118 protein-coding genes and 3 pseudogenes (1 of these 121 running past the window's edge) are annotated in these 115,343 nt (G+C 46.7%); 71 read left to right on the top strand and 50 right to left on the bottom strand.

Annotation, left to right across the window (positions count from 1 at the left end; genetic code table 11):
• The 6 genes and pseudogenes from AZ602_RS10280 to AZ602_RS03520 all read left to right on the top strand — a co-directional run.
• Nucleotides 1–104: pseudogene (locus AZ602_RS10280) on the top strand (RNA-guided endonuclease TnpB family protein); the annotation flags it as partial.
• Nucleotides 105–343: 239 nt separating this feature from the next.
• Nucleotides 344–1,387, top strand: coding sequence for a 5'-nucleotidase (locus AZ602_RS03500; RefSeq protein WP_103033730.1), 1,044 nt, complete (start codon nt 344–346; stop codon nt 1,385–1,387).
• Between the two features lie 96 nt (nt 1,388–1,483).
• A complete protein-coding gene (locus tag AZ602_RS03505) occupies nt 1,484–2,332 on the top strand; it encodes a TatD family hydrolase (protein WP_103033731.1) in 849 nt (282 codons plus the stop codon).
• Nucleotides 2,319–3,092, top strand: a complete 774-nt coding sequence (locus tag AZ602_RS03510) for a ThiF family adenylyltransferase (RefSeq protein WP_103033732.1) — start codon at nt 2,319–2,321, stop codon at nt 3,090–3,092. The genes AZ602_RS03505 and AZ602_RS03510 overlap by 14 nt, the downstream gene beginning before the upstream one ends.
• 712 nt (nt 3,093–3,804) lie before the next feature.
• Complete coding sequence (locus AZ602_RS03515; RefSeq protein WP_078317764.1) at nt 3,805–4,053, top strand: type II toxin-antitoxin system Phd/YefM family antitoxin; 249 nt, start codon at nt 3,805–3,807, stop codon at nt 4,051–4,053.
• A complete protein-coding gene (locus tag AZ602_RS03520; protein ID WP_103033733.1) occupies nt 4,043–4,321 on the top strand; it encodes a type II toxin-antitoxin system RelE/ParE family toxin in 279 nt (92 codons plus the stop codon). Before AZ602_RS03515 ends, AZ602_RS03520 begins: the two co-directional genes overlap by 11 nt.
• Nucleotides 4,322–4,428: 107 nt before the next feature.
• Here the strand turns inward: AZ602_RS03520 and dapD are convergent, their stop codons facing one another.
• Genes dapD through lipA form a run of 3 tightly spaced genes read right to left on the bottom strand, consistent with a single transcriptional unit; the run spans nt 4,429 to nt 7,268 of the window.
• Nucleotides 4,429–5,250: a 2,3,4,5-tetrahydropyridine-2,6-dicarboxylate N-succinyltransferase gene (gene dapD, locus AZ602_RS03525; RefSeq protein WP_103033734.1), complete on the bottom strand. Its 822-nt coding sequence runs from the start codon at nt 5,248–5,250 to the stop codon at nt 4,429–4,431.
• Between the two features lie 9 nt (nt 5,251–5,259).
• Nucleotides 5,260–6,204 (bottom strand): alpha/beta fold hydrolase, encoded by a 945-nt coding sequence (locus AZ602_RS03530; protein WP_103033735.1) that lies wholly within the window; start codon nt 6,202–6,204, stop codon nt 5,260–5,262.
• 26 nt (nt 6,205–6,230) lie between these two features.
• The gene (lipA, locus tag AZ602_RS03535) at nt 6,231–7,268 is read right to left on the bottom strand and encodes a lipoyl synthase (protein ID WP_103033736.1); all 1,038 of its coding nucleotides are present in this window, start codon (nt 7,266–7,268) and stop codon (nt 6,231–6,233) included.
• Between the two features lie 274 nt (nt 7,269–7,542).
• On the opposite strand from lipA, the gene AZ602_RS03540 reads away from it, so the two are divergent.
• From AZ602_RS03540 to AZ602_RS03550, 3 genes are all read left to right on the top strand, one after another.
• Complete coding sequence (locus AZ602_RS03540) at nt 7,543–7,920, top strand: hypothetical protein (RefSeq protein ID WP_103033737.1); 378 nt, start codon at nt 7,543–7,545, stop codon at nt 7,918–7,920.
• A gap of 95 nt (nt 7,921–8,015) precedes the next feature.
• A complete protein-coding gene (hemH, locus tag AZ602_RS03545) occupies nt 8,016–9,029 on the top strand; it encodes a ferrochelatase (protein ID WP_103033738.1) in 1,014 nt (337 codons plus the stop codon).
• A 404-nt stretch (nt 9,030–9,433) separates the two neighbouring features.
• Nucleotides 9,434–10,543, top strand: coding sequence for a hypothetical protein (locus AZ602_RS03550; RefSeq protein ID WP_103033739.1), 1,110 nt, complete (start codon nt 9,434–9,436; stop codon nt 10,541–10,543).
• Between the two features lie 181 nt (nt 10,544–10,724).
• Here AZ602_RS03550 and AZ602_RS03555 read toward each other — a convergent pair whose 3' ends face one another.
• Entirely contained in the window at nt 10,725–12,950 is a 2,226-nt protein-coding gene (locus AZ602_RS03555) for an NADP-dependent isocitrate dehydrogenase (protein WP_103033740.1), read from the bottom strand.
• Nucleotides 12,951–13,330: 380 nt separating this feature from the next.
• On the opposite strand from AZ602_RS03555, the gene tsaD reads away from it, so the two are divergent.
• From tsaD to AZ602_RS03595, 8 genes are all read left to right on the top strand, one after another.
• Nucleotides 13,331–14,365, top strand: coding sequence for a tRNA (adenosine(37)-N6)-threonylcarbamoyltransferase complex transferase subunit TsaD (gene tsaD / locus AZ602_RS03560; RefSeq protein WP_103033741.1), 1,035 nt, complete (start codon nt 13,331–13,333; stop codon nt 14,363–14,365).
• A gap of 37 nt (nt 14,366–14,402) precedes the next feature.
• Nucleotides 14,403–15,014, top strand: a complete 612-nt coding sequence (locus AZ602_RS03565) for a 2'-5' RNA ligase family protein (RefSeq protein ID WP_103033742.1) — start codon at nt 14,403–14,405, stop codon at nt 15,012–15,014.
• Nucleotides 15,015–15,026: 12 nt separating this feature from the next.
• The gene (gene cobU / locus AZ602_RS03570) at nt 15,027–15,545 is read left to right on the top strand and encodes a bifunctional adenosylcobinamide kinase/adenosylcobinamide-phosphate guanylyltransferase (RefSeq protein WP_103033743.1); all 519 of its coding nucleotides are present in this window, start codon (nt 15,027–15,029) and stop codon (nt 15,543–15,545) included.
• Between the two features lie 57 nt (nt 15,546–15,602).
• Complete coding sequence (cobT, locus tag AZ602_RS03575; RefSeq protein ID WP_103033744.1) at nt 15,603–16,652, top strand: nicotinate-nucleotide--dimethylbenzimidazole phosphoribosyltransferase; 1,050 nt, start codon at nt 15,603–15,605, stop codon at nt 16,650–16,652.
• A complete protein-coding gene (locus AZ602_RS03580) occupies nt 16,645–17,256 on the top strand; it encodes a histidine phosphatase family protein (RefSeq protein ID WP_103033745.1) in 612 nt (203 codons plus the stop codon). The genes cobT and AZ602_RS03580 overlap by 8 nt, the downstream gene beginning before the upstream one ends.
• A gap of 14 nt (nt 17,257–17,270) precedes the next feature.
• Complete coding sequence (locus tag AZ602_RS03585; RefSeq protein WP_103033867.1) at nt 17,271–18,005, top strand: adenosylcobinamide-GDP ribazoletransferase; 735 nt, start codon at nt 17,271–17,273, stop codon at nt 18,003–18,005.
• 71 nt (nt 18,006–18,076) lie between these two features.
• The gene (locus AZ602_RS03590) at nt 18,077–18,358 is read left to right on the top strand and encodes a hypothetical protein (protein WP_103033746.1); all 282 of its coding nucleotides are present in this window, start codon (nt 18,077–18,079) and stop codon (nt 18,356–18,358) included.
• 1 nt (nt 18,359) lies between these two features.
• Complete coding sequence (locus AZ602_RS03595) at nt 18,360–18,695, top strand: type II toxin-antitoxin system RelE/ParE family toxin (protein WP_158245112.1); 336 nt, start codon at nt 18,360–18,362, stop codon at nt 18,693–18,695.
• Here the strand turns inward: AZ602_RS03595 and AZ602_RS03600 are convergent.
• Nucleotides 18,682–19,569 carry a LysR family transcriptional regulator gene (locus AZ602_RS03600; protein ID WP_103033868.1) on the bottom strand — a complete coding sequence of 296 codons (888 nt, stop codon included), beginning with the start codon at nt 19,567–19,569 and terminating at the stop codon, nt 18,682–18,684. The two genes, AZ602_RS03595 and AZ602_RS03600, sit on opposite strands and share 14 nt — an antisense overlap.
• Nucleotides 19,570–19,790: 221 nt before the next feature.
• On the opposite strand from AZ602_RS03600, the gene AZ602_RS03605 reads away from it, so the two are divergent.
• On the top strand, nt 19,791–20,423 hold the full coding sequence (locus tag AZ602_RS03605) for a WG repeat-containing protein (protein ID WP_158245113.1): 633 nt from the start codon (nt 19,791–19,793) through the stop codon (nt 20,421–20,423).
• A gap of 138 nt (nt 20,424–20,561) precedes the next feature.
• A complete protein-coding gene (locus AZ602_RS03610; RefSeq protein WP_103033869.1) occupies nt 20,562–21,194 on the top strand; it encodes a DedA family protein in 633 nt (210 codons plus the stop codon).
• Between the two features lie 102 nt (nt 21,195–21,296).
• Here the strand turns inward: AZ602_RS03610 and AZ602_RS03615 are convergent, their stop codons facing one another.
• On the bottom strand, nt 21,297–21,671 hold the full coding sequence (locus AZ602_RS03615; protein WP_103033749.1) for an outer membrane protein assembly factor BamE: 375 nt from the start codon (nt 21,669–21,671) through the stop codon (nt 21,297–21,299).
• A 305-nt stretch (nt 21,672–21,976) separates the two neighbouring features.
• Here AZ602_RS03615 and fur point away from each other — a divergent pair, with 305 nt between their 5' ends.
• Nucleotides 21,977–22,411 (top strand): ferric iron uptake transcriptional regulator, encoded by a 435-nt coding sequence (fur, locus tag AZ602_RS03620; protein ID WP_103033750.1) that lies wholly within the window; start codon nt 21,977–21,979, stop codon nt 22,409–22,411.
• Between the two features lie 102 nt (nt 22,412–22,513).
• Here fur and AZ602_RS03625 read toward each other — a convergent pair whose 3' ends face one another.
• On the bottom strand, nt 22,514–23,566 hold the full coding sequence (locus AZ602_RS03625) for a type IV pilus twitching motility protein PilT (protein ID WP_103033751.1): 1,053 nt from the start codon (nt 23,564–23,566) through the stop codon (nt 22,514–22,516).
• A gap of 185 nt (nt 23,567–23,751) precedes the next feature.
• Between AZ602_RS03625 and AZ602_RS03630 the strand changes: the two genes are divergently transcribed.
• The 3 genes from AZ602_RS03630 to AZ602_RS03640 all read left to right on the top strand — a co-directional run bounded on the left by AZ602_RS03630 (nt 23,752) and on the right by AZ602_RS03640 (nt 26,406).
• Nucleotides 23,752–24,438 carry a YggS family pyridoxal phosphate-dependent enzyme gene (locus tag AZ602_RS03630; protein ID WP_103033752.1) on the top strand — a complete coding sequence of 229 codons (687 nt, stop codon included), beginning with the start codon at nt 23,752–23,754 and terminating at the stop codon, nt 24,436–24,438.
• Between the two features lie 111 nt (nt 24,439–24,549).
• Nucleotides 24,550–25,776 (top strand): NnrS family protein, encoded by a 1,227-nt coding sequence (locus AZ602_RS03635; protein WP_103033753.1) that lies wholly within the window; start codon nt 24,550–24,552, stop codon nt 25,774–25,776.
• A gap of 81 nt (nt 25,777–25,857) precedes the next feature.
• Entirely contained in the window at nt 25,858–26,406 is a 549-nt protein-coding gene (locus AZ602_RS03640) for a hypothetical protein (protein WP_103033754.1), read from the top strand.
• A gap of 112 nt (nt 26,407–26,518) precedes the next feature.
• Here AZ602_RS03640 and AZ602_RS03645 read toward each other — a convergent pair whose 3' ends face one another.
• Nucleotides 26,519–28,207 (bottom strand): NAD+ synthase, encoded by a 1,689-nt coding sequence (locus tag AZ602_RS03645; protein ID WP_103033755.1) that lies wholly within the window; start codon nt 28,205–28,207, stop codon nt 26,519–26,521.
• A gap of 226 nt (nt 28,208–28,433) precedes the next feature.
• Here AZ602_RS03645 and AZ602_RS03650 point away from each other — a divergent pair, with 226 nt between their 5' ends.
• On the top strand, nt 28,434–28,721 hold the full coding sequence (locus tag AZ602_RS03650; RefSeq protein WP_103033756.1) for a hypothetical protein: 288 nt from the start codon (nt 28,434–28,436) through the stop codon (nt 28,719–28,721).
• A 95-nt stretch (nt 28,722–28,816) separates the two neighbouring features.
• Here AZ602_RS03650 and AZ602_RS03655 read toward each other — a convergent pair whose 3' ends face one another.
• A complete protein-coding gene (locus AZ602_RS03655) occupies nt 28,817–29,173 on the bottom strand; it encodes a cell division protein ZapA (protein ID WP_103033757.1) in 357 nt (118 codons plus the stop codon).
• Between the two features lie 67 nt (nt 29,174–29,240).
• On the bottom strand, nt 29,241–29,600 hold the full coding sequence (locus AZ602_RS03660) for a hypothetical protein (protein ID WP_078317798.1): 360 nt from the start codon (nt 29,598–29,600) through the stop codon (nt 29,241–29,243).
• A 221-nt stretch (nt 29,601–29,821) separates the two neighbouring features.
• Here AZ602_RS03660 and AZ602_RS03665 point away from each other — a divergent pair, with 221 nt between their 5' ends.
• Both AZ602_RS03665 and ribF read left to right on the top strand, forming a co-directional pair.
• Nucleotides 29,822–30,460, top strand: coding sequence for a UPF0149 family protein (locus AZ602_RS03665; RefSeq protein ID WP_103033758.1), 639 nt, complete (start codon nt 29,822–29,824; stop codon nt 30,458–30,460).
• 8 nt (nt 30,461–30,468) lie between these two features.
• Nucleotides 30,469–31,443 (top strand): bifunctional riboflavin kinase/FAD synthetase, encoded by a 975-nt coding sequence (gene ribF, locus AZ602_RS03670; RefSeq protein WP_103033759.1) that lies wholly within the window; start codon nt 30,469–30,471, stop codon nt 31,441–31,443.
• A gap of 70 nt (nt 31,444–31,513) precedes the next feature.
• Here the strand turns inward: ribF and trmB are convergent, their stop codons facing one another.
• Nucleotides 31,514–32,317, bottom strand: a complete 804-nt coding sequence (gene trmB / locus AZ602_RS03675) for a tRNA (guanosine(46)-N7)-methyltransferase TrmB (RefSeq protein ID WP_103033760.1) — start codon at nt 32,315–32,317, stop codon at nt 31,514–31,516.
• A 180-nt stretch (nt 32,318–32,497) separates the two neighbouring features.
• Here trmB and AZ602_RS03680 point away from each other — a divergent pair, with 180 nt between their 5' ends.
• On the top strand, nt 32,498–33,439 hold the full coding sequence (locus tag AZ602_RS03680) for a DUF2628 domain-containing protein (RefSeq protein ID WP_103033870.1): 942 nt from the start codon (nt 32,498–32,500) through the stop codon (nt 33,437–33,439).
• A 3-nt stretch (nt 33,440–33,442) separates the two neighbouring features.
• Nucleotides 33,443–34,174 (top strand): TraX family protein, encoded by a 732-nt coding sequence (locus AZ602_RS03685; protein WP_103033761.1) that lies wholly within the window; start codon nt 33,443–33,445, stop codon nt 34,172–34,174.
• Nucleotides 34,175–34,239: 65 nt separating this feature from the next.
• Here the strand turns inward: AZ602_RS03685 and AZ602_RS03690 are convergent, their stop codons facing one another.
• The 7 genes from AZ602_RS03690 to gmk form a co-directional block, all read right to left on the bottom strand.
• Nucleotides 34,240–36,540: a primosomal protein N' gene (locus AZ602_RS03690; RefSeq protein ID WP_103033762.1), complete on the bottom strand. Its 2,301-nt coding sequence runs from the start codon at nt 36,538–36,540 to the stop codon at nt 34,240–34,242.
• Nucleotides 36,541–36,582: 42 nt separating this feature from the next.
• Nucleotides 36,583–37,488 (bottom strand): Dyp-type peroxidase, encoded by a 906-nt coding sequence (locus AZ602_RS03695; RefSeq protein ID WP_103033763.1) that lies wholly within the window; start codon nt 37,486–37,488, stop codon nt 36,583–36,585.
• Between the two features lie 170 nt (nt 37,489–37,658).
• Nucleotides 37,659–38,039 (bottom strand): RidA family protein, encoded by a 381-nt coding sequence (locus AZ602_RS03700; protein WP_103033764.1) that lies wholly within the window; start codon nt 38,037–38,039, stop codon nt 37,659–37,661.
• 62 nt (nt 38,040–38,101) lie between these two features.
• Nucleotides 38,102–38,281 (bottom strand): hypothetical protein, encoded by a 180-nt coding sequence (locus AZ602_RS03705; RefSeq protein ID WP_078317806.1) that lies wholly within the window; start codon nt 38,279–38,281, stop codon nt 38,102–38,104.
• A gap of 94 nt (nt 38,282–38,375) precedes the next feature.
• Nucleotides 38,376–40,580, bottom strand: coding sequence for a bifunctional (p)ppGpp synthetase/guanosine-3',5'-bis(diphosphate) 3'-pyrophosphohydrolase (locus AZ602_RS03710; RefSeq protein WP_103033765.1), 2,205 nt, complete (start codon nt 40,578–40,580; stop codon nt 38,376–38,378).
• 271 nt (nt 40,581–40,851) lie between these two features.
• Nucleotides 40,852–41,124 carry a DNA-directed RNA polymerase subunit omega gene (gene rpoZ / locus AZ602_RS03715; protein WP_103033766.1) on the bottom strand — a complete coding sequence of 91 codons (273 nt, stop codon included), beginning with the start codon at nt 41,122–41,124 and terminating at the stop codon, nt 40,852–40,854.
• 128 nt (nt 41,125–41,252) lie between these two features.
• The gene (gene gmk / locus AZ602_RS03720; protein WP_103033767.1) at nt 41,253–41,867 is read right to left on the bottom strand and encodes a guanylate kinase; all 615 of its coding nucleotides are present in this window, start codon (nt 41,865–41,867) and stop codon (nt 41,253–41,255) included.
• A gap of 117 nt (nt 41,868–41,984) precedes the next feature.
• Here gmk and ispH point away from each other — a divergent pair, with 117 nt between their 5' ends.
• Nucleotides 41,985–42,920, top strand: a complete 936-nt coding sequence (ispH, locus tag AZ602_RS03725; RefSeq protein WP_078317810.1) for a 4-hydroxy-3-methylbut-2-enyl diphosphate reductase — start codon at nt 41,985–41,987, stop codon at nt 42,918–42,920.
• A gap of 45 nt (nt 42,921–42,965) precedes the next feature.
• Nucleotides 42,966–44,723, top strand: coding sequence for a single-stranded-DNA-specific exonuclease RecJ (gene recJ, locus AZ602_RS03730; RefSeq protein WP_103033768.1), 1,758 nt, complete (start codon nt 42,966–42,968; stop codon nt 44,721–44,723).
• A gap of 80 nt (nt 44,724–44,803) precedes the next feature.
• On the opposite strand, the gene AZ602_RS03735 is transcribed toward recJ, so the two are convergent.
• The 4 genes from AZ602_RS03735 to queE form a co-directional block, all read right to left on the bottom strand.
• Nucleotides 44,804–45,787: a bile acid:sodium symporter family protein gene (locus AZ602_RS03735; protein ID WP_103033769.1), complete on the bottom strand. Its 984-nt coding sequence runs from the start codon at nt 45,785–45,787 to the stop codon at nt 44,804–44,806.
• 132 nt (nt 45,788–45,919) lie between these two features.
• Nucleotides 45,920–46,552: a trimeric intracellular cation channel family protein gene (locus AZ602_RS03740; protein ID WP_103033770.1), complete on the bottom strand. Its 633-nt coding sequence runs from the start codon at nt 46,550–46,552 to the stop codon at nt 45,920–45,922.
• Nucleotides 46,553–47,515 carry a multidrug resistance efflux transporter family protein gene (locus AZ602_RS03745; protein ID WP_103033771.1) on the bottom strand — a complete coding sequence of 321 codons (963 nt, stop codon included), beginning with the start codon at nt 47,513–47,515 and terminating at the stop codon, nt 46,553–46,555.
• A 24-nt stretch (nt 47,516–47,539) separates the two neighbouring features.
• Nucleotides 47,540–48,262 (bottom strand): 7-carboxy-7-deazaguanine synthase QueE, encoded by a 723-nt coding sequence (gene queE, locus AZ602_RS03750; protein ID WP_103033772.1) that lies wholly within the window; start codon nt 48,260–48,262, stop codon nt 47,540–47,542.
• A gap of 302 nt (nt 48,263–48,564) precedes the next feature.
• Between queE and AZ602_RS03755 the strand changes: the two genes are divergently transcribed.
• From AZ602_RS03755 to AZ602_RS03770, 6 genes and pseudogenes are all read left to right on the top strand, one after another.
• Nucleotides 48,565–49,926, top strand: a complete 1,362-nt coding sequence (locus AZ602_RS03755) for a diaminobutyrate--2-oxoglutarate transaminase (RefSeq protein ID WP_103033773.1) — start codon at nt 48,565–48,567, stop codon at nt 49,924–49,926.
• Between the two features lie 136 nt (nt 49,927–50,062).
• Nucleotides 50,063–50,125: pseudogene (locus tag AZ602_RS10385) on the top strand (PT domain-containing protein); the annotation flags it as partial.
• Nucleotides 50,115–50,192: pseudogene (locus AZ602_RS10390) on the top strand (PT domain-containing protein); the annotation flags it as partial. The pseudogenes AZ602_RS10385 and AZ602_RS10390, both read left to right, overlap by 11 nt.
• A 217-nt stretch (nt 50,193–50,409) precedes the next feature.
• Nucleotides 50,410–51,984: a site-specific DNA-methyltransferase gene (locus tag AZ602_RS03760; RefSeq protein ID WP_369803862.1), complete on the top strand. Its 1,575-nt coding sequence runs from the start codon at nt 50,410–50,412 to the stop codon at nt 51,982–51,984.
• 18 nt (nt 51,985–52,002) lie between these two features.
• Complete coding sequence (locus AZ602_RS03765) at nt 52,003–54,603, top strand: DEAD/DEAH box helicase family protein (protein ID WP_103033775.1); 2,601 nt, start codon at nt 52,003–52,005, stop codon at nt 54,601–54,603.
• Between the two features lie 58 nt (nt 54,604–54,661).
• Nucleotides 54,662–56,206 (top strand): aspartate aminotransferase family protein, encoded by a 1,545-nt coding sequence (locus AZ602_RS03770; protein WP_103033776.1) that lies wholly within the window; start codon nt 54,662–54,664, stop codon nt 56,204–56,206.
• A gap of 52 nt (nt 56,207–56,258) precedes the next feature.
• Here the strand turns inward: AZ602_RS03770 and uvrC are convergent, their stop codons facing one another.
• The gene (gene uvrC, locus AZ602_RS03775) at nt 56,259–58,115 is read right to left on the bottom strand and encodes an excinuclease ABC subunit UvrC (protein WP_103033777.1); all 1,857 of its coding nucleotides are present in this window, start codon (nt 58,113–58,115) and stop codon (nt 56,259–56,261) included.
• 112 nt (nt 58,116–58,227) lie between these two features.
• On the opposite strand from uvrC, the gene AZ602_RS03780 reads away from it, so the two are divergent.
• Nucleotides 58,228–58,737 (top strand): DUF4442 domain-containing protein, encoded by a 510-nt coding sequence (locus AZ602_RS03780; RefSeq protein ID WP_158245114.1) that lies wholly within the window; start codon nt 58,228–58,230, stop codon nt 58,735–58,737.
• A 24-nt stretch (nt 58,738–58,761) separates the two neighbouring features.
• Here the strand turns inward: AZ602_RS03780 and AZ602_RS03785 are convergent, their stop codons facing one another.
• Entirely contained in the window at nt 58,762–59,463 is a 702-nt protein-coding gene (locus AZ602_RS03785) for a phosphoglycolate phosphatase (protein ID WP_103033779.1), read from the bottom strand.
• 514 nt (nt 59,464–59,977) lie between these two features.
• On the opposite strand from AZ602_RS03785, the gene AZ602_RS03790 reads away from it, so the two are divergent.
• A complete protein-coding gene (locus AZ602_RS03790; RefSeq protein ID WP_103033780.1) occupies nt 59,978–60,523 on the top strand; it encodes a porin family protein in 546 nt (181 codons plus the stop codon).
• A 166-nt stretch (nt 60,524–60,689) separates the two neighbouring features.
• On the opposite strand, the gene gluQRS is transcribed toward AZ602_RS03790, so the two are convergent.
• From gluQRS to AZ602_RS03820, 6 genes are all read right to left on the bottom strand, one after another.
• Entirely contained in the window at nt 60,690–61,613 is a 924-nt protein-coding gene (gene gluQRS, locus AZ602_RS03795) for a tRNA glutamyl-Q(34) synthetase GluQRS (protein WP_103033781.1), read from the bottom strand.
• A gap of 14 nt (nt 61,614–61,627) precedes the next feature.
• Nucleotides 61,628–62,047 carry an RNA polymerase-binding protein DksA gene (gene dksA, locus AZ602_RS03800; RefSeq protein WP_078317824.1) on the bottom strand — a complete coding sequence of 140 codons (420 nt, stop codon included), beginning with the start codon at nt 62,045–62,047 and terminating at the stop codon, nt 61,628–61,630.
• A gap of 256 nt (nt 62,048–62,303) precedes the next feature.
• Nucleotides 62,304–63,113 carry a metallophosphoesterase gene (locus AZ602_RS03805; protein ID WP_103033782.1) on the bottom strand — a complete coding sequence of 270 codons (810 nt, stop codon included), beginning with the start codon at nt 63,111–63,113 and terminating at the stop codon, nt 62,304–62,306.
• Entirely contained in the window at nt 63,106–63,903 is a 798-nt protein-coding gene (locus tag AZ602_RS03810; RefSeq protein ID WP_078317826.1) for a metal ABC transporter permease, read from the bottom strand. The genes AZ602_RS03805 and AZ602_RS03810 overlap by 8 nt, the downstream gene beginning before the upstream one ends.
• A gap of 9 nt (nt 63,904–63,912) precedes the next feature.
• Complete coding sequence (locus tag AZ602_RS03815; RefSeq protein WP_103033783.1) at nt 63,913–64,674, bottom strand: metal ABC transporter ATP-binding protein; 762 nt, start codon at nt 64,672–64,674, stop codon at nt 63,913–63,915.
• Nucleotides 64,655–65,185: a Fur family transcriptional regulator gene (locus AZ602_RS03820; protein WP_103033784.1), complete on the bottom strand. Its 531-nt coding sequence runs from the start codon at nt 65,183–65,185 to the stop codon at nt 64,655–64,657. The genes AZ602_RS03815 and AZ602_RS03820 overlap by 20 nt, the downstream gene beginning before the upstream one ends.
• Nucleotides 65,186–65,770: 585 nt before the next feature.
• Here AZ602_RS03820 and AZ602_RS03825 point away from each other — a divergent pair.
• From AZ602_RS03825 to AZ602_RS03880, 12 genes are all read left to right on the top strand, one after another.
• Nucleotides 65,771–66,697, top strand: coding sequence for a metal ABC transporter solute-binding protein, Zn/Mn family (locus tag AZ602_RS03825; protein WP_103033785.1), 927 nt, complete (start codon nt 65,771–65,773; stop codon nt 66,695–66,697).
• 12 nt (nt 66,698–66,709) lie between these two features.
• Entirely contained in the window at nt 66,710–67,222 is a 513-nt protein-coding gene (locus AZ602_RS03830; protein ID WP_103033786.1) for an ATP synthase subunit I, read from the top strand.
• A gap of 585 nt (nt 67,223–67,807) precedes the next feature.
• Nucleotides 67,808–68,677 carry a F0F1 ATP synthase subunit A gene (atpB, locus tag AZ602_RS03835; protein ID WP_103033787.1) on the top strand — a complete coding sequence of 290 codons (870 nt, stop codon included), beginning with the start codon at nt 67,808–67,810 and terminating at the stop codon, nt 68,675–68,677.
• Between the two features lie 47 nt (nt 68,678–68,724).
• Nucleotides 68,725–68,970, top strand: coding sequence for a F0F1 ATP synthase subunit C (gene atpE, locus AZ602_RS03840; RefSeq protein ID WP_003658962.1), 246 nt, complete (start codon nt 68,725–68,727; stop codon nt 68,968–68,970).
• Nucleotides 68,971–69,061: 91 nt separating this feature from the next.
• Complete coding sequence (locus tag AZ602_RS03845) at nt 69,062–69,529, top strand: F0F1 ATP synthase subunit B (RefSeq protein ID WP_078317832.1); 468 nt, start codon at nt 69,062–69,064, stop codon at nt 69,527–69,529.
• Between the two features lie 12 nt (nt 69,530–69,541).
• Complete coding sequence (locus tag AZ602_RS03850; protein WP_078317833.1) at nt 69,542–70,090, top strand: F0F1 ATP synthase subunit delta; 549 nt, start codon at nt 69,542–69,544, stop codon at nt 70,088–70,090.
• A 34-nt stretch (nt 70,091–70,124) separates the two neighbouring features.
• On the top strand, nt 70,125–71,669 hold the full coding sequence (atpA, locus tag AZ602_RS03855; RefSeq protein WP_078317834.1) for a F0F1 ATP synthase subunit alpha: 1,545 nt from the start codon (nt 70,125–70,127) through the stop codon (nt 71,667–71,669).
• Nucleotides 71,670–71,752: 83 nt separating this feature from the next.
• A complete protein-coding gene (atpG, locus tag AZ602_RS03860; protein WP_078317835.1) occupies nt 71,753–72,625 on the top strand; it encodes a F0F1 ATP synthase subunit gamma in 873 nt (290 codons plus the stop codon).
• 30 nt (nt 72,626–72,655) lie between these two features.
• Nucleotides 72,656–74,077: a F0F1 ATP synthase subunit beta gene (atpD, locus tag AZ602_RS03865; RefSeq protein WP_078317836.1), complete on the top strand. Its 1,422-nt coding sequence runs from the start codon at nt 72,656–72,658 to the stop codon at nt 74,075–74,077.
• Nucleotides 74,078–74,158: 81 nt separating this feature from the next.
• Nucleotides 74,159–74,578: a F0F1 ATP synthase subunit epsilon gene (locus AZ602_RS03870; protein ID WP_078317837.1), complete on the top strand. Its 420-nt coding sequence runs from the start codon at nt 74,159–74,161 to the stop codon at nt 74,576–74,578.
• A 103-nt stretch (nt 74,579–74,681) separates the two neighbouring features.
• Nucleotides 74,682–75,374 carry a response regulator gene (locus AZ602_RS03875; protein WP_369803863.1) on the top strand — a complete coding sequence of 231 codons (693 nt, stop codon included), beginning with the start codon at nt 74,682–74,684 and terminating at the stop codon, nt 75,372–75,374.
• Between the two features lie 80 nt (nt 75,375–75,454).
• A complete protein-coding gene (locus tag AZ602_RS03880) occupies nt 75,455–77,143 on the top strand; it encodes an ATP-binding protein (protein ID WP_103033871.1) in 1,689 nt (562 codons plus the stop codon).
• 19 nt (nt 77,144–77,162) lie between these two features.
• Here the strand turns inward: AZ602_RS03880 and AZ602_RS03885 are convergent, their stop codons facing one another.
• The gene (locus AZ602_RS03885) at nt 77,163–78,572 is read right to left on the bottom strand and encodes an ATP-binding protein (RefSeq protein WP_103033789.1); all 1,410 of its coding nucleotides are present in this window, start codon (nt 78,570–78,572) and stop codon (nt 77,163–77,165) included.
• Between the two features lie 235 nt (nt 78,573–78,807).
• Between AZ602_RS03885 and rpsP the strand changes: the two genes are divergently transcribed.
• From rpsP to rplS, 4 genes are all read left to right on the top strand, one after another.
• On the top strand, nt 78,808–79,056 hold the full coding sequence (rpsP, locus tag AZ602_RS03890) for a 30S ribosomal protein S16 (RefSeq protein WP_078253324.1): 249 nt from the start codon (nt 78,808–78,810) through the stop codon (nt 79,054–79,056).
• 117 nt (nt 79,057–79,173) lie between these two features.
• Nucleotides 79,174–79,737 (top strand): ribosome maturation factor RimM, encoded by a 564-nt coding sequence (gene rimM / locus AZ602_RS03895; RefSeq protein WP_103033872.1) that lies wholly within the window; start codon nt 79,174–79,176, stop codon nt 79,735–79,737.
• Between the two features lie 68 nt (nt 79,738–79,805).
• A complete protein-coding gene (trmD, locus tag AZ602_RS03900; RefSeq protein ID WP_103033790.1) occupies nt 79,806–80,558 on the top strand; it encodes a tRNA (guanosine(37)-N1)-methyltransferase TrmD in 753 nt (250 codons plus the stop codon).
• 125 nt (nt 80,559–80,683) lie between these two features.
• Nucleotides 80,684–81,052 (top strand): 50S ribosomal protein L19, encoded by a 369-nt coding sequence (gene rplS / locus AZ602_RS03905; RefSeq protein ID WP_103033791.1) that lies wholly within the window; start codon nt 80,684–80,686, stop codon nt 81,050–81,052.
• Nucleotides 81,053–81,114: 62 nt separating this feature from the next.
• On the opposite strand, the gene AZ602_RS03910 is transcribed toward rplS, so the two are convergent.
• A complete protein-coding gene (locus tag AZ602_RS03910) occupies nt 81,115–81,540 on the bottom strand; it encodes a pilin (RefSeq protein WP_103033792.1) in 426 nt (141 codons plus the stop codon).
• Nucleotides 81,541–81,888: 348 nt separating this feature from the next.
• Here AZ602_RS03910 and AZ602_RS03915 point away from each other — a divergent pair, with 348 nt between their 5' ends.
• Together AZ602_RS03915 and AZ602_RS03920 are read left to right on the top strand one after the other, a co-directional pair.
• The gene (locus AZ602_RS03915) at nt 81,889–84,513 is read left to right on the top strand and encodes a bifunctional aconitate hydratase 2/2-methylisocitrate dehydratase (RefSeq protein WP_103033793.1); all 2,625 of its coding nucleotides are present in this window, start codon (nt 81,889–81,891) and stop codon (nt 84,511–84,513) included.
• A 153-nt stretch (nt 84,514–84,666) separates the two neighbouring features.
• Nucleotides 84,667–86,136, top strand: coding sequence for a WG repeat-containing protein (locus tag AZ602_RS03920; protein WP_103033794.1), 1,470 nt, complete (start codon nt 84,667–84,669; stop codon nt 86,134–86,136).
• Here AZ602_RS03920 and AZ602_RS03925 read toward each other — a convergent pair whose 3' ends face one another.
• A complete protein-coding gene (locus AZ602_RS03925; RefSeq protein ID WP_103033873.1) occupies nt 86,137–87,006 on the bottom strand; it encodes a DMT family transporter in 870 nt (289 codons plus the stop codon).
• Nucleotides 87,007–87,329: 323 nt separating this feature from the next.
• On the opposite strand from AZ602_RS03925, the gene AZ602_RS03930 reads away from it, so the two are divergent.
• The 3 genes from AZ602_RS03930 (at nt 87,330) to AZ602_RS10285 (ending at nt 89,536) form a co-directional block, all read left to right on the top strand.
• A complete protein-coding gene (locus AZ602_RS03930; protein WP_078317847.1) occupies nt 87,330–88,079 on the top strand; it encodes an electron transfer flavoprotein subunit beta/FixA family protein in 750 nt (249 codons plus the stop codon).
• Nucleotides 88,080–88,109: 30 nt separating this feature from the next.
• Nucleotides 88,110–89,039 carry an electron transfer flavoprotein subunit alpha/FixB family protein gene (locus tag AZ602_RS03935; RefSeq protein ID WP_103033795.1) on the top strand — a complete coding sequence of 310 codons (930 nt, stop codon included), beginning with the start codon at nt 88,110–88,112 and terminating at the stop codon, nt 89,037–89,039.
• Nucleotides 89,040–89,410: 371 nt separating this feature from the next.
• On the top strand, nt 89,411–89,536 hold the full coding sequence (locus tag AZ602_RS10285; protein ID WP_255409061.1) for a hypothetical protein: 126 nt from the start codon (nt 89,411–89,413) through the stop codon (nt 89,534–89,536).
• Between the two features lie 85 nt (nt 89,537–89,621).
• Here the strand turns inward: AZ602_RS10285 and AZ602_RS03940 are convergent, their stop codons facing one another.
• The 4 genes from AZ602_RS03940 to AZ602_RS03955 all read right to left on the bottom strand — a co-directional run bounded on the left by AZ602_RS03940 (nt 89,622) and on the right by AZ602_RS03955 (nt 92,337).
• The gene (locus AZ602_RS03940) at nt 89,622–90,161 is read right to left on the bottom strand and encodes a hypothetical protein (RefSeq protein ID WP_103033796.1); all 540 of its coding nucleotides are present in this window, start codon (nt 90,159–90,161) and stop codon (nt 89,622–89,624) included.
• A gap of 39 nt (nt 90,162–90,200) precedes the next feature.
• The gene (locus AZ602_RS03945) at nt 90,201–90,389 is read right to left on the bottom strand and encodes a hypothetical protein (RefSeq protein WP_078317852.1); all 189 of its coding nucleotides are present in this window, start codon (nt 90,387–90,389) and stop codon (nt 90,201–90,203) included.
• Between the two features lie 295 nt (nt 90,390–90,684).
• Entirely contained in the window at nt 90,685–91,554 is an 870-nt protein-coding gene (locus AZ602_RS03950; protein ID WP_103033797.1) for a metallophosphoesterase, read from the bottom strand.
• A 3-nt stretch (nt 91,555–91,557) separates the two neighbouring features.
• Complete coding sequence (locus AZ602_RS03955; RefSeq protein ID WP_103033874.1) at nt 91,558–92,337, bottom strand: RNA methyltransferase; 780 nt, start codon at nt 92,335–92,337, stop codon at nt 91,558–91,560.
• Nucleotides 92,338–92,471: 134 nt separating this feature from the next.
• Between AZ602_RS03955 and AZ602_RS03960 the strand changes: the two genes are divergently transcribed.
• On the top strand, nt 92,472–93,932 hold the full coding sequence (locus AZ602_RS03960; RefSeq protein WP_103033798.1) for a DUF4041 domain-containing protein: 1,461 nt from the start codon (nt 92,472–92,474) through the stop codon (nt 93,930–93,932).
• 41 nt (nt 93,933–93,973) lie between these two features.
• Here AZ602_RS03960 and AZ602_RS03965 read toward each other — a convergent pair whose 3' ends face one another.
• The gene (locus tag AZ602_RS03965) at nt 93,974–94,972 is read right to left on the bottom strand and encodes a class 1 fructose-bisphosphatase (protein ID WP_103033799.1); all 999 of its coding nucleotides are present in this window, start codon (nt 94,970–94,972) and stop codon (nt 93,974–93,976) included.
• Between the two features lie 303 nt (nt 94,973–95,275).
• Between AZ602_RS03965 and AZ602_RS03970 the strand changes: the two genes are divergently transcribed.
• The 3 genes from AZ602_RS03970 to AZ602_RS03980 all read left to right on the top strand — a co-directional run bounded on the left by AZ602_RS03970 (nt 95,276) and on the right by AZ602_RS03980 (nt 98,425).
• Entirely contained in the window at nt 95,276–96,298 is a 1,023-nt protein-coding gene (locus AZ602_RS03970) for an aspartate carbamoyltransferase catalytic subunit (protein WP_199174081.1), read from the top strand.
• Between the two features lie 47 nt (nt 96,299–96,345).
• On the top strand, nt 96,346–97,506 hold the full coding sequence (locus tag AZ602_RS03975; protein WP_103033876.1) for a dihydroorotase: 1,161 nt from the start codon (nt 96,346–96,348) through the stop codon (nt 97,504–97,506).
• A 103-nt stretch (nt 97,507–97,609) separates the two neighbouring features.
• On the top strand, nt 97,610–98,425 hold the full coding sequence (locus AZ602_RS03980; RefSeq protein ID WP_103033800.1) for a CoA ester lyase: 816 nt from the start codon (nt 97,610–97,612) through the stop codon (nt 98,423–98,425).
• A 10-nt stretch (nt 98,426–98,435) separates the two neighbouring features.
• Here AZ602_RS03980 and epmA read toward each other — a convergent pair whose 3' ends face one another.
• The 7 genes from epmA to AZ602_RS04015 all read right to left on the bottom strand — a co-directional run bounded on the left by epmA (nt 98,436) and on the right by AZ602_RS04015 (nt 105,263).
• Nucleotides 98,436–99,401: an EF-P lysine aminoacylase EpmA gene (gene epmA / locus AZ602_RS03985; RefSeq protein WP_103033801.1), complete on the bottom strand. Its 966-nt coding sequence runs from the start codon at nt 99,399–99,401 to the stop codon at nt 98,436–98,438.
• 12 nt (nt 99,402–99,413) lie between these two features.
• Nucleotides 99,414–100,484 carry a 4-phosphoerythronate dehydrogenase gene (locus tag AZ602_RS03990; protein ID WP_103033802.1) on the bottom strand — a complete coding sequence of 357 codons (1,071 nt, stop codon included), beginning with the start codon at nt 100,482–100,484 and terminating at the stop codon, nt 99,414–99,416.
• Nucleotides 100,484–101,704 carry an AI-2E family transporter gene (locus AZ602_RS03995; RefSeq protein WP_103033877.1) on the bottom strand — a complete coding sequence of 407 codons (1,221 nt, stop codon included), beginning with the start codon at nt 101,702–101,704 and terminating at the stop codon, nt 100,484–100,486. Before AZ602_RS03995 ends, AZ602_RS03990 begins: the two co-directional genes overlap by 1 nt.
• Before the next feature lie 148 nt (nt 101,705–101,852).
• Nucleotides 101,853–102,317, bottom strand: a complete 465-nt coding sequence (locus tag AZ602_RS04000) for a YaiI/YqxD family protein (protein ID WP_103033803.1) — start codon at nt 102,315–102,317, stop codon at nt 101,853–101,855.
• Nucleotides 102,318–102,456: 139 nt separating this feature from the next.
• Nucleotides 102,457–103,566: a 5-(carboxyamino)imidazole ribonucleotide synthase gene (locus tag AZ602_RS04005; RefSeq protein ID WP_103033804.1), complete on the bottom strand. Its 1,110-nt coding sequence runs from the start codon at nt 103,564–103,566 to the stop codon at nt 102,457–102,459.
• Between the two features lie 119 nt (nt 103,567–103,685).
• Nucleotides 103,686–104,222, bottom strand: a complete 537-nt coding sequence (gene purE, locus AZ602_RS04010; protein ID WP_103033805.1) for a 5-(carboxyamino)imidazole ribonucleotide mutase — start codon at nt 104,220–104,222, stop codon at nt 103,686–103,688.
• Nucleotides 104,223–104,327: 105 nt separating this feature from the next.
• Complete coding sequence (locus AZ602_RS04015; protein ID WP_103033806.1) at nt 104,328–105,263, bottom strand: metallophosphoesterase; 936 nt, start codon at nt 105,261–105,263, stop codon at nt 104,328–104,330.
• A gap of 120 nt (nt 105,264–105,383) precedes the next feature.
• Here AZ602_RS04015 and truC point away from each other — a divergent pair, with 120 nt between their 5' ends.
• The gene (truC, locus tag AZ602_RS04020) at nt 105,384–106,121 is read left to right on the top strand and encodes a tRNA pseudouridine(65) synthase TruC (protein WP_103033807.1); all 738 of its coding nucleotides are present in this window, start codon (nt 105,384–105,386) and stop codon (nt 106,119–106,121) included.
• Nucleotides 106,122–106,139: 18 nt separating this feature from the next.
• Here truC and AZ602_RS04025 read toward each other — a convergent pair whose 3' ends face one another.
• Entirely contained in the window at nt 106,140–106,562 is a 423-nt protein-coding gene (locus AZ602_RS04025) for a surface-adhesin E family protein (protein WP_103033808.1), read from the bottom strand.
• A 231-nt stretch (nt 106,563–106,793) separates the two neighbouring features.
• On the opposite strand from AZ602_RS04025, the gene AZ602_RS04030 reads away from it, so the two are divergent.
• Nucleotides 106,794–107,477 (top strand): glutathione S-transferase, encoded by a 684-nt coding sequence (locus AZ602_RS04030; RefSeq protein ID WP_103033809.1) that lies wholly within the window; start codon nt 106,794–106,796, stop codon nt 107,475–107,477.
• A 101-nt stretch (nt 107,478–107,578) separates the two neighbouring features.
• Here the strand turns inward: AZ602_RS04030 and hemJ are convergent, their stop codons facing one another.
• The 4 genes from hemJ to serB all read right to left on the bottom strand — a co-directional run bounded on the left by hemJ (nt 107,579) and on the right by serB (nt 110,863).
• Nucleotides 107,579–108,004, bottom strand: a complete 426-nt coding sequence (hemJ, locus tag AZ602_RS04035; protein ID WP_103033878.1) for a protoporphyrinogen oxidase HemJ — start codon at nt 108,002–108,004, stop codon at nt 107,579–107,581.
• A gap of 63 nt (nt 108,005–108,067) precedes the next feature.
• Nucleotides 108,068–109,111 (bottom strand): biotin synthase BioB, encoded by a 1,044-nt coding sequence (bioB, locus tag AZ602_RS04040; protein ID WP_369803858.1) that lies wholly within the window; start codon nt 109,109–109,111, stop codon nt 108,068–108,070.
• A gap of 96 nt (nt 109,112–109,207) precedes the next feature.
• Entirely contained in the window at nt 109,208–109,717 is a 510-nt protein-coding gene (locus AZ602_RS04045) for a hypothetical protein (RefSeq protein ID WP_227525165.1), read from the bottom strand.
• 36 nt (nt 109,718–109,753) lie between these two features.
• Nucleotides 109,754–110,863 carry a phosphoserine phosphatase SerB gene (gene serB / locus AZ602_RS04050; RefSeq protein ID WP_103033810.1) on the bottom strand — a complete coding sequence of 370 codons (1,110 nt, stop codon included), beginning with the start codon at nt 110,861–110,863 and terminating at the stop codon, nt 109,754–109,756.
• 355 nt (nt 110,864–111,218) lie between these two features.
• Here serB and AZ602_RS04055 point away from each other — a divergent pair, with 355 nt between their 5' ends.
• The 6 genes from AZ602_RS04055 to rapA all read left to right on the top strand — a co-directional run.
• Nucleotides 111,219–112,472, top strand: coding sequence for a hypothetical protein (locus AZ602_RS04055; protein WP_103033811.1), 1,254 nt, complete (start codon nt 111,219–111,221; stop codon nt 112,470–112,472).
• Nucleotides 112,473–112,603: 131 nt separating this feature from the next.
• Nucleotides 112,604–112,822: a hypothetical protein gene (locus tag AZ602_RS04060; RefSeq protein ID WP_078317871.1), complete on the top strand. Its 219-nt coding sequence runs from the start codon at nt 112,604–112,606 to the stop codon at nt 112,820–112,822.
• A gap of 136 nt (nt 112,823–112,958) precedes the next feature.
• Nucleotides 112,959–113,480, top strand: a complete 522-nt coding sequence (locus tag AZ602_RS04065) for a YecA family protein (protein WP_078317872.1) — start codon at nt 112,959–112,961, stop codon at nt 113,478–113,480.
• A gap of 73 nt (nt 113,481–113,553) precedes the next feature.
• A complete protein-coding gene (locus AZ602_RS04070) occupies nt 113,554–113,916 on the top strand; it encodes a YbjQ family protein (protein ID WP_103033812.1) in 363 nt (120 codons plus the stop codon).
• The gene (locus AZ602_RS04075) at nt 113,916–114,368 is read left to right on the top strand and encodes a YbjQ family protein (RefSeq protein WP_227525166.1); all 453 of its coding nucleotides are present in this window, start codon (nt 113,916–113,918) and stop codon (nt 114,366–114,368) included. The genes AZ602_RS04070 and AZ602_RS04075 overlap by 1 nt, the downstream gene beginning before the upstream one ends.
• A 136-nt stretch (nt 114,369–114,504) precedes the next feature.
• Nucleotides 114,505–115,343: the 5' end (the start) of an RNA polymerase-associated protein RapA gene (gene rapA / locus AZ602_RS04080; protein ID WP_103033813.1), read on the top strand. Its footprint extends 2,026 nt past the window's final position; the window shows 839 of its 2,865 coding nt (coding positions 1–839); the start codon lies at nt 114,505–114,507; the stop codon falls past the right edge of the window.

Here is a 115,343-nt window from a genome sequence, read left to right on the forward strand (position 1 = left end):
CTTGTGCAAAGTGTGGCACATGGCATGATAGAGATATTAATGCCAGTCGGAACATTCTTGCGGTCGGGCTTGGCCGTCTGGGAGCAGGAATCCCCTCACTTTAGGGAGGGGAGGAAGTCAAGGGTGATAATGCCAAACCGCGCGGCCACATCGGCAACATCCGCTACTGTAGCCACGCCAAAAACGCCTCTTTGGATCATAAAATGGTGATTAACATGCATGGTTTGGTGAGAGTAGAGCGCGGCGATGTGGAGAATTTAAACTGCTGATCACCAAACAACTACCCAAAGCGGCTAACTGTGATAAAATGGTCACAAAGTGGTGAGTTGGCATAAGGCAGACTATGGCGGTAGATTTTTCAAACACATTAATCGTGGCGATATCAGCAACGGCACTGTTTGATTTGGCAGAAAATGAAGCCAAATTGGCCGAGCTTGTCGCCAAAAATAAAGACACGGCAGCACGCAAGTTTCAGGCCTATCAGCAGGCGCGCGAAAATGACATCCTGCAAAAAGGCTCGGGCTATCCACTGATCGAAGCCTTATTGAATCTCAATCAGTATCAGGACAATCAGCACTACGAGATTGAGTCGCCATTTGTTGAGGTGGTGATCGTCTCCAAGTCATCGCCAGACATCGGCATTCAGGTGTTAAACTCGATCCGTGCTTATAATCTTGGTATCACTCGTTCGGCATTCATTTCGGGTGATTCGGTGGCAAGCTATATCAAGGATTTTGATGTGGATCTGTTTTTGACCACCAACCATGACGACGCCCAAGCGGTCGTCGATGCCAAAATCTGCGCTTGTGCAGTGCTTGATGCCACGCCAGTGCCGATGGATGAACTCGACACCGAGCAGCTGCGTATTGCCTTTGATGGCGATGCGGTGTTGTTCGATGACTCAGGCGAGCTGGTGTTTAAGCAAGAAGGTCTGTATGCTTTTCACGAGCGTGAGACGCAGATGGCAGATATGCCCATCGAAAAAGGGCCTTATGCAGATTTTTTAATAAAGCTTTCAAAATTACAAGCGAAATTGCCCAATCAAAGCACCGATGCACCACACAATCCGATCCGTATTGCTCTTGTGACTGCGCGCAATGCACCGGCAGATATGCGTGCGATCAAAACCTTGCGAGAGTGGGGCGTGACAGTTGATGTGGCGTTTTTCTTGGGTGGGCTTGATAAGACAGGTGTGCTAAAGACCTTTGCGCCGCACATTTTCTTCGATGATTCGATCAAACATATCGATGCAGCGCGCTCGGTCGTGCCATCGGCTTTGGTGCCTTATCACTCTGAATCCCAGCTTAATATTCTGGCACCTCAAGCAGTGCCTGATATGGAAGATCAGGCATTCACCCCCGTCAAAAAATCAAAGGCAAAAGCATGATGAAATCCGCCCTTAAAATCGCCATCGTATTGGCATTGGTGCTGATTCCAAGACGCAGCAGTAGATCCGCCAAGCCCCACCAAAAAGACAAACACCATGCCGCAGCTGATTGATACACATACGCATTTTGATGTGCCTGAATATGATGGGTTTCGTGCCAAGATGGCTGATAGTGCCTATCAACAAGGCGTGCGTCATTTGATTTTGATTGGCTTTGTTGCCAAATATTTTGAGCAAATGGTCGCTGCCAATGATGAAATTAATGGGCTTGATCGTGCGCCAAAGTCGCATTTGGCATTTGGGTTACACCCTTTATATATCCAAGAACAGCAGCATAATGATTTATACATTCTTGAAGAATATATAAAAAATCACAAGCCAATCGCCATCGCTGAAATTGGCCTTGATACTTATCCAAGCGAATTAAAAGAGCCAGCAATTTTTGCTAAGCAAGAGCTGTTTTTTGTTGAGCAGATAAAGCTTGCCAAAGCGTATGAATTGCCGATTTTATTGCACATTCGCAAAAATCACGCCGATGTGTTGCGACTACTTGAGCGGTATCAGTATCATGCGCATGAACAGGGCGGTATCGCACACAGTTTTAGCGGTGGCGAACAAGAAGCTTTGGCCTTTGTTAAGCGTGGCTTTAAGCTTGGCATCACAGGACAAATCACCAATCCCAATGCCAAAAAACTGCGTCGCGCTGTGATGGCAGTATTTGCCAAATATGGGGCGGATGCTTTTGTGATTGAAACCGATTGCCCTGATATGATGCCGCTGCCGTGTCAGCATTTAGGTAGCTTTAATGAGCCTGCCAATTTGCCTTATGTGCTGGATGAATTATCCAGTTTGTTTAATATATCTAAAGATGAATTGGCACAAATTTTGTGGAATAATAGTTGCCAAGCATTACGAGTTGATTGGAAATATCATGACCCAAATTGATGATTATGAACGCCGATTCACGGGTGTGCGGACGCTGTATGGCGATGCGTTTGACAAATTTACCAATGCTATTGTCTATGTCATTGGCGTCGGCGGTGTCGGTTCGTGGGCGGCTGAGAGTCTTGCACGCACAGCGATTGGCAAAATCGTGCTCGTTGATATGGATGTGCTGGTGGCCAGTAACATCAATCGCCAGTTGCCTGCACTGACTGACACCATTGGCGAGAGTAAGATTGATGTGATGGCAGATCGCATCCGTGGGATTAATCCAAAGATTGAGCTTGATTTGATTGATGATTTTTTGACACCTGAAAATGTGACATCGATTTTGCCAAATAAGACACAAGCACAAGCTTTGGCAGCTGATGATAGGCAAGTGGTTGTGCTTGATTGTGTTGATGATATGGCGGCGAAATTTGCCATCGCCATGCATTGCCGATACCACAAAATCCCATGTATCGTCTCAGGCGGTGCAGGGGCGAAATTTGACCCAACACGGCTGAAAGTCGCTGATTTGCGTGATGTCACCCAAGATCCACTACTTGCCAGACTGCGTGCCAAACTACGTGAAAAAGGTATTGCCAAAGGGGGTAAGGCAAAATTTGGGCTAAAATGTGTCTATTCGGATGAGCAGCCGACGGTGAATAAGTCTTGCCAAGCAGGGCTTAATTGCGGTGGCTATGGCTCGGCGGTGGTGATGACGGCAACAGCGGGCATGGTGATGGCAAGTACGGCACTACAGATGATTGCTAAGAAATAAATATAATTTCCAAAATGAGCTAGGCGTACATCTTAAGTAAGTTCTAAACCTAATATATCAATTACAGAGATTTAATACTTATAGAAGTGGTCTTCATGATAATGAAGAGATTAAAGCGGGCTGAGAATTAACAGATTTACTGATTCATGCTGGTAAGCAGTGCAAAACCAAAGAATTAAGTGACGGCACCCGTGCCATATCCCAAGAAATCATATCGCAACTTTCTTGGTATTGCCTATGAGACCAAGGCTTGCTTTCTCAAATAGCAAGCCTTTTTAATTTATAGTGTATTATATAGATATTGACTAATAGTGTGTTAATTGATATCATTAAAAACATCAATAATAACCATTTATAAAAATATTATGCATCCAATGATATACGAAAATTATTCCGAACCAACTTCTGATGGCATCAGATCGCTAATCGATCACATCTTTGAAATCATTAATAGAAAATGTGATGATTTTAGCAAATCAAAAAATTATAAAATCAGAGGTGCTAATAGAATCATTCAGCACCTGTTGCGCTGTCGCTATACAGCAGAATGGCTAGAAAAACTGATATTTTTATTCATTCTTCTATTGGCGTGTTTTATTCAAGCTAATAAAAAACCAAAACACTTTTTCAAAAGAACCAATCTAAACAATGAGCCAACATTCTTAGTTGCAAGGCTAAGTAGCCCATTGTTTAACGAACCTAAGGAGACCCTATGCTTAACACCATCCACAGCAAATACATTGCAAGCATCAGTGAATTTAAGAAAAGTCCAATGGATGCTTTAAAGATTGCCAATGGTGAAGCTGTTGCCGTGCTTAACCGTAATGAGCCAGCATTTTATTGTGTTCCAGCTGCACTATATGAAAATATGCTTGACCTTATTGAAGATCTAGAACTTTCTCAAATTGCAGAGGAGCGAAGAAATGAACCTAGAATTAGAGTAAATATTGATGAGTTATGACTTAGTTTTCACAGAATCAGCCCTAAAAGAATTTTCAAAGCTGAATGACAATATCAAGAACCAGTTTAAGAAGAAGCTGATGAGTATTTTGGAAAATCCAAAAATTCCAAAAAACAAGCTTAGCGGTTCTCATGCTGCCAATTTGTACAAAATCAAACTTAGGACTGCTGGTTATCGATTGTTATATGAGGTTATTGATAATGAAGTTGTGGTTTTGATAGTTGCTGTCGGAAGAAGAGATAAAATATACAAAAAGATCAATGATTGATGGGTGTAATAAGCGTGTACTGGTACAGACCGACATAAAAAAGTGAAAGTAGCATAAAAAATTGGGCGTATCATCAGATGCACCCAATTTTTTATGCAGATGAATGATTATTCAGCACGCAATAGGTCGTTTAGACTTGTTTTGGCACGAGTTTGTGCATCGACTTTTTTGACGATGATGGCGGCGTATAGGCTGTATTTGCCATCAGCAGATGGTAGGCTACCTGGTACGACGACAGAGCCTGCTGGTACACGGCCGTAGTGGATTTCGCCAGTTTCACGATCGTAGATACGAGTTGATTGACCGATATATACGCCCATTGAGATGACTGAGCCTTCTTCGACGATGACGCCTTCGACGATTTCAGAGCGAGCACCGATAAAGCAGTTGTCTTCGATGATGGTTGGGTTGGCTTGTAGCGGCTCAAGTACGCCACCGATGCCGACACCGCCTGATAGGTGGACATTTTTACCGATTTGGGCGCATGAGCCGACAGTCGCCCAAGTATCAACCATCGTGCCTTCATCGACATATGCGCCGATATTGACATAGGATGGCATTAGTACGACATTTTTGGCTTGATAGCTGCCGCGACGAGCAACCGCAGGTGGGACGACACGCACGCCAGCGGCTTTAAAATCTTCTTCGCTCCAGTTGGCGTGTTTGGTAGCAACTTTATCAAAAAATTGCAAATCGCCTGATTGCATTGGGGTGTTGTCATTGAGTTTGAACGATAGTAGTACAGCTTTTTTTAGCCATTGATGTACGACCCATTCACCGTCGATTTTTTCGGCGACACGGTATGAACCATTATCAAGACCTTCGATGGCTTGTTCAACAGCATCACGAATCTCGGCTGATACGGTTTCGGCGGTGAAATTGGCACGGTCTTCGAACGCTTGTTCGATGATGGCGGCTAGATTTGACATAAAATTTCCTTAAGGTTGGTGAAGTGAATGGGTGTTAAGCTGGTCTTTGAGCCAGCACAAAATATCTTGGTGTACCCGCTGATAATCACGCTCATGCAGTGGCTCATGACGCATATTTGGGTATAGTTGTACTCGCACATTGCGTCGGTTGGCACGGATGAGTGCTTGCTGTAGCTGTCTGATATCGGTGCCTAGATTACCGACGGGATCGTCTTTGCCACTGACTAGGAGTATGGGATAATTGGCATCCATCATCTGATACCAGTCGCTTTGGCAGGCACGGGCGATGAGTGCTTGCAAGGTGACAAAGCCATTATTGGTAAAACAAAATCCGCACAAAGGGTCGGCTTCAAAGGCCTTGATAGCATCGATATTCTCGCTAAGCCACGCAAATGGTGATGCACTGATTGGCGATCGCAGCTGATTAAGCAGGTATTGATTGAGCAGATAGCCCATGCGTTCGTTAATTTGCTTGGGGGCAAGGCGATTCATTAGGCTTAATGCACCCAGGCTGAGCTGATTGATCAGTCCAAAGCGATTGCCCGTACCCATCAAAATCACGCCATCAAAGCTTGTGGCATGATGCACAAGCACTGTACGCACGATGAACGAACCCATCGAATGACCCATGATAAAGTGTGGCACGGTGGGTGCTTTTTCTTTGAGCTTGTCTGCCATGATGATGACATCTTTGCACAAAGTTTGCACGGGGTGCTTTTCGTCAAAAAACCCAAGCTCGTATTTGTCCTTGACCGTCTGTCCATGCCCAAGCTGATCATAGGTCGCAACCAAGATACCTTGCTCGGCAAGGTACTTGGCAAAGGCATCATAGCGACCGCTGTGTTCGCTCATGCCATGCACGATGAGCAGGGTGGCTTGTACATCGCCTGTCGGCTCATAGAAGCGATGGTGTAGGCGATGGACTTGGTTGGATGATAAAATCACACTTTGCATGAGTCACCTGCGATGCTATTTGTGAATTAACAGCCTGTTTTGCCTTCGGCTGCCAATGCCTTGGCACTACGCACAGGCGGTGGGCAGTCTTCGCCATAGTATTGGCGATCGGCAAAGTAGCTTGAGCGTACCATTGGGTTTGCCCAAATGTTAAAAAAGCCTAATTTTTTGCCGTATTCGGTATAGCGTGCGAACTCATCAGGGTGCACATAGCGATCGACTGGCGCATGGTTTTTGCTTGGTGCTAGGTACTGACCGATGGTGACGATATCGACATCATGGGCTTTTAGGTCGTCCAGCAGTGCATAGACTTCTTCTTCGGTCTCGCCAAGTCCCACCATAAAACCACATTTGGTCGCCACATCAGGACGGCGTGCTTTATAGTCTTTTAGCAAATTCAATGAGTGCTGATAGTCTGAACCTGGGCGAAATGCCTTGTATAGGCGTGGCACAGTTTCGATGTTGTGGTTGAAGACATCGGGTGCTGTCTCGGTCAATAGGTCCAGTGCGATGGCTTCACGACCACGAAAATCAGGCACAAGAATCTCAATCAAGCAATTGGGACTAAGTTTCTTGGATTCGGTGATGACTTCAACAAAATGACCAGCGCCACCATCTTTTAGGTCGTCACGATCGACTGAGGTGATGACGGCGTATTTTAGCCCAAGACCCAAGATGGTCTCGGCAGTATGGCGTGGCTCATCTTTATCCAATGGATTTGGTCTGCCGTGTGCCACTTCACAAAACGGACAACGGCGTGTGCAGATATCCCCCATGATCATAAAGGTCGCTGTACCATCACCAAAGCACTGCGGTAGGTTCGGGCAGGCGGCTTCTTCGCAGACGGTGTAGAGCTTTTGTTTGCGAAGCGTGGCTTTGATGCGATCAACTTCGGCAGGGCTTGAGAGCTTGACACGAATCCAGTCGGGTTTTTTTGGTGTTTCAACGTTTGGAATGACTTTGATGGGAATACGAGCAACTTTATCATAGCCACGCAATTTTTCGCCTTGGACGGCTTTTTTTGGGGCGGGGCGGACTTCTGGGGTAAAGGTTTGGACAGTCATGGCTTATCCTAGTTATGTAATAGCTGATTTAATAGAGGGTGTTGCGATAAATGGTTTATAAAAATTATCGTGTAAAAATCGCCTTATTATACGCCAAAATGCCAAAAATAACACGCACAAATTGGCATTGTCTGTATCTCGGGGCAAATGTCAAAAATACAATCAGTGAGAAATAAAATGTCTGGCTGAGTTGAGTGGATTCATAGGATTGATAATCATTTATACTTACAATATACTAAGTTGCAGAGAATAAATCAATCAAGGTGGTGATGATATGCAAGCATTGGTGAATGCGTTGATCTTGGTGGTGGTGCTTGCGGTATTTATGCTGTCTGTCCGATGGATGCCGTGGGTACAAAAGATTTGGATAAAAAACGGCAAATGGCACACTTGGCGATTTATGCTGATAATTATGTCATTGATCATTATCCAAAATATCATCACAAACGCGTTTGCTAATCTAATCACGGCGTGGCTGACAACACAAGGCATAAGCTTTGGGGTGGCATATGCTGTCTATGCGCTACTGGTGGTGATGGCTGTGATGTTGAGTCAAAATACTTCTAAAACTTCTCAAACAACTCCAAAATGGCTGGGTGTTGGCATTAATGTGGTGCTATGTGTGTTGATGCTATCAATGCCGTTTTGGTGATGATTTGATGAGCGAAAGACAAAAAGCAAGCAAAACCGAAGATTTTTTGGCAAAACAGTGCTAAAATTAACCCGATTTTATAAAGATTTACCATTATGACCAACAAAAAAACCGCCATCATCCTCGCCAATCTTGGCACGCCAGATGCGCCGACTCCGACAGCAGTGCGTGCTTATCTAAGAGAGTTTTTGAGTGACACGCGCGTCATTGAGATTCCTAAGCTGATCTGGCAGGTGATTTTAAATTGCTTTGTCTTAACCACACGCCCCAAGCGCGTCGCAGAAGCTTATGACAGCGTCTGGACAGCCGATGGCTCACCACTTTTGGCGATCCTAAAGCAGCAAGCCCAAGATCTGCAGGCACGATTGAGCCATCAAGGCATTCACACGCCTGTCTATGTTGCCACGACCTATGGCAACCCATCGATCAAGTCGGTGATGACCCAGCTGATGGCCGACGGTGTAGAATCCTTTGTGGTGCTGCCGTTATTTCCGCAGTATTCTGCGACCTCGACCGCAGCTGCTTTTGATAAGATATTCAAGCTGATGCTAGATACGCGCAATGTACCTCAGTTGCAGCTGATCAAAGATTATCATGACCATCCTCTGTACATCGAGGCGTTGGCACAAAGTGTGGAGCGCTATTGGCAAGCTCATGGCCGCGCCGATAAGCTTTTGATGAGTTTTCATGGCATCCCAAAGCCGTATGCCGATAAAGGCGATCCATACCCTGAGCAATGTCGCACGACGGCGGTGCTGCTGGCTGATCGCTTGGGTCTGGCGTCAGATGCATGGGCGATCAGCTTTCAGTCGCGATTTGGCGCGCAAGAGTGGCTCAAGCCTTATACCGATGAGCTGCTGGCTGAATGGGGACAGGCAGGCGTCTCGGTACAGGTGATGAGTCCTGCGTTTTCGGCGGATTGTCTTGAGACATTAGAAGAGCTTGCGGTCGAAAACCGCGATCACTTTTTGCAGGCGGGCGGCAAGTCCTATGATTACATCCCTGCATTGAACACCGATCCTTTGCACATTGATATGATGGCTGATCTTGTCAAATGGCATCTGATTGATCGGTATGATCACGCCCAAAGCCATGCCGCCATACAGTGATTTGTGTGGCGTTTTTTATTCTTATTCATAAAAACAGTTTTTACAAATTGCAAGACTAATTGATGGACTGTGACAGTTATTTTCATAGTCATACATACAGTTTTTTGATAGAAATATATTAACATAAAATAACATATCCAACCCCAAACGACCACAAAAAGCATCTCGCTAACCTCTTAAAACTTGTTATACTCAAATCATCTGATGAGTTATGCAAATTTTTAATAACCACCGATATTCGCGTGATGATTAAAAATACCATAAATAAATCATGCCAAGATGATCAGATCGTTGAGTGCTTGACAGTCTTAATACAGGTCAAAAATTCACTCAATGCTGTGGCATGAATGGCAGACACTGTGTATGCAAATGATCATGGAAAATTGCTTTTAAGAGGAGAATATATGAAAGCTGTGCTAAAACAACTGCGTCAAACCCAAGCCAATCCTGCGGTGAGTGTGTTCGTAAAGACACATCGTACCCATCCTGAAAATGAACAAGATCCGATCGCCCTAAAAAACCAGCTGAAAGTTGTCGAAGATCGCGTGACTGAAGAGTACGACAAGCGTACAGCCGATGCCATCATGGAGAAGATCACCGAGCAGACTGATAAGCTTGACCATAATTATAATCTGGATGTACTGGCGATTTTTGCCACCGAATCAGAAGCTGAAGTGCTGCGCCTGCCATTCACCGCCAAAGAGCGCGTGATTATCGGCAACAAATTTGCGACGCGTGATCTGATGCGCAATCTGTCAGAGGCGGTAAACTACTATGTCCTTGCCATCACCAGCGAGTCAGCGCGCCTATTGGTTGGCACCAATGATGTATTGGTCAAAGAAGTGATGGGTAGCAGTCCGCGCCAAGAGCATCATGATGAGCTGTCTTTTCCGATTACCAATACCACTTTGCCATCAGGCAGCAAGTCAGATCGCACAGGGTCATCGGATGATCATAGCTACCTAAAAGAGTTTATGAATCGTGTGGATAAGAGCCTACAGCGCATTTATAATGCATCGCCATTGCCTGTGATTTTGGTGGGTGATTCGCGCACTTTGGGCTTTTATGAGCAAGTCTGTGACAACCCATCGGCGATTTTGGGTAAAGTGGATAATTTGGCAAACCTAAAAGATGGCAATGCTCAAGACATCATCGATGGCGTCCAAGAGCTGGTCGAAGAAAAGCGCCAAAGCCGCTATGAGACTGCCAAAGGCGATCTGGAAAAAGCGCGCAATGAGAAAATGGTGCGCACAGATCTGCAGCAGATCTATCGCTCAGCTGTCGAAGGTAATGCAGTGACATTGCTTGTGCGTCAAGGCCATAGTGTGCCTGCCACCATCGATGAACAAAACGCCACGCTACTGGTTGCAGATAATGCCAGTGATGAAGGTGTCAATGATGATGCAGTGGCAGAGATCATTGAGCTTGTGGATCATCACGGCGGGGAGGTGGTGTTCGTACCACAAGATCAGATGGATGAAAAAGAGCCGATCGCCCTGATCACCCGTTACTGATTTATCTTTTCATCTTGCAAAACACACTCCGGTTGGGGTGTGTTTTTTTGTGCAACTAAGAGTAAAGGAATATTTGGTATTTTCAAATGGCTCATCTTTCAAGTGTAAATGAGTGCATCTTAGGCGCTGCCAAAAAAAATGATGGCCTGTAAAACAGACCATCATATCATCCGCGATGGGATTAGTTTAGTAGTTCAAGTGCTTGGTTTAGTGTTGCACTTGGGCGCATCGCTGCTGATGCTTTATCAAAGTCTGGCGCATAGTAGCCGCCGATGTCAGTGGCTTTGCCTTGAACTTGGTTCAACTCTTCGACGATCTTGGCTTCATTGGCGCTCAAGGCTTCTGCCACTGGCGCAAATTTGGCGGCGATCTCAGCGTCTTTGGTCTGTGCTGCCAAGGCCTCTGCCCAGTACTTCGCCAGATAGAAGTGGCTGCCGCGGTTATCAAGCTCACCGACTTTGCGTTTTGGTGATTTGTCTTCTAGCAGCAGTTTTTCGGTGGCGGCATCAAGTGCATCTGCCAAAACTTGGGCTTTGGTGTTGCCAGTGGTTTGGGCTAGATGCTCAAACGATACCGCCAATGCCAAGAACTCACCTAGGCTATCCCAACGCAGATGGTTTTCTTCGTTGAACTGCTGCACATGCTTCGGCGCAGAACCGCCAGCACCAGTTTCGAACATGCCACCGCCATTCATCAGTGGCACAATCGACAGCATCTTAGCAGAAGTACCCAGCTCAAGGATCGGGAATAAGTCGGTGTTATAGTCGCGCAGCACATTGCCTGTGACCGAGATGGTGTCCAGACCGTCTTTCATACGCTTTAGACTCGCCAAACAAGCATCGGCTGGCGGCAGGATTTGGATATCTAGGCCATCGGTATCAAGATCAGCCAGATAAGTCTTAACCTTAGCAATCAGCTGGGCATCGTGCGCGCGTTTCTCATCCAACCAGAAGATGGCAGGGGTATCGCTTAGGCGAGCGCGGTTCACCGCCAGCTGTACCCAATCTTTAACTGGTGCATCTTTGGTTTGGCAAGCGCGCCAGATATCGCCAGCTTCGACGGTGTGTGAAGTCAGCACGGTGCCATTTTCGTCGATGATCTCGACTTTACCATCAGCTTTGATTTCAAAGGTTTTATCGTGTGAGCCGTACTCTTCAGCTTTTTGAGCCATCAAGCCGACATTTGGCACGCTGCCCATCGTCGTCGGATCAAAGGCGCCATGTTCGCGGCAGAAATCAATCACTGCTTGATAGATGCCTGCATAGCTGCTGTCAGGAATGACCGCTTTGGTATCGACCGCTTTGCCTTCTTTGTCCCACATACGGCCTGAGTTGCGGATCATCGCAGGCATGGATGCATCGACGATGACATCGCTTGGAACATGTAGGTTGGTGATGCCTTTGTCGCTATCTACCATGGCTAGGCTTGGGTTGGCAGCATAAGCATCGGCGATGGCTTTTTCGACGCCTGCACGGGTATCAGCATCTAGCTTATCTAGGTTTGATAATAGATTGCCAAAGCCGTTATTGACATCGACACCAGCCGCCGCCAACGCATCGCCATACTGTTCAAATACAGGAGCGAAGAATGCCTTGACAGCATGACCAAAGATGATCGGGTCAGAGACTTTCATCATCGTCGCTTTCATGTGCAGCGAGAACAGTACGCCTTGCTCTTTGGCATCTTTGATTTGGGCTTCCAGGAAAGACACCAGCGCTTTTTTGCTCATGAATGTCGCATCGATGATCTCACCAGCTTTTAGCGCCAATGGCTTGCGCAGTTCGGTCTTGTTGCCTGAAGTATCGGTGAACACGAATGATACGGTGGTGGCTTGATCGACAGTTTTTGATTGTTCATTGGCAAAAAAGTCACCGCCTTGCATTGTTGCGACATGAGACTTAGAATCTTTACTCCAAGCACCCATGCTGTGTGGGTATTTTTTGGCGAAGTTTTTCACCGCTTTTGGTGCGCGGCGGTCAGAGTTGCCTTCACGCAGGACAGGGTTTACTGCTGAACCTTTGATCTTGTCGTAGCGAGACTGAATGTCTTTTTCTTCGTCGGTTTGTGGGTTGGTTGGGTAGTCAGGCAGTGCATAGCCTTGGGCTTGTAGCTCTTTGATGGCAGCCAGTAGCTGTGGCACCGACGCTGAGATGTTTGGCAGTTTGATGATGTTGGCTTCTGGTTTGGTGACCAATTCGGCAAGCTCGCCCAATGCATCAGGAATGCGTTGTTCTTCGGTCAGATATTCTGGGAAAGTAGCTAGGATACGGCCTGCAAGAGAGATGTCACTGGTTACAAATTCGATGTCGGCAGTGTTGCCAAAGGCTTGAATGATGGGTAGTAGAGAGTAAGTTGCTAGTGCTGGGGCTTCGTCGGTGTGTGTATAGACGATTGTAGATTTACTCATACGAGCTCCTTTTTAATGTCGTTTGGTTGTTATCACTGAAATAAACGCGGTGTATTATGCCACATTTTCCCTGTTTTGCCTACTTATTTAGCTGTCAGCAGCATAGGATCATCACAAAAAGTTATAAAACGATACTGCAACTGATGCTGTCATCATAATGTGACTGCACGGTACACACTACAATTTACTATGTTTCAACACTAAAAACAAGCGTTTACTGAGCTTATCACCGTTGCTTTTGGTGATGATATTTTGATTGCCATTTATTATATGAATAATGGTCAAAAACTAGACAATCTTTGATTGACTTGCGGTGTATTATCATCATTCTATGCTATAATTAAGGACTTATTTTGATGATTTTTTGAAATTGATAAGCCATGAAAATTTTAGGCCTAGAAACTTCCTGTGATGAAACAGGGCTTGCCATTTATGATGACGCACTAAATGACGGCAAGGGCGGCGTGCTCGCCCAAGTGCTGTATTCCCAAATTGAGCTGCACGCCACATACGGCGGTGTCGTGCCTGAGCTTGCCAGTCGTGATCATATCCGTAAGCTGACCCCTTTGTTTCATGAATTATTAAATAAAGCCAATATTGATAAATCAGACATTGATGCTGTCGCCTATACCAAAGGGCCGGGGTTGATTGGGGCGTTGATGACAGGGGCGTTATTTGGGCGGACGCTTGCCTATGGACTTGGCGTGCCTGCCATCGGCGTGCATCATATGGAAGGACATCTGCTGGCGCCTGTGATGACAGGTGATGGCGTTGAGTTTCCGTTTGTGTGCTTACTTGTGTCGGGCGGTCATACCATGCTGGTGCGTGCTGATGGCGTTGGGCAGTACACGGTGCTGGGTGAGTCGATCGATGATGCTGCCGGTGAGTGCTTTGATAAGGCTGCCAAGATGCTAAACTTGCCTTATCCTGGCGGCCCGAATGTCGCCAAGCTTGCCGAAACAGGTAATCGCCATGCGTACGAACTGCCACGCCCGATGCTACATAAGGGCTTGGATTTTTCGTTCAGCGGTATGAAAACAGCGGTGCACAATCTCATTAAAGACACGCCCAATGCTGACAGTGACCCTGTGGTGCGGGCTGATATCGCAGCAAGCTTTGAGTATGCAGTGGTTGATACATTGGTCAAAAAATGCGTCAAAGCACTCAAAGAAACTGGACTGACACGACTGGTCATCGCAGGTGGTGTGTCCGCCAATCGCTCGCTTCGCCAAAGCCTAGAGCATGAACTGAACAAAATCAATGCCGTCGTGCACTATGCACCACCTGAGCTGTGTACCGACAATGGTGCAATGATCGCCTATGCTGGCTACTGCCGCCTAAAAGCAGGGCAGTCCGATGGCTTGTCGGTGGCGTGCGTCCCACGATGGGATATGCAAAGCCTAAAAATCGCTTAATTGTCATCATTGTTCAATAAATTTACATAATCAGCTCATGACCGCACCTGTCACTGTCTTACCGTTTACCACAGCTGATCATCCAGAATGGCATAAAGGTCGGCAGCGTTATGGCGTGTGGTATATCCCGATTGATGATGCGGTAGTGGCTGACTATTGCTGTCAGCTTCGAGGTGAGCTTCACGAATTATTGGCGGATGATTATCGCCGTCAATGGCATATTACCCTGTTTGTCAATGGCTTTTATGTGGATGACTGCCAGTATGATGATGACTTTGATGATGCTATTTTATCCAAGCAAATCAATGCGTTGGAACAATTATCATTATCCAATTTTCATCTGACGACACAGGCTTTAGGCAGCTTTATCAATTGTGCGTATTTGGGTATTGCACCGCATCTTGAGTTGGTACGCATTCGCCAAAGCCTTGGCAGTCAGCATCGAGAAATCGCACCACAAGCCTATACACCGCACATCACCTTGGGGCTGTATCGACAAGCCTTTGATTATGATGGTGTGATAAACCACTTGATGAGCGTGACAACAAGATCTCTATGCTTGCCTGTCAATCGGCTGATTTTTGCGACTTTTGATGCCAATGATTTACAAGGTAAACTGTACAATCAGTATGAAATCACATTAAAATAAAAAGGATGTCGCATGATTTATTTTATCCTAGGTGGAGCAAGATCAGGCAAATCACGCCATGCCGAACAGCTTGCCAAAGATTATGAACAACAAGGCAAACGCATTGTTTATGTGGCGACTGCAGGGCGTTTTGATGATGAAATGGTCAAGCGTATCGAACATCACAAGCAGAGCAGACCCGTGCATTGGCAAACGATAGAAGAGCAATATGATTTAGCCAAAATTTTTGCTCAATATAACGATGAGCAAACGGTGATTTTGCTGGATTGTTTAACGCTGTGGCTGTCAAATTTATTATGCCAAGAAGATGGGCAATTTCAAACCTATAAAAATGAATTTTTAAATGAGCTTCAAACCAGCAACGCCACCGTGATTTTGGTGAGTAATGAAACAGGACTTGGTGTTGTGCCTATGGGTGAGTTGACACGACGATTTGTGGATGAAAGCGGCTTTTTGCACCAAACCATCGCTCAAATGGCACAAAGGGTAGTGTTTTGTGTGGCGGGGTTGCCAATGGTGTTAAAGGGTTAAAAACTGTTTGAAAATTGATTATAATTTGACAAAATTTATCATTAAAAGGACAAAACTATGTGGTATTTAAATCCAATTCAACCGATTAATCAAACCGCACGCAACGGGGCACAAGACCGCCAAAACCAATTAACCAAGCCAACAGGCGCATTAGGGCAAATGGAAGAGGTGGTGATTGAATTGGCAGGTATGCAAGGTAAAGTGTGTCCAACCGCAAAACAGCTTTATATTTGTACCTTTGCAGGCGACCACGGTATCGCTAATGCTGGAGTATCTGCCTATCCACAGGCGGTAACTCGGCAAATGCTTTATAATTTTGCGACAGGTGGTGCGTGTATTAGTGTGATGGCACGCCATTATGGTGCGATAAGCCAAGTGATTGATTGTGGTTCAGTAGGCGAGCCTTATACAGTGGACGGTGTGGAACAATTTCACATTGCCCCGCAAACTCAAAACTTTTTAGATGAGCCTGCCATGACTGCCGAGCAATGCCAAAAAGCCCTAGAAATTGGTAAATACAGCGTTGAAAAAGCGGTAGAACAGGGCGCGGATATTTATATTGCAGGGGAAATGGGCATTGGTAATACCACAGCAAGTTCGGCTTTAGCAGGATTGTTATTGGATGAAAATGCAGAGAGTCTAACGGGCTTGGGTACAGGCGTGGATGAAAAAACCTTTGTTCATAAAACTAAAATTATTGAACAAGCCATTGATAACTATAAAGAAACTTGTAAAGATAATCCACTGTTAGCATTACAAAGCGTAGCGGGGTTTGAGATGACGGCAATGGTTGGAGCTTATCTGCGAGCGGCTCAATTAGGCTTGCCTGTGATTATTGGTGGATTTATTTCCGCTGTGTGTGCCTTATGTGCAGTACGCATCAATCCTGATGTTCGTGAGTATATGCTATTTTCACATACATCTGCTGAATATGGCAATCAAAAAGTATTAGATGCGTTAAATGCCAAACCACTGCTGGATCTAGGTCTTAGACTCGGTGAAGGGACAGGAGCGACAACTGCATTTGGCATTATTCAACTGGCGTGTGTGGTACACGCGCAAATGGCGACCTTTGGGGAGGCAGGTGTGAGTGATAAAGATGGCTGATGAACAACCAAGTCTTGTACTGTCGTTTTTACGCCATGGCGAAACCGAACTGTTAACACAAGGTTTGGTTTTGCGTGGTCGGCTTGATGATCCATTGATATTGCAGGGTGAGCAGCAAATGCACACTGCCATCGATACGGCACTGCCTAAGCAAAGTTGGCAAGCCATCATCTCATCGCCATTATCTCGCTGTGCCAAGATTGCCAAGCAAAAATCAGTACAATATGGCCTGCCTATTGTACTGATGGATGAGCTTTGTGAGATGGATTTTGGGGATTGGGAAGGGAGATTTACCGCAGAATTATTTGAACAATACCCTGATGACATGGCGCTGTGGTGGCAAAGCCCAACGAAGTTTACACCGCCTGATGGCGAAAGCATGGCTGATTTTGCCAAACGAATTGATACTGCATTATTCAAAATCAAGCAATTTGCCCAAGCAAATCACTATGATAAACTGTGCATCATTTCGCATGGCGGGGTGATTAAATATCTATATTGCAAAGCGCAAGATTTATCGCTTGATGAGATTTTAAAACAACCTGCCGAATTGGGTGAATTTCATACATTTATCCTGCAAAATAATCGCTTGTTATTGCCATGATTTATCATAAAATCATCATGCCTTTTTTAATCGCCGTGCAGTTTATGACCACGATTCCGATTAAATTACCCTGCCTGCCAAGCCGTGAACAAAACGCCTTATCCATGCTATTTTACCCTGTCATTGGCCTGATGATTGGCGGTGTATTGTGGCTTGTGGCAGGCTATATTCAGCTGCCGATTATGCTGTTATCTTGTGTCATCATGGTGGTGTGGGTGTGGCTGACAGGCGGATTGCACTTGGATGGCTTGGCAGATACTGCCGATGCATGGGTTGGTGGTTTTGGTGATAGACAACGCACATTGACCATTATGAAAGACCCAAACACAGGGGCGATGGGCGTGATTGCCATTGTGCTGTGTCTGGCGCTCAAATGGGCGGCGGTGTACTGCCTGCTTGAGCTGGATGCTGTGTTGGCATTGTTGTTCGTACCGATGCTTGGCAGGATGTCGGCTTTGGCATTGTTTGCGACGACACCTTATGTTTGGCAGCATGGCTTGGGTTCGGCGTTGCAAGATGTGCCAAAATGCTTACTGTGGCTTGTCATGCTAAGCTTTGGGGCGGTTGTATTTGCATTGTCTTGGCAGGTGGCTGTGGTGATGATTGGTGTGTGGGCAGTGATGCTTATGTGGCTACGATGGCGATTTGTTGGGCGAATTGGCGGTATCACCGGCGATACAGTGGGGGCGAGCATTGAGATGGTGGAAGCGGCGATGCTGGTAGCTGTGGCGGCGGTGTGCAGTCATTGAGTGGTGATTTAAAGTATGTTATGATAAAACTACTTTTGACTACCCATGACTACCAAAGATAGGGAGTGACTATGGCAACTACTGTGCCAATTTCTCTAAAAATACATCCTGATATTAAACAGAGTCTGCAAGTGATTGCCAAAACTCAAAAACGCTCAGTGCATGGAATTTTGTGTGAGTTGGTTGAGAATTTTGTCAAAGAGCAACAGATGCAAGATGAGCATCAGGCATGGATTGAAGAGCAGGTTATGGCGGTGTATCAGCGTGTGCAACACGAAGGATGGCAAGGTACGCCATCGACACAAGTTCATGCCGATATAAGAGCCAAGATGAGACAATATGCAGGCGAGTGATATGAGTGATTATCACATCGAATACAGCCCAGAGTCGCAGCTGAATTTGGAGAAAATTGCTCAATATTATGTGGATGTGCTTGGTTATGAACAAGCGATGAACCTGATGGAGAGAATCTTTGTGGCGATTGATTCTCTGTCGTTTATGCCGATGCGTTGCCCAAAAGTGCATTGGCATAGCCACATTCATAAATTGGTGGTGCCAAGCCTGCCGTATGTGGCGTACTTTACCATTTCCCAAAATCCCATCAACAGAGTTGAAATCTTGCAAATTATGCACGGCTCAAAGTCTGATGCCAAGTTAATCGAACACTATCAAGGCTTCACGGCTTTTTGATCCCATCTAACAATCCTAAAAATCCCTTCATAAAATCCAACTGTCGATCATCAGTGCGAAACGCCGCATACAGCTGACAATACACGCCGCTGCCCAGTGGACGAGACACCACCCAGCCTTTACGCTCATATTCTGCCACGACCCAATCGGGCAGGGCCGCCACGCCACGCTCAGATGCCACCAGCTGAATCAGCATGGCGGTCAGCTCTGTGGTGCGAATATGTGCAGGTGCGATGCCGGCAGGGGCGAGAAATTTGGCAATGACATCAAGGCGACTTTCTTCGACAGGATAGGCAATCAAAGTCTGATCGCCAAGCATCTCAGCACTAATGGTATCTAGGCCTGCCAAGCGATGTGCAGGCGAGAGTACCAGACGGCTTTCATAAGTAAATAGCGGCTGATAGCTGATACCATCCATTGGCAAGTCACTGGCGGTGATCAATAGATCAATCTCATTATCAATCAGCATCTGATGTGGTTCAGGCTCAAATCCTGTGGCAAAATCCAATTCCACATCGCTGTACTGCTTACGATACACATTCAAAATCGGCATCAGCCAGTCAAAGCAGCTGTGGCACTCACTGGCCAGTCGCAGCCGTCCTGCCTGACCGTGAGCCAGTCTGCGGATGTCGGATTTGGTGCGTGCGACTTGCGGTAGAATATTATCCGCCAGCTGTAACATCAAAAGCCCTGCAGGCGTGAAACTGATGGGGCGAGTGCGACGATTCACCAGTGTGATGTCATAGAAGCTTTCAAGCTCTTTGAGCTGATGACTGATGGCAGATGCGGTGAGATTCATCTCTTCGGCAGTGGTGGCAAGCGAGCCGTGACGCTTGAGCGTGCTGAGCATTTGTAGATGTCGGATTTCGAGCATGGTCATTGATCTGCTGAAAATTTATACAATTATAGCATAAGTACGCATAAAGTGAATATTTTTTCATGCCTATCAGCCTAAAGTGAGTTTTATTCAGCTTTGGATGGCTTGCTAAGATATCATTGCAAAATCGCTTAAATTATGATGAAATTTGGCTGATTGACTATGATAAGGGTAGAAAAATGAAACAGTGGTTATTGTGCTTGAACTTAGGGCTGTCGATGTCTGCGATGGCGATGACAAATGACAGCCAGCAATGCGAGTTCTTGGTAGAAGGAGGTAATCCAATTGCCAATACACATTTGGGCTTTGCCGATGGCGTAGTTTCTCTTGAAGGCTGCGAAGAAGGATTGTTTGTCTTTTCTGATACCACATCACCACAAAGACAAGTTGGCTTTGTGGATAAATTTGGCAATAAGGTGATTGAGCTAAGCCCTGATATTGTCTTTGCTCGTCCCTTTAAAGATGGCGTGTCTATTGTAACATCACAAGATACAAAATATGGCTTGATCAATTCCAAAGGAGAATGGATACTCAAGCCTACTTACGATGGTATTTATGATTTTAAAAATGGTGTAGCCATCGCAATTAATAAAAAAGGTGATACTTTTGACCATGCTTTGATTGATACCACTGGGCGTGAAGTTATTGCCATGCAGTCGGCGAGTATTTATGAATTTGGTAATGCACCGATTGAGCAATATTTAATAACAAAATATGAAAATAATCACCTATATTCAGGATTGTATCATAAAGATGGCACGGTGCTGATCGCTATGGATAGGCAAACCATTTCTTATGATGAACAAACAGGCGAGATAACCGTTTGCCATTGGCAGCAAGACTGCCATTAAAACAATGACAAATTTGCCCAAATCAAATTTGATAATAAAAAATTACTTACAATCGAGCGGTTTTCTGCTAGGATAGGCACTATTTTTGGTGGTTTATCTACGCTTGATTGATATTGGTTGGCAGTTATGGATATTATTTTGCAAATGATTGATTTTATTTTAAATATTGATCAGCATTTGGCAGTGTTTTTGCACGATTATGGGATGTGGATTTATGGCATCTTATTTTTGATTATCTTTGTGGAGACGGGGTTTGTGGTGATGCCATTTTTGCCAGGGGACAGCTTGTTGTTCGCGGCAGGGGCGTTGGCGGCATTCACAGGTGCGCTCAATCCGGCTTTTTTGATCGTGCTTTTGTTTGTGGCGGCGGTGCTTGGTGATACGCTCAACTACCACATCGGCAAGTACATCGGGCCAAAAGTCTTTGACATTGAGTCAAAATGGATCAACAAACAGCACCTGATCAATACCCAAAAATTCTTTGCCAAGCATGGTGGCAAGACGATCATCTTTGCGCGCTTTATCCCGTTTGCGCGGACTTTTGCGCCGTTCGTGGCAGGCGCAGGCAGTATGGATTACAAGTATTTTTTAAGCTACAATGTCATCGGTGGCTTTTTGTGGATCGCCTCATTTGTGCTGCTCGGTTACTTTTTTGGCAATCAACCCGTCATCAAAGACAACTTCACCTATGTGATTTTTGGCATCATTGGCTTTAGCGTGCTGCCTGTGATTTTCTCATTCATCAAACAAAAACTCAAAAAAACCGCCTAAGCCATCAGCATTGCCAAGCCATTGAAAGTCATCACTTAGTCATTGGCCCATAAAAAAGCTGCACTAAATAAAGTGCAGCTTTTATGCCTAAAGATCAAAAGATCAATGGCGTGTGGCAGGCAGGCTGTCGCGGCCATCGATGCGCACCACTTGGCCTTGATTGTTAAAGTAAATGCTTAGGTACTGTGAGGCATTTTTGATGTTTGCTTTGTCTTTGCGCTTGCCATCGGTACCTGCGGTATAATCATAGATATAATCCCAGCGATTCGGAGCCAGTGTGTCTTTGAGTGCAGGCGAACCCAAAATATACAGCACCTGATTGGCACTCATGCCGACTTGCACTTGGGCAGCCTGTGCGGCGGTCAGTGGCGTGCCTTGAGGCAGATCGATGGTATAGACACGAAATGCGCTGCAGCCGCTTAAAGTCAGCACAGCAGCCATGCCCAAAGTCAGCAGGGATAAAGTTGGCTTTTTCATTGTATTTCCAATTTTTGTTTCAATTTAAGGGCTGATGATCTGATGGATGCCACCATATTAAACAAAGGTCGGCGATTATGCAAGCATCTTTTGGTTTTTGGTGGGATTTTTCGGCCATCATCGCCACCAAAGCATTGTGATTATCATCGTTGGCTGATTTGTGTGGTGGTTGTGTGATTATCAGGTGCAAGATGTCGGATTTTATGGTAAATTATCCTGCATGGATCATCATTGATGAATGTGCGCTCGTTGCGCGTTTTAGATTTTAATGAATTTGGTTGTTTAGTTGATTTTGGGGTTGTGATATGGCATTTACCAACAAAGATTTGCGTAAGGCGGGATTGAAAGTGACGCTGCCGCGCATCAAAATTTTAGAGCTTTTGGAAAGCGCTGAGAATCATCACATGAGCGCGGAGGATGTGTACCGTGCCTTGGCGGATCAGGGCGAAGATGTGGGCTTGGCGACGGTGTATCGCGTGCTGACACAGTTTGAGCAGGCAGGCATCGTTGAGCGTCATAATTTTGAGAATAACCTATCGGTGTTTGAGATCGTCCAAGATGAGCATCATGACCATCTGGTGTGTGATGTGTGCGGTAAGATCGTCGAGTTTCATAATGCCTTGATCGAAGAAGAGCAGTTTAAGGTCGCAGAAGCGCATAATTTTAAGCTGTCGGGTCATTCTCTGGTGCTGTATGGTGTCTGTGAGAGCCCAGATTGCCAAAAGTCATTGGGCGATTAAGCCTCGCTCATCACTGATGAAGTTACGACATCCTTGATCTGATCGGTAATGTGATCGATGCATCCACCATCCAAACCCAGCGTTTTGCTGGGTTTTTTGTGGCTAAAAGCGCAGATGATCAGCGTGCGCATTGGCCGTTTGGCTTGTGATCTTAGCTTGATGGATCAGCTTGCTTAGATGCTGATCTAGACTGATCATGCCTTGGCTTGCGCCCATTTGGATGATCGAGGGCAGCTGTGAGAGTTTGTTTTCTCGGATTAAATTGGCCACAGCTGGCGTGTTTTTTAGGATCTCAAACGCAGCAACGCGCCCGCCACCGACAGCAGGCAGCAGCCTTTGGGCGATGACGGCGGCGAGCGAATCGGCAAGTAAGGTACGGATCAGCTGCTTTTCGTGACCATCAAAGACATCGACGATGCGATCGATGCTTTTGGCCGCGCTGACGGTGTGCAGCGTCGCTAACACCAGATGACCTGTCTCGGCAGCGGTGAGTGCTAGGCGTATGGTCTCAAGATCGCGCAGCTCACCGACCAAAATCACATCAGGATCTTCACGCAGTGCTGAGCGTAGCGCTTGGCCAAAACCCATCGTCGAGCTGCCGACTTGACGCTGATTGATGAGTGACAGCTGACAGTGATGCTCAAACTCGATGGGATCTTCGATGGTTAAAATGTGTGATTTTTGGCTTTGATTGATGTGATCGATGAGGCTGGCAAGCGTCGTTGATTTGCCCGATCCTGTCGCGCCTGTCACCAGCACCAAGCCAGATCTGAGTTTGGTGATCTCGATCAGGCTTTGGCGCACAAACTCATCATCGATGAGTGTGGTTAACCTTGGCACCTGATCGGCGATGAGGCGAAACACCGCAGCCGCCCCTTGTGCTTGAAAAAACGCATTTACCCGAAAGCGACCACTGCTCTTCGTACTGATGACAAAATCATGCTCAAGTTTATTCTGCCACTGCTCAAAATCCACCTTTGACATGACCGATGAGAGCATCGCGCGGATCTGAGCATCTGTCATCACTGGCATATCCAGTACTGACAGCTCGCCATCGATACGCAGCATCACAGGCTTTTGGGCTGAGAGATGCAGATCGGAGGCGCCTTTGGCATGAGCAAAAGCCAATAGATCGCCTAAAGTTGGGGTATTCACAGGCAATGTTCCTTATGATTGATCTTGTTAAATTTGTTAGGCTATTAAAGCAAAACCCGTCTGATTTCACAAGTGCCATCACAAATTATGCTACAATGTTGATGGATGTGCGACATCATAGATGATGACGAGTTGACACATGGTTTTATTTAATCAAACAAGCCAAGCAAAATTTCGAGGTGTGTATGCATTGGGATAAATCTAAGCTGCTAAACAATTATCAACAAGTCCTACAAGCATTAGATGCCGCCAATCAAGCAGCCAATCGCCAATCGCCTGCTGGCCTTCTGGCGGTCTCAAAAACCAAACCTGCGACGATGATCCGAGCGCTGTACGAGGCAGGTCAGCAGGATTTTGGCGAAAATTACCTGCAAGAAGCATTGGATAAGATCGATGAGCTCAAAGATCTGCCGATCACTTGGCATTATATCGGCAGCATTCAGCGCAACAAAACCCGAGACATCGCCAAATATTTTGATTGGGTGCATACCATCGAGCGCGAGGTCATCGCCAAGCGCCTTAACGAGCAGCGAGCAGGGCTTTCGCCTTTGAATGTGCTGATTCAGGTGAATATCGATGATGAAGACAGTAAATCTGGCTGTCTGCCTGATGAGCTGCCATCACTGATCAGCTCGATGTTAGGCTATGAAAATCTGTGCTTGCGTGGGCTGATGGTGATTCCTGATAAGGCAGGTGGTGATGCCTTTGTGCGTACCAAAGCGTTGTTTGATGAGATGGCTGAACGGTTCAAGCTACCGCAGTGGGACAGTCTTAGCATGGGCATGAGTGGGGATATGGCGGAGGCTGTGGCAAATGGCTCAACCATGGTGCGTGTGGGAACGGCGATTTTTGGGGCGCGAGAGTACACATAACGACTGCATCAAGATGATTGGATGGCATATAAATTTTAATAGATATATTCTAAATATATGTTTATAATAGCAAGCTGAGTCAAGTCATCTTTTGAGCCAGTGAGATTGCTAATGCTAATCAATATCGCTAAACCCCAAAAATCCCCACATCCAGTGCTGAATCTGGGTTTTCGGCTATTTTTCTTGGGGGCGGCGCTCTTTGCCGTCATCACGATGGGGGTGTGGCATCTGTTGCTCACTGGACGAGTGCAGTTTTTGGCAGCACTAAACCCCATTTTTTGGCATGGGCATGAGATGCTGTTTGGCTATGGCTGCGCGGTGATCGCTGGATTTTTATTGACTGCGGTCAAGGCGTGGACAGGCGTGCCAATGCCTGTGGGCTGGCGATTGTTGGGTATTTTTATGCCTTGGCTGATCGCTCGAGTGCTGTGGTTTGGAGCTGGTGTCATGGGCGCTGATACGGGGCTGGTGGCGGCTTGGCTTTTTGATGTGCTGTTTTGGGCAGTGACGACTTTTGTGGTGACGCGTGCGGTGTGGCTGGCTCGCCAAAAGCGCCAAGCAGGCATCATCGCTAAGCTTATGCTGCTTTTGGTGTGTCAGCTTGGCTTTGGCGTTGGTATGATAAGCCATTATCAGGCGTGGATGAGTATGTCGCTGTATATCGCTTTATTTGTGATTGTCGGGGTGGTGTTGACGATTGGGCGGCGTGTGTTGCCGTTTTTTATCGAAAAAGGCGTGATGGTCGATCGTGATGGCAAGCCAACAGGCGAGCAGCTGTCACTGCCCAATGCCGTGTGGCGAGATCGGCTGAGTCTCATCAGTTTTGTCGGTGTGGCGATCGGTGTGATGCTGTCGCAGCCTCTGCTTTTGGCGGTGAGTGCGCTCGTGTGCGCAGGGGTCAATGCGTGGCGGCTGATTGGCTGGCATCATCGAGGCATTTGGCAAAAGCCGCTCTTATGGTCGCTGTATTTATCATTTTGGGGCTTGGTGGTGTCACTGCTGCTCTTGGCGTGGCTGCCGTGGACGACATATAGCCTAAGCCTGGGCGTGCATGCACTGGCACTGACTGCCATCGGGATGACGACGGTGGCGATGATGGCTCGGGTAAGTCTTGGGCATACGGGACGCAACATCCATGCACCGCCAAGGCTGACGACACTGATGTTTGGGCTGATGATCCTATGTGTGCTGACGCGTGTGTGTTTGCCGATGCTGATGGATGATTATCTACAAGCACTTGGCTACTCGCAGCTACTGTGGATGATGAGTTTTGTGCTATTTGTGATGGGCTTTGGGCGGATGCTGATGCAGTCGAGAGTCGATGGGCTGATGGGGTAGGATGAGTTGCAGAATGATTCGAATCTGTGTAATATTATGAAAAATAGATCTTTTGAATTTTAACAATTGACTCGAGTATTTATGAAGCGATTATTATTAAGCGCGTCTTTATTGATGGCGGTGCAAACTGCCAATGCAGCTGATTGGTCGCCAATCATTGATGGCTGGTATGGTAAGGGTTTTTGTTTTGAAGGCTCAACACAAGCCGAAAAAGCCATTATCGCCAGTGTGTCTGTTGATCGGACTGTTTCAGGACTCAGAAAAAGTGCAGCAAAAGGGCGTTATCCACAGGCGCCTTTGCCATATCGACTCGATATGCTGCCTGCTTACACGCAGCTGTTACCAGAGAATTGGGAATCAACAGGCTATGAATTAAGCAGCGACCAAAAAATCATCATTCCACTAAAAAATGCAACCTATCTGAACATCCCCATCAAAAGTTATGCTTTTGCTGATAGGGATGGTTTTACTTGGTATTCTGAATTTAATTTTGGACACTTGTCAAATGATCAAATCAAAAAATTAACCAGAACGCTGAATAAAAAACAGGATGATTGGGATACCACAACGCTTGATTGGAACTCAGATGGGGAGTTTTTGCTGTATTGCCATATTGTAAATGTCGGCTAAATAAGCTGCCAAGATAGACTCTAAGTCATTAAGATCCGATGTCTTAAGTAAATTATCATCAGTCTATAAAGCCCGCCCAATATGGCATTGAGCGGGCTTTAGAACTTGCCGATCAGCCTTTGATCGACCAGCCATTCACTAGAGGATAGCGGCGTTCGCGGCCAAAGGATTTTTTGGTGATCTTGGTGCCGATGGCGCCCTGACGACGCTTATACTCGGCGCGATCGACCATGCCCAGTACTTTCTCGACCGTCTCAGGGTCAAAACCTGCCGCGCAGATCGCCTTATAGCCCAGATCCTCATCGATGTACATGCGCAGGATGTTATCCAAAGTCTCGTAGTCGCCTAGGCTGTCTTGATCCTTTTGGTCAGGGCGCAGCTCAGCCGATGGCGCGCGCGTGATGACACGCTCAGGGATGACAGGATTGTCCTCTAGGCGGTTGCGGTAATTGGCTAGGCGATAGACATCGGTTTTATAGACATCTTTTAGCACATCAAAGCCGCCCACCATATCGCCGTACAAGGTGGCATAACCGACAGCATTTTCAGATTTGTTGCCGGTTGAGATGACCATGTGGCCAAATTTATTGGACAGCGCCATCAAGATGGTGCCGCGCGCACGGGCTTGTAGGTTCTCTTCGGTGGTGTCAGGTTCGCTGTTGGCGAACAATGGCGCCAATGCCGAGCGCAGGCCTGCCACCGCATCGAAAATCGGGCAAACGGTATAAGACACATTCAGGCGGGCTGCTTGAGCCTCGGCATCCTCAAGGCTAATCTGAGAGGTGTATTCATAAGGCATCATCACTGCATAGACGCGATCTGAGCCCAGAGCATCGACGGCAATGCACAGCGTCAGCGCACTGTCGATGCCGCCAGACAAGCCGACGATCACACCCTTAAAGCCTGAGCGATTGACATAGTCTCTAAGCCCCACCACCAGCGCTTGATACATTTCTGATTCTTCGGACAATACCAAAGGTGCTTTGGTTTGGGTGTCAAAGGATTTGCTTTGGATGTCAAACTGCGCGATCATCAGCTGATTTAAAAAGCGCGAGCCTTCGTGTGCCACGCTGCCATCGGCTTGCATCACTAATGAGCCGCCATCAAAGACGATGTCATCTTGGGCGCCGACGGTATTAACATAGATGATCGGCAGTGCATGCGTGGCGGATTGTTTGGCCAAAAGTGCCTTGCGCGCGGCTTGCTTGCCGATCTCAAACGGTGAGGCATTGATGACCACCACCAGATCAGCACCTTCATCTTTGAGTGCTTTGATGGGCGCGTCGTGCCAAATGTCTTCACAAATCAAAAGGCCGATGGTTGCACCTTTATAATCGAACAAAACCTGATTGCGACCTTTTTGGAAATAGCGACGCTCATCAAAGATGCCATAATTTGGCAAAACCTGCTTATGATAAAAGCCTTTTTGGCTGCCGCCTTGGAGGATGGCTGCTGAGTTAAAAGTGCCGTGATGGTCGATGTGTGGATAACCCAAGATGATGACGATGCCCTCAATCTCAGCAAGCTTCGCCATCGCAGTGCGTACGCGCTCGCCCAAGGTGGGGCGCAGCAGCAGATCTTCAGGCGGATAACCGACCAAAGCAAGTTCTGGAAAAATCACAATATCAGCACCGCGATTTTTGGCATCGATGGCAAGTGCATGCATTTTTTTGACATTGCCTGCAATATCACCCACCCAAAAATTGGTTTGAATCATCGCAAAAGTGATCTTATTTGCGGTGCCATTGACGGTGTGAAAACTGGTTTCGGCGCCTGTGGCGTCAGTTTTGGTTTTTGGCATTGTTGTATCCTTTTAAGTAGAACACCGCTGCATCATGCTCGGTGTTTTATAATCATTTGGCAGTGACATCTTGTCGTCGCGCAGCATAAAAAATTGTTTGGCAAAAGCTGCCAAAAGCACGGTTTGATAAATCAGACAAACCCGATATTAGTATAGCATAAAGTGCTTGATTTTGTGGTATAGTAATGCTGAGTTTGTAAGAATTTGTTCAGTCTAAGGGTTTGTTATGTTTGCTTTTATTTTAAATATCTTAATCATCGCTGTGGTGATGTGGTTGTTTTTTAAATTCATGTACCCAAAGCCGCCCAAAGCCTTTTATCCAAAGCCTGAGGATGATATCACCATGCGCCGCTGCCATCACTGTGGTCACGAGCTTGCCACCTATCGCGGTTTGTTGTTCCACGAAAATCAAAGCAATGAGAGATTTTTTTGTAATGATGAGCATCTGACAAGCTACGCATCGGCGCATCCTGAAGAGGCCTTGCCAGTCGATGATGAGCAAAAGCGATCGTAATATTTGGCTAACTTTCATCCATCAAAAAAGCAGGCCATCAACCTGCTTTCATGTCCAAAGCGGATCTGATCAAGCTTAGCTTAAGCAGCAAGCCATCACAGCATAGAGCGCGCTTGGTTATTGATCTTATCGATCATGGCAGCGATCTGTTTCTTTTCTGACTCAAGGGCTTCATTATGTCTGCTCAGTGCCTGCACTTGGTCGTACAAATCTAAGCAAACCAACACCAAAAATTCTTCATTGCTTGGTGTCTTGTGCTTGATGTCACGGCGCAGATCACGGATTTTTTGGTTGATGAATTCAGCGCCTTGCTCTAGGTTTTTGATTTCATCGACAGGGCAGACGATGCGATGTGGCGTACCTGCGATGCTGATATCGATGGGACGAAATTCTTCTTTGGCGATGATCGCAGATGCTTGCACGGTTTGATCTTGGGTGGTTTCTTGGCTCATGGGATTTCCTTGATAATCTGAATGAATAAAACGCGATGCGCTGAGTTAGGCGCAAAAGACGATGGCATCAATTTGGACGATCGATCTTTGACAGCCAGTCGCGGATCACTTCAGCGCGTGAAATGGCCAAGGCATTTTTGTCTTTTAGGTCTTGATTTTGGGAAATGAGTGTTTGGTTTTGTTGGTACAGATCCTCAACTTGCTGCTCTAGCGCGACTTGGGTCTGCTGCATGCTGTCGATGCGATCGTGGTAAGTCTCAATGTCTAATAGCGCTTGATTCAGCTTGGTTTGTAGGGCATTGATTTGTTTTGGGCTGTCGTCATTGGCGACGCGCTGCTTGAGGTTGGCAAGTTCGGTGGCCGTCACCGCGTACTGTTTTTTCATGGCGATGATGGTCTGCTCTAGGGCTTGTAATTGCGCTAACATAAAATATCCTGAAGTCAAATAAAATTTAGCTAATCTTATCTTAACATGGCTTTTGGGTCTGTTGTCAAAATTTTTGTAAAAAATTTATAAATTTGGCAAACTTGTCCTAAGCCAACAACATTTGATGGCAAGTCATCGATCGCGCTTGGCATCTTGGCTTGGCATCTTAGAATGGATGTGTGGTATAATAGCTGGTTTTTAAACGGTTAAAAAGGCAAAATATGGCGACGGATCATTTATCGGGTTGGGATGATTGGACAGCAGCGTTCAGCGATTGGACGGATGTCTCCATCAGTGAACTGCATGGGATCATGTCAGGCATCATGACGGCGTGTCACGCCACCGATGTCGATGGCTGGGCGCAGATTCTTGAAGAGCTGAGCTTTGAGCTGCCGAATGAGGTGGCGCTTGAACTGTTAACTGAATATGCTGAGGATGTCAGTTTCGCGCTCAAAGACAAAGACGATGCTTATGGCTATGAGCCGCTGGTGCCTGATGATGAGCATGAGCTGTATGAACGCGTCCTTGCGCTCAAAGATTGGGCGGGCGGCTACATCACAGGCGTGGGTGTGACGCAGATTGGCTTAACTTCTGAAGAAAATGAGCTGATGCGCACGCTGATGGAGATCGCCGCGATCCGCCTAGATGATGAAGAAAGCTTGGAGGGCGGCGAGGAAATGTGGCTGCAGCTATTTGAGTTTGCGCGGATGGTGCCTGTCAGCTTGGCGACCAGATCGCGTAAGCATGTCAAGGATCTGGCGCTGCTTAAGGGTCTGGCACCCGATGCCAAAACAGCGCAAGAGATCGCGGCAGCCAAGCTTAGCGTGCCTGTCGTCGATGCGATGGCAAAGAAACAATAAGTCTGGCCATGCAAATCATATCATTAGACATTCATGCGCTGCCCACACTGCCACCGCTGGCACTGACGATCGGCAACTACGATGGCGTGCATTTGGGGCATCAGGCGCTGCTATCGGCACTGATCGATGATGCTAGCAGCATGTCTTTGGCTTCGGCGGTGATGGTGTTCGAGCCGCAGCCTAGAGAGTTTTTTAGCCCACAAAACCCACCACCGAGGCTAACTAGCCTGCCAGAAAAAGCCGCGCAGATCGCCAAGCTTGGCATTGATTATCTATTGGTGGCAAGCTTTGATGAGGCGTTTCGTTCATTATCAGCGCAGGATTTTGTTCAATTATTAAACAATTTAACCGTCCGTCATCTGGTGCTGGGCGATGATTTTCGCTTTGGCCATGATCGAACAGGGGATCAGGCGTTTTTGTTGCAGTCGGGCTTGTCAGTGGATAATCTGCACAGTGTTGTCGCTGCAGGCGTGCGCATCAGCTCATCACTGGTGCGCAAGGCTTTGGCAGACGGTGATCTGGATCGTGCAAAAGTGCTGCTTGGCCGAGACTACGCCATCACAGGTGAGGTGCTGCATGGCGATAAAATCGGCCGCACGCTTGATTTTCCCACAGCCAATGTCGCTTTATCGCGCCAAAAACCTGCCTTGCACGGTGTACTGGCTGCTGATGTCATCGCATATCGAGATGGCCAAAAGATCGACTGGCAAGCGTTGGGTACAGGCGGCGTGGCAGGTCTGAGTGCTGGCAGTTTATTTGGGGCGGCAAGTATCGGCCTGCGCCCGAGTGTCAATGGCACAGATTGGCGGCTTGAGGTACATTTACCTGAATTTTCAGGGGATCTGTATGGCGTGACCTTGCAGGTGATTTTTCGGCATTTTTTACATGGCGAGCGTCATTATGACAGTCTGGCAGCTTTAAAATCAGGCATCGAACAGGATGTGCAGTCGCTGCTGGATTGGCGAGATGGCCAGATGATCTAGCAGCTCATCAAAAAGCCAAGCTGTGATACTTGGCTTTTTTTACTGGGGTGAATCGGCGATCCTAGGCACATTATGCCTTGATATAAATCAAATCCCATACGCCATGACCATGAGTGATGCCACGCTGTTCAAATTTGGTCAATGGGCGATAGTCAGGACGTGGTGCAAAATTCCCCACGCCATGTGGATTGGTCAAGGTTGGCATGGTGTCAAGCACTTCTAGCATCCAAAAAGCATAATGCTCCCAATCGGTCGCTGCATGGAATTTGCCACCTGTGTTCAGCACGCGCACGACTTTATCCATGCGGTCATGGGTGACGAAGCGGCGTTTATAATGACGCTTTTTTTGCCATGGATCAGGGAAATATAATTGCACGGTATCTAGATGATTATCAGGCAGATTATCCAGTAGGGCGATGGCATCACCGTTGATGACTTTAAGGTTAGTTAAGCCCATCTCATCTGCTAGTAGTGCTAAGCGGCCGATGCCTGGCTCATGCACTTCGATGCCGATGAAGTTGGTCTGTGGGGCGTTTTTTGCCATCTCAAGCAGACTATCACCCATCCCAAAGCCGATCTCAAGGGTAAGCGGTGCATCACTGCCATTTGGCGTATTGGCGAATAACGCACGCAAATCGGTGATCTGGCTGACATCGCCAAGTTTACCAAGCTCGCCTGTGCTATTGACATAAATATGCCCAAGACTGCCATCCACCAGCACTTGTTCGACCTGCTGGCTCATGTGGGTACGGCGTTTCATAAAGGTATTGATTTTGCGAAACTGCTCAGGTGTCTGTGCAAGCTTGGCAAGTCGTGTGCTGATTTCGTCGGTATCGATGACAGGGCTGTCTGCTTGGGCGGTTGAATTTGTCATAAAAGGGCGTAAAATGTTAGCTTAAAAAATAGCCGTCATTATAATGTGTTTTGTGATTTTGAACAAGCGGACAAACTTGTCTGCGATGCAATCGGCTGTTGCTGTTTTGCGTTCGTCTGTTCTGATTTTTATTTTTTTGCCAAATTTGCCAAGCCAAGCCAAATTAAGTTAAGCCAAGTTATGTTTCGTTTACCGTTTTTAGAAGATACCACGCCACCGCCATTTTATCAGGCGACCATCAGTGCTGCCAAGCGTCGCAAGCTTGATCAGTGGTTTATCGGTCATCGTTCGCAGGCGTATTATTTGAAGCGATTTGATGAATTTGATCGGACAGGCAAGCTACACGCGCGTTGGCATTGGGCGGCGTTTTTTATGACTTTTGGGTGGCTTTTGTATCGCAAACGCTACTTGGACTGTGTGGTGTATTGTGTCGCGGGTTGGTCATTTATCAAGGTGAATATTGCCATCATCTTGGCGGTGAGTGAGTTTGTACTGATTGGGCATCTGCCTGATGCTTGGCAGGTGATGGCTCGTGTGGGTATTGGGCTCCTGGTATGGCTATTTTGGGCGGGCATGGTGGCAAGATGGGCGGATGCGTATTATTATCGCATGGCTCGGCGTGAGATCGCTGATGCGCTAGAGCTGTACCCTGATGATGACGAAGCACAGCGGGCACATCTACAGCACGAAGGCGGAGTGAGCTTGGTGGGCTTGTCGGTGGCGTTTGTGATTTTTGGGATTTTGTTGTCGGTGATTGCGACGGTGTTTGTGCCGATGTATGCCAAGCACCAAGAGCAACAAGTCCTGCATGAAGTCTATACCGAAGCCAGTGCCATCGCCAAGCAGGTCGATGTGGTGATGGCAAGCACAGGACAATGTCCCACCGACCGTCAAGTCACAAGTAGCACGCATCGAGCCGAGATTCACATCACTAAGGCGCCAGCTGGCATACACACTGACTGTGCGGTGGTGGCAAGGATTACAGGGGTGTATTATCCGATTCGCTATCTGAATGGGCGGACGCTGACGATTTATCACGACAAAAGCAGTGACGGCACTGTGCTGTGGCGATGCCAGTCGTCTTTATCCAAGAAACAATCACCAAAGCATTGTTTGGACTAGCCGATGATCAAAGCAAATACATTGACGACTTATCACCTAAAACTCATCACGCTTGTGGCGATGGTGATTGACCATGTGGCATGGGCGTGGGTGGACACCTACAGCATCACTGGTGAGCTGATGCACGCCATCGGGCGTCTGGTCGCACCGATGATGGCGTATTTTTTGGCAATGGGTATCGCAAGCACTCGAAATGCAGGGCGTTATCTTGGGCGGCTATTTGGCTTTGCTGTGATGTCACAGCCTGTGTTTATGTGGTTTCAGTACCAAATTGGTATGGTGGATACCATCGGTGATGTCATGTGGGGCAATGTGCTATTTACGCTGACTGTCAGTTTGGCGGTGTTGATGGTGTGGCGACAAGCGTGGCCGATGGCGACCAAGATGATGGCTGTGATCGGCTTATGCTTGGTGGCGGATCTGAGCGAATACGGTATGGCGATGGTACTGTGGGCGATAATATTCGATCGCTTGCGACTGCACAAAGCACAGATGCTGATGGTATATGTGCTTAGCCTGCCCATTGCCTATATACTGATTTATGGCATCAATGCCACGGTGGGGCTGGGCGTGATGCATTTTGGGTGGTTGTTGGCGGTGCCGCTGATTGCTTTACATCACGGCGTACAGGGGCGAGCGATACCCTTATGGTTTGGTGGCCGATATTTCTTTTATGGCTTTTATCCTGTGCATTTGGCACTGATTGCGGTGATGGTGTGGGTGCTTGGCGTTTGATTATTTATTAATTGACCCTCCAAATTCTTGGGCGGTTTGCTCAATGCTTAAACCAAAAAATACACTCACCAGCCCATCGGATCGACATCAATACTCATCCGTACCGCCTTGGTGCTAGGCAGTGCCTGCACTTCTCCCCACCAAGTATCCAAAAAACTGTGCAAGCTTGGTCTGTGCTTGGCAAGAATGAGCATCTGCACCTGATAGCGGTTGTTTTTCTTGGTCATCGGTGCATCGGCGACATTGATGGCAAAGGGGTGATTGGCAGGGATAAGCTGTCTTGCCTGTACGATGGCATCTTTGGCACGCGCATAATGACTGCTCTCGGCACGAATCAGTACGGCATGGCTAAATGGTGGCAAGCCAAGCATTTGGCGTTCGGTGAGTAGCTGATGAGCAAAGGCATGATAACCATCACACATGAGCGAGCTGAGTAGCGGGCTGTCTGGCTGTAGCGTCTGTATCAGCACCAGTCCGGATTTTTCGGCACGACCTGCACGACCTGCCACCTGAATGATCCGCTGTGCGGTATGCTCAGGCGAGCGAAAATCAGGCGATAAAAAACCCAAATCAGCATTGGCAATCACCACCAGTGTGACATTGGGGAAATGATGCCCTTTGGCAATCATTTGAGTGCCGACGAGTATCGCAGGTGCGCCTGTGTTGATTTGTCTGGTGATGGTATTCCATGCGTCCTTTTTACGCATGGTGTCACGGTCAATCTGCAGGATGGGATACACTGTTTGGCTCACCTGCGGATTGGCAAATAGGGCGTGCAGATGCTCGACCAGTCGAGTCGTACCTGTGCCGACGCTGTCGAGATTGGCGCTATGGCAGTCAGGGCAGTGACTTGGCATCGGTGTGATATAGCCACAGTGATGACAGCGTAGGGTGCTATACATCGGCTGTAAGTTATTTTTGTGCACGGTCAAATGCGCATCGCAGTTGGGGCAGTCTGCTTGATGACCACAGGCAGAGCAGATGAGTATCGGTGCATAGCCACGACGATTGAGAAAGACCAACACTTGCTCACCTTTATCCAGTCGTGCTCGTATCTCACGCACCGTCACAGGGGAGAGCGTGCTGTCACCGCTTTTGCCATCGGTGTGCATGGTGTGCTGTGTGCCCAGTCGCATATCGACAAGCTGGTATCTCACCGCTTTGGCATCCCCTGCACGGCGAGTGAGCATCAGACGGTGCAATTTACCATCTTGGACAAGCTTCATCTGCTCAAGGCTTGGTGTCGCTGTCCCAAGCATCACCACAATCTTGGCAAACATCGCTCGTACCATCGCCACATCACAGGCGTGATAGCGTAGATGGTCTTGTTGTTTATACGATGTGTCATGCGCTTCATCGATGATGATCAGACCGAGTTGATCAAAGGGATACAGCACGCTTGAGCGCGTACCGATGATAATCTGAGCTGCGCCAGTTTGGCAGTCATGCCAACCGATGAGTCGCTCGCCATCGGTGAGATTGGAGTGCAGTACGCAGATATTGGCATCGAAGCGATCGCCAAAGCGTGCACGAGTCTGTGGTGTCAGCCCAATCTCAGGCACGAGTATCAGCACCTGCTTGCCTTGGGCCAGCGTATGCGCCATCGCTTGCAGATAGACTTCGGTTTTGCCCGAGCCTGTCACGCCATCGAGTAGGAATGCCTGATATTGACCGCCATCACAGGCATCGGTGATGGCATCGAGTGCCTGTGTCTGCTCGTCATTGAGCGTGAGCGCAGGGTGCTTGAGTGTCGCAGGACTGGGTATCGGTGGCTGTGGTAGAGTGTCAAACGGCTCAATCAGCCCCTTATCCTGTAGTGTCGTCAGTACCTGCCGAGTTGCCCCAAGACTCATCAGAGTTGTCTGACTGATGCCATCAGGATGCTCTATGAGCGTCTGTAATATTGCTCGCTGTTTCTTGGCGGTCTTTGGCAGGCGAGCGATGATGTCATCAGCCGTAGCGGTTGATGCACCATCAGATAGGACGGCTCGATAATGGCGGATCGGCTGCGTGATGGCTTTGCCTTGGTTGATGAGTGTCGGTAGCATCACGCTATACACATCACCCAGTGGATGATGATAGTAGTGCGATAGCCACTTGGCGAGTCGTACCAGCGCATCATCAATGATGGGCGTATCATCAATCATCTGCTCAATCGGCTTTAGCTTGGCTATCGGCACTTGGCTATCAGTGCGGCCAATCAGCCCGACCACGATGCCGATGAGCAGACGACGACCAAAAGGCACAACCACCCGCACGCCCACCTGTGGCAGGGGCAGATGCCTTGGGCACAGATAATCAAAAAAATCCCCCACAGGCACCGCCAAAGCGACTTGGGCTAAGCTGTCATGGTGCAAGTGGGGCATGGTATTTCCCTATGATGGGTAACAGATGGCAGGCAGATGAGCTTAGAGCGCCGACAAGCGCTCAACCGATGGCGCATAATAATACGCCCCTGATACGGCGGTGCTGACATGCTTGAGCAGTAGGTCGATTTTACCATCAGTTTCGCCAAACATCGATAACAGCTGTGCCTCGATATTCCATAGGCGCGCTGCATAAGCAATGTACATCAGGCCATGCTCGCCAGTGACAGTGCCAAAAGGCAGGCTGCGACGGACGACTTCCAGTGTTTTGCCATCTTCTTTTAGGTTCGTGCGACCCAGATGCGAATCAGCCAAGCGTTTGGCTTTATCAAACTCGATATTGTCATCTTTGGAGCGACCGACGCAGTTTTCTTGATCACGAATATCAAGCGCGTCCCACTTTTTGAGATCATGGCGGTATTTTTGTAGCATCACATAGCTGCCACCAGCATCCATGCCATCAGCGATGGCGGCGACTGCTGGCACATTGTCGCCTTGGGGATTTTCGGTGCCATCGACGAAGCCCTCAAGCCCGCGATTATCCACCCAGCGAAAGCCATGCGTCTCAGTCTTGATCGTAGCGATGTCATCAAAAATGGCCACCAATTCTTTGGCTAGGCTAAAATTAATGTCATGGCGCATTGACTGAATATGAAACAGCAGATCATGCTGTGTGGCAGGGGCAAGTCCGCCACCAAGCGGACGAAATGGCTTGATTTGACTGCCCTCACCCTCTTTGGCAAATCTCGCCCATGCATCTGCCCCAAAGCCGATGGTCAGACCCAAAGATTCTCCAGGGAATTTGGTCTGTAATTGATCCAAGGCAGTGAGCGCATCACGGCAAGCAGCGGCGATGGCTTGGGTGTCATTAGTACAAAAATCAGCTTCCATAAAAATACCAGCGCGGCAATGATCTGGAATGATGGCGGACTGTGGTGTGGCTGTCATGTGTTATCCTAGTAAAATCAAGGTGTGTGAAAGTCAGTTTGAAAATTACACTAAATTGGTTATTATAACAAATTTTTGGCGATCCAAAAAGCGGATAAGCCCTTAGAGCATAACGCATTAAGGGCTTAATTAAGAGCTTATCATCGATCTGGCGGCTTTGTTATGCCAAGTTATGCCAACTGCAAAATCGCCTCAATCTCAACCACACCACCTTTTGGCAGGGCAGCGACCTGTACAGCGGCGCGGGCAGGATAAGGGGCGCTTAGACGCTCTTCAAAGACCGTGTTTAGTAGCGCAAAATCCGCCAAATCTGTCAATGAGACATTGAATTTGACCGTGTCATTTAGGCTACCACCTGCAGCTTTGGCGATGGCCTCTAGATTGTCAAATGCTTGGCGAGCTTGAGCATCAAAGCCTTCTTTAAGCTGCATCGTCGCAGGATCTAGACCCAGCTGACCTGAGATATAGACAGTATTACCGACTTTGATGGCCTGTGAATAAGTGCCGACTGCGGCAGGGGCATTATCGGTATGAATGACTTGTTTGCTCATTTTATAACTCTTTTAGATCAGTTAATTTATTAGTAAAATACCAAAACCTCATCAGCGCGCGATCACGCCTGCTTGGTGCGAAAATAGGCGCACAGCTTATCAAACAAGCTCATCGCCTCACCAGTATAAATGGTATTGGCAGGGGCGACATTGTCGGCAGTTTTTGGCAGAATGTTCGGTTCGACTTTGCCCAGAAAATGCGCAGCGTCTTTTTGGCTATTTAGATCAATTTTACAGCACATAATCAAAAGCTCCCATGCGGATAATATGAGTTATAATAAAACAAATAGGCGACCAATTTCAAGTATTTTTCATCTTACAGCGGCGATTATCGGCTTATTGGTATAGGCGCATGATGTTCGGGTAGCCCAGTAAAGTGCGCAGCTTTTCGATGCCTTCAGCAAGGTGCGAACGCGAGCGGACGACCACATGTAAGGTGGTGGTGCCGACCTTGTTTTTGTCTGATTTTGAGTCGAATTTGTTGTCGGCTTTGACATGCGTCTGCTCGACACCAATATTCAGCGCGCGCATCTCATAAATGACTTGGCTGATCTGCTCTTCGTTTAACATCGCATAGATGCGCAGCATGGCAGGAAAGCGCAGGGCATCGGGCTGATTTTGTAAGGCGCTGTCAGGCTTCCAGTTGAGCTGGATGATCTGATAGGGTGTATCGGCACGCACTGCTTGCAATGAGTAGCATTTGTGACGATGCACCACAAGTCCTTGGCGCGACAGATGGCCGACGATGTGATCGCCATAGATGGGGTTGCAGCAGCGTGCAAAATCGACTTCCACGCCTTTAATACCGGCAAGCAAATGCTTGGAGCGAGTGATCTCATTGCCATCAGCTGTATCGACTTCTTCGCTAAATAGCCGTGAGACGACAAGCTGTGGCAGTAGTACACCTGTCGATAATTGCATAAATAGCTCATCGGCTGTCTGAATGCCGCGCCACTTGATGATGTCAGCCCAGTCATCGTCATTCAAGTCATTGATCGATTTGCCATAAGTGTTCAAGGCGCGATCGAGGGCTTGTTTGCCGTACTGGATTTTTTGATCTTCGGGCAAATGCTTTAAAAATTTTAGAATCTCACTGCGAGCTTTGTTGGTCGCCACAAAGCCGAGCCACTCAGCGCGGGGCGTAGCGTCTTTATCAGTGTCGATACTCACCGTATCGCCATCAGCAAGCACCAGACCTAACTTGCCATGCTCATTATTGATATCGGCACCAGTTGCGATATTGCCGATGGCAGGGCCGACTGCATAAGCAAAATCCAGTGCTGTCGAGCCACGAGGCAGCTCATAGGCGCGGCCTTGTGGGCTGTAGCAGACGATTTTGCGTTCGTGCAGATAGCTGATCAACTCTTCGATGATGGCGATGTGGGCATTTTCGCCATCGCCTTCGGTTTCGCTGGCATTGGCCAGATCTTGCATATTGCGTAGGCTTGCTTGGATCACCGATTGGCTAATACTGGTGCGATCACTGCTGATGATGCCAAGGCGTGCCGACTCTTGCATGCGACGCGTCATCAGTGTGACTTTGATGTGGTTATAATCACGATCATAGAATAAAGTCAGTGATTGATTGCCACCTGCCAAGGGTTTGCGGATGTTATCGTGGATTTGGCGGCTGCTGATTTGGTATTTTTCGATGAGATAATTGGCCAGCTTGTCACAAGCTTCGATGTCTTTTAAGATGACCTCAAAATCATATTGGCGGATCAGTTGGTTGATCTGTCCGCGATTTCTAAAAAATTGGCGATACATCGAGGCGCGGTTATCGAGTACTTGGACATTGCCATCAAGGTTGAGATAGCCAAGCAAGTTTTGTAGATAGGTGCTGATTTCGGTTTTTTGAAAATTACGCCCAAGACCGTGTTGTAGCAGTTTATCGGTGAATTTATTGTACATCGCAGGGTTTAGGTTGCGATAGCACAAAAGCTCAATGTAGTCGGCGATGTTATTTAGCCCCATTAGGCGAGCAAATGGGATATAAAAATCCAAGGTCTCACGGGCGGTGCGTTTTTGTTTGTCCTCACTGACCGCATCGAGCGTGGACATATTGTGCAGGCGGTCGGATAGCTTGACGATCAGCACTCGCGGATCGATGAGTGTGGCGGTCAATATCTTATGAAAAGTTGCTGCTTGGCTTTGTTGCTTACTCATGCCAGAGGACTTAAGCTTGGTGACGCCATCAACCAAACGCGCCACCGTTTCGCCAAATTCGGTGGTGACAAGTTCTTCGGTGACTTCGGTATCTTCGACCGTGTCATGCAAAATCGCAGCGATGATGGTATCACGATCTAGGCGAAATCCCGCCAAAATCTCCGCCACCGCAATCGGATGCGTGATATACGGCTCGCCAGATTTGCGTTTATCTTTGATATGAGCCACATCGCCAAAATGACAGGCGCGCAACACATCAGCACGCTCAGCAGGCTTAAGGTAAGCGACGGCGCGCATTAGACTATCACGGGCTTCATCCACGAGCGGGTGGCTTAGATGTGTTGGAATGTCGTGTGGATGATAGCTGTCTAACATAGTGGCTCTTTTGGCTAGTGGATGTTTGGTCAGCTGATGACAAGCCGCCCCCCGATTTTGCAAATTTTTGTGCATCTGTATAATAAATCATCGATTGGGGGTGTTGTCAATATCCTAAAGCGGATTTTGTGGAAATTGTGTGGATTTGGCGATGGATGATGCTCAAGTCATCTGATGCATCGACCCTGATGCCGCGCCGATGCCGCATACAGACACAAAAAAAGCCATGCATGACATGGCTTATGATCGATGCGCTAATAGATCGATGCGATTATAGCGTATTGCCCAGCTGCTCTGGGGTGATCTCATATGACTGCATCGATTTGGCGAACAAATCTTCATCTGGCTCATCTAGGATGCCACGATTGACATTACCAGCGGCGATCTCACGCAGGGCAAGAACGGTCGGCTTGTCATTGTCCACAGGAACAGTCGGATCGACTTTGCCATTAGCAAGTTGGCGGGCACGCTTGCTTGCCACCAAAATCAGCTCAAAACGATTATCAACATTTACAAGACAATCTTCAATGGTTACTCGTGCCATAGCTTACTCTCAATTAAAAAGGGAAAAATCAGATAATCGCTTATTATAGCAAGCTTTTTGTGCTTTTTTAAGTGATTTTTGCGTGATTTGCTAAAATTTTACCGATTTTACCCAATTGACCAAAACCATCAATCTGCCAACAAATCCGCGATCAAAGCTTGATTGCGCGTGGCTTGTACCGCTAGGCTTAGGCGATGGCTTTTGATGATGGTTTGTAAATCGCTCAAGGCATCGGCAAAATCATCATTGATGACGACATAATCGAATTTATCATATTGGCGCATTTCAGTGATCGAGCCTGCCAGGCGTTTTTCGATGACTTCATCACTGTCTTGACCACGACCCGATAAGCGTGAACGCAAGGCATCACGGCTTGGTGGCAGAATAAAAATCATCACCGCATCACTGAATTTTTCTTTGACTTGTAGCGCGCCTTGCCAGTCGATTTCTAGGATGACATCCACGCCATCATGCAGTAGGTGTTCGACCGCTTGGCGTGTCGTACCATAGAAGTTGTCAAATACTTGGGCGTACTCTAAGAATGCTGATTCATCAATCATCTGTTTGAATGCATCCACCGTGGTGAAATGATAATGGACGCCATCGCTCTCACCAGGGCGGGGTGCGCGAGTGGTGTGCGAGATGCTGACGGTGAGATTGTCGGTGGTGGCAAGCAGTTCTTTGACTAGGCTGGTTTTGCCTGTGCCTGAAGCGGCGGTGATGATGAATAATTTGCCAGACATGAGTATTTCCTTTTTGATAAAATCGCAGTATGCGTTTAAATCAGGATATTTTAGCACAAATTGGCTGAAATTTGCTAAAATAGCACACAGTGATTTCGATAAACTATTGAGAAAATTATGAAAATTTTATTAGCCAATCCCCGTGGTTTTTGTGCAGGTGTCGATCGTGCCATCGCCATTGTCAATGAGGCCTTACGCCGTTTTCATCCGCCGATTTATGTGCGTCATGAAGTGGTGCATAATAAGTTTGTAGTCGAAGATTTGGCAAGTCGTGGGGCGGTGTTTGTCGAAGAGCTGGATGAAGTGCCTGATGGGGCGATTGTGATTTTTTCGGCGCATGGCGTATCCAAGGCAGTCGAAGATGAAGCGGCGCGCCGTGATTTAACAGTGTTTGATGCAACTTGCCCGCTAGTGACCAAGGTGCATATCGAAGTGGGGAAATTTGCCAAAGAAGGCATGGATGCGATTTTGATCGGGCACGCAGGACATCCTGAAGTCGAAGGCACGATGGGGCGATTTGATACAAGCTTTGGTGGTCGTATTCATCTGGTCGAAGATGCTGATGATGTGGCAAAGCTTGACTTGGATAAAGAAAATTTGGCATTCGTCACCCAGACGACGCTGTCGATGGACGATACGGCAGTGGTCATCGATGCGCTCAAAGACAAATACCCAAGCATCAACGCACCACGCAAAGATGACATCTGCTATGCCACCCAAAACCGCCAAGATGCGGTTAAGCTACTCTCCAAAGAGTGTGATGTCGTACTTGTGGTGGGCAGCCCCAATTCTAGTAACTCAAATCGCCTAAGAGAGCTGGCTGAGCGTATGGGCAAGCGCGCCTATCTGATTGATAATGCAGGACAAATGGATAAAGCATGGTTTGATGGTGTCAGCCATGTGGGTGTCACGGCAGGGGCATCAGCACCTGAAGTACTGATCCAAGAAGTGCTAGATACCTTGCAGTCATGGGGTGCAGATAAGCCAGTTGAGCTGTCTGGCATCGAAGAGAATGTCACCTTTAGCTTACCAAAATCACTGACCAAAGCTTAAGTAATCGATACAAGCATTTGCCAATCGCTATCTACTGGATGAACCATGACTCGTTTGACCTTGACACCACGCCTAGCCGAGCCGACTTCACAGACGCTGATTGATGCACTCGGGTTCCCGTCGCTTGCTCGTGTGCTACAGGCTCGCCATATCCACAGTGTCGATGAGCTCGATGTCGGTGTGGCGCATCTATTGCCTGCAGATGGCTTGATGGGGATTGATAGAGCGATTGAGCTGATTGATACTGCCATTGATCAGGGTGATAAGATTCTGATTGTTGGGGATTTTGACTGTGATGGTGCAACGAGCACGGCACTGATGATGCGAGTGCTACGGCAGATGGGGGCGGATGTCGAGTTTTTGGTCCCTGATCGCTTTAAGTTCGGTTATGGTCTGACGCCACAGATTGTTGAGTATGGGGTGTCGCTATATGAGCCTAAGCTGATCATCACGGTGGATAACGGCATCTCAAGTCATGATGGCGTTGCCAAGGCGACAGAGCTTGGCGTACAGGTGGTGATTACTGATCATCATCTGACTACCAAATCATCACCACCTGCTGATGCGGTGGTCAATCCCAATCAGATGGGCTGTGAGTTTGGCAGTAAATGGCTTGTGGGTGTGGGCGTGGCATTTTATGTCATGGGGCGACTTGCCAAGCACCGTAAGGCGCTTGCTAAGCCATCGGCGAATGTGGCGCAGTATCTGGATCTTGTGGCACTTGGCACGGTGGCAGATCTTGGCGTACTTGATCGCAATAATCGCATCTTGGTCAGTCATGGGCTTGCCCAAATCAGACAGGGGCGTGCTTGTGTGGGGATTTTGGCAATCCTAGAGCAAGCAGGGCGTGATTTTGCCAAGATTACCAGTGATGATTTTGGCTTTGCCATCGCACCCCGCATCAATGCCGCAGGGCGTATGGATAATATGCGTATCGGTGTCGAGTGCCTATTGACCGATGACTGGAGCGAAGCAAACCACCTAGCGATTGAGCTGAACAGACTCAACCATTCACGGCGTAGTGTCGAGATGACGATGAAAGATGAAGCCGTCGCCATCATTGATAATCTGCCACAGATGGCGGATAGTTCTGACGGCACGCCAAAAGCCATCGTGCTATACCAAGACAACTGGCATCAAGGTGTCATCGGTATCGTCGCAGGCAGGCTCAAAGAAAAGCTGTACCGCCCAAGCATTATTTTTGCGCCTGCGGATAATAACGAAATCGGCGAAGATGACTATATCAAAGGCTCAGCGCGCTCAATCGCTGGTATCCATATCCGTGATGCCATCGAAGCGGTCACCATGCGTCATCCGACACTGATTGAGCATTTTGGTGGTCATGCGATGGCAGCAGGCTTAACCATCAAAAAAGCCAATTTTGACGCCTTTGCCAAGGCATTTGCCGATGAGATTGATCGCTTTGATGCGTCGGTATTTCACGAAGAGCAATTTACCGATGGCGAATTGGATGCGCGTGAGTTTAGTCTGCAGTTTGCACAGACGCTATCGCAAATCAGTGTCTGGGGCAATGGCTTTGCACCGCCGAGCTTTGATGGGGAATTTGAAGTGCTCAATCATCGAGTGCTCAAGGATAAGCATCTAAAGCTGACCTTAAAGATGGCAGGCGTGCAATATCCGATTGATGCGATATGGTTCAACTACGAGCCGTCTGTGTGGGATTATCGAGCCAGCCGAGTACATATCCTATATACACTGGATATCAATGAGTGGCAGGGCAGCCAAAGCTTACAGCTGATCATCAAGGATTTGGCAGTGTGCCAGATCGTCATGATGCCATAGTTGTGTTAGCGACTTTAAAGATGGCGACCTGCCATTGGCTAAATCAATTAAGATGGATGCAGGTCGCATTTTTTGCTAGATTAGGAAGTGCGCGAAGAAAGCTTGACGCTGGTCTTGGAATGCTTTTTATCCCACCAAGCAAAAGCATTGCCAAGTACAGTGCCTGAAATGGAATGCCAAACACAAGCAACTGCAGTGGCAACGGCAGATTCGGCATTGGCAGGGAAAAATTTTGCACTCAGACCTGTAGCAAGCCCAGCATTTTGTACACCCACTTCGATGGCAAGCGTACGCTTTTTGGCGGTATTCATTCCCATAAATGCACCAGAAAAATAACCCAGCAAATAGCCACCGATATTATGCAGTGCGATGGCAGCGACCATGACCAAGGCTGATTCAAAAAATCGATGACCATGTACGGCTGCCACACCACCTACGATAGCGGCAAAAGCAAGCACAGCCACACCTGGCATAATATTTCTTACATCAACGAACCATGATTTGTTTTGTAGAGTGATATTAGCAAATGAGCCGATTAGCACAGGAAATAAGGTGACAATCAGCATAAATTTGAACATACCCCAACCGCCCATAGCGACAGTTTCACCGACCAAGTATAACATCCATAGCGGTGCCATGACAGGTGCCAAAATGGTTGAAGCGGTTGTCATGCCGACAGAAAATGCAACATCACCTTTGGCAAGATAACTCATGATGTTTGAGGATACGCCACCGGGGCAGCATCCGACCAGTACCAAACCTAATGTTAAACCATCCGATAGATTTAGCATTTTACTGATACCGATAGCAAGTAGTGGCATGATGGTATACTGCGCGATGGTGCCAACCATAATATCCAAAGGGCGCTTGGCTAAGATTTGATAATCTTGCTTGCCCAATGTCATTCCCATGCCAAGCATGATTGTCCCCAGGACAAGCATTTGGGCATTGCCTTTTACCCAAGAAAAAGTAGCGGGCTCAATCATGGCAATGATTGCAGCGGCGATGATCACCAGTGCAGTAAAACGAGTCAGTTGCTGACTGACATTAACCAAAAATGGCATGATGTATAATCTTTTATCGCTGTTTAACTTATCCGTTGTATTATCAGTGAATTTTATGGCTGATTCAAATGAATAGATGTTATAACCATGCAAGCTTTTTTATTAATGTATCAACTGATCGCTAGCGATATTTCACCGTCTCAACTGTATCGACGGCAAATGCCAATCAAACTTCACCGCCAACATCCGTATGCCAAAGATGCTAATCAGTGCCACCGTCTCACGCACCCAGTCAGCGACATCAAAGTGCAGTAGTGTCAGATACAGCACCGAGCCTGCGATACTTGCTGAGATGTAGATTTCTTTTTGGAGCACTAGGGGGATTTCGTTACAGATCATATCACGCATGATACCGCCTGCGATACTCGTCATCACCGCCATTAGTATGGCAATGATTGGATGTGCATCAAGCGATAACGCCACCGTCAGACCAATCACGCTAAACGCTGCCAAACCGATAGCATCAAATAATTTTAACATCCCATCAATCTTCTGATGACGGTAAAAAAACATCTGCCCCAAAATCGATGTCAGCGTAATCACGACGACATAGCTGAGATCCGTCATCCAAAACAGTGGATGGCGACCCAGCATCACATCCCTGAGTGTGCCACCACCGATGGCATTGACCATCGACACCAAGATACAGCCAAACAAATCAAATCGCTTATACAGAGCAAGCGTCGTACCAGCAATCGCACAGGCGATGATGCCGACCATATCCAACAGATAGATCATTTGTTCAGGGCTAAACGGTAAATTCATCTAACTTTGCATCCGACAAAATAACACAATACCAATACTCACCATCGCAATACCAATCCAGCTCATCACCGAAGGGATCGGCGTACCAAGCAGTAGCACACCGCCAATCAGCGAAAAAATCACTTCGGTGGCTTGAGTGGCATCGACCCCAGCGATTTGACTGCCATTGGCTGCCTTTGAGCGAGCGTACAAAAATAGCGATGTGGCGATGACGCCAGCAAATAAGGCGACCAATAGGGCGTTGAACGCTTGTGATACACCCAGCATCAGCGGCTGTACGATGAGCCCAAGCACCAACCAAAACGGTAGCGACCCTGCCGACAGTAGCCATACCTTGTGCAGTGGACTTGCCATCAGCTCGCTGGTCAAATGCGGTACTTTGGATAACAAAGGATGCGTCGATGGTGGGCGAGTAGCATACCAAACCAGTTGATTGCCAATCGGGAAACAAAATCCCGCTACCAAACAAGGTAACGCACCAAGCAGTAGCAAAGTCGTCAGCGAACCTGTCGTACCGCCATGTAAGCCTTCACCGATATTGGTCAGCACCACCCCGGCAAAGATCAGCACGCTGGTGGCGATCACTTTTTTATTGATCGTCTCGCCAAAGAGTGCAAGTACGATCAGGCTTGCCACTGTCGTAAACTGAAAAGTCGCTGCGATCACCCAGCCGGGTGCATGATCCGCACCAAAGCATAGCGGTGCATAAAATAACCCAAAGCCAATACCGCCTGCGATGCACCAAAATTTATAATGTTCGCCAAATAAACGACACAGACCGACAAGCGTACCGACGCCGCTTTTGATACTGATCATCGCTGATAACAATAGCCACATGAACACATAGCGTAATGATGCCGACCAAAACCAATGACCGCCTTGGCTTGACATCAGCTCATTGAGTACAAAGGTTGAGCTAAAAAATGCCCCCGCGACCACACCGATTAGGATAAGCTTTAGCATCACGACATCCTTGTGAGTGATTGATTATTTACCTTTGGCATCTGCCCAGATGATTTTGTGTAGCTGAAGCCCAAAACGCACCGGCAAGCCATCAGCCAGTATCCATTCGGCCAGTTGTGTTGCCATGTTTGGCACTTCGCCCTTGTGAGCGGTGTGGACATCAAACATCGGCGAGAACCATACTGTACCGACTTTTTTATCAAGCTTATAAGTATGCAGTTTATCCACCGCCCAATCATAGTCCGCACGGTCAGCGATGACGATTTTGAGTTGGTCGTGATGAGTGAGATAATCCAAATTCTTCCACAAATTTTTATCCATCTCACCGGATGAAGGCGTCTTTAGATCCATCACTTTTGAGACGGCAGTAGGGACATCCTTGACAGATAATGCCCCTGCGGTCTCAAGCGAGATTTCATAACCCAAGCTTAATAATCTATCCATCAAAGCGATGGCATTGGGCTGTGCCAGAGGCTCACCACCAGTCACGCAGACACGCTTGCACGGATATTGGCTGATATGATCAATAATCTCATCTAAGCTAAAACGCTCACCACCTGTAAATGAATAAGTGGTATCACAATAAGTACAGCGGAGCGGACAGCCTGTCAGTCGGATAAAAATCGTCGGCAATCCCGATGTCAATGCTTCACCTTGTAGCGAATAAAAAATCTCGGTGAGCTTTAGCCCTGCTTGTGGGTCGGTGGTGGGGATTTTGGTGTTGCGAAGTGGGTCGGTGATGGTCATTGTACTGGCGTGTCAAATAAATTGGCTATTGTAACGAAATTGCCATCAAATTTCTATAAAATCATCTGTGTCAATCGCTAAAAAGCGTAAGTAAATATGGCAAGGGTAAAAACGATGCTTGGTTACAAAAAAGTTTGGCAATTTGGCAAAAAAAGCTTTTATTTTTTAAAAAAAGGCGTATCATGCGCTTGTTTGTTTTTGTGATAGAAAACAAGCATACACTCAAGTCTTAGACTTGGTCATTTTCACCCATAAGTCATAGGAAAAGATAACCACGACTTAAACTTTGTTAAGGCTGTTTTATGAATGCAACACCTGTAAAACCAATCACTGATGCGACCAATGAATACTACCTAACTCGCCAAAATGAGATGGAGTCTAATGTTCGCAGTTACCCACGCAAGCTGCCATTGGCAATCGCTAAAGCACAAGGTTGCTGGATCACCGATGTCGAGGGTAATGAGTACCTTGACTGCTTAGCTGGTGCAGGCACACTTGCTCTTGGGCATAACCATCCTGCTACGATTAACGCCATCAAAGATGTATTGGAAAGCGGGTTGCCATTGCACACCCTTGACATCACAACGCCGATCAAAGATGCGTTTACCGAAAAGTTGTTGTCATTTTTCCCACAAGACTTCGTTCTGCAATTTTGTGGCCCAACGGGTGCCGACGGCACAGAGGCTGCGATTAAGCTTGCCAAGACTTACACAGGTCGTGACAATGTCATCGCCTTTAGCGGTGGCTATCATGGCATGACACATGGCTCGCTTGCGATGACAGGCAACCTATCTGCCAAAGAAAAAGTTGGCAATCTGATGGCAGGCGTGCAGTTCATGCCATATCCGCACGAATACCGTTGCCCACTGGGTCTGGGCGGTGAAGCGGGTGTCGATGCCTTGACTTATTATTTTGAGAACTTCATCGAAGATGTCGAAAGCGGCGTGGTCAAGCCTGCTGCGGTCATCTTAGAGGCCATCCAAGGTGAGGGCGGTGTCGTCCCAGCACCTGCCAAATGGCTACAAAAAATCCGTGAAGTCACTGCCCGTCATGACATCGTACTTATCCTAGATGAAGTACAAGCAGGCTTTGCTCGCTCTGGCAAGATGTTCGCCTTTGAACACGCAGGCATTACCCCTGATGTGGTGGTGATGAGTAAGGCGGTTGGCGGTGGCTTGCCACTGTGCGTACTTGCGATTAATAAGAAATTTGACGCATGGGCACCAGCAGGTCATACAGGTACATTCCGTGGCAATCAGCTGGCGATGGCAGCAGGTTATAATGTTCTAGAAGAAATCACCAAAAACAACCTAGCTGAGAACTCTCGCATCCAAGGCGAATTTTTACGCGCTGAACTTAAAAAAGTCGCAGAACAGTATCCATGTATCGGCCATGTGCGTGGCCGTGGTCTGATGACAGGTATTGAAATCGTCGATGAGCGTAAAGCTGCTGACCACATGGGTTCATACCCTGCAGATGCCGAGCTTGCCGCAGCCATCCAAAAAGCTTGCTTTGATAATAAGCTGCTACTTGAGCGTGGTGGTCGTGGTGGTACGGTAGTGCGCTTACTTTGCCCAATCACCATCACTGCTGATGAGTGCAAGGAAGTCATCACACGCTTCACAAAAGCTGTTGATGAAGCAGTGAAAGCTGTGCGTGGCTAGGCGTTAATTGTAATTTAAAAATAAAGGCGTGCCAAGTGGTGCGTCTTTATTTTTGCCAAAAACTGGCTTTATGTTTATCAAACAATTTGTTAAAATAAAAAAATTTACTTGACACTTGCTTACGGAAAATCGCAAAATGAACCAACCAACCAACCAACCAACCAACCAACCAACCAACCAACCAACCAACCAACCAACCAACCAACCAACCAACCAACCAACCAACCAACCAACCAACCAACCAACAGCTTAAAAACTGCCCATAATATCGACTTTTTTGGTGAAAAATTAGTCAAACTTCGTCAAATCTTGCCCGAAATTTTCAGCGAGCATCAGCTGGACTTAGATAAAATCAAAACCCTGCTTGGCGAACATATCGCCCAAAACGAACGCTACGGCTTAAATTGGGCGGGAAAATCAACCGCCTATCAAGCTCTGCAACGCCCCACAAATAATACATTAGCCCCTTGTCATGCCGAAAGCGTGGATTTTGATACCACACAAAATATTTTTATTGAAAGTGATAATTTAGAAGCCCTAAAAATATTACAAAAATCCTATGCTGGCAAAATCAAAATGATATACATTGACCCACCTTATAATACGGGCAATGATTTTATTTATCACGATGATTTTAGCCAAAGCAAAAAAGATTATGAAATCGCCATAGGTGATAGAAATGTCAACGGTGAATTATTAAAATCCTTTAAAAAGAACAGCAAAGACAATGGGCATTATCATTCTAATTGGCTCAATATGATGTTACCCCGTTTGCATTTGGCTCATACTTTACTTTCTGATGATGGGGTGATTTTTATTAGTATTGATGATAATGAACAGGCTCAATTAAAGTTGTTGTGTGATGAGATTTTTGGGGGAGAGAATTTTGTTGATTGTTTAATTTGGAAAAGTAAAAATGGCGGTGGAAATGATGCAAAATTCTTTTCATCGGATTATGAGTATGTAATGGTTTATGCTAAAGACGCCAATCAATTTGAATTGTTTGATGATTTGAAAGCTGAAACCACAACAAACTATCAATATGAAGATGAGTTTGGAAAATATGCTTTAGATAGATTGGATAAAAAAGCATTGGGGTATATCAAAAGTTTAGACTATCCAATCACAGCACCTGATGGAACAATATATACAGTTGAACAGCCAAATCCAGATAATCCTACTGCTCGTTGGAGATGGTCTGAACAATTAGTAAAAGAAAGATATAATGAATTGGTATTTAAGAATGGTTATGTTTATACTAAAAGTTATGAAAAATTAGGGGCAAAACCTAGAAATTTATTAGTAGATACTCGTTTTGGACGTACTCAAAATGGAAAAATTGAACTAAAAGAACTATTTGATAATATTAGTTATTTTAGTTTTCCAAAAACTGCAAAATTGATTATTCATTTATTAGGAATATCAACCAACAAAAATTCCATTATCCTAGACTTTTTTGCAGGTTCGGCAACCACCGCCCACGCTGTCATGCAATTAAACGCAGAAGATAACGGCAACCGTCAGTTTATAATGGTGCAACTGCCAGAACTTACTGATGAAAAAAGCGAAGCCTATAAAGCAGGATTTAAAACCATTAGCGACATTTCCAAAGAACGCATTCGCCGTGCAGGGGCAAAAATTAAAGCAGATAATCCTGAAAAGAATTTAGATGTGGGATTTAAGGTTTTTAAATTAACGGACAGTAATTTTAAAGCGTGGCAAATTGATGATAATGATATCGCCCAGCAATTAGAAATGTATATTGACCCCTTAAAAGACAATGCAAATGAAATGGATATTGTCTATGAACTGTTATTAAAAATGGGATTAAAATTAACGGCGGATATTAAATTTGATAATGGCGTTTATTGGCTAACTTGTGAAAATAAATCGTACGCCATTGTGCTAAATTCATTATCCCAAGATAAGTTTAATGTCATGATCGCCAAAAAACCTGCCAAAACCGTTGTATTGGACAAAGCATTTTTAAATGACAGTGAAAAATCCAATGTGATTTTGCAATTTAAAGATGCTGGACTAAATTTTGAAAGTATTTGATTATTGGGGGAATGGGTAATGCAAATCCAATATGAACATTTAGATTATCAAAAACAGGCGATTGATAGTATTGTGAATTTATTTCAAGGCGAAATCACACATCATCAAGATGATTTTAGCTTGTCGGATAAAGACAATGTGCGTGTGATTGCCAATGAATTATCATTATCCAAAGATGATATTTTTGATAATCTAAAAAATATCCAAACGCAAAATCAGCTTTCTTTATCTGATAAATTGGATAGTTTGTATTTCAGCGTGGAAATGGAAACGGGTACGGGCAAAACTTTTGTTTATTTAAATACCATTTTTGAGCTTTATCAACGCTATGGCTGGCGAAAATTTATCATTGTTGTGCCAAGTGTTGCCATTCGTGAAGGCGTATTGCAAACTTTAAATAGCACAAAAAGCTATTTTAAAGATGAATTTAATTCACCTATTTATCATTATTATGAATATGATGGTAAGAAACTGAACTTATTAAAACAATTTGCCACAAGTAATCATATTGAAATTTTGGTGATGAATATTCAATCTTTTGAAAAAGAAAGCAATATCATCAATCAAGAGCGAGAAAGTGGTGTATTGATGGAATTAATCCGTGCGACCAATCCAATTGTTATTATTGATGAGCCACAAAATATCAGTAGCGATAAACGCAAAAATGCCATTGATAATTTAAATCCGTTATTTACGGTTGGGTATTCGGCAACGCACAAAGAAGTTATCAATAAAGTATATAGCCTAAATCCTGTACAGGCATTTGAGAAGAATTTGGTAAAACAAATTGTCGTCAATTCTGTGGCATCTGAGGATAAAAATAATGCTTTTATTGAATTAAAAGAAGTCGTTAATAAAGGTGGATTAAAAGCAAAAATTATCATTGATATAAATGAAAATAAAGAATTAAAAAGAAAGCCTATTAAAGTAAAAACAGGCGATGATTTATATGAAAAATCAAAACAAAATCCTAATTATCAAGGATTTATTGTTGATGGTATTGATTTGGAAAACCAAACGATTAAGTTTTCTAATGGCGTACAAATTACCTCTGGCGTCAATTTAGATCATCTAAAAGATGATATCATGAAACAGCAAATCCATGAGACAATTAAGGTTCATTTACAGCGTGAAAAACAATTAAATCCATTAGGCATTAAAGTATTGTCGCTATTTTTTATTGATAAAGTGGAAAATTATCGCACCAATGCACAAGGTGAATTGGGGAAATTTTATAAATGGTTTGAAGAGTTGTATGAATTAGAAGTCAAACAATCAGCGAGTGGCGTACATAATGGTTATTTTAGCCAAGACAAAAAAGGCAATGCAAAAAATAGTAACGGCACAACCAAAGATGATAATGATGCTTATGAATTGATCATGAAAGATAAAGAGCGGTTATTGTCTTTTGATGAGCCTGTGCGATTTATTTTTAGTCATTCGGCATTAAAAGAGGGCTGGGATAATCCCAATGTTTTTCAGATTTGCACTTTAAATGAAACGACATCTACCATTAAAAAACGCCAAGAAATAGGGCGAGGACTTCGTTTACCTGTGGATCAAAAAGGCGAGCGAATTTATGATGAAAAGGTTAATATTTTAACGGTCATTCCCAATGAAAGCTATGAGCAATTTGCCAACAGTTTACAGCAGGAATATGTTGATGATTGTGGTGTTAAATTTGAAAAATCACTTGTAAAAGATAGTAGAAATGAACGCACGGTTACATATCGTTTTGATGCGTTTACCGATCCATTATTTTTACAAATTTGGCAACGCATTCGCCAAAAAACCAAATATTGTGTTGAATTTGATAGTGATGAATTGATTAAACTGGCAGGCCAAGCATTAAATAAAATGCCAGTCATTGCCAAACCAAAAATTGAAATCAAAAAAGCAAGACTCATTCAAAATAGTGAATCGGGCGTACAGGCAGAAGAAATTTATTCTGATTATCAGTATTTGGATAAAAAAATTGCCATACCTGATATTTTAAAGACATTGCAAAATAAAACGGGATTAACTCGTCAAACTTTGGTTGAGATTTTAAAACAATCTGGGCGGATTGATGAAGTAAAAAATAACCCACAACGCTTTATTGAAGTTGTCTCAGAAATTATTAACCACCAGTTGCAGTCATTGATGGTAGAGGGTATTGAATATAAGCAATTGAATGATATGTATGAACAAAGTTTATTTGAGACTTATCAAATTTTTGCTAATGAATACACTTTTGATATCAATAAAATGCAAAAGACCATTTATAATGGCGTGCTAGATTTGGATTCAAAAACTGAACATCAATTTGCGACCGATTGCGAAAATTATGATGAGCAAGTGGTGTTTTATTTTAAATTGCCCAAAAAATTTAAAATCCCAACACCAATCGGTAATTACAATCCCGATTGGGCGGTGATTGTAAGAAAAGAGGGCGAGCAGGCTTATTTTATTGCCGAAACTAAAAATACAAACAGTAAGTCTGTGCAAGATGGGGTGCTATTGAACGAATTAAGACAAAAAGAGCAGTTCAAAATTGCTTGCAGCAAAAAGTATTTTGAATTTATTGATGGTATTGATTATGAAGTGGTGCAAAAGGTTGATGAATTGACCCAAAAATAATGAGGCATTAGGCGAAATATGCTAAAATAAAGTAATTTTTATTGTTTAGGATAAATCTATGCCAACTTTTGACCAACACAAACAAGCCCTACTGTGCAACGATGCCCAATCGATCGCCGATTATGAATCCGCGATGGCACAAGCCACCCAAGCCGTCGCCCAGTGGCTAAAAAATGAAAAAATGTACACTGGTGGCAGTATCAAACAACTTCGCTCAGAAATCGCCTTTGAGCCAACCAAAGAAGGCCTCGGCGTGCATGCATCGCTTGAGCGACTTGTTGAGCTGTTTTTGAATAAAAGCCTAAAGGTACATCATCCACATTCATTGGCACACTTGCATTGCCCAACGATGGTGACAAGCCAAATCGCCGAAGTGCTCATCAATGCCACCAACCAATCGATGGACTCATGGGATCAAAGCCCAGCAGGTTCATTGATGGAAGTGCAGCTGATTGACTGGCTACGCCAAAAAGTCGGCTATGGTAGCGGTACGGCTGGCGTCTTTACTTCAGGTGGTACGCAGTCGAACTTGATGGGTGTGCTGCTGGCTCGCGATTGGTGCATTGCCAAAAATTACCAAAATAGCGACGGACAAGCATGGTCTGTACAGCGTGATGGCATCCCTGCCGATGCCATGCAAAAGGTGAAAGTCATTTGCTCAGAAAATGCCCATTTTAGCGTCCAAAAAAACATGGCAATGATGGGTATGGGATTTCAATCGGTGGTGACGGTACCAGTCAATGATAATGCCCAAATTGATATCGCAGCGCTTGAAAAAACCATGCAAGCACTGCAAGATGATGGCAAAATCGTCGCCTGTGTGGTGGCAACTGCAGGCACGACCGATGCAGGCGCGATTGACGATCTAAAGGCGGTGCGTGCATTGACTGATAAATTTGGCGCGTGGATGCATATTGATGCGGCATGGGGCGGGGCGTTGTTGTTGTCTAACGAGTATCGGGATATGCTGGATGGTATTGAGTTATCCGATTCGGTGACGCTTGATTTTCATAAGCACTTTTTCCAAAGCATCTCATGCGGTGCATTCCTACTAAAAGATGAGCAAAATTATCGCTTTATGCACTATGAAGCAGAATATCTGAACTCTGCTTATGATGAGGAGCATGGCGTACCAAATCTTGTTTCTAAGTCATTACAGACCACACGCCGTTTTGATGCGTTGAAGCTGTGGATGACCATTGAAGCATTGGGCGAAGAGTTGTATGGCTCGATGATTGACCATGGGGTGAAGCTGACTCGCCAAGTGGCTGAGTATATCAAGGCGACTGATGGGCTTGAACTATTGGTGGAGCCACAATTTGCATCGGTGCTATTCCGTGTCGTGCCACAAGGCTATCCTGCCGAGTTTATTGATAGCTTGAACCAAAATGTCGCCGATGAGCTATTTGCTCGTGGTGAAGCAAATATCGGCGTGACTCGTGTGATTGATGCACGCCAAGATGTGCAGTCGCTCAAGATGACAACACTAAGCCCAGTTGCGACACTAGAGAATGTCCAAGCACTGCTTGCTCAAGTACTCGCCGAAGCCGAACGCATCAAAGATGATATCGCAAATGGTAACTACACGCCACCGATTGACTGATTTGCTTGTCATCAAATCAGTCCAAGCCGCCTTTATCATAAAGGCGGTTTTTTTAGTCGTGCAGCGCCTTATAGATGGTCGCTGCCAGCATGCTGCCGATACCTTTGACCTGTGCGATCTCATCTTGGGATGCGCCCAGCAGCTGCTGCATACCACCGAAGTGATTTAATAAACTGCGGCGGCGCGTCTGGCCAAGACCAGGGATGACTTCGAGCACCGAGCTTGCGCGTTTTTTATCGCGTTTTTTTCGGTGGGCGGTGATGGCGAAGCGGTGTGCCTCATCACGGATCTGCATGATCAGATGCAGCGCCTTATGATCGGCAGACAGATCCAGCGGCTCATGATCGATGAAGTGCAGCACTTCCAGACCTGCTTTGCGTCCTTCACCTTTGGCGACACTGACGAGCAGTGTATCATTGAGTTTACCAAGCTCATCGAGTACCTCTTTGGCGATGTTCAGCTGCCCTTTGCCGCCATCAATGAGTAAAAGATCGGGCAGCGGATGCTTGCTATATCGGCGCATCAGCACTTGGCGCATGGCGGCATAGTCATCACCTGCTGTGATGTCATGGATGGCATATTGGCGATAGTCGCGCTTACGCATGCCGCCTTGGTCGAACACCACGCACGAGCCGATGGCGGCCTCGCCCATCGTATGACTGATGTCAAAGCACTCGATGCGATCGATGGTGTCACTGGTGATGGGAGTGAGTACCGCTTGTAGATGACCAAAGCGCGCCTGCAGCTCTTTTTTGTCTTTTAGCTTGGTGGATAGGGCATTATTGGCATTGAGACTGGCGATCGACAGCCAGTCATCGCGGTGCTTGATGACGCGGTGCTTGATGGTGGTGCGCTTATCGAAGCGTTCTGACAACACAGTTGCCAAGGCCTCACTGTCTGACAGTGCCACGGAGGTGATGATCTCACTGGGCAGATCATCACCGACCTGAAAATAAAACGACAACAAAAACTCGCTGAGTCGCTCGGATGTGTCTTTGGCATCAGGCGCGATGTCATCGGGAAAATAGTTTTTGCCGCCTAACACCTGACCGCCACGCACCGTCAAGACATGCACCACCACCACACCAGAGCGCTCACTGATGGCGAATACATCCGCCTCACCCGATAAGCGAAACACCGCCTGCCTTGCTTGCAGATCACTGATCATGGTCAGTCTATCACGATAAAATACCGCTTGTTCGAAGTTGAGCTGTTCGGCGGCTGATTCCATCTTTTCGATCAAGATGCTTTGCACCGCATTGGAATTGCCTTGCAAAAACGCCAGCGCCGCCTCGACATCGGCAGCATATTCATCATAAGAGACCATCCCGACACACGGCGCCTTGCAGCGCTTGATCTGATATTCCAGACACGGGCGCTTACGCAGCTTAAAAAAGCTGTTGGTGCAGCTTCGAAGCATGAATAGCTTTTGCATCAGTAGCAGCGATTCTTTGGCGCTGTGTGCCGATGGATAAGGGCCGAAGAATCTGCCTTGTACATGATTGCCCTTACCGCGTCCGATGCCTAGGCGCGGAAATTTATCGGTGCTGACATAGATGTACAGATACGATTTGTCATCTCTTAGGATGATATTATAAGGCGGTCTGTGGTTTTTGATGAGGTTTTGTTCTAACAGCAGCGCCTCGGTTTCGCTACGGGTGATGATGATCTCGATGTCATCGATGCGCTGCACCAAAGCTTGGGTTTTTGGATGCTCGATGGTTTTGGCAAAGTAGCTGTTCACGCGGTTTTTGAGTGATTTGGCTTTACCGACATACAATATCTCACCTGATTTATTTAGCATTTTATAGACGCCGGGCAGATTGGGCAGTGCCTGCACCAGTGCTTTTAGGCGCTGTTTTTTGTCGGCGGTGGATTCGTTTGGGTGAAGCTGTGATTCGTGAGTCATGGCGGTGTCTTTGGCTGTCTTTTAATTTATCTTTCTTTTGCTGTGTATCTGTGGCAAAATGAGGCATTTTTCAAGTCGTTTTAGGCAGTATCGTTAGCATTGGAGTGCGATCGTGTTCACCCGTACCAAGTCAAAGCTGGATAAGTTGATCAAGCAAGGCAAAAAGACCACCTATCTGCAGCTGTTGCCGCACCTACTCAAAGGTCGATTGAATGCTTTTGCGCCGTTTGTTGGCGCGGGCATTCGAGTGCAGACGATGGATCTGGATAACGGGCTGTGTGTCGTGAGCATGCCATTGACTCGCCTAAATAAATCTTTGGACGGTGCGCAGTTTACAGGCAGTATGCTGATGATGACCGAGCCATTTTTAAAACTGATCTTAAGCCATCGCTTAGGTCGTACTTATCAGGTCAGTGATCATTCGCTGCAAATTGAATTTTTGGCAGAGACGCACAGCACTGTTACCGCACGCATGCGCATCGACACCACTGAGGTGATGGATATTATCCATGAGGCCAAACAAGGCACCGTGATGCGCAGCTATGAAATTGTCATCAGCGATGCCCATCAAAAACCCATCGCCAAAGTCACCAAAAGCCTGATGATCCGCCTGATATCCTAGGACGGGTGATGCTTTGGCTGCTCGCTATGCTTTGATTGGTGCCATCATCAGCAGATAATCTGTCAGCGCATCAAAGTCATCAAAGGCTGCATCAGGACGCATCTGATCGATCGGCTCACCATAATTATAGCCATAGCGCAGAGCCAGCGTCATCATGCCTGCTGCTTGACCTGCTAGGATGTCATTTTTTGAATCGCCGACCATGATGGCAGCCTCTGGTGCCACACCCAGCTTTTCACAGATGTGTAATAATGGCGCTGGATCGGGCTTTTTTAGCGCCAGAGCGTCGCCACCAAGCACCACATCGAACGCTGTCTGCCAACCAAAATGCGCCAAGATCTCAGGCAGATAGCGCGCAGGCTTATTGGTACAGATCGCAAGCTGAAATCCTGCAGCCTGTAGCCGCTCGATGCCCAAGGATACGCCATCATAAGCCACTGTCGCATCGGTGCTACAAGCAGCATACTCTCCCAAAAATATCTCATGCGCCTCATCAAGCTTGTTGGCCTCGATTCCATGGGCTGCCAGTGCGCGCTCAACCAGCTTAAGCGAGCCATTGCCCACCCAGCTTTTGATGGTCTCGATGGGCATGTCAGGCAATGACAGCTTGGCATACATCCGATTGATGGCAGCGGCCAGATCGGGCGCGCTGTCGATGAGTGTTCCATCTAGATCAAAAATGACCAGCGTTTTTTGAGTGGTATTCTTTTTTTGGGTAGTATTCATAGTAATCCTAAAAAAACAGATGCCATATCAGTCATTGACAGCTTTGTCGCCAATGATCCGCCAAAATTGATTGTAACACAGGCACTTAATTTTGGCCAAAAATCATTCGCCAAGCAACAATTCGGCCAATTATCATTGATATTTAGCGATGATGGCGGATTTTTATCAGGACTATGATAAAAATCCAAAAAAATTTTGCCCAGATGATGACTTTTGCGGTGGCAGTGACCAAATTATCAATAAAAATTCGCCATCTAAGACAATTTTATCCAAAATCAGTGGTGAAATCGGGTAATAATGGCGAAAAAATGCACGTCTTTAGAGACAATTGCAACAATTTATTGCAAAATAACGGATTCTTTTACTGCCATGGGTGGATTTTTTGCAAAACTTTACACAGCACCTATAAAACACGCACAGTCAAACCGAAATATTTTGTTACTATGAACCCATCGTTTAAGACGGCGGATAACTCATCCAAAGTCTGATAAAGTCAACCAAAAGGAGAAAAACGATGAAAACTCTATCAAAAACTCTACTAGCACTTTCAGCATCTTCATTGATGGTTTTGAGCGCCAATGCTGCGATCAGCTACGGCAGCACAGCAGCAGCACAGCCTTATGTGGGCGTAAAAGTTGGTCAAATCGATGCTGACCAAATCGATGGCAACAACACCGCTTATGGCGTGTATGGCGGCTATAACTTCGATCAAAACTTCGGTGTAGAAGCTGAGTTTATCGGTTCTGACAGCAAAGATTTTAATGTCGGCAACCGTCCAGTAGAAGGTGATGTGAAGTCTTATGGTGTCTATGGCACTTATAACTACAACTTCATCAACACCCCATTTTATGCCAAAGGCAAATTGGGTGTGGCTAAGACTGAAGTGGATGTGAATAGCCGCGATGCAATTCCATATAATGTCAACAGCGACAAGACTAGCCTAGCAGGTGGTGTAGGTATCGGCTATAAGCCAACCTCAAATGTGGGCGTAGAAGCCAGCTACAACTACCTATCTAAAGATGCGACCATGATCGGTCTGGGTGCACACCTGACTTTCTAATCAGAGCATCTGATGATACAGCTAATTCATAAGACCAAATCTTGGCTTTATGAGACTAAAAAGACCTCGGGGATGACCTGAGGTCTTTTTATTTATCTGGATTAAATGCCTATGAGGACAGGGCGGCGACACAAAAAGCGTCTGAGTAGCCATCAAGATGTTTTGATCAGTGTATATGACTAGGCAGCTTATGCTGATGCATCAGCGGCGTATGATCCCAATGACTGATGGCATGCGCCAAAATCTCACTTGGCGTGGCAAAGAGCATCTCGGGCGTGGTGTCTTGACCTAGCAGCGTCAGTGCCTGATACAGCAGGGCAGCTGGCTGCGTGGTGTCAATCGGTGTGGCCAGATTTTGTTTGGAGAGCTTTTGACCATTGTCGCCATAAAGCAGTGGTAGATGATAAAAATAACTCGGCACAGGCAGCTGACACAGCTTTAAAATATCAATCTGCGCCACCGTCATCGGCATGATATCAATCCCACGCATGATGTGGGTGATGCCTTGTAACCCATCATCGATGGCACAGGCTAGGATATAATTGAACATCTGATTTTGGCGCTTAACCACGACATCACCGAGACTTTTGGCAGGATTATCCCAAATCACCCCTTGAATGCCATCGACAAACGCGGTCATCACATCGGGTAGCTGTAGGCGGATTTTGCTGTCAGGGTGTTGCCAATCGTGGTGCTTGTGCAGACACAGGCGTGGATAGATGATAGGGCTATTTAGCCCGTGCGGTACAGGGTTGGATAGTCGATGAGCATCAAGTTGTTTGCGTGAGCAATGACAAGCATAGCTGATCTGAGATAATCGCTCGTGCAAAAATGCTTCATAAATCGCTGCTCGATCCGACTGATACACCACCTCACCATCCCAGTGCAGTCCAAGCGCATCCAGATCATATAAAATGCTGTCGGCATATTCAAACTTGCAACGCTCAAAATCGACATCCTCAATGCGCAGCAGCCACTGACCACCCAGTGACTTGATATGACAAAAGCTCGCTACGGCAGTCGTCAGCGAGCCTAAGTGTAGATGATGAGTCGGAGAGGGAGCAAAGCGCCCAATCAAAGCGGCAGTCATCGGTGGGCGATGGGTTATTGACCGTGGTTTTGCTTTTCTTTGATTTCTGACAAGGTCTTGCAGTCGATGCACTGGGTGGCAGTTGGTCGTGCTTCTAGGCGACGAAGTCCGATCTCAGTGCCGCAAGTCTCACAAAAACCATAATCACCAGTCTCGATCTCGGCCAATGACTTTTCAATTTTACGGATCAATTTGCGTTCGCGGTCGCGTGTGCGCAGTGCCAGCGCAAACTCTTCTTCTTGCGTGGCGCGATCATTGATGTCTGGCATGGTGTTGGTTTCTTCATGAATATAAGCCTTGGTGCGCTCAGCTTCAGTGACCAATTCTTCGCGCCAGTTTTTTAGGATGGTGCGAAAATGTGCCAACTGTGCATCAGACATATAATCTTCATCTTTGGTTGGCTGATAAGGGGTAAAAGTGGCTGCGTCTGACATCCCGTGTAATCCTTATGGGTGGGCAAGCGTTCAGCAAATAAGCTTTTAGCTTTCAAAAAGCCGCTTGGCGGCAAAAACTCAAATACTGTATCAAAAAAAGGTGCAAATGGCTAATGCCGATTTGGAATTAATTAACAAGAAAATTAATCTAAAAAGGAAAATCAACCACCAATGGCGTCAAAAACGCCAGCTTTAGGGTCGATTAGCGCATCTCTTCGTTTGGCCATCTCATGCACAGCATAGATGAAAGCCAAAATTAGCAGGTATTTTGCAGTCTTTTTATGTAACTTGATAGTGCCCCTGTGTTATCAATCTGTATCATGCGAAAGCCTGCTGCGATGTCATCGATGGCGAATGTCTGTATCCGCGGCGCAAATTGACGATCGGTCGATGGGCAGGTGAGCAGTTTAACAGGGTGGCTGATGGCTGGTTGTAGCTGCCATGCTTGATGTACATGGCCGCAAACGATGGCTTGGACATGAGGATGTTTGTCAATGATCTTCCAAAAGTCATCGGTATTTGACAGTGCCAAAGCATCGATCCAAGCTGAGCCAACGGGCAGCGGATGATGATGTAGCGCGATGAGGGCGGGCGAGGTATCTTGTTGTAGCGTCTGATCCAGCCAAGTCAGTGCCGAGGCCGTGATAGCGCCATGGGTCTGACTACTGATGGCAGAGTTTAGCATCAATAGCTGCCAGCTCACGGTATCTAGCTTGTGATGATGGCAGTCTAACAGGCGCGCATCTGGCGTCAGCGGCAAGTGCAGCCGCTGATCATAAGGCAGGCCAATGCCGATCTCATGGGTGACATCGTGATTGCCTGCGATGGCAAAATATGGCGCGCCAAAGTCTGAAAACTGTGCAAACAGCCAATCATAAGCCTCGCTGTTGCCGTCATTGACCAGATCGCCTGTGAGCAGCCATAAATCAGGCTGGTGAGCTTTGGCCAGATCGAGCACCTTCAAAAATCTGTGATAGCTAGGCGCGTGTCCGATGCGTCCAGTTAAGTGAAAGTCAGACAGTTGTGCGATGCGCAAGCAGGTTGGTGGGGTGATCAAATCAGTCATGATGGAATTTTTTGAGGATAAAGGTGCCAAAAAATCCGATCGAGAGCATCAGCACGATGGCAAGACCTGTTTGGATATCCAGCCACACACTGCCCCAAATGCCAACAGTGACGGCGACTTGGGCGAACAGCATCGCCATCAGCACCATGGCTTTTGGAGAGGTGGCGAATAATCGTGCGATCAATGCAGGTAAAATCAACAGGCCGCTGATCAATAGACTGCCGACTGCCTGTAGCGCAACTGCACAAAAGCCGGCCAGCAGGCCCATAAAAAACACATGCTGCTGTAGAGGATTGATGCCTTGGATTTGGGCAAGCGCCTCAGAAGTGGCAAGCTTAACTTGAGCCTGCCAGATGCTGGCCAATATGATCAGACCAACAAAAATCATCACCGCCAATCTTGGCAAATCTGCCCAATCAATGTCAAGCAGACTACCAAACAAAAAGCCCAAAACATTGGCCTGTTGCTGCGTCAGCTGCGTGAGTGTCAATAGACCTAGGCATAACAAGGTCGATGCCAGCACCGCCAAGATGGCGTCATTGGGCAAGCGTTTGTCTTTTAATATTGTCAATGCGATGATCACCAAAATACTGATGATGCCGATGCCAAGGTCTGTCGGCAGCTGTAGCCAAACAGCCAAAGCCACGCCCAACAATGCGCCATGCGCCAAAGTATCGGAAAAAAACGCCATGCGCCGCCACAGTACCAAACAGCCCAAAGGCGCTGATAATAAAGCGATGAGTGATCCTGCAATCCAAGCAGGGGCGATGATGGGCAGCCATTGATTCATGTGTGATACTTATAAGCGGTGACTGTGATCGGGATGATCGTGGTCAAGATGATGTTCACAGTGGGTGTGTTGATGGATATATGGAGCTTGATAGCCGAATAACTGAACAAACTCAGGCGTAACAGCCACTTGACTTGGCACACCTTGGCAGCAGATGTGTTTATTTAGGCAAATGACGCGGCGAGAGCCTTTCATTACCCAGTGCAGATCGTGCGAAACAACGAGCATTGCGCAGCGCAGAAAATCAGGCAGCGTATCCAAAAATTGATACAGCCAGCTTTCGCTTTCAGGATCCAGCCCTTGCATCGGCTCATCTAAGATCAACAGCTTGGGACGATCAAGCAGGGCGCGCGCCAGCAGCACGCGCTGAGTTTCGCCACCAGACAGATGCTTTAGCTGCTTATTGAGCAAAGGGGCGATCGACAGCTGGGTGAACAGATGATCTTTTTGCTCAGCAGTGAGTTTCTTGGGATTGGCTTGCTTAAGCAAATCCATCACACGAAGCGGCAAAATCGCAGGCACATCAAAACGCTGCGGCACATAACTGATGTCGCGCGTGTTTTTGGTGATGCTGCCGCTGCTGGGTTTGAGCAGTCCTAAGATCAGCTTTACCAAGGTGGATTTGCCAGCACCATTTGGGCCGATTAGACTGATCATCTCATCGGCGTGAATGGTCATACTGACGCGGCTCACCAGATCTCCATCACTGACGCGATAGCTGACTTGATCGAGATCTAAAATGATGGCTTGATCACTGAGTGCTGCAGTCACGGCAGATGCCTTTTAATTCGATGACGCTTCTTTCGACGGTGAATTTGGCATCATTAGTGGCAAAATTCATGATCTCATCGACAGGTATGTTGCTGCACTCTTCGACTTTTTCACATTTTTGACAAATTAAAAATGCCGCTGCGTGCGCCGCTCTGGGATGGCAGCAGGGCACATAGGCGTTCATGGACGACAGCTGATGAATCAAGCCTTCGCTCAATAAAAACTCCAGCGATCGATACACCGTCGGCGGTGCGATGTTGGTGCGCTTATCAGAGCCATCCATCTGGCGGCTGGCTTGTAAGGCGCTGATCAGATCATAAGCACCCATAGGCTTGGCAGCAGACAAAATCAGCGCGTACACTTCTTCGCGCAGCGGCGTAAATCGCGCACCGCGTGCCAGACAGTGCGCTTTGGCATCGGCCAGACGCTGCTCGACATTGCCGTGTGCATGATGCACATTATGGTGGTGACAATCTGAATGATGACAGTCCGAGGTGTTACTTGTGTGCATAAATTTCTTCTTAAAACAAGGATGGCTTTGGGGATCATCCACCAAAACGCATCACCAAATAACGCCAATCGGTACAATGAGAATCACCGCCGTCCGCCAGTGTTGCTCAGCTGCAATGGATCTTGTCGTTATGTTATAGCTCATAAACCTGCTATTATACCCATATTTTTGAAAGATGACCACATTTAGCCAGCCAAAACACAGCAGCATTGTGTGTAAATATTGTAAGCATAAGATGCTGAGCCAAAGCACTCAATCCTTTGTAGTGCATCGCATGCGCCCTTAAGCGTGTGCAGATATGATTCTTTAGTATTCAGACAGTCAAAATAAAGCGCTGGTGCTTTTGGTTATGTTGTTATATAATAACAAATGCTCCACAGGTGCTGCTTATCTGTGTATCATCGACTTGATATGAGTGCGCTGGATCTGTGCTATAATGGCTCTTTAGGCAGGTAATACCTTGTCAGATGTGCTGTTATTTTATAAATTTAATAAAATATGATACAAGCTTGGCTGCTTTGATCGCATGATTGATGCATGCTTGTTAATCGACCAAGTTAAGCTTTTGACCTTTTTAATGATGATATGAATAAATTATCCAACACCCAAAAATCTCACACCGTCTTAGCCATCACTCAACGCTTGCGTGCTTTATCCAAAAAAACCCTGCTAAAAAGCGCCTTGGCAGTGGGCGGCCTGTTGTGTTATGCCGCCCAAGCTGGTGTGGTCAGTGTCAGTAATTATCCACTTGCGCTGCTAAGCCATGAGGTGACTCAAGGCCAGCGCGATGCACAGGTGCTACTGGATGCTGGCGATGTCGGTCATCATGGTTCATTATCGCCAAGTAAGGTTAAGCTCATTGAGGACAGTGATTATGTGGTGTGGTTTGGGGAATCTTTAGAGCAAAATTTGGTCAAATCCTTGGCGGATGCACCCAATGCCATCTCATTATTAAAATTCAATGCCTTTGAGCGCTTGCCATTGCGCCAGATTGATGGCACGGCGCGCGCACAGAGTGAAGATGCGCACATTTGGTTGAACCCTGAAAATGCAAAAGCCATCGTGCGTGCTTTAGCGGTGGTGCATGGCCATGCTAATCCCCAGTTCAAAGCCTATTATGCCAAAAATGCAGCCGATTTTCAGGCGCGCATGGATGCGGCGGTGTCAAGTATTCAGGTGCCAAGCAGCAAGCCGTATTGGGCGCATCATGATGCTTTTCAGTATCTTGAATCGGCCGCAGGGCTGCGTTTTGCTGGCGCATTGACCCCTGATCATCACCTAAATCCCAAAGCCTCACAGTTTAAATGGCTCAATGACACGCGACCACAAGCACAGATGTGCTTGGCAGCCCAAAGCAGCGTCTCTGATGGCGTCAAAAATAAACTGGGCAATGTCACTGTCACCATACTCCAAGAAGACTTAAGTGGCTTAGGCGAGGATTTTATCAGCGCTTGGCTGATGCAGGCGCGTGCATTGCAGGCGTGCGTCGGGCATACAGTGAATGAGACATAATTCAGCAGTTGTATGAGCTTGATGGCACTTGCCTGTCATGAGCATCGGGATTATAATGACTCAATTCGCCAATTTATCATTGGCACATCATTCATCTATTCACAGTTCATAGGCTTGGCACGACACATGACAATCCCAGCTCATCGCTCAAAAAAAGCAGTCGCCATCAGTGCCCAATACCGCCAACTGTGGCCGCTCATCGCGCTTGTGGCGCTTGCTGTGATCATCAGTCTAATCACAGCAGATGCCCAGTGGTTGATCGCCAAAGGCGCTGCGGCAGGTGCAGTGCTATCCTTTGTCGCACAAAGTGCGTTTACGGTGGTGGCTTATCACACGGTGGGCGCTCGATATGCCAAGCAGATCATGCTAAATACCTATCTTGGCATGGCCATCAAATGGCTGATCAGCATCGCAGGTTTTGCGTTGATTTTTTTGGTTTTGACGCCGATTCATGCGCCTTCGGTGATCGCGGGCTTTATCCTTATGCAGATCAGTCAGGCGATCGGGCTTATGCGCCTTAAGTGATCGCTCATTGGCTTAACCCTTAGATCGCCCCAAATAAATCCACACTCTGAATGCTTGTATCAAAAATATCAATCATTCGTCACGATCATCTCCAGCCAAAGCCTATGTTAATTGGCATCAAATTTCATCATGATCCAGTAAGATTTTATTTGATTTGATGATACGAAGCGATAAGACGCTAGATTTAGTAAACATTGACAAAATTCTTGAAAATAGCTTGATACCAAAATTTTTTGACGAAAAATTCGATAAAATTATGCATTTTTACCATAAATTTGCAAAATTTCGGCAATAAAATATCGTTTAGCTCTTTACATATTGCCAACACTCAAGTAAGATACTCTGTTAGTTACAAGTGCAATTTATTGTTACGATTTTCATAATCCTTTATGAAATTGATTGATTTTTTAAATCAATGCCAAGTATGGAATTTGTCGAAAAATGACGGACAAGGGAAATACACCGAACTGGTTTATATCAATTTGGTCGGCTGCAATGGATTGAGAGTGTTGAATAGTAACTTCGTTTTTTGATTTGGCGTTTATCTCCAATTTTTCTTTTTCGAGTAAAAATAAGAAGCTTATTATGGCAGCCGAACAGACATCTACAGAATATATTGCTCACCATTTGACGAATTGGGCTTATGGATTGCACCCAGAAAAGGGCTGGAAAGTGGCGTATGACGCAACTGAAGCTGCTGAGATGGGTTTTATGAAAATCCATGTGGACTCAATGCTGTGGTCGATTGGCTTGGGTATTTTCTTTTTGGCGCTTTTTTGGGCGGTGGGTCGCAAGGCGACTTCGGGCGTCCCAACGAAGCTGCAGGCTTTTGTTGAGTTGATTGTTGATTTCGTGGACAACAGTGTTCGTGAATCATATAATGGCCCATCAAAGCTGATAGCACCGCTGTCATTGACGATTTTTGTGTGGATTTTCTTGATGAACTTGATGGACCTTGTGCCGATTGACTGGATTCCAAGTCTGGCAATGTGGGTGGGTTCATTGATGGGTCATGATCCGCAACATGTATATTTCAAAATCGTACCAACAACCGATCCGAACATCACTTTGGGTATGGCGATTGGTGTATTCTTCCTAATCATTGGTTTTGGTTTGAAATATAAAGGCGTTGGTGGCTTTATTGCAGAATTTACTTTGCACCCATTTAGTGCAAAAAACCCAATTTTGCAAGCTATCTTAATCCCGATCAACCTAGTACTAGAAATCGTTACCTTGTTGGCAAAACCAATTTCATTGGGTCTGCGTCTATTTGGTAACATGTACGCAGGTGAGCTGATTTTCATCTTGATTGCACTGATGCCATTCTGGATTCAGTGGGCGCTGAGTGTGCCTTGGGCAATCTTCCATATTCTAGTTATTACCCTTCAGGCGTTCGTATTTATGATGTTGACGATTGTATATCTCTCGTTGATCTCAGCAGAATCCGAACATTAATTTGAAACTTTTTTATAACCCTTAATTTTAGGTCATAAGGAGACATCATGGATCCAGTAATCGCACAGTACACCCTACTTGCAGTCGCTCTACTAATCGGTGCAGGCGCACTAGCAACAGGTATCGGCTTCGCTATCCTAGGCGGCAAATTCCTAGAAAGCACAGCTCGTCAACCTGAACTAGGTTCACAACTTCAAACCAAAATGTTCATCGTGGCAGGTCTACTTGACGCCGTACCAATGATTGGTGTTGGTATTGCAATGCTTCTATTGTTCGCCAACCCATTCGCATAAGCTGAAACCGTCAGTTTAACGACCACCTTTGTTTTGATGAGTCAAGCAAAGGTGGGCATCACCTGACTTTCACTAACCACGAGGTGATTGGATGATCAATTTAACCATTTTCGGTCAGTTGATTGCTTTTGCGATTTTCGTGCTGTTTTGTATGAAATTCGTATGGCCACCACTGATCGGCGCGATTAATGAGCGTCAAAGAAAAATCGAAGACGGCTTAAATGCCGCAGAAAAAGCAAAAGCAGATTTGGCTTCAGCTGATAAGCAAATCGAAGCAGAATTTGCAGCTGCAAAAACTGAAGCTGCTTCTATCATCGAGCGCGCAAATAAAACTGCCAATCAGATGATTGAAGATGCCAAAGAACAAGCTCGTCTAGAAGGCGAACGCATCATTGCTGCAGCACATGCTGCTGTTGAGCAAGAAGCTGCACAGACTCGTGAACAACTGCGTTCTCAAGTTGCCAGCCTTGCAGTGCTTGGTGCTGAAAAGATTTTGCAAGACAAAGTCAATGAACAAGAACACGCCAGCATGCTTGAACAGTTGGCGGCTAAGCTGTAATTAGAGGATATCATGGCTGAACTATCTACCTTAGCAAGACCATATGCCAAAGCAGCATTTGATTACGCTAAAGAGCAAAATGCAATCAACAATTGGGAAGCCTTTTTGTCGGTTGCAAGCGATGTTGTACGCAATGAAGATTATGCTTCACTGCTGAACAATCCAGCCATTTCTGCTGCACAAAAAGCAGATATTTTGATTGACACCTATGGCAAATTAACAGCAGAGCAAGCATCTCAAGCGTTGGCTAACTTCACAAAACAGTTGGCTGAGCACGATCGTTTGGCATTATTGCCAGAAATTCATGCTCACTACAGTAAGCTAAAATCACAAGAGCTTAAACAGGTTGATGCCTATGTCACTTCAGCCTATCCCCTAACTGAGGCTCAAAGCAAACAATTGCAAGAGCGTTTGGCAATCTCAACAGGTTCGATCGTTATTTTGCATGAATCTGTAGATCCTAGCCTGATTGGTGGAGCGACCATCAAAGTGGGTGACAAGTTTACTGATGGCTCAGTGCGTGGCAAGTTAAAACAATTAAAGACTCAGCTTACTGCGTAAGTAGCGAGCTGTCTAAATCAAAGGAAACAAGGCAATGCAACAATTGAATCCAGCCGAAATCAGCAATCTGATTAAGCAGCGTATTCAAGACCTTGACGTAAGCGCAACTGCAAAAACCGAAGGCGTGATCGTCAGTGTCTCTGATGGTATTGTGCAAATCCATGGCCTAGAAGAAGCTATGTATGGCGAGATGATCGAGTTTGAAGGTGGCGTCTATGGTATGGCGCTAAACCTTGAGCAAGATTCAGTCGGTGCGGTAGTACTGGGTGAGTATCTTAGCCTACAAGAAGGCCAAAAAGCATACTGCACAGGTCGTATCTTGGAAGTTCCAGTGGGCCCTGAGCTACTGGGTCGTGTTGTCGATGCATTGGGTAACCCAATCGACGGCAAAGGTCCGATCAATGCAAAACTGACTGACAAAGTTGAAAAAATCGCTCCAGGCGTTATCGCGCGTCAATCAGTCGATGAACCTGTGATGACAGGTTATAAAGCTGTTGATACCATGATTCCAATCGGTCGTGGCCAACGCGAGCTGATTATCGGTGACCGCCAAACTGGTAAAACCGCACTAGCAATCGATGCCATCATCGCTCAAAAAGATTCTGGCATCAAATGTGTGTATGTTGCTGTAGGCCAAAAACGCTCTACCATCGCCAATGTGGTGCGTAAGCTTGAAGAAACCGGTGCTTTGGCATATACCACAGTTGTTGTTGCATCAGCTTCTGAACCAGCAGCACTACAATATATCGCACCATATTCTGGCTGTACGATGGGCGAATACTTCCGCGATCGCGGTGAAGATGCACTGATTGTTTATGATGATCTATCAAAACAAGCGGTAGCATATCGCCAAATCTCATTGCTACTACGCCGTCCACCAGGTCGTGAAGCATATCCAGGCGATGTATTCTATCTGCACTCACGTCTACTAGAGCGCGCATCACGCGTCAATGCTGACTATGTAGAAGCATTCACCAATGGCGAAGTCAAAGGCAAAACTGGTTCATTAACCGCATTGCCGATCATTGAGACACAAGCAGGTGACGTATCGGCATTCGTACCTACCAACGTAATTTCTATTACCGATGGTCAGATCTTCCTTGAGTCAAACCTATTTAACTCAGGTATCCGTCCTGCGGTCAACGCTGGTATCTCGGTATCGCGTGTTGGTGGTGCTGCACAAACTAAGATCATCAAAAAGCTATCAGGTGGTATCCGTACCGCGCTAGCTCAGTATCGCGAATTGGCAGCATTTGCGCAGTTTGCATCAGACCTTGATGATGCAACCAAGCAACAGCTGGAGCATGGTGTACGCGTAACTGAGCTTATGAAGCAAAAACAATACGCGCCTATGTCAATCGCTGATCAAGCGGCTGTCATCTATGCATCAAACGAAGGCTATTTGGCTGATGTACCAGTTGAGAAAATCGGTGCGTTTGAAGAAGCATTCTTGCGTTATCTGCGCAGTGAGCATGCAGCATTGATGACTGAAATTGATGACACTGCAAACTATAATGACGACATCGAAGGTCGTCTAAAAGCTGCAGTAGAAAGCTTTAAGGCTTCATCAAGCTACTAAGCTAAAGATAAGCAATATGGTGTGTTAGGCGTTGTTTAACGCACCATAAACCCTTTTATAATAAGTCCAGTATTGGAATAATTATGGCAAGCTTAAAAGAAATTCGTGCTAAAGTAACCAGCATCAAAAGTACGCAAAAAATCACGCGTGCTATGCAAATGGTAGCTGCCAGTAAAATGCGCCGAGCTCAAGAGCGAATGGAATCTGGTCGCCCTTATGCTGAAGGTATGCGCCGTGTCATTTCACACTTAGTGCAAGCACAGTCAGATTATAAACATCCTTACATGCAAAACCGTCCGGTGAATCGTGTGGGCTTTGTTGTCGTGACCTCTGATCGTGGTCTGGCAGGTGGTTTGAACATTAACTTATTCAAAAACTTGCTAAAATCAGTCAAGGGCTATCAAGAGCAATCAGTTGAGATTGAGTTTGCAGTCATTGGTGCTAAAGGTGTGGGCTTTTTTAAGAACTTCGGTGGCAAAGTTACCTCGGCAGTGACTGATTATGGTGATAACCCATCACTAGAACAAATCAATACCCCAGTTCAAGCGATGCTTGATGATTATGCTAATGGTAAATTGGACCGCATTTATTTGGTATATAACCAATTCATCAATGCGATGGCTCAAAAGCCAACAGTAGAACAAATCGTACCACTGGCAGAAGGTGAGTTTGAAGACGATGCGCTTCAATCACACAGCTGGGATTATATCTATGAGCCAGACACCAAAACCCTCATTGATAGCTTGCTTTTGCGCTATATCGAATCCGTGGTGTATCAGTCAGTGCGTGAAAATATCGCGTCAGAACAATCAGCTCGTATGGTAGCAATGAAAGCAGCAACAGATAATGCTGGTAACTTAATTAAAGAACTACAGTTGGTTTATAACAAGCTGCGTCAAGCGGCGATTACCCGAGAGATCTCGGAAATCGTTGGCGGTGCTGCCGCTGTTTCTTAATTGACTAATATTAGATAATAGGAGAACGCAATGAGCGGTCGTATTGTACAGATTATTGGCGCGGTTATTGACGTTGAATTTGACCGTGGTCAAGTACCACAAATTTTCGATGCATTGAGCGTCGATGGCACCGAAACCACCCTTGAAGTGCAGCAGCAGCTAGGTGATGGAGTGGTGCGTACCATTGCAATGGGCTCAACTGAAGGCCTTAAGCGTGGTTTATCAGTATCTAACTCTGGTGCACCGATCTCTGTGCCAGTTGGTCAAGCGACTCTTGGTCGTATTATGGATGTATTGGGTCGCCCAATCGATGAGGCTGGCCCTGTTAATGCTGCTGAAAAATGGTCTATCCATCGTGAAGCACCAAGCTATGATGAGCAATCAAACTCAACTGAACTACTAGAAACTGGTATTAAAGTTATTGACCTGCTATGCCCATTCGCTAAGGGTGGTAAAGTTGGTCTGTTCGGCGGTGCTGGTGTTGGTAAAACCGTTAATATGATGGAGCTGATCAACAACATCGCATTGAAACACTCTGGTCTATCTGTATTTGCCGGTGTGGGTGAGCGTACTCGTGAAGGTAACGACTTCTACCACGAAATGCAAGAAGCTGGCGTTGTTAATACCGAAGACTTCACCAAGTCTAAAGTAGCGATGGTATATGGTCAGATGAATGAGCCACCAGGAAACCGTCTGCGTGTCGCTTTGACTGGTCTGACTATGGCAGAATACTTCCGTGACGAAAAAGACGAAGCCACTGGTAAAGGCCGTGATGTACTGCTGTTCGTTGATAACATCTACCGTTATACTCTAGCAGGTACTGAGGTATCAGCACTACTTGGCCGTATGCCATCTGCGGTAGGTTATCAGCCGACATTGGCAGAAGAGATGGGCTTGCTACAAGAGCGTATTACTTCAACTCAGTCTGGCTCTATTACTTCTGTGCAAGCGGTATATGTTCCTGCGGACGACTTGACTGACCCATCACCAGCGACCACTTTCGCTCACTTGGATGCTACAGTCGTTTTGAGCCGTGACATCGCATCACAAGGTATTTATCCTGCGGTTGACCCGCTTGACTCAACTTCTCGTCAGCTTGATCCTCAAGTCATCGGCGAAGAGCATTATAATGTCGCTCGCGGTGTACAAGAAGTATTGCAACGCTACAAAGAGCTAAAAGACATCATCGCCATCTTGGGTATGGACGAACTGTCTGAAGAAGATAAACTGGTCGTTTATCGTGCGCGTAAGATTCAGCGTTTCTTGTCACAGCCATTCCATGTTGCAGAAGTATTTACGGGTGCGCCTGGTAAATATGTGGCACTTCGTGATACTATCGCTGGCTTTAAATCGATCATCGAAGGTGAGTATGATCACCTGCCAGAACAAGCCTTCTACATGGTAGGCGGTATCGATGAAGTGGTTGCTAAAGCTGAAAAGCTAAAAGCATAATCATCCATTCACAATCAGATAAGCCATCGCTTATTTGATTGTGAAAGTTATCGATAATTGCTGGCTTATTAGGAGAATAACATGGCAACTTTTATGTGCCGAGTTGTGAGTGCACGAGAAGAGCTGTATGCTGGCGAAATCAGTATGCTGATCGCCAACGGCCATTCAGGTGAAATTGGTGTTTTGGCTGGACACACGCCTTTGATCACTTTACTAAAACCAGGTGCCATGCGCATGAAATCAGCCGATGGCCTATCTGAAGAAGTGATTTACGTGTCTGGTGGTGTGCTTGAAGTACAGCCAAATCTGGTGACAGTGTTGGCAGACGATGCAGAACGCGCTCATGATTTGGATGAGGCCAAGATTGCTGAAGCTCGCCGAGCTGCTGAGCAGATGTTGGTAAACCAAACCGACACCCTTCAAACCAATGCTGCTTTGGCTGCACTGGCTGAATCTGTGGCACAGCTGCAAACGATTCAAAAATACAAAAATCGTGCTTAATTTGCTGTCAGCCATCTGCATGGCGAGCAAAGTTTGATTTTTTAATTGTGGTAATGTACATCACCGTAGGATGATTATGACTGCTACCCCTGAAAAAGAAGACATGCCGCGAATCCTCATCGTTGAAGACGATGAGCGATTGGCGATGCTGACTCAAGATTATCTGCGTAAAAATGGGCTGGATGTGGCGATCGAAACTGATGGCACACGCGCCATCCGACGCATCATTGCTGAGCAGCCGGATTTGGTTGTTCTTGATGTCATGTTACCAGGTAGCGATGGCTTGACGGTATGTCGTGAAGTTCGTGCTCAATATCAACAGCCGATTCTGATGCTAACAGCCCGTACGGATGATATGGATCAGGTTTTGGGTCTTGAGATGGGTGCTGATGACTATGTCGCTAAGCCTGCACAACCGCGAGTTCTATTGGCTCGTATCCGTGCTTTGTTGCGCCGTTCTGATACTGCGCCAGTCAAATCCTCGCCACAGCGTTTGGAATTTGGCGATTTGGTGATCGATAATGGCGGTCGTTCGGTGACGCTGAATGATGAGCTTGTTGATTTTACCAGCGCCGAATATGACTTGCTGTGGCTATTGGCATCAAATGCTGGTCGTATTTTGTCTCGTGAGGATATTTTTGAGCGCCTACGCGGCATCGAATATGATGGCCAAGATCGTTCAATTGATGTGCGTATTTCTCGTATTCGTCCAAAAATTGGTGATGACCCAGAAAATCCAAAACGCATCAAAACAGTCCGTTCTAAGGGCTATTTGTTCGTCAAAGAAGGTAATTAATTTCATGCAAGGTGTTTGCATGCAATGATTTGTGCAAAGCCAGCTCCTGCTGGCTTTCATTTTATCGGACGCTGTTTGCTATGACTTTTATGAGCTTCACCGAGCGAAGCATCTTTTTTCGCATCTATGCTGGGCTGCTACTGGTCTGTGTGTCTGTGGCGTTTTTTGCGTATCTTTTGGTTGATACCATCAATCAAGAACGCGCTCAGGCATATCGGGAAAGTGTGGCAACCGGTGTTTTTTATTTGATTGGTCAAGGTGCGCAGCATCAAACTACACCTGCTCAAAGAAATTATTGGCTCAATGACATCAGTATGCTGTTTGGCAGCAATTTTGAAATTGTACCGATGGAATCCATCGAGTTTAAAGCACGAGAGATGCGTCGTATTGAAGAGGCCAAAACTGTCGTCCGCTATGATCACCATGCCAATCAATCTACCTTTTATTATCGCCTTGAGGGTACAGATGAGGTTTTGACCACACGGCTATCACAAGTTGGTGAACGACAAGTCAGAGCGTTGACCATTTTTTTGCTCGATGATTTATCGCATTATCAGGGTTTTGAACAAAAACAAGCGCGATTGAATTATTTGACTGAGAAATTCAGTTATCCCATTTACTTACAATCCATCAATAATTTGCGCTTAGATCCTGACCAGATTGCGCGTCTAAAACGCGATGAATTGGTGATGTCATTTCAAGATGGCATCCGTGGTCAAGGATCGACGATTTCATTTACCGTCGCTTCAGATGTTGAAGATGTGGTTATCGTGGTTGGCCCTGTTGCACTGTTTAATTGGTTTCCGCTGAATTTATTGGTGAGCGTGACCTTGATCTGCGTGTTTTTGATCGCTTTGGGTGTCTATGCGCTGATTTTTCCTTTGGAGCGTCGCTTGCAGTTATTGCAAATGGGCGTCAACCGAGTCACCCAAGGCAATTTGGATACCAAAGTTCAGGTCGTCGGTTATGATGACATTGCGCGACTGTCGATGACTTTTAATGCGATGACAGCGCATATCAAACGACTGATCGAAGCACAACGCGAGCTGACCCGAGCGGTATCACATGAGCTGCGCACACCTGTTGCGCGGATACGCTTTGCTGTGGACATGCTGGCTGATACCGATGATGCAGATTCTCGTCAACTTCAAAAGAATTTCATCGATGAGGACATCGAGTCTTTAAATGAACTGATTGATGAGATTTTGACTTATGCCAAGCTAGAAGAAGGTTCGCCAAAGCTAGATTGGGAGATGGTGAATTTGCGCGAGCTGCTTGAGCAGATCGAACGCGAGACCAATGCGCTTGGCAAGCCCATCAAGCTGGTGTGTCAGCTGCCGCCTGCCAAAGCTGTGGCCATGGCGGATCGCCGCTATCTGCATCGTGTGGTTCAAAACTTAGTCGGTAATGCGCTGCGCTATGCCGAGACGACAGTGATGCTCAGTGCTGATGTTATCAAAGGTGAGGCTTTTATCAGCGTTGAAGATGATGGTCATGGTATCGCCGAAGCAGATCGCGAGAAAGTGTTTATTCCTTTTGCGCGACTCGATGACAGTCGTACCAGAGCCTCTGGCGGCTATGGTCTGGGTTTGTCGATCGTCAGTCGCATTGCATTTTGGTTTAATGCCAATTTAAAAGTGGATGAAAGTCCAAAGCTGCACGGGGCAAGATTCATCATGTCGTGGCCAGTTAAGCAGGTCGGTGTGGTCGTCGCTGCCGATGAGATGACCCAAGACCGCATGCAAAAAACCATCGAAAATAATGGCTAATCCATCAAGCTTGGTGGATCTACTGGGCGACAGTATGCTCATCCGATGCATCTAAAGATGTATCTGGCTCATCGATTTGAGTCATTAATGGAATTTTTACGCACACTTGTAGGCCGCCAGCAGGGTGGTTTGTGGCTTCGACCACGCCCTGATGTAGCTGTGCGATGCGATTGACAATCGCCAAGCCAAGCCCACTGCCTTGGGTCGTGCGCGCAGATTCACCTCGCTCAAATGGCTGCATGATGCGCTCCAATTGATCTTCGGCCACGCCGTCGCCTTCGTCTTTGACGCACAAAATCAGCAAGGGATAATCAGTATCATCGGCGTCAGGATCGATGGCTTGAATGTGCGCGCTTAAATGAATTGGCTGCTCTCCATAACGGATGGCATTATTGACCAAATTGATGATCAGGCGTTTGATGGACAAAGGGCGTACTGGGACTTTTTGACTGATGTCTGATTCATAAATAAATCGCGTCCCTGAAAACTGCACCATGATTTCTTTAAAAATCACATCCAAATTTGTGGGTTTGACAGGTTCATCAGAGCCATCTTTCATAAATGAAATAAATTGTTCTAAAATGGCATCCATGTCCTCAATGTCATAGACTAAGCCCTCACGGAAAAATTCATCTGGTAGCATCTCAGCCGTCAGGCGCATTCGTGTCAAAGGCGTACGCAGGTCATGACTGATACCAGCAAGCATGATGGTGCGCTCTTTTTGTGCTTGACTTAGGGTGCTAAAAAGCCGATTAAAAGCCGTGTTGGCCTTACGAATCTCATTGGGTCCTGTCTGAGTCGGCAAAGTGGTGGCATGGCCTTGGGTGATATAATCGTTGGCCGCGCGCTCAAGCTTTTTAAGAGGGCGATTAAGGCCGCGCACCAGCACCCAAATGGTAAAAATGGTCAATAAAGGAATGCCAAAAATAAACCCTGCCAGCACACCTGAACTGTACTGCGAGTAGTGCATCATCGGCTCACGGATCCAGATGTCAGGATGTGCGCTGTCTTGGATCCATAGTTTTGGTACGGGTTTGAATTTAAAATATACCGACACTTCGCGTCCCAGTGACCGCGAGATCTCATCGGCCATGATCTGCGTCAGATGTGTGACCACAGGCTTGTCGGTGATGTCGGGAAATTCATTGCGATCGGTGATGATGTCGATGTGGGTGTTATTTTCTAGCCAACGCATGAATTCAGGATTATTGCGCCACTCTTCTTTGGCGGATGTCAATAGCTTGATTTCGCTAGCCAGATAGCTTGCGTGGTTTTGGATCTCGGGTAGGTACAGACTACGCCAAAACAGCCATAAGGACAGCGTCACACTCACAAAAACAATAAAAAACACCATCGCCACCGTCTGCATGGTATTTGAGTGCAGGCGATAGCGCAGTCGTGAAAAAAAATGGCGTGTCTTGGTACTCATGATGGCTACATCGATAAAGGCAATAATGCCATTGTACCACAGCTTTTGTGGTGAATTTGTACAATATCATCAAAAGATAAAATTTTACTTTCAAGATGACAAAATTCTTGGTATAATTAACGCCTTTTAGTGGTTCAGGTTCGTAAACGGCTCATCCTCAACTTCATCGAATCTGTATCATGCTCTAATTCTTGCACAAATTATTTTTGTTTTTAAACTTTTTAAGAGAGTTATCATGGTAGTTATTCGTCTAGCTCGTGGCGGTTCAAAAAAGCGTCCATTCTATCAAGTCGTTGTTGCTGACAAGCGTGCAGCTCGTGACGGTCGTTTCATCGAGAAAATCGGCTTCTTCAATCCACTAGCTCGTGGCCAAGAAGTTGAAACTCGCATCGACCTAGAAGCTTACAATGCGTGGATTGCAAAAGGCGCACAGCCAACTGATCGCGTTGCTTCATTGGTTAAAGCATTGAACAAAGCTGCATAATTAGCAAATTTGTCTCAACGGTTTGCACCTAAGTATAAGCGAAGACTTATATCTATGGTGTAAGCCGTTTTGTGCTATCAAATCCCATCGTTTTTTTATTATACATTAAGCCAAATCGTGACTGTTTCAAAACCAAATTTTTCTCGTCAAAGTAGCGCACCAGATGCATCAACGCTGGTTAAAATTGCTACGCTAAAAAAACCCTACGGCATCAAAGGCTGGCTTTGGGTGTTTAGCGAAACTGACGAACGCTCAGGTATTTTTGAAATGTCACCGTGGTGGATGAAGACAGCTACAGGATTTAAGCCTTTGACCGTCAAAGACTGGCGTAACCAAGGGCAAGGTTTGGTGGCGTGCTTTGAAGAGATTGCTGATCGTAATGTCGCTGAGACCATGAATGGCACAACCATTTGGGTATCCAAAGACAGCTTTCCTGAGCTTGGTGAAGATGAGTATTATTGGTCGGATTTGATTGGACTGACGGTGATTAACGAACAAGGTGAAAATCTTGGCGTGATCAAAGAGATGTTCGAGACTGGTGCGCATGAGATCATTTCTGTTAAGCCCAGTGCTGATAGCATTGATCGCGAAGAGCGTCTTATCCCGTGGCATCGTGACATCGTATTGTCAGTTGACTTGTCAGCCAAAACCATGCTGGTGGCATGGGGTGCTGATTACTAACACAGATTACTAGAGCGGATTCGCCAGTGAATCGCTCATATAACCAACCTTGGGATAAATAAGCTGCCGTGTTTTTTGCTGTCATCAGTATTTTGCCTGAGATGTTCGCTGCGATGACTGATTTTGGTGTCGTCGGACGCGCCATCAAAAGACAGCAAGCCAGCATCAGCCTGATTAATCCTAGAGATTTTACGACGGATAATTATCGCCGTATCGATGAGCGCCCCTTTGGTGGCGGACCTGGTATGGTGATGATGGCGGAGCCACTCGAAAAGGCGATTTTGCACGCCAAAGAGTTAGCGCGACAAGCTGGCTGCCGAGTAGATGACGGTGCCTGTCCTGTGGTATATTTATCGCCACAAGGCAAACAGCTTGATGAGCCGAGCGTGGTGCAGATGGCATCACTGGATGGGATGATTTTATTATGCGGTCGCTACGAAGGGATTGATGAGCGATTGCTTGAGCGATATGTCGATACTGAGATTTCTATCGGCGACTATGTGTTGACAGGCGGTGAGTTGCCTGCGATGGTGGTAATGGATAGCGTCATTCGCAGATTGCCACAGGTGATGGGTGATGATCTCTCCGCAGAGCAAGATTCATTTGTAGATGGCTTGCTGGATTGTCCGCACTACACTAAGCCGCTTGATTTTCATGGCGATGGTGTGCCAAAAGTGCTATTGTCGGGTCATCATGCCAATATTGCCAAATGGCGTTTTTTACAACAGGTGAAACGCACGCAACTACGGCGACCTGATTTGTGGGAAAAATTTACACCCACCAAACAGCAACTCAAGTGGCTCAAAGACTTGAAAGATTGATTTTGCCTGTATGGTTCAGGCGTAGCGTCAATTGACGCTTTATGTAACGATGGTATGCGGTCTTTTAACCATTGCCTTTGGGCAACAAAGATTTTAGCCTATGCCATGACAATTGGAGAATTTCCATGAGCAACAAACATCCACTAGTACAAGTTGTTGAAAATGCACAACTAAAAGACCACCCATCATTTGGCCCAGGTGACACTGTTGTCGTTCAAGTCAAAGTTCGTGAAGGTGACCGTGAGCGTCTACAGGCGTTTGAAGGTGTGGTTATTGCTAAGCGTAACCGTGGTCTAAACTCAGCATTCACCGTTCGTAAAATTTCAAGCGGTGTTGGTGTTGAGCGTGCATTCCAACTACACTCACCATTAATCGCAAGCATCGAAGTGAAACGCCGTGGTGATGTACGCCGTGCGAAGCTATACTACCTACGCGATCGTTCAGGTAAATCTGCTCGTATCAAAGAAAAATTGGGCGCGCGTAAAGAAGCATAATCTTGGTACGCTCAAGATAAACCCCGAGTTTTTGACTCGGGGTTTTTATTTCTTTTAAGTTGTCACTGGGTGACTTGAGTTGCTGTACAGCCTTTGGGCGCCACATCGTTATCCAGATCTGTGCCACAAGTCCAGCCTTTGTCGCTGCTATGCGTCCATGTGATGGATTTATTATGAATACTGCTGGCGGCATTTTGGCCAAAGGTGGCTTTAATGGTCGGGCTATCGGTTTCAATGTTGACTTTGATACCGTCTGATACCAGATCACTGCTAGTGCTGCCGATGTCACAATTGCTATTTTGGGTGATGCCTTGTAATCGGCACATATCCACAGCAGTGCGCAGCTGGCTGGTCTCCATCAACACGCGATTGACCTGAGCATTGATGGTGCGTTTTTGGTACTGAGGAATGGCAAACATCGCCAAAACACCAATGATCAAAATGACAATCATCAATTCAATGAGTGTAAAACCTTGTTGAGATCTCATGGTTGTTCCTTGAAATTATAAACTCAAAGTATAAAGATAATGCAATTTTGCCATAAAATTATTGGTCTGACAAGTTTTTTGGTGAATGAACTTCGTCTCCGCGATTTTGGAATTGGTCAGCGTGGATATTTATTGAGATTTCAATGGGTATTTATAAAATAAATGTTGATTATCGTGGGATATTTTTTGTAATTGGCGCTATTTTCAGCTATTATTATAAGTGGAGAAGTGACGCTAAATTGTCGATTTGGCGTCTTAGAATCATCTCTAGGCACTTATGATGCGACTAATGGATGTATCATAAGCACCAAACGGGATATTTTTCGTAAATAAAAAGAGGAATTTGCTATGTTAGAACAATACAGAGCGCATGTTGCTGAGCGTGCTTTATTGGGCGTACCACCACAACCATTAACCGATGCGCAGACAGCGGATTTGGTGGCGCTACTAAAAAACCCACCAGCAGGCGAAGAAGAATTTTTGGTAGATTTGCTTGAAAACCGTGTGCCAGCAGGCGTTGACCAAGCCGCATATGTCAAAGCAGCTTTCCTCTCAGCCATCGCAAAGGGCGAAGCGAACTCGCCATTGATCTCAAAAGAGCGTGCTGTATATTTGTTAGGCACCATGTTGGGTGGTTACAATGTGGCGCCATTGGTTGAGCTATTAGAAAATGAAGAGCTTGGCGGCTTGGCTGCAGAGGCTTTGAAGAAAACTTTGCTGGTATTTGACGCATTCCATGATGTCGAAGAAAAAGCCAAAGCGGGCAACACCAATGCAAAAGCTGTGCTAGAATCATGGGCAGAGGCTGAGTGGTTTACCAGTCGTCCTGAAGTGCCAGAAGAAATCACCATCACCGTATTTAAAGTCACTGGTGAGACCAACACCGATGACCTGTCGCCAGCCCAAGATGCATGGAGCCGTCCGGACATTCCGCTGCATGCCAATGCAATGCTAAAAAACGAGCGCGATGGCATCAAGCCTGAGCAGCCAGGTGTTGTTGGCCCATTGAGCCAAATCAAAGAATTGATCGCCAAAGGCAATCCTGTGGCTTATGTTGGTGATGTCGTGGGTACAGGCTCAAGCCGTAAGTCAGCGACCAACTCTGTGCTGTGGTTCTTTGGTGATGAAATTCCACACATTCCAAATAAAAAAGATGGTGGCGTCTGCTTGGGCGGCAAAATCGCACCGATTTTCTTCAACACCATGGAAGATGCTGGCGCTTTGCCTGTTGAGATTGATGTGTCTGAGATGAACATGGGCGATGAAGTCACCCTTAAAATCAACCATGACACAGCAGTCGTCACTGCATTTAAAAATGGCGAGCAAATCGCAGAATCTCCACTAAAAACCCCAGTGCTGTTAGATGAAGTGCGTGCTGGTGGCCGTATCAACCTTATCATTGGCCGCAGCCTCACCACCAAAGCGCGTGAGTCATTGGGTCTTGAGCCATCGACATTGTTCCGCACTCCAGATCAGCCTGCTGATACTGGCAAGGGCTTTACTCTGGCGCAGAAGATGGTTGGCCGCGCTTGTGGTCTGCCTGAAGGTCAAGGTGTACGCCCAGGCACCTACTGCGAGCCTAAGATGACTACTGTCGGCTCTCAAGACACCACAGGCCCGATGACTCGTGATGAACTAAAAGACTTGGCTTGCTTGGGCTTCTCAGCAGACTTGGTGATGCAGTCATTCTGTCACACCGCTGCTTATCCTAAGCCAATCGATGTCATCACGCATCACACACTACCAGATTTCATTATGAACCGTGGTGGCGTATCACTGCGTCCAGGCGACGGTGTGATCCACTCATGGCTAAACCGTATGCTACTGCCTGATACTGTCGGTACTGGCGGCGACTCTCACACTCGCTTCCCAATCGGTATCTCATTCCCAGCAGGTTCTGGCCTTGTTGCGTTCGCTGCAGCAACTGGCGTAATGCCACTGGATATGCCTGAGTCTGTGCTTGTGAAGTTCAAAGGCAAAATGCAACCTGGCATTACCCTGCGTGATCTGGTCCATGCGATCCCTTACTATGCGATCAAAGAGGGTGATTTGACGGTTGAGAAAAAAGGTAAGAAAAACATTTTCTCAGGTCGTATCCTTGAGATCGATTTGACCGAAATGGAAAATGATCTAACCGTTGAGCAAGCGTTCGAGCTGTCAGATGCATCAGCAGAACGCAGTGCAGCAGGCTGTGCGATCACTGTCTCTGAAGACAAAGTGGCTGAATACCTACGCTCAAACATCGTCATGCTAAAATGGATGATCGCAGAGGGCTATGGCGATGCTCGCACACTATCACGCCGTGCAGAAAATATGCAAAAATGGCTCGATAACCCAAGCCTAATGAAAGCAGATCCAGATGCAGAATACGCCAAAGTGTACGAAATCGATCTGTCTGAAATCAAAGAGCCGATCCTGTGCTGCCCGAACGATCCAGACGATGCTAAGCTACTATCAGAAGTGGCTGGTGATAAGATCGACGAGGTGTTCATCGGTTCGTGCATGACCAACATCGGCCACTTCCGTGCTGCAGGTAAACTGCTATCAGAAGTGCCAGCAGGCAGTCTAACTACACGCATGTGGATTGCACCACCGACCAAGATGGATGAGCGTCAATTGATGGATGAAGGTTACTATAATACCTACGCACAAGCAGGCGCTCGTACCGAAATGCCAGGCTGCTCACTATGTATGGGTAACCAAGCGCGTATCGCACCAAACTCAACGGCTGTTTCGACTTCTACCCGTAACTTCCCGAACCGTCTGGGTCAGGGTGCGAATGTCTATCTGGCATCAGCAGAGTTAGCATCAGTCGCTGCGGTACTTGGTAAGCTACCAACTGTTGAAGAATACCAGCAGTACGCAGGCAAGCTTGACAATATGCAAGCGGAAGTTTATAACTATCTAAACTTCGACCAAATGGCGGATTACACTGGCAAAGCTGACAAAATCAATGTCGCACAGCTAAGCTAATCACCTAAGCTAATCACGAAGGCGTTTGTTACTTAGGCAGGTGCCATCAAGGACTGAATGTTGCATTCACGGCATTCAGTCCTTTTAATTTGTATAAATTTTATGATATCTTAAGCCATCAATGAGCCGACTTATGACAAATACGGAGATGTGATGAAACAGTGGCTATACTTATTGCTAATAATCGCGCCATTGTTAACTGAAGCTTTGGCTGCACAGGCAGATGATCGATGCCAATTTTTGGTGGAGGGCGGTCATTTGAATGATGATGGCTTTTTGGCATTTGATCATTTGGATGTCTATACTGGCAGCTGTGATGAGGGGCTGTTTTTGGCGCAGTTAAAACCATCGGCTAACTATGCTTTTTTGGATCAATATGGCAGCGTGGTGATTGATTTGTCTGATGCTTTGATGGTCAAGCCTTTTCGCCACGGCGTCGCCATTGTCAAGACTTATGATGGTACAGGACTGATCAATGCCCAAGGTGCGTGGGTGCTTGAGCCGACATATGATGACATTGATCACTTGCGCGGTTTTGATGTATTTCAATTTCATCGCGCGGTTGCAACTCGCCATCAAGATGGGCAGATATATTCTGCCTTGATCGATACCACGGGCAAAGAGATCATGCCATTAACTCAAGGGCTACTGACACCGATTTTTAATCATAAGCCTATCTATACGCTGACTGTGTTTGATGCGTCTGATAATAATCAACTTCAAATGGGTATATATGATGGCGATGGCAGAGTGCTTATCCCTGTTAAGGATCAGCTGATTACCACCGATGACAATGGCGCGATCGCCAAAATATGTCGGGATGATCAAGGCTGTATATTGCTTGATCAAAATTTTCATTTCATCACCGATTGGATGGCGGAATCAGGCGATTCAACAGTGCGTTATGGTGATGGACTGATCGCAATCAAACAACATGATAAATATGGCTATATCGACACGCATGGCAAATCCATCATCGAATCCGTCTATGATGACGCGCAGGCGTTCGTGCAGGGCGTGGCGGTTGTGCGCTCGGGCGATGCATGGTATTTGATTGATAAACATAATCAACCCATCTCGCAGGCTTATGATGGCTTAATCAGATATGATGAAAGGCTGTATATTGCCGAAAAGTTGGGCAAATATGGCATCATTGATCGTGATGGCAAAGTCGTGCAGCCACTAAGTTATGATGAAATAAAAGCGTATATCACAGGCGATGGACTTTTGGCTGTTAAACAGCATGGACTGTGGGGATTTGTGAATCGTGATGCCAAGATGGTCATCAAGCCGCAATATCAAGCGGTGAATTATTTTGCTGATGGCTTGGCAGCTGCCAAGAAAAATCACAAATGGGGATTTATCAATTCAAACAATCAAACGGTGATTGATTTTATCTATGATGAGCCTTTAAAGGACATGAGTTTGCTTGAATTTTCACAGGCATATGCCGTCACCGATGGCGTGATCGCTGTAGTAAAAGATGGCAAATGGGGCATCATTGACACCCAAGGTGTTGCAAAAACTGACTTTATCTATGATGAGATCGGGCTGATCGACAAGCACTTTATCATGGCCATTAAAGATGGTCAAACCAGTCATATCACCCGTAAGGGATGGTGATCAGCGCACCACCCACCGCCATGGCTGCAATGCGCCAAGTGCCATACCGATCAGACCGCAGACCATGATGGGATTGAGTGTTTCGCCAAGCAGTGGCACGGCTAGAATACTTGCGATAAACGGAGCAAGATTGGCGATACTACCCGCCTTGAACAGTCCGATTTTCTCCACCGCTTTGGCATAGGTGAGTGTCGCCACAATCACCACAGCGATACCGTGAAATAGCCCTTGTACCGCCAAATGCAGCGGCTTGACATCACCAAACTGTGGCGTCACAAATACCGCATACACAGGCAGATACAGCACCGCCGACCAGATGCCGACACCACTCATCACCTGCCATGGCGTAAACGACCATTTGCGTAGCAGTACCGAAAACAGCCCCCAGCACACCGCACTGCCGATGAACATCGCATCCCCCACGCCAAAGCCGCCATCTTTTATTGACATCATCACTGTCATCAAAGCCAGCGTGATAACGATGATCGATAGCCCGATACCTGTTTGACGATCGACTTTTTGCCCGAGCATCAGATAAGCGATCAAAGCGGCGAATAATGGAAAAGTCCCGTTCAAAAACACCACGCCATGCACCACAGGCGCATAAAAAAATCCACTATACACAAACACACAATAGCCAATACTGCCCGACAGTGCCAATAGCACCATGCGATAATCGAACAAAAATCGATAGTCTTTTTTGAGCCATAAAATCGGCATCAAAATCAACGCAGCGATACCAAATCGCATGGCAAGCACATCCCACACTTGGATTTGCCAATAGGCGTTCAGCCGTGCAATCAGGCTAAAACTCCCCCAAATCAGCATGGTGATGAGAGTAAAAAAGTAGCCTTGTTGTTCATCGGTCATCGTGGCAAGTGTTTTCATGCGAATATCTTATAAAATCAGGACTTGCCATTGTAACAGATTATCATTAGGCTGTATATCAAGGCGATTGCAGCCAAGCCATCACAGCTACTTTGTCTTATCTTGATAAGGCGATGGGCGGGCGAAAGTTTGGGATTGATGATGATTAATTTAAAATTCAAGCAATTTATGCAGCGTGACTGGATGGTCAAAATCGCGATTTTAGCATGAAAAAGTTTCGCCAAATGGTTTACAAATCGGCGCTAAATGTGTAACCTATTCATGAAACAATTTCACCTTCACATCTGAGAATTAAAGAGGACTTTATGAAGATAGTAGTTGCGGTAAAACGCGTTGTGGATCACAATGTCAAAGTGCGTGTCAAGGCTGACGAAACAGGTGTTGAGCTTGCTAATGCCAAGATGTCTGTCAACCCATTTTGTGAAATTGCCATCGAAGAAGCGGTACGCCTAAAAGAAAAAGGCGTGGCATCTGAGATCATCGCAGTGAGTGTTGGCACAACCCAAGCCCAAGAGCAAATCCGCTCTGCATTGGCATTGGGTGCTGACCGTGGCATTTTGGTTGAGACTGATGCCAAAGCCTATCCGCTACAAGTCGCCAAAATCCTAAAAGGTATCGCCGAACAAGAAGGCGCTCAAATCGTCCTACTAGGCAAACAAGCCATCGATGATGACAATAACCAAACCGGTCAGATGCTGGCAGCACTGATGGGTGTGGGTCAAGGTACTTTTGCATCAGAAGTGGTGGTTGAGGGTGACAAGGTGAATGTCACTCGTGAAATCGATGGCGGTCTGCAAACCGTTGCTTTGCCACTGCCTGCGGTGATTACGACCGACTTGCGTCTGAATGAACCACGCTTCCCAAAACTGCCAAACATCATGGCGGCCAAGAAAAAACCACTAGAAACCAAAACGCCAGCGGACTTCGGTGTGGATATGACTTCTAAGCTTGAGACGGTCAAAGTGGTTGCACCAAAAGAGCGTTCAGCAGGTGTCAAAGTGGCTTCAGTTGATGAGCTGATTGACAAACTAAAAAATGAAGCACGCGTCATCTAATACGGTTATTACAGATTAAGGATAAGAATTATGGCAATTTTAGTCTATGCAGAACATGACAATAAAGAATTAAAATCAGCAACACTGGCGACCGTGACCGCTGCGACTCAGATGGGCGGTGATGTGCATCTATTGGTCGCAGGTGCAGGCTGTCAAGCAGTCGCTGAACAAGCTGCCAAAGTCGCAGGCGTGAGCAAAGTTTTGGTAGCAGATAACGCTGCCTATGCCAATCAGCTGGCTGAGAATATCTCGCTATTGGTCAAAGACCTAGCGGCAGGCTATAGCCATATCGTCGCACCAGCGACCACCACAGGCAAAAACTTCCTGCCACGCGTCGCAGCACTACTGGATGTCAGCATGGTATCAGACATCACTGCTGTGGTCGATGCTAACACCTTTGAGCGTCCGATCTATGCCGGCAACGCCACCGCCACAGTCAAAACTTCTGAATCAATCGTCATCGTCACAGTACGCGGCACAGCATTTGAGCCGGCAGAGCTGACTGGCTCAGCTGCCATCGAAGCAGTAGCGACAGCGACCGATGCAGGCAAATCAAGCTTCGTCAAAGAAGAGCTGGCAGTATCTGATCGCCCAGAGCTGACTTCAGCGAGCATCGTCGTCTCAGGTGGTCGTGCACTGGCAAGCGGTGAGAACTTCACCAAATACATCGAACCACTGGCAGACAAACTGGGTGCTGCTGTGGGTGCTAGCCGTGCAGCGGTGGATGCTGGCTTTGTGCCAAATGACTATCAGGTCGGTCAAACGGGTAAAATCGTCGCCCCAAATCTCTACATCGCTGTAGGTATCTCAGGTGCGATTCAGCATTTGGCGGGTATGAAAGACTCTAAGACCATCGTCGCCATCAACAATGATCCTGAAGCACCAATCGCAGGTGTGGCGGATTATTTCCTAGAAGGCGATCTGTTTACTGTCGTGCCAGAGCTGACTGCTAAGCTGTAATCAGCTGTGATTGGATAAATATCAAAAACCTTGAAACTGTGATGGTTTCAAGGTTTTTCTTTGGTGATTGGCTTAGTATAAGGTTGGTTCGCCTTGTATGCTGATGACTACCAAAAGCACCACGAAAAATGATACGCTGGCTTAATCAATCCACAAAATTAACACTGGCTTATCAATTGTAGAGATTGAAATGGTGAAGCAAAGTAGGATGCACACGGCACGCCATTAATCTAAACTGCTTCAGTGGTGTGTTGTAGCATACTGCCGTACTTAACGAGCTGCTCAACTGATTGTTGACTTTGAAATTGACATTTATAAATAAAACACTCATAATTAAGTTTTAATATCTATTGATTATCACAAGGTCTGTGATGCTTGATTTATTTCTCGATTTATTGAAAGTCATTGCTTGGCTTGCCATCGCCATTATGCTACTGCCTGTCTTTATTGTAGGGCTGTGGTTGTGTTGGACGATGTTCACCATCTTATTATCATAATTAAATAAATACGGCAGTATGGCAGGGTGCATACAACGCACCACTGAAACGGTTAATTAATGGTTCGCTGTGTGCACCTACTGTACTAAATATCTCTTATAAAACTTGGTTTTTCAACATTTGGCATATTATCATAAGTCCTTAATAAAACTTGCTCAGGGCTTAGCGGTGCATGATAATTTTCATAAACAACCTTTAACCAAATAGTAGCACGGTTATATTGACCATAGCCCAACCAAGTACTTTCAAGATGTTTGATAAGTAATTTTTTACCAAGCTCAAGCATGGTTGCATCATCATATTGTGGGTTTATTTTATTTTGACAAACTAAATAGCCATATTCTCTTGGTGTGAGGGTTTTTCTATTGATACTAATATTTTTATTGCCATAATATCGTTCAAACTCATCAATCCCTGCCTGATAGGCTTGGGATTGGATACACAGTCCCATATAGTCATCCAAACAATAATTTTTAAGCTGGTTTTTTTGACACCATAGTTCATCCACATAATAATCTGCATACCACCGTCTAGCTTGCTCCCAGTCAGTTAAACTATCTGTGCCAGTATGTAGCCATTTGGCTAGGGCAAGGCTTTCATACATGCAGTATTGTCGAAATGCCATGCTCATCATTTTAAGCGTTTCTTTGTTGTCAATGGCTTCTTATAGCCATGCGATACGACTAGGTAAAATAACTTCTGTTTCTTGTTTAAGACCTACAATCCAGTCAGAAATCATCATGTTAATACTAGCTTCGGACATTGCCCCCATATTAAGATTTGGGTCGTATTCCATATTGACTAAAAAGTCAATCATTGCATTTTGTCTGCTAAGTATTGGATCAAATAGCATTTTTACCTCTTGTTAATCTATGACGCTATTACGAGCATTACCTGCCCCAGTATGGTAGGTGTGTACCACGCACCACTGAAACTGCAAGCATTACAGATGGGTTGGGGAAGGCTCTGGCGTGGTTTATGGTATCAGAAAAATATAAAGAGAATCAATTTTTTCAAGAGATGAGTTTGTATACGAATGCAATAAATATGAATTTTCAAAAGCTTTATTTTATGCAATTGCCACTTTAGTGATTTATGGATCGCACGGTTGAGAGCAAAAGTACAGCAGAATACACACCCCAACCACTTTACAACTGCCCCGACTGTGGATTGATGGTCAAAAACACCACTTCAGGGCGATTAAAAATCCTAGGGATATAGCGTGTCGATTCACGAGCCAGTCCACGACTGACGATGAGCTGTGTCTGCTGACTGTGGCTTGATGGGTTGGGCAGTTGATAGCTGCCACCAGCGTATTTTGGCAGAATGCCTTGATTGGGTGCAAATAGCCCATTGATCAGATACGGCACACGCCACTGTCCACCATGTGCGTGCCCACTGATGACGATGTCAAAAGGATAGCGCGTATAATCGGTGATGTGCTCAGGGCGATGGCTGATTAAGATATTGGGCTTTTGAGCCTTGGCAAGCTGTCCAACCGTCCTGAGATCCTGTGCAAATCGACCACTGACAGGATCTGACACGCCCCAAATCATCACAGGGCTGTCAGTGCTGATGGCTTGACCTTGACCGTGTAGGATATGGATACCGTATTGGCGGATTTTTTGTTCTAGTTGGTGATAGGTATCATGGGGCAGATACAGTTCGTGATTGCCATTGACATAATAGACATTGGGCGTGATGGCAGGCAGCTGTGATAGTAGTACATCTGCGTGCGTCTGTGGTAGTACATCATCATAAATATCACCACCAAGCACGATGGCATCGATGTGTCGGGATTTTAGGATGTCAATAATTTGGCTTTGATTATCACCATAAAAACAGCTGTGCAAATCGGTAATGATGGCAATCGTCAGCGGTGTGCTTGCAGGCGAGCCGTGCGGTGCTTGCCAAGAGTACTCACGCACGATGATACGGTCATCGGTCGCAATGATACCGATGATGGCTAGGGCAACCACCGCCACCCATAGCCATAGCGAGCCTAGCACACGGCGCATGAGTTAGCCTTGATAGCGTCTTTGGCGTAGCATCTCATAAAAGCAGATACTGCCTGCCACACCGACATTGAGACTCTCTTGTCCACCGGGCTGCGGTAGGGCGATGGCGGTGGCTTGGCTTAGGATGGCAGGCTCAACGCCTTGACCTTCGTGCCCGAGCACCCATGCGACCTTGCCGGTCAAATCATGGTCATAAATCACCTTATCCACATGGCTACTGGTGGCATACAGCGGCGTTTTGACAGATGATAGTAGTGCATCAGTACTCACCTGCTCGATGATGGTCAGCGAAAACTGCGCCCCCATCCCTGCACGCAGGCATTTGGGCGACCATAGGCTGGCTGACCCTGTCGTGGTGATGATGGTGCGGATACCGACCGATGATGCACTGCGTAGTAGCGTGCCTGCATTGCCTGCGTCCTGCACGCCATTTAGGATTAGGCAGTCATCTGTGATGATGCTGAGTGTCTGTGTCGGTACATCGATGATAGCCATCACATCTACGCCATCGCCTAATGTGCGGATTTCTTTGTACAGCTTATCGGTGATGACAAGCATTGCTTTGTCATCGATATGTGCCAAAATCGGCGAGATTTCGGGGTGGTTGATGGCGGTTTCGCTGATAATCAGCTTATCCACTGCCAAGCCTTTGGCAAGATAGGCATCAATCAGATGTACGCCTTCGAGCACGGTTTGACCGCTTTTTTTGCGAGCACGGTGATTGGCCAAGAGTGCATGGGCGTGCTTAATGGTGGGATTTTGGGCAGATGAGATGATGGTCATATCGGTGGTATTGATTAAATAAAAATATTGTACCACAAGACTAAGGGGGTTGTTAATCATCAAGGGGTTGTAAATATTGATAATTGAAAATAGGATGTTATAATTAATTATTTACAATTAATTGAGGTGCTGTAATGGATTTGGTATTCTTCTTGCTATTTATTGTTGTGTTGGTGCTTTGGTTTCGAATGCGCTCAAAAAATAAAAAGCTTCTAACTGAAACCCAAGAGCTTCAGCAAAAATACTCAGGTATTGCAGACGTTGACAATGAACTTGCCAACAGAAAAGTTGTTTTGAATAATTTGGAACAAGAAATTTCTCAGCTTACTGAAAATAAAGAAGAATTACTTAAACAGGCTGAACGAGATGCTGAAAAAGCTTTGGAGAATAAAATCCAAGCGGTTGATGATTTAATTCTAAAAAAGGAAGAGGAAATTAGTAGCTTGGAAGAAAAAATCCAAGCTATAAAAGATGAGTATAAGGACAAGCGTGAAACTTACAATACTTTAAAAAATAAGTTAGCGATTTATGAGGAGTCTTTAGAACTTGCTGAAGTTGGCGTCTATACACCGCACTTTGACTTTGGAACTTCGGAGAACTATAAGAATAAAATTAAAGAAATTAGAGAAAAACAGAAGAAAATGGTGAAGCATGGCTTGGCGGCTAAAGCTGAGCAGTCTTGGACCGTAAACGGAAGTGCAAAAGAGGGTGAGAAAATGACCAAACAGGCAATCTCTCTTGCGTTACGATCTTTCAATAATGAGTGTGACGTTATTATTTCTAATACGACTTGGAAAAATATTCAGAGAATGGAAGAGAGATTGAATAAGTCTTTTGATGATATTAATAAATTCAATAAATCAAATACAATTTCCATTTCCAGACAATATAAGTCATTAAAACTTGATGAGTTGCATTTGGTTCATGAGCATAAAATGAAAGTTGAGGAAGAAAGATTACATCAAGCTGAACTCAGAAGACTGGAGAGAGAAGAGGAGCAGTTGAGAAAAGAGGCGGAGCGAGCTAGAAAAGAGGAGGAAAAACTGCAAGATTTGTTAAATAAAGTTCAGGAAAGAGCAAATCATTCATCAGGTGAGGAGCTTGCAAGATTGCAAAAAGAAATTGAAGAGATGGGAGCTGAACTAAGAGAGCTTCAGCGCCAAAATGATAGAGTGAAGGCAATGGCGGAACAGACCAAGTTGGGGTATGTATATGTGATTTCCAATATTGGTTCTTTTGGCAAAGATGTTTACAAGATTGGCATGACTAGACGTCTTGATCCAATGGATCGGGTGCGAGAACTTGGTGATGCAAGCGTACCTTTCTATTTTGATGTTCATGCCATGATTTTTAGCGAAGATGCACCTGCTCTTGAGGCAAAAATTCAAAGAATATTTGCTGATAAGCGTGTTAATTTGGTGAATTATAGAAAGGAATTTTTTAATGTAACATTGGATGAAATTAAAGAGGTTGTATTAGCTGAAAATGACAAGGTTGAGTTTGTTGACGAGGTTGAAGCTAAAGAGTATGTGGAAACTCAACAACTAAAAAACCAAACTGTAAGCAATACGGATGAATTGCCTGATTTTATCTGAGGAAAAAATAGCGGATAGTAGAATATCCGCTATTTTTTGGCTTAAGCCGGTTCACCATTTGCCAAGATACCTGCTTTGGCGTGCAAGGCTTTGACAAATTCTACTTCTTCGACTGCACCGAGCACCACAGGGATGCGCTGATGGATGTTTGTCGGTTCGATTTGCATAATACGAGCCACCGCATCGGTCGATGCGCCACCTGCTTGCTCAATCACAAAGCTCATCGGGTTAGCTTCATACATTAGGCGTAGTTTGCCTGCTTTGCCGGCGATTTTGGTGTCGTATGGATACATAAACACGCCACCACGAATCAAGATACGATGCACATCGGCAATCATCGCCGCCACCCAGCGCATATTGTAGTCTTTGTTACGCACGCCAGCATCACCTGCGACCAGTCCGTCGATGTATTCTTGGATTGGCGCGAGCCAGTAGCGATGATTGGATGCGTTGATGGCGTATTCGGCGGTGGATTTGGCGATTTGTACATTGTCATTGATTAGGATATAAGCTTGGGTATTTGGGTCAAAGCTAAACATCGCCACGCCATTACCTAAAGTCAGTGCTAGCATGGTCGATGTGCCATAGATAAAGTAACCAGCGGCGACTTGGTTTTCACCTTTTTGTAAAAAATCCGCTTCGGTCGCAGGCTTGCCCACATTATGATACGGCAAAATCGAGAAAATCGTGCCAACGGTCATATTAATATCGATATTGCTTGAGCCATCGAGTGGATCAAACAGCACGAGCAATGAGCCGTCTTCGTTGGCAGGGCTGATGTCGTCAAGCTCTTCGGATGCCACGCCTGCACAGTGTGGATTACGAGTCAAGGCGCCCAGTAGTAGGTCATTTGAGATGACATCGAGTTTCTTTTGGGCTTCGCCTTGGACATTTTCGTTACCAGCTTCGCCATGAATGCCAGCCAATGCACCTTTGTCCAGTAGATGGCTGATTGAGATACTGGCGGTGGCAAGCGTGGTCAAAGTGCTTGCAATCTCAGGTGTGCTATGTGCTTGCAGATAGTCGTGTAAAGTTGTCATGGTTCATCCTTTGTTGTCATGGCGGTTGTTATGGCGATGGCGGTGTCAGATTGGCGATTTTCTTGATAAAAAATCTCATTTTTTGCTTTGTAGTTGGCGGTAAATCGGCTAAACTATAAAGCATCAAACCAAATCACGATTCCAAAGCCATTGTACACATTATTTTATAAAATAAATTAACTGTCGGCACTGTGCGTATTTGCCAAACAATCTGGCTAATAGTGTAGCAAATTTGCCCTAAAAATCATAGGCTTTTGTGTGGTGATGGGTAATGCTTTTTAAACTACTTGCAAGGATATCTTTATGTCGCAAAATATCTTGACCGATGTCGATGCACGACTCAATGCTCAATTGGCACGACCACAACTGTCTAGCGATGGTGGCATTCGTCATTTTCTGGGCGTGGAGGGACTCAATCGCGCTCAACTTGAAAGCATCATTGATAAGGCGATGGGGTATTTTGATGCCAATGACAAGCTGATCAATACCGATGAGCTATCAGGGCGCACGGTGATGAATTTATTTTTTGAAAATTCGACGCGCACGCGCACGACTTTTGAGGCGGCACAAAAGCGTTTGGGTGCCAATGTGCTGAATCTGGATATCGCGCGCTCAAGTACCAACAAAGGCGAGACGCTGCGTGATACCTTATGGAATCTGGAGGCGATGAGTGCCGATATGTTTGTGGTGCGCCATGGGGCATCAGGCGCGGCGCATTTTATGGCCACTCAGGTGACGCCAAATGTCGCGATCATCAATGCAGGCGATGGTTGGCATGCGCATCCAACTCAAGCGATGCTTGATATGCTGACCATCCATCGTGAAGCATGCCTTAAGAATAACAAATCTTTTGATGAGCTGTCTGTGGCCATCATTGGCGACATCAAGCACAGCCGTGTGGCACGCTCTGACATCTGCGCATTAAAGACATTGGGCGTCAAAGACATTCGCGTCATCGCGCCACGCACCCTTTTGCCAAAAGGCATCGAGCGCTATGATGTGTCGGTGTTCGAACAAATCGAGCAGGGTGTGGCGGATGTGGATGTGATGATCGGTCTGCGCATCCAAAACGAACGCATCGGCTCACCGCTGCTGCCATCGACGGCAGAGTATTTTAAGATGTATGGCATCACCGAAAGCCGTGTCAAACTGGCCAAGACAAATGCACTCGTGATGCATCCAGGCCCGATGAACCGCGGTGTCGAGATCACATCGAGTGTCGCCGATGGCTCACAGTCAGTCATCCTAAAGCAGGTCAATAACGGCATCGCTGTGCGTATGGCGGTGATGGCGATGGCAATGCAGGGTCAGATGAGCGCTCGCTGATCGCTGGCTGGTGATGATTATTTAATAAGAAAGCATAAGAGATGGATATGAAAAACTTACTTCCTACCGACTGGCAGCAACCGAACCTTGATGGCATTGACACCCAAGGCAAATGGCTCATTCCGCCCATCGTCGATCTGTGCGCTCGTCTGCGCGAACCAGGTCATCAGTCACACGGCACTTTGGCAAGCGAGGGGCGTGCAGCCCGCGCCAATGGCATCTTACATGTGGTGCTGCCACCTGATACCGACCCGATTTTACAAAACGGCTCATTGCTCAAGGGTTTGCGCGAAAAAGCACTGCATGATGGCGGCGTGCATTTGCATATTTTAGGTGCGCTGACGAATGATTTGGGTGGTGAGCAGCCTGCCAATTTGGCTGGATTAAAGCAGGGCGGCGCCATCGCGGTGACCAATGCTGGCCGCGGATTTGCCAATGATTTGGTGATGCTGCGCTGCTTAGAATATGCCGCGACTTTTGGCTTGAAAGTATTTTTTTATCCTGATGAGCCAAGCCTATCTAAAGGCGGGGTGGCACATGAGGGCTATATTGCTTCATTTCATGGCTTGCAGGGGATTCCTTGGCTGGCTGAGACCATCGCATTATCAAAGCAGATTTTGATGGCGGAGGAGACGGGCATTCAGGTGCATTTTAGCCAGATCACTTGCCGTACTTCTGTGGAGCTGATCGCATTGGCCAAGAAAAAAGGCCTGCCTGTGACCTGTGATGTGGCGATGCATCAGCTGCACCTCACCGATGATGACATCGAGGGCTATGATGCTAATGCCTATGTGATGCCGCCACTACGCAGTAACACCGACCAAAAAGCGCTGATCGAGGGTCTAAAAGATGGCACTATCGATGCGATTTGTAGCCATCATGAGCCGCTGTCATCATCAGCCAAGCAAGCACCGTTTGGCGAGGCTACCCCTGGCATCAGTAATTTTGACACCTTTGTGGCACTGGGTGTCAAGCTGGTCAAAGATGGCATCTTAACGCCTGAACAACTGATCGAAAAAATCTGCCTAAATCCTGCCAAGATCGCAGGCATCACCAACTATGATGCCATCGGTGGCGCAGTGCTGATCGATCCTGAGCTGTCTTGGTGTGTCTCAAAGGATACCATGCTATCAGCTGGTAAGAACACGCCATTCATCGGGCAAACCCTCACAGGCAAAGTTGCGCAGGTGTTTTTTGATGAAGCGTGATGCTGATCAAAAAGCTTATAACAGCTGATGATGGCAAGTTATTGTTTATTAATAATATTTGTCATCAAACATTGACCATCAAGCTTAAAATCAAGGATTGAATATGCCCAAGGATCATCATGCGCTATACCTATTCGTCCCTGCCATCCGCCTAGATCGTGTGTCAAAGGCGGTAGCCACAGGTGCTGATGTGGTGATTATTGACCTAGAAGATGCAGTGGCAGACGACCAAAAGGACGATGTGCGTGAGCAGTTAATCAAGTTTGATGCCGTCAGTGAACATCGCTATTGGCTACGAGTGAATGCCAGTCACCAAAGTGAGCATACTTATGATTTGCAGTGCATATCAAAGCTGAATCAAGTCGATGGCATCATCCTACCCAAGTGCCAAAATCCTGAGCAGGTCGAACATCTGCACCAAGCCACAGGACTGCCGGTGATCGCCGTGGTTGAGTCGCCAGTTGGTGTGGCGAATATCGCCAAGATTGCCACTGCCAAAGGGCTATATGCGATGAGTTTTGGCTGTCTGGATTTATTACATTCGCATGGTGTGCGTATGGGCTCGCAGGCGGCAGCGGTGCTATTTGACAAGATTCGCAGTGAGTTACTTGTGTATTCTTTGGCAAATGGCATACGCCCACCGATTGATGCGGTGTTTGTCGATTTTGATGATGAGCAAGGGCTGGTGGACTGCGTCAAACATTGGGTGGATTTTGGGTTTGGTGGGCAGATGGCGATTCACCCTAAGCAGATAGCCATTATGAAAAAGGCTCTAGCCACCAGTGATGATGAACGAGTGTTTGCCCAAAAAATCCTAGCAGAATATCAGCGTACAGGCGATACGGTGTTTGCTATTGATGGCAAGATGGTGGATTTGCCATTGATATTGTGGGCAAAAGATGTGTTGGGTGATGCTTAAGCTAAGCAGATTATGCTTGCTCAGTCATTATCGCAATCGACTGACTGATGTCAGTAAGTCCTGAGACCACCATAAACAATCGATCCACACCAAGGGCAATGCCACTACACTCAGGCAACTCATCACACGCTGCCAGCAGATGCTCATCAATCGGCATGACTGGCAGCCCAAGTGCTGTACGCTGTGCATTATCCTGCTCGAAGCGCTGTCTTAGTGCTTTGCCATCAGCCAGTTCGTCATACGCATTGGCAATCTCGATGCCGTTGATATACAACTCAAAGCGTTTGGCGACTTGATGACCATCGGCATCTACTGACATCTTGGCAAGTGATGCGGTCGCAGGCGGATAGTCGGTGATGAGTGTCGGCGCCCCAAAGCCCAATGTTGGCTCAACAAGATGGCTAAATAATAAATCCAGCCACCCTTGATGATCATCACCCATATCCAGCGTGATGCCATGCGATAGGGCGCAGGCTCTTAGCATCTCGATACTGGCGGATAAAGGATGAATCTGTATGGTTTTGATAAAAGCATCAGCATAGCTCAGCGTTATCATCTGCATTGGCGTACCAAATACAGTCGTCAGTAGCGCCTGCAACTCATCAGCCAGCATATCCAAATCAAATCTCGGGCGATACCATTCAAGCATGGTAAATTCAATGTTGTGCTTATGCCCTTTTTCATTATCCCGAAACACTTGGCACAGCTGATACATCGGTACTTGATAAGTGGCTAGCAGCCGCTTCATGGCGAACTCAGGCGAGGTGTGCAGATAGCCTGTTTTTGGGCGTCCTTGTTGATGAAAATTCACCGATACTGATTCGATAAATACATCGGTATTACCACGATTGGACAAAATCGGCGTAGTGACTTCCATGACATCACGCTGATAAAAAAACTCTCGAATCTTGCGTAAAAACGCTGCCTTTTTTTGGGCATTGATCAGGGATAAAGTGGGTTGGTAGTCGGTCATCATGGGTCTTAAGCCTTAAAGCCACTCACGGCGTAGCTGATAAGTTTTACGCAGATAGTCAAAGTCCGCACCTTGTACGCCCATATCAGTGCAGACTGCTCGCAGGCTCGTATCATCTTTGGCGATGTCATAAAACTGCGCCAACACTGCTCGGTCAGTATCACTGCCACCCAGCTGATGGATTAAGTCATCAAACCGATACGGATTGGGCGGTAGGAGTGGTTCAAATTTTTGAATGGGTGTGATACCAAACGACTGGCAAAATGCCTGATAAATCATATCTGTGCCACGCAGTTTGCCTTCGAGCGTATAGCCTGCGATATGTGATGTGGTTAGGTGTAGTGCGTCCATCAATGGCGTGCTGATGGCAGGCTCACTAGGGAATACATCTAGAATAACCTTGCGATGGGTGCGTGCGATGTCGCCTAGTAGGGCGGCTTCATCGATGATCTCACCCCGAGCGGTATTGATCAGTAGGGCGTTCGGCTGCATTTGCGCAAGTGTGTCGGCATTGATCAGATTGAAGGTCGGATGTGTGCCTGTGCGTGTCAGGGGCGTATGAATGCTGATGGCATCACAGTTTAGCACAGATTGAAAATCAAGTGTATTGATATCTGATGGTGGTAAAAAGGGATCAAAGCCCACTACTTGCCAGCCAAGCTTTTTAGCATAATCCGCCAAAGTGCTGCCGATATTGCCAAGTCCGATGATGCCTAGGCGTATCGGCGTGCTGCGATAGCTCGGATAAGTGTGCAAAATGGCAGTGATGACATATTGGGCAACTGAGTGCTTGCTACAGCCAGCAGCATTACTAAAGCTTATGCCATGCTGTGCCAAAAAATCCGTATCCACATGATCAGTGCCAATGGTGGCAGAGCCAATGAACTTCAGTGGCAGGGCGGATAATTCGCCCAAATTCGCCGCACTCACCTGTGTCACCGAGCGGATAAACAGTGCGTCAGGCTGATGTGCCAGTAAGGCATCACGGTTGATGTCACGACCCTTTAGCTTGATGACCTTGATGTCATGATGGTGCAGGTAGTCGTCAATATTGGCGATATTCTCATCGGCTAGTACGGTCAGCATCAGCTATCCTTTTTGGTATCGGTCATGGTGTCGGTGGTCGTATCAGTAGATGCATCTTCGGTATTGATGGCATCGTGATTGATAACGGGTGCGGGCGTGGTATCGGCCAGCAATGCCTTGCCATCTGCTACAGGAAATCCAGTCTTGGTACTGGCAAAAATTTCATTTTTGTGCTGACTGACCCATTCACGCCAAACAGCAAGCATGATGGCAAGTAGTACAGGACCTATGAACAACCCTACAAAGCCAAATGCCGTCAAGCCACCAAGTACACCAATAAAAATCAAAATAAACGGAATCTTGGTCGCACCGCTGATGACCATTGGGCGAATCAGATTATCCACCCAGCTGATCACCAAAATCCCCCACAATCCAAGACCAATCCCTTCGGTGGTATGACCTTGAGACAGCAGCCATAATGCCACACCACCCCAAGCAAATGGCGTACCAAAAGGAATCATCGCCACCATAAAAGTGATGATGGTCAGTAGTATCGGGTTGGGTGCACCGGCGATGGCATAGCCGATACCAGCCAGCAATGCTTGGGCAAGTGCTGTCAAGCCAATCCCGTAGACCACCGCACGCGTCGTGGCAGTCACCGAATTGATATAATGATCAATGCGATCACCGATGACATTACGCAGTGCTTGGCGAATTTGTCGCACGAGACTGAGACCATCACGATAAAAGAAAAACAGCGTCATCAGCGCCATGCCAAGCTTGGCAAGGTTTTTGAGTACCGCATCGAACGCCATTTTGCCATAATACAGATGCGACTGCACCCAGTTACGCATGGCTGTCATGGACGCCTCAGGGTCTTTGTTGATTTCCCATAATAAATCACGCACCTGCTGACCGACGACGGGCAAATTTTTGATGCTTTCTGGCAAATCCACATAGCCGGCTTGTAGGCGACGCACCGCCATACCATAAAAGCTGATGACCTCTTGTTGTAAGAAAAACACGCCAATCAGCAGTGGCACGCCAATCATCAGCGAGATGCTCACTGTCATGATTAAGGCGCTAAAAGTTGAGCTGAATTGAACTTTTTGATAAAAAAATCGATACAATGGATAAGTGACATATGCCAAAATCGCCGCCCAAATCATCGGCGAAATAAAAAACTGTACCACCTGAAAGCACAGAATGATCAAAATGGTCAGTAAAATAAAAGTCAGTAGCCGTTGAATGATGCTCTCTTTGGTCCATTGTTCGATCATGAGGGTCTTATCTTGAAAATTATTTTGCTTATTATGCACCAAGTTTACCAAAATAGCTTGTCTGTTTTGCACCAATTTTGCACTTTTTTCTTGCTGGTGTTGGCAGGCTTGGTAAGATTATTATTTTTAAATTGATTGGTAATTAGGATTAACTATTTTTGGCAGGTTTGACCAAGCGATTTAGCCCATCGGCAAACGCCTTTTTGTCTTTATCCGAATACGGCTTTTGACCGCCCATTTGGCTAGGATCAAGTACGCCTGTGCCACGCATCATGTCCATAAAATCACGGCTATTGAGCTTCAGCTTAATTGTCTCAAGGTTAAACACTTCACCCCGTGCACTCATTGCCCAGCCGCCTTTGTCAAGCACTTCACTGGCCAAGGGGATGTCGCTTGTGATGACACCGTCTCCAGACTCTACCGCTTGGGCGATATAATCATCTGCCACATCAAAGCCATCAGCGACCACGACCGATGATAGGTGCGGTGATGGTGGCAGGCGAGTGGGGCGATTGGCGACAAAGATGGTGGGCACGCCTGTGCGATTAGCGGTCTTGATGATGAGTTCTTTGGCGATGGCAGGAATAGCGTCAGCGTCGATATACAGTTTCATGGTGTTGTATTTATCAGTTGTTTCAGTCAAATTGCTTGATTGGGTTGTCTTGGATTTTGTGGGCAGGCTGATGTTGTTGTCATACAATGAGCCAAGCCTGCCACAAAAAAATCCGCCCAAAAGAGCGGATTGGCTAAAATTAGCAGTTCACCAATAGGCGTTCGGCGTTTGCCACTGCATCAGCTTGATGTTCATCACCAGTCATCACCGTAATATGGGCGATTTTGCGGCCATCTCGTTCGGACTTGTGATAGTGGTGATAATGTACGCCATCAATGGCAAGCACATCGGCACGGCTTGGGTATTTGCCGATGACATTGAGCATCACCGATGGATGGCTGATGGTGGTATCGCCAAGCGGTAGGCCTGCGACGGCACGGATATGGTTCTCAAACTGGCTACAGTGTGCCCCTTCGATACTCCAGTGTCCTGAGTTGTGCACGCGTGGGGCGATTTCATTGGCAAGCACGCCATCATCTGTGACAAATAGCTCCAGTGCCATCACACCGACATAGTCCAGATGCTCGAGCAGTTTTTGGATATTTGACTGCGCTTGGGCGGTCAGATGCTCAGTATCGGCAGCAGGGGCGGTGGTCTTGGCAAGAATGCCGTTTGTGTGGACATTTTCGACCAGTGGGTAATAGCGGATTTCGCCTGTCTTGCTACGCACAGCGATGATGGAGACTTCACGGCTAAAGTTGATAAACCCTTCGGCAATCAGCGGTGCTGATTTGGTTGCATCGCCGAGCGTCGCCCAAGCGTCGCTGATGGCATCAACGGATTTTAGGACGAATTGCCCTTTACCATCATAGCCACCACGACTGGTCTTGAGCACTAGTGGCAAGCCTAGGGTATCGGCAGCAGTCTTGATGTCGTCAAGCGTATGCACCGCCATAAATGGCACGGTGGCGATGTCAAGCTGATTGAACAGTGTTTTTTCGTTTAGGCGGTCTTGGGCGACTTCGAGCGCACGAGCAGGGGGAAATAATCCGCCTTTATCGGTCAGCTCGCCAAGCTTGCGCGCGGTATCGACAGGAGTGTTTTCAAACTCTAGGGTAAATACATCGCTGGCACTGATAAAGGCGTCCAGTTCGTGTGTCTTAAATACTTGACCGTACAAGGCGGCAGGCGGATTGTCCGCATCTTCGAGAAATACACAGCGATAACCAAGTGGCAAAGCAGCTTCGGCAAGCATCATGCCCAATTGTCCACCACCTAGAATGCCGATGGTGTGAAGTGAATTTGTCATAGTTGATCTCAAATTAAAAAATATCCGAAATTTTATAAAAACTTCGGATATTATCGCATATTTTCGACCGAAAATCTTGGACAAAACGCAAATTTTACCAGTCTGCCCATCAGCTTGGCTTAGCCGATAATCCCTGGGATTGGATTGGCAAGCACGGTCTGGGTTTGTTTGGTTCTAAAGGCATCAAGCTGTGTCGCTAGACGCTCATCATGTAGAGCTAGGATTTGGATAGCAAGTAAGCCTGCGTTGAACGCTCCTGCTGTACCGATGGCAAGCGTGCCGACAGCGATGCCTTTTGGCATTTGTACGATGGAGAGTAGGCTGTCCCAACCGGAGAGCGTGCTGGATTTGACAGGTACGCCTAGCACGGGTAGAGCGGTCTGGCTGGCACACATTCCTGGTAGATGAGCAGCACCGCCTGCACCTGCGATGATGACTTGCAGGCCTTTGCCTTTGGCGGCTTTGGCATAGTCAAATAATTTGTCCGGCGTACGGTGGGCAGAGACGACTTCGCACTCAAATGCCACACCAAAATCCGCCAAAATCTGAGCTGCTTCACGCATCGTCGCCCAGTCAGACTGTGAGCCCATGATGATGCCGACTTTTGGTGTGCCGGCTGGCGAAGTGATTGGTGCAGGTTGATCGCTCGATGACATAGGATTTCCTTATGGTGATTAAAAGAATAAATTAGCACATTTGGGCAAAAATGGCAATCAGCCGTGTACTAAGTTTTGGGCGTAAATCCATGAATCAAAATCTACTTAGCCCAAATACTGCACAAAGCCATCATCGGACAAGGCAGGCTTATCCGTATCAAACTGATAAGCAGTCAAAAACCCTGTACTGCCTGCCGAATAGTCAGTACACACCACCTGTGATGATAGGCAGGTCGGCGTACCATCCAGCCAATAATGCCCAATAAAAATCGGCTTATCGGTCAAAATCTCAAAATCCATCGGCAGCGGCTTATAATCTTGATCACTGGGTAGATGCATCACTGCACGACTGCCAAGCTGTGCCGCTTGGCTCAGTGGCAGATTTTGCCAATCATCAAGCCACCATTTGATGCGGGTGCGAGTACGGGTAATGTTATGCCCATCGATCAGTACGATGCCGTCGGGTAGGGGACTTTCGATGCCTTTTAGGACGCGTTCAAGTGCGATAAACTCACTGGTGTCTTTGGTTGCGGTGGCAATGATACCTTGGCGGGTGATGCGATGATCGGGGGTGAGATGGGGTGCAAGCACAGCCATTGCCTTGGTGTCCCAGCAGGCGTGCACCACACAAAATCCATCAAATTCAAGCCACAAAGGCAGCTCATACAGACGGCTAATCCAGTGCCAATACGCATCACTGCCTAGCGGTAATTCATCCAAAAATGCCTGATGCTGATGCGTATTTGACGCGGTGCGAGCTCGGCAGTAGTCGCCATCAGGGTGGGGCGTGGCATAGCCGATGGCGTTGTACTCATGATTGCCCATCACGGCATGGGCTTCACCGTGATCAATCATCTCAAAGACAATCTGCAGTGTATCGACTTGGCGAGCACCACGATCGATCAAATCACCGATAAATATCGCCCGATGATTTGGCGGTGCACGATAGCAGTCGCCATCATGTCGATAGCCAAGCTGTGTCAATAGCCCAATCAGCTTATCTGCTTGTCCATGGATGTCGCCGATGATGTCATAAATCATAAAATTACCCCCATTTTGAACTAATATACCAAAATGCAGATGCTTTTGCCACGAAAACCGTTTATCATGACAGCAAAATCCGTGATTCACGACAGTGATTGAAGTAATAGGGCAAAGACAGTGACCACACTCCCCATTCTCTACCAAGACGAACACATCGTCATCATCAATAAACCTGCTGGGATGCTCGTGCATCGCTCGTGGCTCGATAAGCATGAGACGGTGTTTGTGATGCAGACCTTGCGTGATCAGATTGGGCAGCTCGTGTATCCTGTGCATCGCCTAGATCGTCCGACTTCAGGCGTGCTGTTATTTGCCCTAACTAGCGAGATGGCTCGGCGGTTGTCTGAGCAGTTTGAGCGGCATGAAGTGACAAAGAAATATCTGGCGGTGGTGCGTGGGGCGATGACGACAGACGGACGCATCGATTATCCGCTCAAGGTACGACTGGATAAAATCGCGGATAAATTTGCCGATAGTGATAAGCCGCCTGAGCCTGCCATCACTGACTATCGGGTACTGGCGACGAGCGAGCAGCCCTTTGTGTCGTGTCAGCGGTTCACCACTTCTCGGTATTCGCTTGTCGAGCTCATCCCCATCACAGGGCGTAAGCATCAGCTGAGACGGCATATGAAACACATCTTTCATCCCATCGTCGGCGATACCACCTATGGTGACAAGGTACAAAACCGTGCCATCATCGCCCATGTCGGCACAAGACGGCTACTCCTGCACGCTTATCAGCTCAGCTTTTGTCATCCGATGACAGGGCAGATGATGAGCATCACCGCACCTATGGATGATGAGTTTGGGCGGCTGATGGATGCGTTTGGGTGGGGTGATAAAATACCCATCTGATGACAGATGGGTGGTGGATCAGGTGGCGTAGGCACAGACGATGTTGAGCGTGTGTTCGCTAGGGGTGCCTGGAACGGCTCTCTTCCAATTGGCAGATGAATACCGGCTAAAGGATGATGTATTGCCACTGTCAACCAGCCTGCCTTGTTTGTCATAGGCAGCACTGTATTCTAAGGCAAATTTGCGAGCACGGCAGTCATAATAGACAAAGTATTTACCTGTCCAATATTTTTTACCACCTACATCTTGTGCTTGTTTAAGTTCTACCTGCTTCCATGCAGTCATCACAGGTGTGCCATTGACGAGCGTGTCTGCTTGGATGCTATCTAAGTCAATGTAGTGTTTGTCGCCATCGAAGGTTTCGCCAAGCTCAAACCAATTCACCGCCATTGCTTGCTGTGTCATGACTGTGGCAAGTGCAGCTATCAATAATTTTTTCATCATAAACTCCCAAATCTGATTAATTAAAATTAACACTACCAAAAATTATCCTAAAAATAGACGGTGGTGTCAAGGTGGGGGATGTGGTGAATGTGTAAAGATATTTGATGGCTGAACCAGTCGTTGATGCCTGCTAAGCACCGATGACGATTGAGTAAATCTCATCACAACCCTGTACCAAAGATAAAATATCATGTATGATGGCTTAGTGCTGTTAACTTGGAAATATTGATGATTACTTTATACCACCTAGAAAAATCGCGTTCGTTTCGCATCGTGTGGCTATTAGAAGAGCTAAAATTGGCTTATGGCTTGGATTATCAGCTGATCGGCCATCAGAGAGATGAGCGGACTTATCTAGCGCCCAGATCTTTTAGGGACATTCATCCGATGGGCAAGGCACCGATTTTGGTGGATGATAGCTTGCCTGATGGCGAGCAGGTGTTGGCGGAGTCGGCACTGATTATTGAGTATTTATTAAAAACTTATGATAGCGAGCAGCGATTTTATCCGACAGGTGACAAGGCGTGGCGTGATTATACATTTTGGCTGCATTTTGCCGAAGGTTCGCTGATGCCGCCTTTGGTGATGGGGCTGATTTTGACCAAGGCAAGCCAAAAAGCACCACTGCTTGTCAGACCGATTGCCCGCAAACTCAAATCAGGCATTGATCAGATGATCTTAAGTAATAATATCAGTTCGGCTTTGGGGTTGGTAGAAGAGACGCTGAGTCGCTCGCCATGGTTTGCAGGGGATGTGTTTACAGGTGCGGATGTGCAGATGTATTTTGCCATCGCAGCTGCCAGACAGCGTGTGGGCTTGGCAGGTATGAGTGCGACCACGGCATGGCTTGAGCGATGTGAATCACGGACAGGCTTTATCAATACTGTTGCCAAAGTTGGCACGGTGTTTTGATGCGTCATGTGAGTTGATATATTAACGATGATTGCTTGATTTTAGTGATAAAAAAATGGCACAACTGATAAAGCTGTGCCAGTGAGCGGTGATGATATGCCTTAAAACGGCTTGACCACCGCCAAAATCACCACGGCAATCAAAATAAATACAGGGATCTCATTGAACCACCGCCAATAGACATGGCTTTTGAATTTGGGATTGTCCATCAAGCGAACACGGAAGTGACCGCAGGACAGATGATAAATGGTCAGTAGTGCTACCAAGACCAGTTTGGCGTGTAGCCAGCCTTGGGTCAGATAGATGCTAGGGGCAAGGGCAATCATCAAAAGACCGCACGTCCAAGTGAAAATCATCGCAGGTGTCATAATCCCACGATACAGCTTACGCTCCATCACAGCAAATCGCTCTTGGCTTGGTGTATCATCACTCATCGCATGATAGACAAATAGGCGTGGCAAATAAAAAATCCCAGCAAACCAACACACCATGCCGATGATATGAAAAGCTCTGATATACTCTAGCATACGGATACCCAATAAAAAAGATGCACCATTATAGCACATCTTTTTGGGGAAATTGATGACGCCTTAAGCGGAGAGTGGGCAGCCCTCAGGACGCTCTTGATTGATGGCAGTGCCATTCATCGCATCAATGATTTGTGGTTTTGGCATCGGGCGAGTCGGTGTTAAGCCCAATTCTGCCATCAAGCGATCATCATGCGATGTAGATTGGTTGCCTGTGGTGAGCAGCTTATCCCCATAGAAGAATGAGTTGGCGCCCGCCATGAATGCCAATGCTTGCTCGCCATCACTCAGGCTTTCTCGACCTGCTGACAGTCGCACGAAGCTTGTCGGACAGGCGATACGAGTCACGGCAATAGTGCGAATCCACTCGATAACTGACAGGCGACCTTCGGCAAGCACTTTATCGCCAAGTGGTGTGCCTTTGATCGGAACGAGCAGGTTAACAGGAATTGACTGTGGCGGGATTGGCATCTGAGTCAGTTCATAAATCCAGTCAATGCGGTCTTGGCGACTCTCACCCATACCGACGATACTGCCTGAACAGACATTGATGCCAGCATTACGCACATATTCGATGGTTTCAAGACGGTCATCATAACTGCGTGTGGTGGCGACGCTGTCATAGTAGTTGCGAGAAGTGTCCAGATTGTGATTATAATAATCCAAACCTGCATCAGCGAGTGTCTTGGCCTGATCAGGACTCAGCATACCTAGTGTCATACAAGTCTCAAGCCCCATTGCTTTGACTTCGCTGATCAGCTCAACCAGATACGGCATATCTTTGGCACTGGGGTGTTTCCATGCTGCACCCATGCAAAAGCGTGATGAGCCTTGAGCTTTGGCACGGCGTGCTGCCGCCAGTACCTTTTCGATTTCTAGGCGTTTTTCGGGTGTCAGTCCCGTCTTGTCACGATGATGACCTGACTGCGAGCAGTAGCCACAGTCCTCAGGGCAGTTGCCAGTTTTGATGGACAGCAGCGTGCTGATTTGTACTTCATTGGCATTAAAATGTTCACGATGCACCGTCTGAGCCTGCATCAGCAAATCCATCAATGGCAAATCAAACAGTCGGGCGATTTCATCCTTTGAAATGTGCGTCATCATCATGGTCATACCTAAAAAAATCAAAATTTAGTAAACGATTGTACCGAAAAATACAGCAAATAGCAACCATCCTAATGGCTAGGATGGCTCGGCTTTGGATCATTTACCCAGCTTTTGTTTGATGCTGCCGATCAGATCTTTGGCGGTTTGGGTGTAAGGTTTGGCGGCGTCGATCAAGGGCTTGGCTTGACCCCAATAGCCTTTGTATTGCTCAGGGATTGTGGCTGCTTGTTTGCCGATGCCAGCCAGCCATAGTACTAGCTTATAATCGCCAGTGACTTTGACTTCGCCGTCTTGGATCGCAGTCATCAATGCTGCCACATCGCCTTTGGTGAGTAGTTTGACACCAGTCATAGAATCTTTAAAATCCACGGTCAAATCCGCATTGCTGGCAGTACCCATCGCCTGACCGAAATGACCATTTTCAAAGCGAAAATAGCGCGCAACCTCTGGCGCGGTGAATTGGATGCAGACGGTGCGATCTTTGATGAGGTTGTTGAATGATTCGTTCTCGCGAGATTTGGCCAGATTCTGTAAGCGCAGGCCAAATGCCGCAAGCAGCGCATCCAAAGCATCGGCTTTGACATTGATGACAGGAATGGTAAACATAAGTTATCCTTTTATAAATAAATAATAAAAATCAGATCAGCGTGGATCCAGTCTGTGACCCAGCGCATAAATCACGCCTTCAAGACCTGTAATATTCACCGCAGCGGAGGCCTTGGCTTGGACGATTGGCTTGGCACGATAAGCGATACCAAGATCGCTGATGGCCATCATTGGCAAATCATTGGCGCCGTCGCCGATGCAGATGGCTTGTTGTAAGGGTAAGCCTAAACGAGCAGCGACTTTTTGGGTGATGGCGGCTTTTTGATCGCCATCTAAAATATTGTCATCGACCATACCGCTTAAGGTTTTGCCGTCATGCAGCAGCGGATTGGCATAATATTCATCGATGCCCAGTGTCTTTGCAACATAGTCGGCAAATGGCTCAAAGCCACCAGAAATCAGCACTGTGTGATAGCCGATCGCTTTAAGCGCGCGGATCGTTGCAGCAGCACCTGGCTGAATATGGATGTGCTTGGCGATGATCTCATCGACGATGCTGATGGGTGCATCGGCCAACAGTGCCACACGACGCGCAAAACTGGTAGCAAAATCGATCTCACCGCGCATTGCTTCTTCGGTGATCTGGGCGACTTTTTCTTCGACGCCGCAAAACTTGGCCAACTCGACGATGACCTCTTCTTCGATCAGCGTCGAATCCATATCAAAGCAAGCCAAGCGATGGCGCGTCAGCATCTTATCAGCAGACAAAATATGTACATCGGCGCGGATCGCGGCGGACAGATGGCTTGAGATTTGTTCATCGATGATGTGCGCGACCGCCGTTTTGCTAACTTGGCCGATGTCGGATTTGGGGGTCAATAGATAACGATGGATCACCACATCAGCCAAGGGTGCATCGGTGCTGATCAGATGGGCATTGGCTTTGGCGACCTCATCATCAAAAACCTGCGCCAGTTGCCAGTTGGCTTGTGTAGCGACCCAGTCTTGCATCAGCTGATCGACATTGGCCTCTTGATCGGGTGTGACGACGATGATGGCAAATAAAGGCAGCTTGGCAAGCTTGGCAGCGATGTCATTGGCGGTAAAATCTGTACCGACGACTTCGCTGGGCAGCTGATTGGCGACGGTATTGACTGCGTTTTGCCATGCTTGGCTGTTTTTTGGTAGAGCATAAGTGTATGACATGTCAGACCTTTTTATTATATCAAGTTTATGATACATGCGTCCATAGGCGGCGTCTTGAAGGCGGCTTTGGGGTGTGCCAAGCTGATTGGCAGCCATCGGCCGAGCGAATAATTTGACCATATTAGCAGTTTATCACTGATTTTAAAAGACCAAAAGCTAAGAATATCGATTCGGCTTGGCGACAAGGCGTGCTGCTTGGCTTGCTTTGATTTGTGATGATGAGCAAGTGTGTGCCAAAATCCTGAATAAAGCCAAAAACTGCATAAAACTGAACAGAAATCTGCCAAAGCTGCTAACTATTTGGCTAAATAATGTTATAATAACAAAATTTCATTGTTGGTATCTGGCAAACATCATGACATACTTAGCACCCAGACAGGGTATTTTTGCAGCAATCGTTTTGACAAGTTTGGTTTTGCATCTGCTGTTTTTTGCGATCAGCACCGAGCGCAGCATCACCGCCCAAAATCAAGCGGTGGTCGATCGCAGCATCGCGACGCTCAGCCAAGAGCTTGCTGCACCGCTGGCGGCGTATGATCGGGTGAGTATGAGTGTGATCATGGAGCCGTATGCCAAAGAAGAGGCTATCGGCTATGTCGGGGTGTATGATAGCCAAGGCGGTGTGTTGGTGCCGCTTGGGCAAAGCAGTGATGGCTACCGTGCTGAGCAGGTGATCACATCGGGTGATCAGGTGCTGGGCAAGATCGCTGTGCAGGCCAAGGCGGTGAGTCGCGCCGAGATTTTGTCGGGCAATTGGGTGTTTTTATTAAGCGTCATCGGTCTGCATGTCATGCTGTGGCTGATTTATGGTTATGTCGCCAGACCCAGCGATGAGCTAAAAGCCCAGATCGCCAAATCCGTGCGTAAAGAGCTGTTAAGTAAGGGCATTTTACCAGATCAGACTCTGCATACTGCACCTGCAGCCGCACCCGACACGGCATCGACTGAACAAGTGCAGGATGATGAAGATGAGACGCAGGATGAGGTCGCTCCTCGCCCAGAGCGTGAGCCTGAAGCGCAATTGGCAGCGGCTTATACAGTGCAGCTGACCTTTAAAGACCCGCATCATTTGCTGACCACGGTGAGCATTGATACCAAAGATGCTTATCTGGCGCTGTGCGATCAGCTGTTTGATCGGGCGTGTGCCGCGGTGCTTGAGCTGCCTTTATTTGCAGGTGTAGCACTGGCTGATAAGCATCCGTTCGATGAGTCGGGTACGGCAGTTACGCTGTATGCCACTGATGACCATGCCAAGACGGCAGCGGCAGCGGCAGTGCTGTCGAAGCTTTTGGTGATGGTTAATGAAGTGGTGTACCAAAAACATCGTGAAATCAAGCGCTTTGCTTTGCCTGTCAAGGCGGTGTGTAGTGATTCGATGCTCTCTGATGTCGCCAAAAACATTCTGCTGATGCGCAAAGAAGAATCGCTGACTATCTTTGGGGAAGCTGGACGCAACCAAGTCTCGATGTACATGACCTTAGCGCCACTGTCCCATCCAAGCACCGTGCATGAGCGTGATGGCCGTGAGATCGTCGGGGTGACCAATGCCACCGCCGAACGCCTAAAAATCGCCCGTGATAAAGTACTACTGGGCGAAGATCACAGCTAAATTAAGATAATACTTGACAAAATCGTCAATCCGTTTTATAAGGCTACTGGATGGATAAACTCCATCACACATCCCTGCTTTAAAAATGGACGATAGGCACCCAACCGACCGCTTGTAGATAAGGAGTCGTTATGAGTAATATTGATGATGATTTTGATGACGATAATTTTGAAGAAGATGCTGATGCTAAGCTTGCTGATGAAGGCAAGGCTAAGCCTTTGGAAAAGCGCCTAAAAATCGATGCATTGCTAGAAGAGCAGCGCCTAAATAAGCTCAAGCGCGCGCTCGAAGATGAAGATGATTTTGCAGAGTTCGATGATCTGGATGATGACGATGATTTTGATTTTTAGCACATCGACTTGGCGATAACAGCCTGCTTATGCCGACCTAATCAGTCGGCATAAGCGTTAATTTTTGACAATATCACGATCTGTGAGTTGTTGCTGATGGATAAGTTGCCATTGGCGAATATTTGATGAGTATGATATGAATAAACAACAGCTATTTGATTATTTGGAATCACCTGCCAACGAAACGGGCTTGGATCCCATCGCAGCCCATGGTTTTTTGACGGCGACAGTGGTTGGCAAGCCATTACCAAACTGGATCTCGGCATTTTTTGAGGGTATGGATGCGCAGGTGCCTAGCGAGGTAAAAGCAGCGCTTAAAGCATGGCAACAAGAACTCATCGATACGCTAAAAGCAGAGCAGCCGATTGAATTGCCATTCGATGCCAGCACCGAAGCCACTGATTTTAGTGAGGATGGTGATTTGGCGGCTTGGGCGATCGGCTTTGTTGATGCGATGTATTCTGATGACAATGTCGATTGGTTTGATGACGAAAGCACCGAAGAGGATGTGGCGATGCTGACCTTGCCGATGGTGATGCTGTCAGGCATTGATGAAGAGATGGATGAGATGCGCGATGACGAGACACTGGCGCAAATGGCCAATGCGTTGGAAGACAACATCACTGAGCTGTTTTTGTTATTTCACACCAATGACTAAAGGCGGATGTTAAGCCAGGGCAGGGTGTGATGCATCCTGTCTTTTTATTTGATAAAACCACATAGGTGATCTGATGCAGTTATCCAATTTAGAAACCTTACCCAACCACATCATCACAGAGCGTCTGGATGTCGTCTATGGCAGCACCGTGCGCAGTAAGCACGTGGGTAAAGATTTATTAGCAGGGCTAAAAAACATTGTCGGCGGTGAGCTGACTGCTTATACCGAGCTGCTCGAAGAGGCTCGCCAAGAAGCTATGGCACGCATGATTGCCAAGGCTCAAGCACTGGGCGCAGATGCCATCGTTGGTATTCGCTTTTCGACATCGAACATCACTGCAGGGGCTTCAGAGCTGTTCGTCTATGGTACAGCGGTCAAGGTGCAAAAGAAGTTCAATCCTTTTGGTGAGACCACTCACAGCGCAGGGCAGCCGTGATGGAACTTGAAGCGATCATACTGCGCCATTTGGATTGGCTGGTGGCCATCGTCTTATTTATGATTGGCTGGTATTTTGGCACGCGTGCTGAAAGGCGACACTTGGCCACTTTGGCCGCAGATGAACAAAAATACCGCCACATTAGCCTATCCAGTGAGCGTTTTTATGAGCCGTCTTATGTCAGTGAGTCGATGTTGGTGGTGGGCAGCGTGGTCATCGCACAGGATTATTTTAAAACTGTGGTCGCAGGCGTGCTAAGCTTATTTGGCAAGAATTTGACGGTATATGAGTCGCTTTTGGATCGCGCTCGCCGTGAAGCGGTGGTGCGCGCCAAGTCTCAGGCAGCCGCTCGTGATTTTGATGCCTTATACGGTCTGCGCTTTGAGATGACAGAGGTCGAGGGCGGTATTGAGATGCTGGCGTATGCAGTGGCGGTGCGATCAATGCGCTGAGTGATCTTGAAAATCAGGCACAACGCGTCCATAAACAAACATAGCAAATTGATATTATTTGCAGTAAAATAACGGGTTTGGCTGCATATATCGCCATAACCCATCCTAAAAAGAACAACAAAATCCCGAGTTTTTTATGAGTGAAAATTTTGCCATCGGTCAGCGTTATTTATCAGACAGCGAAACCAGCTTAGGGCTTGGCGTCGTCATCAATGTCGATGAACGCTGTGTGCATATCTTATTCCCCCAAAGCGAAGAAACCCGTGTGTATGCCAAGGCTTCTGCCTTACTGTCTCGTGTGGTGTTCTCAGTGGGTGATGACATTACCGACCAAGATGGCAATCAGTTCACTGTTGAGCGTTGTGAAGATATCGCAGGCGTGATGCGTTATCATCTCACCTGTGGCAAAAGCCTGATGGAGACTCGCTTGGCGGCGAATATCACCCTTGCCAAGCCACTAGAGCGACTGCTGGCTGGTCGTATCGAAGGGGCAGATTGGTATGAGCTACGCCAAGATGCCTTGCGTATCCACGCGATGCTAAGCCGTCATCCTTTGCGTGGCTTGATCGGCGCTCGTGTGGATATCATCAAGCATCAGCTGTATATCGCCCACGAAGTCGGCAAGCGTCTATCGCCACGAGTGCTGTTGGCGGACGAAGTAGGACTTGGTAAGACCATCGAAGCAGGGCTCATCATGCATCAGCAGATCTTGACTGGCAAAGTTGATCGCGTGCTAGTGCTGGTGCCCGATAGCTTGCAGTATCAGTGGATGATTGAGCTCAAGCGTCGTTTTAATCTGGATTTTGCATTATTTGACCTGGTCCGCACTGCATCCATCAAAGAGCATAATCCTGACCAAAATGTCTTTTTGACCGAACAATTCATCATCGCAGGCATTGATCTATTGCTTGACCATCATGACCTATATGAGCAGGCGTATGCAGCGGGCTTTGATTTGCTTGTCGTGGATGAAGC

Source organism: Moraxella sp. RCAD0137 (assembly GCF_002894025.1).
Classification (GTDB): domain Bacteria; phylum Pseudomonadota; class Gammaproteobacteria; order Pseudomonadales; family Moraxellaceae; genus Moraxella; species Moraxella porci.

Coding starts and splice junctions, on each gene's coding strand:
- AZ602_RS03590 (WP_103033746.1), top strand. CDS start 18,077: ATGGCAACTACTGTGCCAATTTCTCTAAAAATACATCCTGATATTAAA.
- AZ602_RS03965 (WP_103033799.1), bottom strand. CDS start 94,972: ATGACAACTTTACACGACTATCTGCAAGCACATAGCACACCTGAGATT.
- AZ602_RS04075 (WP_227525166.1), top strand. CDS start 113,916: ATGGAACTTGAAGCGATCATACTGCGCCATTTGGATTGGCTGGTGGCC.
- AZ602_RS03790 (WP_103033780.1), top strand. CDS start 59,978: ATGAAAACTCTATCAAAAACTCTACTAGCACTTTCAGCATCTTCATTG.
- AZ602_RS03555 (WP_103033740.1), bottom strand. CDS start 12,950: ATGAGTAAATCTACAATCGTCTATACACACACCGACGAAGCCCCAGCA.
- AZ602_RS03740 (WP_103033770.1), bottom strand. CDS start 46,552: ATGAATTTACCGTTTAGCCCTGAACAAATGATCTATCTGTTGGATATG.
- AZ602_RS03530 (WP_103033735.1), bottom strand. CDS start 6,204: ATGCAAAGTGTGATTTTATCATCCAACCAAGTCCATCGCCTACACCAT.
- AZ602_RS04055 (WP_103033811.1), top strand. CDS start 111,219: ATGACATACTTAGCACCCAGACAGGGTATTTTTGCAGCAATCGTTTTG.
- AZ602_RS10285 (WP_255409061.1), top strand. CDS start 89,411: ATGCTTGATTTATTTCTCGATTTATTGAAAGTCATTGCTTGGCTTGCC.
- tsaD (WP_103033741.1), top strand. CDS start 13,331: ATGAAAATTTTAGGCCTAGAAACTTCCTGTGATGAAACAGGGCTTGCC.
- AZ602_RS03745 (WP_103033771.1), bottom strand. CDS start 47,515: ATGCTAAAGCTTATCCTAATCGGTGTGGTCGCGGGGGCATTTTTTAGC.
- AZ602_RS03885 (WP_103033789.1), bottom strand. CDS start 78,572: ATGAGTACCAAGACACGCCATTTTTTTTCACGACTGCGCTATCGCCTG.
- bioB (WP_369803858.1), bottom strand. CDS start 109,111: ATGATGATGACGCACATTTCAAAGGATGAAATCGCCCGACTGTTTGAT.
- AZ602_RS03680 (WP_103033870.1), top strand. CDS start 32,498: ATGTTTCGTTTACCGTTTTTAGAAGATACCACGCCACCGCCATTTTAT.
- AZ602_RS03830 (WP_103033786.1), top strand. CDS start 66,710: ATGAGCTTGATGGCACTTGCCTGTCATGAGCATCGGGATTATAATGAC.
- AZ602_RS03655 (WP_103033757.1), bottom strand. CDS start 29,173: ATGAGCCAAGAAACCACCCAAGATCAAACCGTGCAAGCATCTGCGATC.
- lipA (WP_103033736.1), bottom strand. CDS start 7,268: ATGACTGTCCAAACCTTTACCCCAGAAGTCCGCCCCGCCCCAAAAAAA.
- serB (WP_103033810.1), bottom strand. CDS start 110,863: ATGTCATACACTTATGCTCTACCAAAAAACAGCCAAGCATGGCAAAAC.
- AZ602_RS03820 (WP_103033784.1), bottom strand. CDS start 65,185: ATGCACACAAGTAACACCTCGGACTGTCATCATTCAGATTGTCACCAC.
- AZ602_RS03665 (WP_103033758.1), top strand. CDS start 29,822: ATGGCGACGGATCATTTATCGGGTTGGGATGATTGGACAGCAGCGTTC.
- AZ602_RS03845 (WP_078317832.1), top strand. CDS start 69,062: ATGATCAATTTAACCATTTTCGGTCAGTTGATTGCTTTTGCGATTTTC.
- AZ602_RS03935 (WP_103033795.1), top strand. CDS start 88,110: ATGGCAATTTTAGTCTATGCAGAACATGACAATAAAGAATTAAAATCA.
- AZ602_RS03970 (WP_199174081.1), top strand. CDS start 95,276: ATGTCGCAAAATATCTTGACCGATGTCGATGCACGACTCAATGCTCAA.
- AZ602_RS03990 (WP_103033802.1), bottom strand. CDS start 100,484: ATGCTGACCGTACTAGCCGATGAGAATATCGCCAATATTGACGACTAC.
- AZ602_RS03645 (WP_103033755.1), bottom strand. CDS start 28,207: ATGCCAAAAACCAAAACTGACGCCACAGGCGCCGAAACCAGTTTTCAC.
- AZ602_RS04070 (WP_103033812.1), top strand. CDS start 113,554: ATGCAGTTATCCAATTTAGAAACCTTACCCAACCACATCATCACAGAG.
- AZ602_RS03505 (WP_103033731.1), top strand. CDS start 1,484: ATGCCGCAGCTGATTGATACACATACGCATTTTGATGTGCCTGAATAT.
- hemH (WP_103033738.1), top strand. CDS start 8,016: ATGACCAACAAAAAAACCGCCATCATCCTCGCCAATCTTGGCACGCCA.
- AZ602_RS03515 (WP_078317764.1), top strand. CDS start 3,805: ATGCTTAACACCATCCACAGCAAATACATTGCAAGCATCAGTGAATTT.
- cobT (WP_103033744.1), top strand. CDS start 15,603: ATGTGGTATTTAAATCCAATTCAACCGATTAATCAAACCGCACGCAAC.
- AZ602_RS03945 (WP_078317852.1), bottom strand. CDS start 90,389: ATGCTATTTGATCCAATACTTAGCAGACAAAATGCAATGATTGACTTT.
- AZ602_RS03550 (WP_103033739.1), top strand. CDS start 9,434: ATGAAAGCTGTGCTAAAACAACTGCGTCAAACCCAAGCCAATCCTGCG.
- AZ602_RS03660 (WP_078317798.1), bottom strand. CDS start 29,600: ATGTTAGCGCAATTACAAGCCCTAGAGCAGACCATCATCGCCATGAAA.
- atpD (WP_078317836.1), top strand. CDS start 72,656: ATGAGCGGTCGTATTGTACAGATTATTGGCGCGGTTATTGACGTTGAA.
- AZ602_RS03695 (WP_103033763.1), bottom strand. CDS start 37,488: ATGACAGCCACACCACAGTCCGCCATCATTCCAGATCATTGCCGCGCT.
- AZ602_RS03850 (WP_078317833.1), top strand. CDS start 69,542: ATGGCTGAACTATCTACCTTAGCAAGACCATATGCCAAAGCAGCATTT.
- AZ602_RS03975 (WP_103033876.1), top strand. CDS start 96,346: ATGAAAAACTTACTTCCTACCGACTGGCAGCAACCGAACCTTGATGGC.
- AZ602_RS03880 (WP_103033871.1), top strand. CDS start 75,455: ATGACTTTTATGAGCTTCACCGAGCGAAGCATCTTTTTTCGCATCTAT.
- AZ602_RS03690 (WP_103033762.1), bottom strand. CDS start 36,540: ATGCCCCACTTGCACCATGACAGCTTAGCCCAAGTCGCTTTGGCGGTG.
- rpoZ (WP_103033766.1), bottom strand. CDS start 41,124: ATGGCACGAGTAACCATTGAAGATTGTCTTGTAAATGTTGATAATCGT.
- gluQRS (WP_103033781.1), bottom strand. CDS start 61,613: ATGACTGCCGCTTTGATTGGGCGCTTTGCTCCCTCTCCGACTCATCAT.
- AZ602_RS03600 (WP_103033868.1), bottom strand. CDS start 19,569: ATGCTCGAAATCCGACATCTACAAATGCTCAGCACGCTCAAGCGTCAC.
- AZ602_RS03870 (WP_078317837.1), top strand. CDS start 74,159: ATGGCAACTTTTATGTGCCGAGTTGTGAGTGCACGAGAAGAGCTGTAT.
- cobU (WP_103033743.1), top strand. CDS start 15,027: ATGATTTATTTTATCCTAGGTGGAGCAAGATCAGGCAAATCACGCCAT.
- AZ602_RS04060 (WP_078317871.1), top strand. CDS start 112,604: ATGAGTAATATTGATGATGATTTTGATGACGATAATTTTGAAGAAGAT.
- AZ602_RS03995 (WP_103033877.1), bottom strand. CDS start 101,704: ATGATCGAACAATGGACCAAAGAGAGCATCATTCAACGGCTACTGACT.
- atpE (WP_003658962.1), top strand. CDS start 68,725: ATGGATCCAGTAATCGCACAGTACACCCTACTTGCAGTCGCTCTACTA.
- uvrC (WP_103033777.1), bottom strand. CDS start 58,115: ATGACTCACGAATCACAGCTTCACCCAAACGAATCCACCGCCGACAAA.
- recJ (WP_103033768.1), top strand. CDS start 42,966: ATGACTCGTTTGACCTTGACACCACGCCTAGCCGAGCCGACTTCACAG.
- AZ602_RS03565 (WP_103033742.1), top strand. CDS start 14,403: ATGACCGCACCTGTCACTGTCTTACCGTTTACCACAGCTGATCATCCA.
- AZ602_RS03580 (WP_103033745.1), top strand. CDS start 16,645: ATGGCTGATGAACAACCAAGTCTTGTACTGTCGTTTTTACGCCATGGC.
- AZ602_RS03510 (WP_103033732.1), top strand. CDS start 2,319: ATGACCCAAATTGATGATTATGAACGCCGATTCACGGGTGTGCGGACG.
- AZ602_RS03700 (WP_103033764.1), bottom strand. CDS start 38,039: ATGAGCAAACAAGTCATTCATACCGATAATGCCCCTGCCGCAGTCGGC.
- AZ602_RS04005 (WP_103033804.1), bottom strand. CDS start 103,566: ATGACAAATTCACTTCACACCATCGGCATTCTAGGTGGTGGACAATTG.
- hemJ (WP_103033878.1), bottom strand. CDS start 108,004: ATGCTAGAGTATATCAGAGCTTTTCATATCATCGGCATGGTGTGTTGG.
- AZ602_RS03810 (WP_078317826.1), bottom strand. CDS start 63,903: ATGAATCAATGGCTGCCCATCATCGCCCCTGCTTGGATTGCAGGATCA.
- AZ602_RS03735 (WP_103033769.1), bottom strand. CDS start 45,787: ATGCCATTTTTGGTTAATGTCAGTCAGCAACTGACTCGTTTTACTGCA.
- gmk (WP_103033767.1), bottom strand. CDS start 41,867: ATGTCTGGCAAATTATTCATCATCACCGCCGCTTCAGGCACAGGCAAA.
- AZ602_RS03980 (WP_103033800.1), top strand. CDS start 97,610: ATGCCCAAGGATCATCATGCGCTATACCTATTCGTCCCTGCCATCCGC.
- AZ602_RS03825 (WP_103033785.1), top strand. CDS start 65,771: ATGAATAAATTATCCAACACCCAAAAATCTCACACCGTCTTAGCCATC.
- AZ602_RS03875 (WP_369803863.1), top strand. CDS start 74,682: ATGCCGCGAATCCTCATCGTTGAAGACGATGAGCGATTGGCGATGCTG.
- AZ602_RS03960 (WP_103033798.1), top strand. CDS start 92,472: ATGGATTTGGTATTCTTCTTGCTATTTATTGTTGTGTTGGTGCTTTGG.
- AZ602_RS03640 (WP_103033754.1), top strand. CDS start 25,858: ATGAAGCGATTATTATTAAGCGCGTCTTTATTGATGGCGGTGCAAACT.
- dapD (WP_103033734.1), bottom strand. CDS start 5,250: ATGTCAAATCTAGCCGCCATCATCGAACAAGCGTTCGAAGACCGTGCC.
- rpsP (WP_078253324.1), top strand. CDS start 78,808: ATGGTAGTTATTCGTCTAGCTCGTGGCGGTTCAAAAAAGCGTCCATTC.
- AZ602_RS03805 (WP_103033782.1), bottom strand. CDS start 63,113: ATGACTGATTTGATCACCCCACCAACCTGCTTGCGCATCGCACAACTG.
- trmB (WP_103033760.1), bottom strand. CDS start 32,317: ATGACAAATTCAACCGCCCAAGCAGACAGCCCTGTCATCGATACCGAC.
- AZ602_RS03915 (WP_103033793.1), top strand. CDS start 81,889: ATGTTAGAACAATACAGAGCGCATGTTGCTGAGCGTGCTTTATTGGGC.
- epmA (WP_103033801.1), bottom strand. CDS start 99,401: ATGATGACCGACTACCAACCCACTTTATCCCTGATCAATGCCCAAAAA.
- atpB (WP_103033787.1), top strand. CDS start 67,808: ATGGCAGCCGAACAGACATCTACAGAATATATTGCTCACCATTTGACG.
- AZ602_RS03920 (WP_103033794.1), top strand. CDS start 84,667: ATGAAACAGTGGCTATACTTATTGCTAATAATCGCGCCATTGTTAACT.
- AZ602_RS03925 (WP_103033873.1), bottom strand. CDS start 87,006: ATGACCGATGAACAACAAGGCTACTTTTTTACTCTCATCACCATGCTG.
- AZ602_RS03710 (WP_103033765.1), bottom strand. CDS start 40,580: ATGTTAGACAGCTATCATCCACACGACATTCCAACACATCTAAGCCAC.
- AZ602_RS03630 (WP_103033752.1), top strand. CDS start 23,752: ATGCATTGGGATAAATCTAAGCTGCTAAACAATTATCAACAAGTCCTA.
- AZ602_RS04065 (WP_078317872.1), top strand. CDS start 112,959: ATGAATAAACAACAGCTATTTGATTATTTGGAATCACCTGCCAACGAA.
- fur (WP_103033750.1), top strand. CDS start 21,977: ATGGCATTTACCAACAAAGATTTGCGTAAGGCGGGATTGAAAGTGACG.
- queE (WP_103033772.1), bottom strand. CDS start 48,262: ATGACCATCACCGACCCACTTCGCAACACCAAAATCCCCACCACCGAC.
- AZ602_RS03635 (WP_103033753.1), top strand. CDS start 24,550: ATGCTAATCAATATCGCTAAACCCCAAAAATCCCCACATCCAGTGCTG.
- rplS (WP_103033791.1), top strand. CDS start 80,684: ATGAGCAACAAACATCCACTAGTACAAGTTGTTGAAAATGCACAACTA.
- purE (WP_103033805.1), bottom strand. CDS start 104,222: ATGTCATCGAGCGATCAACCTGCACCAATCACTTCGCCAGCCGGCACA.
- dksA (WP_078317824.1), bottom strand. CDS start 62,047: ATGTCAGACGCAGCCACTTTTACCCCTTATCAGCCAACCAAAGATGAA.
- AZ602_RS03910 (WP_103033792.1), bottom strand. CDS start 81,540: ATGAGATCTCAACAAGGTTTTACACTCATTGAATTGATGATTGTCATT.
- ribF (WP_103033759.1), top strand. CDS start 30,469: ATGCAAATCATATCATTAGACATTCATGCGCTGCCCACACTGCCACCG.
- AZ602_RS03950 (WP_103033797.1), bottom strand. CDS start 91,554: ATGCGCCGTGTGCTAGGCTCGCTATGGCTATGGGTGGCGGTGGTTGCC.
- AZ602_RS04030 (WP_103033809.1), top strand. CDS start 106,794: ATGATTACTTTATACCACCTAGAAAAATCGCGTTCGTTTCGCATCGTG.
- AZ602_RS03955 (WP_103033874.1), bottom strand. CDS start 92,337: ATGACCATCATCTCATCTGCCCAAAATCCCACCATTAAGCACGCCCAT.
- AZ602_RS03595 (WP_158245112.1), top strand. CDS start 18,360: ATGAGTGATTATCACATCGAATACAGCCCAGAGTCGCAGCTGAATTTG.
- AZ602_RS04025 (WP_103033808.1), bottom strand. CDS start 106,562: ATGAAAAAATTATTGATAGCTGCACTTGCCACAGTCATGACACAGCAA.
- AZ602_RS04000 (WP_103033803.1), bottom strand. CDS start 102,317: ATGAAACTGTATATCGACGCTGACGCTATTCCTGCCATCGCCAAAGAA.
- AZ602_RS03540 (WP_103033737.1), top strand. CDS start 7,543: ATGCAAGCATTGGTGAATGCGTTGATCTTGGTGGTGGTGCTTGCGGTA.
- AZ602_RS03940 (WP_103033796.1), bottom strand. CDS start 90,161: ATGGCATTTCGACAATACTGCATGTATGAAAGCCTTGCCCTAGCCAAA.
- AZ602_RS03755 (WP_103033773.1), top strand. CDS start 48,565: ATGAATGCAACACCTGTAAAACCAATCACTGATGCGACCAATGAATAC.
- ispH (WP_078317810.1), top strand. CDS start 41,985: ATGAAAATTTTATTAGCCAATCCCCGTGGTTTTTGTGCAGGTGTCGAT.
- AZ602_RS03650 (WP_103033756.1), top strand. CDS start 28,434: ATGTTTGCTTTTATTTTAAATATCTTAATCATCGCTGTGGTGATGTGG.
- atpG (WP_078317835.1), top strand. CDS start 71,753: ATGGCAAGCTTAAAAGAAATTCGTGCTAAAGTAACCAGCATCAAAAGT.
- AZ602_RS03930 (WP_078317847.1), top strand. CDS start 87,330: ATGAAGATAGTAGTTGCGGTAAAACGCGTTGTGGATCACAATGTCAAA.
- AZ602_RS03770 (WP_103033776.1), top strand. CDS start 54,662: ATGCCAACTTTTGACCAACACAAACAAGCCCTACTGTGCAACGATGCC.
- AZ602_RS04015 (WP_103033806.1), bottom strand. CDS start 105,263: ATGATTTATGACATCATCGGCGACATCCATGGACAAGCAGATAAGCTG.
- AZ602_RS04045 (WP_227525165.1), bottom strand. CDS start 109,717: ATGTTTACCATTCCTGTCATCAATGTCAAAGCCGATGCTTTGGATGCG.
- AZ602_RS03685 (WP_103033761.1), top strand. CDS start 33,443: ATGATCAAAGCAAATACATTGACGACTTATCACCTAAAACTCATCACG.
- AZ602_RS03765 (WP_103033775.1), top strand. CDS start 52,003: ATGCAAATCCAATATGAACATTTAGATTATCAAAAACAGGCGATTGAT.
- AZ602_RS03520 (WP_103033733.1), top strand. CDS start 4,043: ATGAGTTATGACTTAGTTTTCACAGAATCAGCCCTAAAAGAATTTTCA.
- AZ602_RS03615 (WP_103033749.1), bottom strand. CDS start 21,671: ATGAAAAAGCCAACTTTATCCCTGCTGACTTTGGGCATGGCTGCTGTG.
- atpA (WP_078317834.1), top strand. CDS start 70,125: ATGCAACAATTGAATCCAGCCGAAATCAGCAATCTGATTAAGCAGCGT.
- AZ602_RS03705 (WP_078317806.1), bottom strand. CDS start 38,281: ATGTGCTGTAAAATTGATCTAAATAGCCAAAAAGACGCTGCGCATTTT.
- AZ602_RS03500 (WP_103033730.1), top strand. CDS start 344: ATGGCGGTAGATTTTTCAAACACATTAATCGTGGCGATATCAGCAACG.
- AZ602_RS03785 (WP_103033779.1), bottom strand. CDS start 59,463: ATGAATACTACCCAAAAAAAGAATACCACTCAAAAAACGCTGGTCATT.
- AZ602_RS03605 (WP_158245113.1), top strand. CDS start 19,791: ATGTCTGCGATGGCGATGACAAATGACAGCCAGCAATGCGAGTTCTTG.